Below are 111,358 nucleotides of genomic sequence, written 5' to 3'. Positions count from 1 at the left end.
CTATGCCACTCGAATCTGGCCAGTTCTCGCCGCAAAGCGCGGCGCCGGTGGTGATCGTCGGGGCCGGGCAGGCGGGGGCGGAGGCAGCGCTCGCGCTCCGCCAAGGTGGCTTTCCTGGGCCGGTCCATCTCTTCGGCCGTGAGGCGGTGTCGCCCTACGAGCGACCGCCTTTGTCAAAGGGCTTCCTCCTTGGAACCATTCTCGAAGAACGCCTGATCTTCCGCAGCGCCGCGGCCTATGAGGCCGCGGGTATCCGGCTGGTGCTGGGGCGCGAGGTATCGCAACTCGATCCTGCGAACCGGCGCGTCGTGCTGAATGACGGCGTGGCCGTGGATTACGCCGCCTGCATCCTCGCCACTGGCGCGGAGCCGCGTCCGTTGCCAGTGCCCGGCGGCGGCCTGCCCGGCATCCTGTTGCTGCGCAGCCTGGAGCATGCGCGCCAGCTGCGCGCGGCGATCGTGCCGGGCCTTCCAGTGGTGGTGGTGGGCGGCGGCTATCTCGGGCTCGAGGTGGCGGCAAGCGCCCGCAAGCTCGGGGCCGAGGTGACGATCATCGAGGCGCAGCCCGCTCTTCTTCATCGCAGCGCCTCCGCCATCACGGCCGAGGCGCTGGCCTCCCGCCACCGGGCGGCAGGGGTGCGCCTGCTCCTGGGCCGGCAGGTCGCGCGGATCGAGGGCAGCGTGCGTGCCGATGGCGTGACGCTGGCCCATGGTGCCTTCCTGCCCGCATCGCTGGTGCTTGCCTGCATCGGTGCCAAGCCCGAGGTGGCGCTGGCACAGGCAGCCGGCCTGGCCTGTGATGATGGAATTCGCGTTGATGCGGCCTGCCGCACCGCCTTTCCGGACCTCTACGCGATCGGTGATTGCGCGCGGCAGGACGATCCCCGCTTCGGTCGTCCGGTGCGGCTGGAATCTGTCCAGAGCGCCACCTGGCAGGCGCGCTGCGCCGCCGCCGCCATTCTCGGCAAAGCCCTGCCCACGCCGCGGCCCGCCTATTTCTGGTCGGAGCAGCACGACGCGAAGCTGCAGATCGCGGGCCTCGCTGATCCACGCATGCCCTGCGACGACACGCTGGTCGGCGATCCGACGGGCGCCTTCGCTGTGTACCGCGTGCAGGATGGCGTCCTGCGCACGGTGGAGGCCGTGAACCGCCCCCGCGACTTCGTGCGCGCCCATTCCCTGATCGGGCAGCGCGCCGTCGAGCTGCCTGCCGCCTGAAATCACGAGAAGGATCCCGATGCCTGCCATCCACTTCATCCTGGCCGACGGAACCCGGCGCAGCCTCGATGCGCAGGAGGGTTGGACGGTGATGGAGGTCGCGCGCGAGGCCGGAGTGCCAGGCATCCTGGCGGAATGCGGCGGCGGCGCGCTCTGCGCCACCTGCCATGTGCATCTGGAGCCCGAATGGCTGCCGATCGCGGGCGGGGCGACGGAGACGGAGGACATGCTGCTCGAACTCGCCCCCGGCCGCGACGGCGCGAGCCGGCTGAGCTGCCAGATCGTCCTGACGCCCGCCCTGGATGGGCTGACGCTTCGCGTGCCGGAAGAACAGGCGAGCTGAGCCGGGCCGATGGAACGCCAGTCGATCAACCTCCTGGACATCCCTGCGGGAAGCCGGCTCGCGCTCGCGGACGGATCGGTGGTGGAGGTTGTGGGAAATCCGGGCGACGGAACCTGGATTTTCTGCCGCGCCGCCGATGCACCGCCGGACGCGCAGGATGTGCCGGTCTTCGCAAATGACGTCGTCGAGGTGTTGCCGTGAGGGCGCGGTGACGGCCCGCCCCATGGGTGCCCGGGCGCTGCGTCTCGGGCCCAGCCTGACGGAGCGCGTCGCCGATGCGTTGCGCGCCGATATCCTGTCCGGCCGCCATGGCGCTGGCGAGGCCCTGCCCTCCGAGCAAGCGATGGCGGATGCCTTCGGTGTCAGTCGCACGGTAATGCGCGAGGCGATCTCGCGGCTGAAGGCGGAGGGGCGCGTTTCCACCCGCCAGGGCCTTGGCGTCTTCGTCGCGGCCGAGCAGCCGCCGGAGGCCTTCCAGATCGACCCGGCCTCGCATGCCGATGTCGCGGAGGTGCTGCTGATCTGCGAGCTGCGAATGGGTTTCGAGGCGGAGGCCGCGGCGCTGGCCGCCCGGCGCCGGGATGCTGCCGATCTGGCGGAGATGGATGCGGCAATGGAGGCGATCGGCGACGCCATCGCGGCGGGCGACCTGGCGCGGGAGGTAGATGCCGATGTGCGGCTGCACCGGGCGATCAGCACCGCGACGCACAACGCCTATTATGTCTCCTTCTTCAATTCGATCGACCGCTTCCTGCGGGAGAACATCACCGCCTCCTGGCGCCGCTTCGCCGAAGGCCCGCCGGCCGAGGCGCAGGCGCAGGCGGAGCACCGCACGATCCGGAACGCGATCGCCGATGGTGATTCCGAAGCCGCGCGCGCCGCCGCACGCCTGCATGTCGCCAACAATGCCGAGCGGATCGCCCGGATACGCGGCGCTGCCGTGGTCCAGGCGGCTCCGGAGCCGGAAATGAAGCGAGAGGAGCGGGGATGGACACGCTGAACAGCCTGGTCGACCTCCAGGCCGGCACGGTGAGCCGGGAGATCTTCGTCAACGACGAGATCTTCCGACAGGAGCTGGAGCGGATCTTCGGCCGCGCCTGGCTCTTCGTGGGGCATGAGGACCTCGTGCCGAAGCCGGACGATTTCTTCGTCTCCCGCATGGGCACCGAATCCGTGATCCTGACGCGGGACCGGCAGGGCAAGATCAATGTCCTGCTGAACAGCTGCATGCATCGCGGGATGAAGCTGTGCCGCAGCGATGGGGGGAACACCCGCGCCTTCACTTGCCCCTACCATGGCTGGAGCTATTCCACCGATGGCCGGCTGGTGGAGACGCCCGGTGAGCTGGTGGGCGTGCCCGGCTTCGCGACGCATTACCGCGGCGAGCTGGACAAGAAATCCTGGGGCCTCGTCCATTGCCCACGGGTGGTGAACTACAAGGGAACAATCTGGGCGAGCTGGGACGCGAAGGCGCCGGATTTCGAGGATTACCTCGGCGGCTTCCGCATCTATCTCGACGCCGCGCTGGATCATCGCGACGGGCGCGAGGGCGGATCCGAGATGGTCGGCGGCGTGCAGAAATGGCGCGTGAAGTGCAACTGGAAGTTCGCTGCCGAGAACTTCATCGGGGACCTGTACCACGACATCAGCCACCGCTCAGTGGATCTGGTGGGCATCGGTCCCAGCGGAGGGAAGGGGCGGCGGGATCGGCCGCGCGGCCGCACCACCATCGGCTTTCCCGGCCTCGGCCACGGCGGGCTGGCCGAGCTGCCGCATCATGCCGAGCCGGACTATGTCGCAACCTACCGCAACCACCCGGAGGTCGAGGAATACTACCGGCAGGTGCATGAGGCGCGCGTGCGGAATCTCGGCGACCGGCTCCGCGTGACGACCGGCACGGGCACGATCTTCCCCAACATGTCCTTCCATGGGCGCCAGCCGCGCACCATCGCCGTGTTCCACCCGATCAGCCCGACCGAGATGGAGATGTGGCGCATCTACCTGGTCGACCGCGATGCGCCGCAGGTGGTGAAGGATGTCGCCCGGCACTACTATCTTCGCTACTCCGGTCCCGGAGGCATGACCGAATCCGACGACATGGAGAATTGGGTCTATGCCACGGAAGCGAGCATGGGCCCGGTGGCCCGCCGCTTCCCCTACAACTACCAGATGGGCGCGGGCCATTCGCAGCCGATCCCCGAATTGCCCGGCGGCTTCGACGGGGGCGAGTATTCCGAGCAGAATGCCCGTGTCCTCTATGGCCGCTGGAAGCAGCTGATGGAGGGCGGCGACTGGGATGCGTTGATGGCCCCAGGAAGCCATGCGGCGATGGAGCCGGCCCATGGGTGAGGTGATGGCCGACGACCGTCTCTCCGCCATGCTGCTGGAGCACGAGATCCGCGGCTTCCTGCATGCGGAGGCGGATCTGCTGGATGACCGGCGCTTCCCCGAGTGGCTGGACCTGCTGGCGGAGGATGTCCGCTACTGGATGCCCATCACGCGCAATGTGCGCCATGACCAGTCCGCCCTGGAATACACGCGCGAGCAGCAGGACAGCTGCTGGTTCGACGAGGGGAAGGAGACGTTGCGCCAGCGGGTGCAGCAGCTCCAGACCGGCATCCACTGGGCGGAGGAGCCGCGGTCTCGCACCGCGCATCTGCTGACGAATATCCGCATCGTCTCGGCCCTGCCGGATGCGGCTTCCGCAAAGGAAGTGGAGGTGCGCAGCCGCTTCCTCCTCTACCGCAACCGTATCCATGACGAGACCGACATCCTCGCCGGGAAGCGGCTCGACCATCTGCGGCGGGAGGAGGGCGGCTGGCGCATCAGCCGCCGCGAAATCCGCCTCGATCAGAGCGTATTGCTGGCGAAGAACCTCACCACCTTCTTCTGAGTCCGGAAGGAAAGGGGAGGCCGCCAGACCACACGGCGTATCGAAGCGGAGGATTTCGGACATGAAGTGGCTTATGTGGCTGCTGCTCGCGGCCTTCACCTCGGCTGGGGCCATGGCGGCCGATGTCTTTCCTACGCGACCTATCCGCGTCATCGTCGCCTATCCAGCCGGCGGCGTGATCGATCTTCTCACCCGCGTGCTGGCGGAGCGGCTGCGCGAACGGCTGAACACGCCGGTGGTGGTGGAGAACCGCCCCGGAGGCAATGGCGTGATCGGCATGCAGGAGCTCGTGCGCTCGGCACCGGATGGGTACACGCTGATCATGGGCGGGCTTGGCGGCCAGGTGCTGCCGGCCCTGGTGAACCGCAACTTCCCCTTCGACGTGACGAAGGACATCGTGCCGGTCGCGAAGGTGGCGGAATTCGTCAACTCCCTTGTCGTCAACAACGACCTTCCGGCGCGGAACGTGCAGGAGTTCGTCGCCCTGGCCAAGGCGCGCCCGGGGCAGCTGCATTTCGGCTCCACCGGCGTCGGCGCCTCTAACCACCTCACCGCGGCGCTGTTCATGATGGCGACGGGCACGCGCTTCGAGCATGTGCCGTACAAGGGCGCGGCCGCCTCGCTGACCGACCTGCGGGCCGGGCGGATCGAGATGGTGTTCGAGAACCTGCCCTCCGCCCTGCCGGCCATCAACGCGGGGGGCGTCCGGATCCTGGCGGTGACCAGCGCGAACCGCGTCGGGCAGTTGCCGGATGTGCCCACCATGGGCGAGAGCGGCGTGCCGGACTTCGTGGTGACCAGCTGGGCCTCCGCCTTCGCACCGCGCGGCCTGCCCGACCCGGTGCGGGACACGCTCAGCCGCGCCCTGGTAGAGGTGGCGAGCCAGCCCGAGACCCAGGCGAGGCTCCGTGGCATGGGGCTGGAGCCGGCGCCTTCCGGCCATGCCGAGTTCACGCCCTTCTTCCATGCGGAGCTGGCCCGGTGGCGGGGGGTCGTGGAAGGCAGCAACATCCGCGTCGACGACTGATCGCCGCAGCGGCGCGGGCATAGACCCGCGCCGCGCTCGTTTCACGGGCCCCGCAGCGGCCAGCACGGTGTCTCCTGGCCGGTCTTCTCGGTTGGCCGCAGAAGCGGTTCCTTCATCCAACCAGCCAGGGTCTCACTGGGCCATCGCGCCAGGTAATGCGCCCACTCCGTGGTCTCGTTGAAGACCGACTGGTGCGCGGCTTCCAGAAGGGGGCATCGGTCGCTGGCGGGCCAGGGCTGCTTCGTCACGAGCAGGCTGGCCTCCATCGCCGCCCCGCCCAGGGCCAGGACGCTGAAGATCATGAGTGTCGCCCGGGCGGCACGCTGCGCTCGCCCCACGGCCGGCACGAGCAGCGCGGCGGCCGAGACCATGGCCAGCACGGCGAGCGGCGCCATTCCACCCCTTGCCGTCATCTCATTGCCAGGGCCGAAGACATAACCGGGCAGCAGGCAGAGCAGGCCGGCCGCCGCCCAAAGGGCCCAGCCCCGGACCAGGATGGCCGCCGGCACGACCCAGCACAGCACCTCCAGGATCAGGAAGAGCGCCCAGACGCCCAGCGCATAGCCCACCGGATGCAGGATCAGCAGCGGTCCGTGCGGGACCTTGGTCGTGCCGGCCACGAGATAGAGGCAGATCGGCAAGGCGAAGACGACGGCCAGGATGTTCGGGAGGGAGAGCGCCCGCCAAGCCACGCCCAGACCCTGTCGGAGAAGCATGGCGACAGCCAGCGCGGCCGCGCCGGCGCTGGCCAGGGGGCTCCAGAAGGCGCCGGCCGCGAGTGGCAGCGCCAGGCTCGGTGCAAAGCCGGGGCTTTGCCAGTGCCGCAGAAGCAGAAGTGCCAGCAGCCAGGCCGGCATAGCGTGGTTCGGTGCCCAGAGGATGGCGGTGACATGGCCCGAATACTGAAACAGCCGCGGCCACCATTCGCCGCCGCGCCCCCAGCTGGCGAAGGGGCCGGTGCCGAAACTCCAGTCCAGCCAGATGTTTGGCAGCAGGTCGAGCCCATGGAACAGGACGAAGAAGCCCACCATCACGGCGAAGCCCCGCCCGGGCCGCTGGGGCGACACCGCGCGCGCCAGCAGCGCGATAGCCATGAGCGCCAGACTGAGGCCGAGGCCGGTCCAGAGCCAGAGCGCCGCCCGCGCGGCTGAGATGCCGGCGACATGGCCCACCAGCCCGGCCGGCACGTAGAAGCCGAGCGGTGCGCGCAGGAGCCAGTGGTCGCCGGTGTCGCTGTCCAGGTAACCGACGGGCCAGGGGCCAGTCGCGAGGTCGCGCAGGACCGCATCCCGGATCTGCCAGTCCGCCGTGCTGTAGACGAGATGGTGCGAGCCGGTCGCCCCCGCCCAGAGCAGGCCGAGGGCCAGGCAGAGCGCTGTCATTCCCGGGGTGAGCGGCCAGGGCTTGCGCCAGCCCGGGGCCATGGCCAGCGCCGCGGCACCGGCCAGCACTGCCGGCAGCGCAGCCCAGGGCGCCGCCCAGCCGCCCAGGAACAGGAGGCCCGGCAGGGTGAGGTAGGAGAGGATGAATACGGTTAGCCGGTCCGGCAGCGCATGGCCGACCAGACGGCCGAGGTCGAGCCGCGGCGTCCCGGTAGTGGCCGTGGAGGGACCGGGCGGGAAGGCCTCGGCCGTGGTGAGCGGAGGCTGCGCCTGGGTGTCGGTCACGCCGGTCGGAGTAGCAAGTGTCGCCATCGAATGCCCGATCTTTCTGTTCGGTGGGCCAGCCCGGCCGGGGTTCTGCGCGTCGGAGGGTGAGGACCCGCCGGAGTGCTAGGCCATGTAGAAGCCCTTGCCCTGCGCCTCACGGCTGCGCAGGAGGGAGCGACGGATCTGCTGGATCGTGCGCTGGCCAACATTCTGCTCGTAATACGCCTCGTCGGCCGGGAGGCGGTCCATCACCAACCGCCAGAGCCAGTCGATCTCCTCACGCGTTGCCGCACGGTCCGGATTGAACATGCTTTGCCACATCTCGGCGATTTGGGTGGGGAAAATCTCCTGACGATGCGCCGTGCAGGCGGCGCGCTTCGCCCCGATAATCTCCGCGATCGCCTCCGGTGCCACCAGCGGCGGTTCGGCCGGCATGGCGGTGACATAGGACATGGCGTCGAAGCCGAGGCTCGCGAAGCTTTCGGCCTGGAAGGGGTGCTGAAGCTCCTATAGCGGTCAAGCGGCCGCCGTAGCTGCCTCGAGTGGACGGGTCGGGCGGCAAAGATAGCCAAAGATCTCGCGGGCGACGTAGCGCTTGAGGCAGCGGATGATCTCGGGCTTGCTCTTTCCTTCGGCGGTACGGCGCTTGACGTAGTCGAGGGTGGGTTGGTGCCCCCGCATGCGGACGATGACCACGCGGTAGAGGGCGGCATTGGCCTTCCGGCTGCCGCCACGGTTGAGGCGGTGCCGGTTGGTTTTGCCGCTGGAGGCCGGGATGGGGCAGGCGCCGCACAGCTTGGCCAGGGCCGCCTCCGAACGGATGCGTTCCGGGTTATCGCCGAGGAGGATGAGCATCTCAGCCGCGGTGCCCGTGCCCATGCCGTGGGCCTGCATCAGGTCGGGTGCGAGTTGCTGCGTCAGCTGCCCGAGGCTGGCGTCATGGTCTCTGACTTCGGTGTTGAGGGCCAGCCATCGCCGGGCAATGCCTCGCAGGCTGGTCTTGGCGGATGCCGTGGTCGAGGTGAGAGGACCTGGACGCAGCGCGGCAAGATGCCGGAGCAGCGTCATCTTGCCGGTGAGTTGGTCGAGTTGCTCACGCAGAGCCGAGGGTGCGCTGACGATGATGGCCTTGGGTGCCAGCATGGCCTGGCTCCGCGCCTTGACGGCGGTGTCGCGGGCCACCTTGAGATGACGGATCATCTCGACCGTGCTGGTGCCGGACTTCGGCCGTGCCGTGACTTGTCCTGCCAGGACGCTACGGGCGGCACTCTCGGCGTCGAGCACATCGTCCTTGCCCTTGTTCCGTCGCAACTGGCGATTGGGACGGTTCACCTCGAGTACGGTGTGCCCCTGCTCGCACAAGAACCGGGACAGGCCAGCACCGTAGGACCCTGTGCCCTCGACGCCGATCGCACGGATTGGCCCCAGGGACCGCGCCCAGGCCTGCAGGGCTTGGTAGCCTCTGTTGCTGGCTGGGATAGTCAGGCTGCCGAGGCGGGCCCCGAGTGCGCTGATCGCGACGGCGGCATGGGTGGACTTGTGGGTGTCGACGCCGATGATGACGTCGGCGTCGGGTGCGGTACACTCACAGTTGCAGAATTCAGGTGACGGGCACGACGGCCCCTCTGTTCTGGTTTGATCAGGCGATGGCGACGGTGTCTGGCATGCCGAGCCGGTTATAGGTGTTGAGGATGGCGCAGCGGATCTGCACCTCAGCAACCTGACGGGCGGGATCGTGCGCGGCCAGCCGCTCGCCGAGGCGTTTGAAGCGCGACATCGCGGTCTCGGCGAGGCTGCGGATGTGATAGCCGCTCCAGCGCTTCCAGAGGCGTCGGCCCTGGTGCCGAACGGCGCGGATGGTCTCGTTGCGCTGGCCTGCCCCTATGGCCGGCGTCTTCCACGGTTTGCCATTGCGCCAGGGTGGCACGAGGAGGGCCGCGTTCCGAGCGGACGCGGCCTCGTAAGCCGAGCGCGTATCATAGGCGCGGTCGCCGGTGACGGAAGCGATCCCTTCCTCCTCCGGTACCTGCGCCAGCAGGTCGGGGAGGATCTCGCCATCACCGTGCCGGTGGTCCGTCATCTCGACAGCACGGATCTCGTGGCTCCCGGCATCGACGGCCAGGTGCACCTTGCGCCAGACCCGGCGCCGGTCAGCGCCGTGCCGGCGGACCTTCCACTCCCCTTCGCCCAGCACCTTCACCCCGGTGCTGTCCACGACGAGGTGCAGCGGCTCACCCCGGGAGCGGCAGGGGATAGCCACGGTGAGGACCCGCTGCCGGCGCGAGAGGGTGCTGTAGTGCGGCGCTGGCCAGTCGAGCCGGGCCAAGCGGAGCAGACTTCCCACCAATCCCTGCGCCGCCCGCAGCGGCAGCCCGAAGAGCACCTTCAGAGTCACTACACGCTGAATGGCGGCATCACTGAACACCCGAGGCCGGCCCCGCTGCCCCGTGCCATCCGGTGCATGCCAGGCCAGATCGGGCGAGAACCACAGCGTCAGGTCGCCACGGCCAATCAGGCCACGGTCGTACTCGCGCCAGTTCCGGATCCGATAGCGCTTCCTCGGCCGCTCAGGCCCCATCGCATCCTTCCTCATGGCCGATCACCCACGAGTTTTCCGCAACAACGCCTCGCTCCGCCGACCGGCGAGTCCTGCTGCACTGCAGCACTACGGCCGTGTCATCGGCTTGCACCGGATCGTCGCAGATGCCGATGCGCCCCCAGGATTCCCGCCGTCAGGTGGTAGAGGCTGCTGGCGGGCGCCGGCTCCGTGGAGGCCATCCCTTGCTGGTCCAGCCGCTCGAACCAAAGGCCCCGGGGGGTGACAGGGAGATAGCGGCGAAGGGCGGAATAGGCCCGGGCCACGCCGGCCGATGTGGCGTCCGGCCGCAGCACCTCCGCCTTCAGCCGCTCCGTCTGCGGCCAGAGGCGCGACCCCAGGGTCTTCGGGCTCCCATCGCTCCAGATTTCGTCATAGGCGGTGCCGAGCCGCGGGTTGACGCCGTGGCGGTCGACGAAGCCGAGCAGGCTACGCCCGGCCTCGGCCAGAGCGTCCGGCGGCGCGACGCTCCGCCTGGCCGCAACGCGCCGGTACCAGTCGAGCAACCAGATCCATTCGCAGTGATGGCCGGGTTCAATGACGTGGCGGCCCTGTTCGCGCAGCGGCGCCAGCGCGTCGTCGAAAAATTCGGGCAGCGTGCCGGAAGCCGGGTCCCACAGGCGGTCGAGGAAGAGCCGGACCATGGCGCCGGCGCGGTCGAGAAAGATCGTGTCACCAAAGGCTTCTGCCGCGGCGAGGAAGGCCTCGAGCAGGTGCATATGCGGGTTCTGGCGCCGCGGGAGGGCAGGGGGCGAGGAGAGGCTTTCGGCATAGCCCCCCCGCGGATGGGCGAAGCGTGAATCGAGATGATGAAGCAGGGCCAGGGCGTCCTGGCGAAGCCGCTCCGGCGGCAGGGTCCGGGACGCGCTGGCCAGGGCCAGCAGCACGAAGGCGTGGTCGTAGAGATCGCGGCTGTGGTCGATGATCCGGCCGTCCAGGTCGAAGCACCGGGCGTAGCCGCCATCCGCCTCGCGGGCCCTCTCCCGCAGGAAGGAAATGCCGAGTTCCACCGCCTCCGCGGCGCGCGGCAGGCCCGCCGCATGGGCCTCGGCGAAGACATAGACCTGACGCGAGACGACACGAAGGCGACGAAAACCGGCAGGGCTGTGGAGGGTGTCCAGCGCGAGGCTTTCGTGGAAGCCGCGGCGTGGCCAGTCCACGCCATGCTCCAGCCAGAGGGGCCAGGCCGAGTCACGCAGCCAGGACAGGGCGGCCTCCGAGGCAGCCAGCACCGGATCGGCCATGCCCAGGGATTCGTTCATGATGCTCTGGCCAGCCGGGTGAACTGCGCCGCAGGGATGCGGCAGGTACGGCATTCTAGGGATGCGCCCACTGGCCGGATAGGTCCCCGCATTCGGGCCCGGCCCCTGGCTGACGGTCCCCTGGCGAGGCTGTAGGATGCCGCCGGGGCATGCCGGCCCTTCCGCCTGGCCGGGACAGAGAGACCTTCAGGAGTAGCGCGTCTTGATTTTGCTGACGGGGGCAGCCGGCTTCATCGGATCGAACCTGCTCGCCCGGCTCAACGAGGCCGGGATCACCGATGTGGTGATCTGCGATGCGCTCGGCAGCGAAGGCAAGTGGCGCAACCTGCGCAACCATGAATTCACGGATTTCGTGCCGATCGATGCCCTGAAGGACTGGCTGCCCGGCGCCCCGGCGCTGGAAGGCGTCATCCATCTGGGCGCCAATTCGGACACCACGGCCGCCGATGGCGACGAGGTGATGGAGCACAACTTTGCCTGTTCGCTGATGCTGTGGCGGCATTGCGCCAGGACGGGCACGCCCTTCATCTACGCCTCCTCCGCCGCGACCTATGGGAATGGCGAAGCCGGCTTCCTCGACCAGGACAGCCCCGACTTCCTCGCCACCCTCCAGCCGCTGAACCTCTATGGCTGGAGCAAGCATGTCTTCGACCGGCGCGTCGCGCGCGACGTGGAGCAGGGGCGGCCCGTGCCGCCGCGCTGGTACGGGCTGAAGTTCTTCAACGTCTATGGGCCGAACGAATACCACAAGGGCCATATGCGCAGCGGCGTGTTCAACATCACCGGGACCGCGCTGCGCGGCGAGCCGGCACGGCTTTTCGCCTCGGACCGCCCGGATTACGCCGATGGCGGCCAGTCGCGCGACTTCGTCTTCGTGGACGATATCTGCGACATCATCCTCTGGTTGCTGCGGGGCTCGGCGCCCCCGGGGCTTTACAATATCGGCTCCGGAAAGGCCCGGAGCTGGAAGGATCTCGCCGAGGCGGTTTTCGCCGCGCTCGGTAAGCCGCCTGCCATCGAATACGTGCCGATGCCGGAGAACCTTCGCGGCCGGTACCAGTATTGGACCGAGGCCGAAATGTCGAAGCTGCGGGGCGCCGGATACAATGCCCCAATGACCTCGCTGGAGGAGGGGGTCCGGCGGTACGTGACCGAGTTCCTCGTGAAGGAGGATCAGTACCGCTAGCCCTGCTCCGATAGGCGGCGGGCCGCCGGGCCGACCTTCAAGCTGCAGTAGGATTTCGAAGGTTGCAACGCAGACCCTCTCCGCACGCATGTCGGGTATAAAAATCTTGTGAGCAACCGCTCACGAAGTCGTGTATAGGCTCGGCAGCACCCGATGCGCCGCATCCCCGCGGAACGATCCAGGTGCTGGCGCGAGGCTTCTGTGAACGCAGATCGTCACTTTGACCTGAACCTGGTGAAGAAGGTGTTCCTCTCCGCGATGGCGGGGCTCGCCCGGCAGCGGGCATCGCAGCTCCGCAGGCTCGAAGCCCTCGAGAGGCTGCGCGGCACCCTTCTGGAGACGCTGAGCACCGCGCAATATGCGTCCGACCCGGTGGAAACCATGCGGCTTCGTTCGATCATTGCGGCCGGCTTCGAGGCTGCCGTCCTCGAGGCGGAGAAGCAGCGGCTGTTCCTCCCGATTGCAGCGGTGGCCTCGCCCTATCCTGCCGTTCCGGCGATGAGCCACTGACCCTCGCCATAGTCGCCCTTCGTGATGGGCTGATGGCCACCCTGCCGAAGCATTCCTGACCCCAGTGCGTTTTGCCGCGGGAAATCCGCGGCGATTTCCCCGCGTCTTGCTTCGCTGTCTGCCCCGGCCTCCGGCAGGGGCAGCCATCCTTCGGGGAGGATGTCATGGCCCAGATCAACTGGGATCAGCCGTTCCACGTCGATCCCGCCACGCTTCAGCCAGCCGCTTCAGGAGTTCCCCTTCCGACCTACGGGAACTTCGGTGGGGCGGGATATTCGCAGGGCGTGTTCATCGCCAATCCTGACCTGACACAGTTCGATCCGGTGCCCGTCGATGCACTCGATCAGGAATTTCTGTTCCATGACCAGGCATCGGCCCTGGCCGGCACCACAGCGGAGCAGGCAGCCGCGGACGCCGCGCTGATCCGGGGCATCGAAGTGGTCAATCAAGGACGGCTGGACGCTCAGGCAAGCCTCTACGCCGGTGGCGCGACCCTGGCGATGATCGAGCAACTGGCGGCTGCCGACAGCCTCGAGCTGCTTTCCCAAGGCGAACTCGCCCAGGCCAGCGGGAATGCGCTGGAAAACATCGGAACGGGCTTTCGGGGCTGAACACGGCAGAGGCCATGCAGGCGGCTGCGTGGCTGAACGACGTGGCCCAGGCAAGCGGGGTTGATCCCTCGGAGGTGCTTGGCGACGTCTATGCCCTCCAGGCACAGCAGCCGGCCGATTTCATTTTCCTCTGACCCGATCGCGCCTGGGAAGGACCTGGGCACATCGCGCCCGGGCCTTCTGCCCCTGCCCGGAAGCGCCTAACCCGTTCCCATGCGTAGCCTGCGCCGGACCATCCCGTCAGACCTCGCGCCGCTCCAGGACCTTTACTCTCACCTGAACCCTGACCGTCCGATGCTTGCGACCGAGACCGCAGAGCGGATCTTCGACCGGATTCTCACGAGTCCCGATTGCCATGTGGCTTCGAGCTTGGGATCAAGGCGGGCTGCGTCGCCTGAGTGCGGACATTCGTTGGCGGGCGGGGTCCGGTCCCGGTGGGGGGCCTCACAACAGCCGATCCGTCTAGCGGCGCTCCGCGAAGAACGCCCGCAGCAGCCCCCCTCCCTCGCTCTCCCGCACCCCACCCACCACCTCGGGCGCGTGGTGGCAGGAGGAGGCCGCGTAGATCCGCGCTCCATGCTCCACCCCGCCGCCCTTGGGGTCATAGGCACCGAAGACCACCCGCCGCATCCGGAAGAAGGAGGCCGCCTGGGCGCACATCGGGCAGGGCTCCAGCGTCACCCACAAGGTGCAGTCGGCCAGCCATTTCTCCCCCCGCGCAGCCGCGGCGGCACGCATGGCCAGCACCTCGGCATGGGCGGAGGGATCGTGCCGCGCCTCCACCTCGTTCCCGGCCCGGGCGATCACCCGGCCCGTGGCATCGGTCACCACGGCGCCCACCGGCACCTCCCCCCGGGCCGCCGCCGCCCGGGCTTCGTCCAGCGCCAGCGCCATCGGCGAAGCATCCGCCATCCAGAATCGTCCTATCGCATCCAACCTCCGCTTGTGGGGGCGGGCATGCTCGCTCTACCAACCCCCTCATGACCGGACGACCCCTGATCGGCCTGACCCTCGATGCCGAGGAACCGGGTGGATATTCCAAACTGCCCTGGTACGCCCTGCGGCGGAACTACTTTGGCGCCGTCGCGACAGCCGGTGGGCTCCCCATCGCCCTGCCGCACGAGGCCTCCCTGGCCGAGGACTACCTCGACCGCATCGACGGCCTGCTGGTCACCGGCGGCGCCTTCGACGTGGATCCCGCCCTTTATGGCGGCGGCCCCCGCCATGACACGGTGGTGCTGAAGGAAGGCCGCACGGCCTTCGAGATCGCCGTGCTGCGTGGCGCCCTGCGGCGGGACATCCCCGTGCTGGGCATCTGCGGCGGCGAGCAGCTCCTGGCCGTGGCGCTGGGCGGCACCCTCATCCAGCACATTCCGGACAGCATTCCGGACGCCCTGGCGCATGAGCAGCCCAACCCCCGCACTGAGCCGGGGCATGAGGTGGCGCTGACGCCGGGCACGCTGCTCTCCCATATCGTCGGCGCGCCCTCCATGGCGGTGAACTCCGCCCATCATCAGGCGGTGGACCGGCCGGGGGAGGGGGCCATCGTCAATGCCCGGGCGCCCGATGGGGTGGTGGAGGGGCTGGAGCATCCCGGCTACCGCTTCTGCCTCGGCGTCCAATGGCACCCGGAATACGGGGTCGATGCGCGCGACCAGGCGATCCTGGACGCCTTCGTGGAGGCGGCCAGCCAGACCGGCCGCCATCGGGCCGCAGCATGAGCGAGGACGAGAAGGCCTCCGAGGCTGAACGCGGCGAACGCATCGCGAAGTGGCTTGCCCGCGCCGGCGTCGCCAGCCGGCGGGATGCGGAGCAGCTGATTGCCCAGGGCGTCGTCACCCTGAACGGGCAGAAGGTGGAGACCCCGGCCACCTTCGTCTCCCCGGGCGATGCGGTATCGGTGAGCGGCCGCCTGGTGGGCGCGCCGGAGGCGACGCGGCTCTTCCGCTACCACAAGCCCGACGGGCTGGTGACGACGCATAAGGACCCCCAGGGCCGCCCCACCGTCTTCGAGAAGCTGCCCGCCGGCCTCCCGCGCCTGGTGTCGGTCGGCCGGCTGGACCTGACGAGCGAGGGGCTGCTGCTTCTGACCAATGACGGCGCCCTAGCCCGCAAGCTGGAACTGCCCTCCAATGGTTGGCTGCGCCGCTACCGGGTGCGCGTGCATGGGCGGGTGAACGAAGGCGCCCTCGCCTGGCTGGCGCGGGGCATCACGGTGGATGGCGTGGCCTATGGCCCCATCCAGGCCGGGTTGGATAGCCGTGCAGGCACGAATGCCTGGCTCACCGTGTCGCTCCAGGAAGGCAAGAACCGCGAGATCCGCCGTGTCATGCAGCATCTGGAGCTACATGTGACGCGCCTGATCCGCGTGGCCTACGGCCCCTTCCAGCTCGGCACCCTGCCGCCTGGCGCGGTGGAAGAGGTGAATGCCCGGACCATGCGGGACCAGCTCGGCGTCGGCTCCGCGCCCCGCATCCAGCGCGGAGTCGAACGCACCGCCGCGCCGCCCGAGCCGGCGCCGACCCGTGCCCGGCCCCCCCGCGCGCGCCGGGCCGGAGACCCGCATCTGACGCCCTGGGGCGCCAAGCCCCGCAAGGACGGTTGAGCGCGCCGGTGGGTATGCCCGCTACCCGAGGGCTCCCTCCTCGATATGGGCGAGGCAGCGCCTTCGGATCCGCGGCGCTCGCATGAGGATCGTGGCAGGCCGCTGGCGGGGCCGGGCGCTTCAGGCTCCAGCTGGAGCCGAGACGCGCCCCACCGCGGACCGCGTGCGCCAGGGCCTGTTCGACGCGCTGTGGCACGCGCCCTGGGCCGGACGCGGCGCGATCGAGGGCGCGGTGGTGCTCGACGCCTTCGCCGGAACCGGGGCGCTGGGGCTTGAGGCGTTGTCCCGCGGTGCGGCGCGGGCGGTGTTCATGGAGCGGGACCGCGCGGCCCTGGGCGCGCTGCGGGCGAATATCGCCGCGCTGAAGGCGGGGGACGAGGCGCGGGTGGTGGCGGCCGATGTGCTGCGGCCGCCCCGGGCCGAGCAGCCCTGCGGCTTGCTGTTCCTCGATCCTCCCTATGGGAAGGAGCTGGGGCCGGCGGCGCTCAAGGCCCTGGGCGGGGCGGGCTGGATCGCCCCCGGCGCCCTCGCCTGCCTGGAAGTTGGCCGGGACGAGGCGGTTCCGCCGCTACCTGGCTGGGAAGTTGTGGCGGAACGGGAGCAGGGCGCGGCACGGATGCTCGTGCTGCGCGCCCGCACGGAGCCGGATCAGCCGTGATCCGCCTCCCTTTCGCTACGGCGCCGCGGCGCTGAGCCGCAGCGGCTCCGGATCGGCCGAGGCGGCCCGCCGTGCAGCCCCGGCCGCCTTGTCCACGCTGACCACCACCGACATGCCCGGCGCCAGGTCCCCGGCCAGCGGTTGGCCCTCGTTGATGGCGATCCGCACCGGCAAGCGCTGCGCCACCTTGGTGAAGTTGCCGGTGGCGTTGTCCGGGCGGATCACGCTGAATTCCGATCCGGTGGCGGGTGAGAAGCGCTCGATCCGGCCCGCCAGCCGCGCATTCTGCAAGGCATCCACCGTGAAGGTGACGGGCTGGCCAATGCGCATGCCGTAGAGCTGATCCTCCTTGAAGTTCGCGATCACCCATTTCCGATCGGGCACGAGCGCCGCGAGCTGGCTGCCCGCGGCGACATACTGGCCGAGACGCACCCCGATCTCGCCCAACCGCCCGTCCTGCGGTGCGACGATGCGCGTGTTCTGCAGGTCGATCTCGGCAAGTCGGACGGCAGCCTCGGCATTCTCGACGGCGGCTTCCAGGGAGTGGCGGTTCACCAGCACCGTCTGCAGCTCCTGCCGTGCCACCTGGAGGGTGGACTCCGCCTGGTGGAAGGCCGCCTGCGCCTGCGCAAGGGCGGCGCGGGTCTGGTCCGCCGCGCTGCGGGTGGAGATGCCGCTCGCGACCAGGGATTCGGTGCGGTGGGCATTCGCCTCAGCCGTCTCGAGCGCGGTCCGCGTTCCGGCCACCTGGGCCTGGCCCGCCTCGATCCGAGCCTGGGCGGAGCGCTGGGTCTGATCGGCATTCCCCAGATTCGCCTGCTGGATGGCGAGCGTCGCCTGCGCCTGGCGGAGCCGCTGCTGGAAGATGCGGTCATCGATGCGGGCGAGCAGGTCGCCGGTGCGGACCTGCTGGAAGTCCTGCACCGGCACCTCGGTGATGTAGCCGGCGAGCTGCGGGGCGATGATGGTCACCTGTCCGCGGACATAGGCGTTCTCGGTGACCTCCACGGATGTGCGGAAGGGCGGCAGGCGCCAGGCGTAGAGGACGAGCAGCGCACCCGCGACACCGGCGAGGACGATCAGTCCGGCGCGGGTAATCTGAAGGATCTTTTTCATGGGCCTGTGGTCTGGGATCAGTTGGCCGCGGCGGGCTGTGGTGCGGCGAGCCGCAACCGGAGCCTGCCGTAGAGGGCATGGAGAATGAGGGCGATCAGCGCGACGGTGGCGAGCGCGGTGATCATCAGGAAGGCGTCGTTATAGGCCAGGACATTTGCCTCACGCGTCGCCTGCTGCGCGAGCAGCGCCGCGCCCTCGGCATTGAGGAGTTGGAGGTCGGTGATGACCCGGCCATAGCTTGTGGCGAGCTGGCGGATCCGCCCTGCGACGGCCGGATCGGTGAGGGTGAGGTGCTCGACCAGATGGCTCGAGTGAAACTTCTCCCGCCACGTCACGAAAGTGCCGAAAAGCGCCGATCCCATGAGGCCACCGAGACTCTGCGTGAACAGGAACACGGCGAAGAAGCTTGTCAGAAAGGTCGGCCCCCGCTGCAGCGTCCTCGTCATCCCGACCAGCAGCGCCGGCGGCAGGAAGAGCATGCCGCCGAAGGCGATCAGCGCCTGGCTCAGATACATGTTCGAGGGGCGCGTCAGGTTGGTCGCATGGCTATCCATAAAGGCGCCGGTCGCGATGCAGACCAGTGCCATGGCATGGATGGCGGGCACGCGGTCTGGCTTCAGGACCAGTGCGCAGGTGATGCCGCCGGCGATGGAGGCCGCCAACATCACGAGGTAGAGTTCCTGGCTTTGTTCGTTGAGCAGGCCAAGCGTCTGGAACAGGCCGATGGCACCCGCGCTCTGCTCCGAAAGCGCGAGGCGGAAGACCAGCATAATGGCGGCGAAGTGGACGATCTCGCGGCTCGTCAGCCACTGGATGTTCAGCATCGGTGCGGATTCCGACGGAAGTCGGCCACCGGTTCCAATTTGAAGTCGGCCGGTGATTCCGGGATGAAGTCGGCCATTCCGATTTGAAGTCGGCCACCCTGTCGGGGGTGGGTGGTTGCTCGACCGCCGGGCGGGGCCCGGTTCCCTTTCGCGATGGGCGCGAGGAGGGAGCTGGATGCCGGCCGAGAGAGTGTCGATGCGACGCGTGCGAGAGATCCTGCGGCTGAAGTACGAGGCGGGCGCCTCCGACCGGGCGGTTGCGCACTCGGTGGGTGTGGCGCGCAGCACGGTACGGCTGTGCCTGGACCGGGTGGCGGCCGCAGGGCTGACCTGGCCTTTGCCGGAGACGCTGACGGACGGGGCCTTGGAGGCGCTGCTGTTTGCCGGGCCTGGCGCGCCGGCGGGCCAGCGGCGCAAGGCCGAGCCCGACTGGGCCGAGGTGCACCGGGAGTTGCGGCGTCCGGGCGTCACGCTGATGCTGCTGTGGGACGAGTACCGGCAGGCGCAGCCGGATGGATATCAGTACAGCCGCTGGTGCGAGCTCTACCGGGGCTGGGAGGGCCGGCTGTCGCCGACGATGCGGCAGGTGCACCCGGCGGGGGAGCGGCTGTTCGTCGACTTCGCCGGGCAGGCGGTGGAGGTGATCGACCCTGCCACCGGTGAGGTGCGCACGGCGCAGGTGTTCGTCGCGGTGCTGGGGGCCTCAAGCTACACCTATGCCGAGGCGGTCTGGACCCAGACGCTGCCGGACTGGATCGGTGCCCATGTCCGGGCGCTGGAATTCCTGGACGGCGTGCCGCGGCAGATCGTGCCCGACAACCTGCGCAGCGGCGTCTTACGGGCCAACTGGTACGAGCCCGGCCTCAACCCGACCTACCGCGATCTCGCCGCCCACTACGGCACTGCCATCCTGCCGGCGCGGGTCCGGCGGCCGCGGGACAAGGCCAAGGTCGAGGCCGGCGTGCTGGTGGTGGAGCGCTGGATCCTGGCGCGGCTCCGTCACCAGCGGTTCGGCTCGCTGGCGGCGCTGAACGCGGCGGTCGCCGCGCTGCTCGCCGACCTGAACACCCGGCCCATGCGCCGTCTGGGTGTCAGCCGCCGGCAGCTGTTCGAGGAGCTGGACCGTCCGGCACTGGCAACGCTGCCGGCGGAACCCTTCGTCCACGCCGAGTGGAGGATCCGCCGGGTCGGGCTCGACTACCATGTCGATGTCGAGGGCCATTACTACTCGGCGCCGCACCGGCTGCTGCGCCAGCAGGTCGAGGCAAGGCTGACGGCCCGGACGGTGGAGCTGTTCCACAAGGGCGAGCGCGTCGCGGTCCATGTCCGTGGCGGGCTGCGCGGCCGGCACACCACCCTGGCCGAGCACATGCCGCAGGCACACCGGCGCTATGCCGAGTGGACCATCGAGCGGATCGGGCGCGAGGCCGTCGCCATCGGCCCGTCCACTACCGCGCTGACGGCAATCATTCTCGAAAGCCGACCGCATCCCGAGCAGGGGTTCCGCGCCTGCCTCGGCATCCTGCGGCTGCTGCGGACCTATGGGCGGGATCGGCTGGAGGCGGCGTGCACGCGGGGCTTAGAGATCGGCGCCCGCTCCTACGGCTCCATCCAATCCATCCTGCAGCACGGCCTCGACCGCCAGCCAGCGCCGCGCCGGACGCGGGAGGAGGACGAGCTTCCGCTGCTGCACCCGAACATCCGTGGCTCCGGCTACTACCATTGAGAGGAGACAGATCATGCTGACCCATCCCACCCTCGACCAACTGCGCCAGCTCGGCCTTGCGGGTATGGCGCGGGCTTTTGAGGACCTGCAGAGCCGCAGCGGCGGCGACCTTGCCCCTGCCGAATGGCTCGGGCTGCTGCTCGACCGCGAGATCGCCGAGCGGCACGACCGCCGGCTCAAGGCCCGGCTACGGTTCGCCAAGCTGCGCCACCAGGCCAGTGTCGAGGACATCGACTGGCGAACCAGCCGCGGCCTCGACCGCGCCCTGTTCCAGAAGCTGGCGCTCGGCGGCTGGATCGAGGCGCGGGAGAACCTCATCATCGAGGGCCCGACCGGCGTCGGGAAGTCCTGGCTAGCCTGTGCCCTCGGTCAGAAGGCATGCCGCGACAATCACTCGGTGCTCTACCAGCGCGTGCCGCGGCTGTTCGCCGACCTTGGCCTGGCCCGCGGCGATGGCCGGCACGCCCGGCTGATGCGCACCCTCGGCGCCGTGAAGCTCCTGATCCTCGACGACTGGGGCCTCGAGCCGCTCGGCCCGGAGCAGCGACGTGACCTGCTGGAGCTCCTGGAGGAGCGTTATGGCCGCGGCGCCACCCTGGTCACCAGCCAGGTCCCGGTAGACCGATGGCATGACCTGATCGGCGATCCAACGCTCGCCGACGCCATCCTCGACCGCCTGGTCCACAACGCCCACCGCATCCAGCTGCGCGGCGACAGCCTGCGCCGGAGGCGGGCTGCACCGACAACACCGGACGCTTGACCTGAACCGCCTACCCGATGGAGACAACCACCCGCCCGCAGACGAGCAGCCACCCGGCCGACATCAATCGGAATGGCCGGCCGACATGACGTCGGAATACGTGGCCGACTTCGCCTCGGAACAGGCGGCCGACATCGTCGGAATCCACAGCATCGGCGCGTCACGGTTCACTTCGATGGCGGCGGCAAGCGCAATGCAGAGGATGGAGAGCGCAAGCAGGATCCCGATCCAGTCCGCTTCGAACCACCAATAGTACCGGCCGAGCGACATGGTGACGGCCAGCCCCCCGAAGCCGATGGCAAGGAGCGGATAGCTGACGAAGTCGAGCCAGTGCAGCACCTTGGCGCGTGGCACCGGTGTCAGGGGCAGCAGATAGACAAAGGTCAGCGAGGAGAGGGCGAGTCCGGCCTCCAGTATGAGCAGGCCGCGCCAGGGCTCGATATCGAGCAGGTAGGGCGAGATGAGCCGCGCGACCACAGGCATCATGGTGTTCAGCGTGAGGGCGAGGGAGACGCCCCAGGTTAGCTTCTTCGCCTGCGGGAAGGCGTCGAGCATATAGAGGAAGCCAAGGGTCGAGATGGGGGATGCGGCGCAGCCCGCCACGAAGCGCACCGCCACGGCCGATTGCAGGTCGAAGACAAAGAGGTGAAGCGTCGAGGCAAGGACGAAGACGGCGATGCCGACCTCAGCGAAGAGGCGGAGGCCGAACTGGGTCCGGATCTTCACCAACAGGATCGTCAAGCTGACATTCGGCGCCATATAGGCGGCGATCAACCAACTCGTCTCCGTCAGGGTAGCGCCGAGCGCGCCCTGGATCTGGCTTGTGTTCGCCGCGATCAGGTTCATGCCCAGGCCCTGCGTCGTCCACAGCAGGATCGACGCCGCGATGCAGGCGATCATGCGCCGGAGCGGAACCGTGGCCGGCGCAGGCGGGGGAGGGGGCGGCGTGGCGGCCGTAGTGTCAGCGCCGGACATTGTCGCTCGTCCCGGCTTCGTCGCTGCCTGCATCCAGCAGGGTGGCGGCGGATTGCCCCTCGATGCTCCGGATGAGGCTGCCCAGCACGCGGCTGGCCACCTCGAGATCCTCCTCCGCGATGTCGCGCAGCACGGCGTGCTGCATCAGCCCGGAGATGCGCTCCAGCTCGACCACTTCGGCCCGCGCCTTGTCGGTGAGCGCGACCTGCTTGGCGCGCCGGTCGCCGTCGACGGCGCAGCGGCGGATCAGCCCGCGCTCCTCCAGCCCGTCGAGCAGGCGGACGAGGGTGGGCTGCTCAAGGTCCAGCACCGCCGCCAGCTCCGCCTGGTTCACGGCGCTGTTCCGCGAGATGTGCAGGAGCAGCCGGGCACGGGCCAGGGTCAGACCCCGGGTGCGGATGGCGGCATCGAAGAGGGTGCGCACCTTCCGGCCTGCAACCGAAAGCTCGGCGAGGAAGCCGGCGCGCACCGGGGAGGAAGAGGAAACCATGGGTGCCTAAACGATAGGGTGCTAATTATGTGCTCCCTAGTTAGATCCCCCTGGGAAATGGGACAAGATGCGTCCGCCCCGTGCCTAACGGGTCAGACCCCTAAGAAATGCGCGGGTCGAGTGTGGGTTCGGACCGGGCCGACGGGCGTGTCCTCGACAGGCGCCTCAGAGGCGCTGCGGCGCCGCCTTGGCCAGGATTTCGCGCGCATGCGCCGCATCGGCCGCGATCGCGGCCTTCAGCGCATCAAGCCCGTCGAAGACCGCGTCCTCGCGCAGGAAATGGTGCAGGCGCACGCCAATCTCCTGGCCATAGAGATCGCCTGACCAGTCGAAAAGATGGGTCTCCAGTCGCGTCTCCGGATCACCTCCGAGAGTCGGGCGTCGGCCGACATTCGCCACCCCGGGCACCACCGAACCGTCCGGTAGCGCGGCGAAGACGGCATAGACGCCGCGTGCCGGCTCCAAATGCCGGCCCAACCAGATATTGGCCGTCGGCCAGCCCAGCTCGCGGCCCAACCGGTCCCCATGGAAGACCTCGCCCCGCACCTCCCAGTCGCGGCCGAGCAGGACGGCGGCGCGCTCCGGATAGCCATCCTGCAGCGCACGGCGGATGCGGGTGCTGCTGATCGGCCCGGCGGCATCCGAGAGATGCGGCACGACCGAAAGGCCGATCCCGCGCGCCTCCGCCCAGCGGGCGAGGAAGTCCACATCGCCGCCGCGGCGGTGGCCGAAGGCGAAATCCGCCCCGCAGGCCAGATGCTTCGCGCCCAGGGCGCGGAGCAGCACGGTGTCGCAGAACTGCTCGGCCTCCATGGCGGCCAGGGCGGCATCGAAGGGGATGGCGTGGACATGAACGCAGCCGGCGGCGGCCAGGGCGGCGGCCTTGGCAGGCAGCAGGGTCAGGCGGAAGGGAGGGTCCTGCGGGCGGAAATGCTCGCGCGGATGCGGCTCGAAGGTCAGTGCGGCCAGGGGTAGGTCCGGGCGACCGGCATGGGCGGCGGCCAGGACGGCGCGATGGCCGCGATGCACCCCATCCAGGTTGCCCAGCGCGACGGTGCCGCCGCGGGCTGCCTCTGGCAGGGCGTGCCAGTCGGTCCAGAGCTGAAAGGCCATGGATGGAAGATCAGGCCTGGGCGACGCGCTCGATCCAGCGCGTCAGCGCCGGCGGACGGAAGGCGGCGAGCATGTCCAGGGACTGCTCGGGCATCACGGCCGTCATCGAGAGCATCCGGTGCTCGGGCTTCACGAAGCCCTCGGTCACCATGGAATCCAGCATGTCGTTCAGCCGGGACCAGTAGCCGTTCACGTCCAGGAAGACCGTGCCCTTCTTGTGCAGGCCAAGCTGCGACCAGGTGAGGACCTCGAAGGCCTCCTCCAGCGTGCCGAAGCCGCCGGGCAGCACCACGAAGCCATCGGAAAGCTTGGCCATAAGCGCCTTCCGTTCATGCATGGAATCGACGATGTGCAGGCGGGTCACCGAGCCATGGCCCAGCTCGCGCTGCACCAGATGCTCGGGGATCACCCCATCGACCTCGGCGCCGGCTTCCAGCGCCGCATCGGCCACCACCCCCATCAGCCCGACCTTGCCGCCGCCATAGACCAGTCCAAGGCCGCGGGCGGCGATGGCGTGACCCAGGGCGCGGGCGGCTTCGGCATAGGCGGGGTTGGTCCCAGGGTTTGCGCCGCAGAAGACACAGACCTTCTTCATTTCAGTGTTCATGGACCGAATGTGGCACCGCGGCATGGCACTATCCAGCCGGGACGGGCTCGGTTCTGGCATGGAGGGGAGGAAGCATCACGACGGCTTCACCCTCCAGCACCACGACTCCGGCGACCGTGCAGCAGGTGCGGAGGGTGGCCCGGCGGCGATCAGGGTCCAGGGCCGTCACCGCGGCTGTGGCGGCGACGGTCTGGCCGATGCGGACCGGGGCGCGGAAATGCAGGGTCTGGGATACATAGACCGCCCCCGGCCCCGGCAATTTGGTGCCCAGCAGGCCGGAGATGAGGGAGGCGGTGAGCATCCCATGCGCCACCCGCTCCCCGAAAAAGGAGGACGCGGCAGCCTCGGCATCCAGATGGACCGGGTTGTTGTCGCCGGAGACGGCGGCGAAGAGGAGGATATCGGATTCCGTGATGGTCTTGGCGAAGCGGGCGGACTGGCCCAGCGATAGGTCCTCGAAGCTTAGCCCGTCCATTCCGGTTCCCCTTCCCCCGGCGCGCCAGCGGAGCCCAGTTGCCGCCAGCTTCGCACGCCCTGCCCCCCGCGCAAGGCGGCCTGGCGGCCATTCCCGCCCCGGCCTTCCGCCTCACCTCCCCGGCGGAGCCTGGAGAAGCACGCCGGACCAGTCCAGGCCGCGATAGGTCTCGTAGCCAGGGGTCACATGGAAGGCGATCAGCCCCCCGCCCTGGGCCCTTACGCCGCTTACGGCGCACCGGCGGTCGAGCGCCAGGTTCTCCTCCAGCTCGCCCCTGCCATCCGAGGAGGCCAGTATCCGGCCGCGGGCATCCAGCAGCAGCATGCGGGAGCGCGCGGCCTCCTCAGGCGAGAGGCGCACGCCATCCACCACCGCCCGTGCCTGTGGCTCCCAGTCGAAATGAATGCCCAGCACGCCGACCGGCCGCCCGTTGGCCTGCCCGCCCTCGCGAACGGCCGCGGCATCGGTGGCGACCGGCGCGCCGCCCAGGGCGGCGCAGCGCGTGACATCGGCCACGGCAAAATCGTCGCCGCTGGCGGATTTTAGCGCCTCGCGGAACCAGTGCTCGCCCGAGACGTCGAGGCCGCGCAGGCCCAGATACCGACCCGGGCGCCCATGCGCGAGGATCCGGCCCTCCGGAGAAGCGATCCAGAGATCGAGATAGACCGTATAGGCCGAGAGGATCACGCCCAGCCGCGATTCCGCCTCCGCCACCCGGGCGGCGTCCGGGCTGGTGCAGCAATCGACCATGGCGGAATCAGTGGCCCACCAGCGCACGTCGCAGGTGCGCTCGTAGAGGTTGCGGTCGATGATCTCGATGGCATTGAGGCAGAGATCGGTCAGGCGCTGGCCGCGGACCTCCGCGGCCATGCGCGTGCCGAGATTCCGCAACTCCTCCAGCGCGCCACGCAGCTCGGTTTCCATCTCAGCCGCCAGCCGTGCCACCTCGGCGGAGACGGCCTTCACCTCCCCAGCCACCACGGCGAAGCCGCGGCCCAGCTCGCCGGCCCGCGCGGCCTCGATCGTCGCGTTCAGCGCCAGGATGCGGGTCTGGCCGGTGATGGCCTGGATAGCGCGGGCCTTCGCCGCGGCCAGGGTGGCAGCCGTCTCGGCCAGCTCGACCACGCGTTCCGGCGTCGCGGCTGGGAGGCCAGACGGCGTTCGTGCCGACAGGTCGGCGGTGCTCATGGTACCGAAGGAGCCGCCGTCCATCCCACTTCTCCAGCCTTGCCGGCCTAGTATGCCGCGCGAGTCTGAATGCCTGCTGAAGATGGTGCCCGGGGTCCCCGGGTGCGTAGGAACGCCGCCGACTTCGGGGCATGGACAAGCCCCCCGCCCTGGCGCGAGAACCCGGTGGCGCCAAGGAAAAAGGACGTCTGCCCATGCCAGTTACCCAGGTCGGTACCAGCGAGGCCCTGTTGGAGGAGCTGCGCGGTTGGGTGCTGCATGAGACCCCGACCACCGATCCGAAGGCGGTGAACGGGCTGATGGACAAGGCCGAGGCCGGGTTGCGCGAGGTGGGCGCCGCCATCACCCGCATTTCCGGGCGCGACGGCTATGGCGACAACCTGGTTGCCCGCACCCCAGGCACAGGCAAGCCCGTGGTGATCGCCGGCCACCTGGACACGGTGTGGGACCATAAGACGCTCGACACTTCGATGCCCTGGAAGGTGGAGGGCGAGAAGGCCTTCGGTCCCGGCATCTACGACATGAAGGCTGGGTCATTCCTGGCCTTCAACGCCGTGCGCGAAATCCTGCGCCAGAAGGTGGCGACGAAGAGCCCCATCACCCTGTTGCTGACCCCGGATGAGGAGGTGGGCAGCCCCACCTCCCGCGCGCTGATCGAGGAGGAGGCCCGCGGCGCCCGCGCCGTGCTGATCCCTGAGCCGGCCGGCGGCCCCAACGGCAGCTGCGTGACCGCCCGCAAGGGCGTGGGTCGCTTCGTGGTGAAGATCCAGGGCGTCTCGGCCCATGCCGGCGGCAACTGGTCCGAAGGGCGCAGTGCCGTGGTGGCGCTGGCCGGGCTGATCCAGAAGGTCCATGGCATGGTCGACCTGGCCGGTGGCACCACCACCAACGTGGCTCCGGTCTGGGGCGGCACCCGCCCCAACGTGATCCCGCCCGAGGCCGGCTGCGAGATCGACCTGCGCGTGGCCACCGAGGCGGATGGCGAGCGGCTCGAACAGGCGATCCTGGGCCTGGCCGGCACCCAGGACGGCATCACCATCACCGCCGAGGGCGGGATGAACCGCCCACCCTTCGCCGAGAACGCAGATATCCTGAACCTCTACGAGCGTGCGCGGGCGCTGGCGCGCGAGGCCGGCTACGAACTGCCGAAGCAGCATCGCGGCGGCGGGTCGGATGGCAACTTCACCGCTGCCCTGGGCATCCCGACGCTGGATGGCCTCGGCTGCACCGGCGCCGGCGCGCATGCGCCCTTCGAGCATATCCTGTGGCGGGACCTGGCGCCTCGGGGGCAGGTGATCGCGGGGCTGCTGGAGACGCTGTGACGCCAGGGGCTTTGCCCCTGGACCTGCAATCGGTTTGGCGGCTGCCTGCGGCGCCGCCTTGTCCGCCCCTATCCCCTGATAATTGGACGCGGGGTCCGGGGTGGCCGCTGCCACCCCAGCGGAGGTCCGGAGGCAGGGCCTCCGGGGCCAACGGCGCCGTCAGAACCGGAACCGCGTCCCCACCAGCACCGTCCGCCCGGGGATGGCGAAGCCGTTCACCGGCTCGAAGTCGCTGTCGGTCAGGTTCCGGCCTTCCGCGAAGAGAGCCACCGGCTCCGTCACCTGCCAGGTTGCCGTCAGGTTGAAGACGGCACCGGCCTTGTTGTCCCGCGCGGCCATGTAGGCGCTGCCGTCGTCGCGGTAGGAAGCGAAGGCGCCTTCGCGCGAGCGGCCGAACAGGATCACCTCCGGCGCGATGGTCACGTTCTCCATCGGGCGGAGGCTGGCGTTGATGGCCAGCTGCTGCTCGGGACGACGGGCCAAGCGCTCGCCGCTGCGCGCATCGCGTGCGTCGGTGATGGTGTAGGCGGCGTTCACCGTGAGCCAGCGTGCGGGGCGCAGGGTAGCGGTGAACTCGGCGCCCATGATGCGCGCGCGGTCGATGTTCTCCAGCGAGGTGAAGGAGGCGTCGTAGTTGATCAGGTCGCGGATGCGGTTGTCGAAATAGGTGGCACCGAGAGTCGCGAAGTCCTTTTGCCCTGCCAGCCGAATGTCGAACTCGGCCCCCGCCTCCCAGCCGGCGGAGATTTCAGGGCGGAGATCCGGATTGCCCTGGAAGAAGTCCCCAATGCGTCCGTAGCGTTGGTAGAGCGAGGGCGCCTTGAAGGCGGTGCCATAGGCGGTGCGCAGGCGCGCGCCGATCTCCGGCACTGCCAGCACGGCGCCGAGGCGATAGGTGGTGTGGGTGCCGTAATCCTCGGCATCGTCGTTGCGGATGCCGGCGGAGAGATCAAGGCGCCGGAACAGCCGCAGCTGGTATCCGGCCTGCGCCCCGGTGCTGCCGGCATCGGCATTGGTGGTGGTGCGGAAGAAGGCGTCGCCGGAGGCCTGGCGGACCTCCTCGCGCTCATGGGTCACGCCGAAGGACAGCTGGCTCTGGTCGATCAGGCCGGCATCGGGCAGGCGGAGCTGGTTGCCCCAGTCGAAGACCGTGCGCTCGCCACGATAGAGATCATCGGTGGTGGAGAGGGAGAGACTGTCGGCGAGGTTGCTGTAGCGGCGGCGGTCCACCGTGCGGGCGATGCGGAAGCCCGTCGTCCAGGCGTTGAGGGGGCGGGCTTCGGCACGGATCTGGCCGGTGTAGCGGCGATCCTCGAAGGAGTAGTTCGGGTCGTCATTCGGCACGTCGTCCAGCCCGCCATGGTTCTCACGCCAGTTGGCCAGGCCTTCGAGCCGGAAGCGCTCGCTCGGAGTCCAGCCGAGGCGGACGGTGGCGCCAGTGCTGCGGAAGCCGTCGCGTTCCCCGGTGTCGCGGGTGAAGCGCGAGGGAGTGGCGTCCGTGCCGCGGGTGGAGAGGCTGCGGAGAGAAAGCAGGTAGTCGAACTCGCCCACCGTGCCGGCGATGCCGCCGCCGCCGCGCAGCGTCCGGTTGCTGCCGCCCGCGAGCTCGCCATAGGGTGCGAAGCTGCGATCCTTCGGTGCCCGGCGGGTGACGATGTTCACCACTCCGCCGATGGCACCGGAGCCATAGAGGGAGGAGGCGGGGCCGCGCAGCACCTCGATCCGCTCCACGTCCAGCCCCAGCAGCTCATTGCCGAAGTTGAAGGCGCCATTGGGCTCGGCGGCGTCGTTGATCGGCACGCCGTCCAGCAGCACCAGCGCGTGGCGGGAGGCGGTGCCGCGGATGAAGGCGCTGGAGGGCTGGCCTATGCCGCCGGACTGCAGGAGGGAGAGGCCGGGCACCGTCGCCAGGGCCTCGCCGAGGGTCTGGTAGCCGCGTTCCTCGATGGTCTGGCGGTCGATCACCGTGACGCCGGCGGGCACGCGCTCGATGGGCGTGGGCACGCGGGTGGCGGTGACGACCGTCTCCGACACGGCCGCGCTGGGCTGGGTGACGGGCGGCGTGGGCTGGGCGAGGGCGGCGGGTGCGAGGGCGGTGAAGGAAAGAAGAAGGCGTCGCATCGGATATCCCCGGCGGAGCGGTCTCGATCGGCCGCGCGCCGGATGTGGTGCGCGGCGGGTGGACGCGGTTCTCGCCTGCGGAAGGGGCGTGTCGCCCCCTGTCCAAGGTCCGTTGCGCCGGTGCACCTCGCCCGGCACGCGCGAGACAGCTCTGCGCCGGCCGGTCTCCTGGCTCGCGGCCGCCCTTTCGGGATGGGCCCCCGCCTTCTCATGGCCCCTTTCCAGATGAGGGCAGCCACAATGGCGTTGGGGGCCGGATCGGCCGCCTACAGTTGCGAGGGCAGCTGCGGATGGGTGCCGCATGGCAGCACGTCGCGCATTCCCGTTTCAGCCCTTGCGGGCCACCGGCGCATGGCGTGGCGTGTAACGCAGGGTGGGCCGGGTCGCGAGGGTTCCAGGGCCGGTTCCGCGGGGCAGTGGCCCCGATGCATTCCCCGGTGTGTTCCTCAGAACACGAAGCCGAGCGCCTCCACCCCTAGCCAGCACAGCACGCCCAGCACGGCGGTAGCGAAGGCGCAGCCAAGCACGGTCAGCGCGATGCCCCAGCCCATCGTCTTGCTGTCATGTTCCACCAGCCCCAGGGCCATGACGATATTGCCGAAGGCGGGCGGGCCGTTGGTGCCCGGGCCGGGCAGGATGAGCATGATGGAGACATAGACGGTCAGCCAGCCGAAGAGCCTGTCACCGAAGGGGGAAGTGAAGGGGCCGGGACGCGGGCGGACATATTTCTCGATCCGGCGCAGCCATTTGGATGAGGCGCCGGCCAAGCGCAGCAGGTCGGTGCGCCTGATCGATTGCCGGGCCATGAAGCCGGGCAGCTTCGGCACGCGTCGGCCGAGACCCATCTGCACCCCCAGCACCAGCATGGGGAGGCCGAAGACGCTGGCCATGCCGGGCAGAAGGGAAGGGAGCAAGAGCAGAAGGATCAGCAGGCCGAAGGCGCGGTCGCCGAAAGCCTCGGCCATCTCCCCCAGCGTGATGCGCTCGCCCGGAAAGGTCGCGGCAACCTCGGCCACGATGCGGGAAATGGGGGCCTCATGTGCCGGGGTCTCGCCCAGACCGGGCGAGGGCAGGTTCATCGTGCCGTCCATGAAGTCCGAACTTTGCCCCTGCTTAGGTGTTGAATGGAAGCGACATCGCAGCACTGGCGGGGCTCCGCCGGCATCATGCCCGGAGGGGCCAACGCCAGCGCGCATTGTTGATCCTGGGCTCAGCGCTCAGGCGAAGCCAGCAGATGCACGCCCGCAAGCACGAATTCAACTGCAGGGAAGTGGCCATTATGTGGCTCGGGCCGTGCCATGCCTGGCGAGGCGTGCATTGCCCGTCGCCGCCGGGTGCCCCAACTTGCGCCGGATGCGGGACGTGGACATCGCTCTCTGCCTGGCGGTGGACGCCTCCTCCTCCGTCGATCATGACGAGTTCGGCCTGATGATGGGCGGGTTGGCCGCGGCCTTCCGCGATCCGGCGGTGGTGGCGGCCGCGATGGGCGGGCCCCGCGGGGCGGCGGCCGTGGCGGTGATCCTGTGGTCGGGACCGAAGGCCCAGGCCGTGGCCGTGCCCTGGATGCTGCTGGCGGATGTCGAGGGCGCCACTGCCCTGGCCGATGAGGTGGATTCCGCCCCGAGGCTGGTCCCGGCCGGCGCTACCGCGCTGGGAGAGGGGTTGAGGGCCTCGCTGCGCCTGCTGGCGGAGTTCCCGGGGGATGCGGCTCGGCCGGTGGTGGATGTCTCGGGCGACGGGGCGGGGAATGCCGGCATCGCCTCCGGCCCTGTGCGGGACGCGGCAGTGGCGGCGGGAGTGACGATCAATGCCCTGGCCGTCGTGAACGAGGAGCCGGACCTGGCCGCCCATTACGCGGCCGAGGTGATCGGCGGGCCGGGTGCCTTCGTCATGGAATGCGGCGACTACGCCGCCTTCGCCGAGGCTATCCGGCGCAAGCTGGTACGGGAGCTGCGGGGCGCGCTGACGGCGTGACGGGTTGTCCCGGCCTGCGGGGGGGTGCAGTTTGTGCGGGCTTCGACGCCGCCACACAAGGTCACCCGGCATGCTCCTGCTCACCCCCGGCCCCGTTCAGACGCGCCCCGAGACGCGCGCGGCCATGGCCGTGGACATCGCCCCCTGGGACCGCGACTTCGGCGTGGAATACATCGCCATCCGGGAGCGGGTGCGCGACCTCGCCGGCGGCGTCGCGGGGGTGCATGCGACGCTGCCGCTCCAGGGTGCCGGGCATTTCATGGTGGAGGCCGCGTTGCGGACCTTCGTGCCGGCGGGCGGGCGGATCCTGGTGCCCTGCAACGGTGCCTATGCGGAGCGCATCATCCGCCTCGCGCGCGAGGCTGGGCGCAACCCGGTGCCGATGCCGGTGCCCGATACGCGCCGCGTGCGCGGCGACGAGGTGGCGGCGGCCCTTGCGGCGGATCCGACGATCTCACATGTCGGGATGGTCTATTCCGAGACGGGCAGCGGCATCATCAACGATCCGGCCGAGGTCGGCGCTGCGGTGCGCGCGGCGGGGCGGAGGTTGATCGTCGATGCCGTCTCCGCCTTCGGTGCATTGCCCTTCGACCTGAAGGCGCAGCCGGAATGCGATGCGGTGCTCTTCACCTCCAACAAGTGCATTGAGGGACTGCCCGGGATCGGTTTTGCGATCTGCCCGATGGAGCGGGCGCGCGAGCGCGCGGGGAAGGCGGGGTCCTGGTGCTTCGACCTGGGCGACGTGCTGCTGCATGCCGAGCGGTCCGGCTGGGGGAGCTTCCGCTTCACGCCGCCGGTGCAGGCGCTGCATGCCTTTGGCGTGGCGATGGATCTCTATGTCGCCGAGGGCGGGCAGAAGGCCCGGCTGGCACGCTACACCGAGAACATGCGCGTGCTGCGCGCCGGGGTGGAGCGGCTGGGGCTGCGGCCTTATCTCGACGCCGCGCACCAGGGGCCCATCATCCTGACGCTGCACCAGCCGGATTCTCCCGGTTTCACGCTGCAGGGCTTCGTCGATGCGCTGAAGCGGCGCGGCGTGCTGATCAGCAACTTCTTCACGACGAAGACACCCACCATCCGCATCGGCTGCATCGGGGCGGTGACGCCGGACGATATGCGGGGCGCGGTGGCGGCCATGGGCGAGGTGCTGGCGGAAATGGGCGTGGCGCCGCGCGTCGCCGCCTGATCCGGCCCATGCGGGGCGCCTGTTTCCGGCGCCTCGTTGCAACGCTTCCGTGGCCGGTCAGAAGCGGTAGCCGACGCCCTCACTGATGATCCTGGGGCGAAGCTGGCGCGGTTGCTGATGGGTTGCCGCGCACGGGCGGCTGCCGGATCCCGCGGAAGTCCTCTGGGCAGGAACGGCGCCAGCGCGGTGCGGCTCATAAGAGCCGCGGCCCGTGCACCGATCCTGATCGAGAGGGGCTTCCCGCTTTCCCATGGCACGTGCCGCCGTGCGAAAACGGGCACCGGTCGCGGAGGTGCGCGGCGTTGACCTGCGTCAACGCCGGGCCGCACGCCGGGTCAGCTCGCTGTGATGCGCGCGACCTGGATCACCTCGCGCCAGCGGTTGATCTCCGCCTCCTGGAACCGACGATAGTCATCGGGCGTGCTGGGCACGACATCGAAGCCGATGGCTTCCAGGCGCGGCTTGGTATCGGGATGCAGCAGCGCGTCGCGCAGAGCGCCTGCCACGCGGTCCCGCAGCGGGATGGGCATGCCGGCCGGACCCATGAAGGACTGCCAGGAGGTGACGACGAAATCATTGAGCCCGGCCTGCTTCGCCGTCGGCACACCCGGCAGCACGGGATGAGGATTCTCGCTGGTGACCATGAGCGCACGCAGCCGGCCGCCCGAGATATGGGTGGCCACCGTGCCGAGATTCTGGAAGGAAAGGTCAATATTGCCGGCGATCAGGTCCGTCGCCGCGGCCGCGCCGCCCTTATAGGGGACATGGGTGATCTCCGTGCCGGTGCGCAGCTTGAACAGCTCCGTCGTCATCTGATCCGAGGATCCGACACCGGAGGTGGAGTAGGAGGCGCGTCCGCCGCGCTCCTTCAGCCAGGCGATAAGCGAGGCCATATCGCGGGCCGGATGCTTCTCGTTCACCACCAGCACGTTCGGCGTGGTGACGGCAAGCACCAGCGGGGTGAAGTCGCGGATGGGATCATAACCGAGTTCCGGACGGAGCGCGGCGTTGATCGCCCAGACGCCGATCGAGCCGATCATCAGCGTATGCCCATCCGGCGCTGCGCGGGCGGCGGCTCGGGCAGCAATCTCGCCATTCGCGCCCGGGCGGTTCTCGACCACCACGGTCTGCCCGATCGCCTGGGTCATGGTGTTCGAGGCAGCCCGCGCCACGATGTCCGATGGGCCGCCCGCCACGAAGGGCACCAGCATGGTGACGGGACGGCTCGGCCAGCCCTCGGGCGCCTGCGCCTGCGCCAGGCCTGGCCGGGCGAGGAGCAGGGCGGGCGCGGCCAGCAAGCTCCGACGGGTCGCCTTAAGGGCGGAATGGGGCATAATTCGTCCTCCCGGATCTTTCGTTGCTGGAAGCATGGCATCCCCGGACTGCACAGGCCAAGCCTTGCCTTCTTGCCGAGCGTCAGTGCCTGCCTTAACCCCCAGGGATCAGCCCTGGGGATCATGGATGACGACGGATCTGGAGATCGCGCGGGCCACACCGCTGCGCCCCATCACCGAGATTGCGGAGCGCGCCGGCATCCCCCTTGACGCCCTGGAGCCGCATGGCCGGTACAAGGCCAAGCTGGGCATGGATTTCGTCCGCGCGCAGGAAGGGCGGCCCGAGGGTGCCCTGGTGCTGGTGACGGGGATCAACCCGACTGCCGCCGGCGAGGGCAAGACCACCACCACCATCGGACTGGGCGATGCGCTGAATGCGCTGGGCACCCGCACGATGATCGCCCTTCGCGAGCCCTCCCTCGGCCCGTGCTTCGGGGTGAAGGGTGGGGCGACCGGTGGCGGGCGGGCGCAGGTGGCCCCGATGGAGGAGATCAACCTCCATTTCACCGGCGACTTCCACGCGATCACCTCCGCCAACAACCTGCTGTCGGCGATGATCGACAACCACATCTACTGGGGCAATGCGCTGGACCTGGATGCGCGCCGCATCGCCTGGAAGCGCGCCATCGACATGAACGACCGGGCGCTGCGGCTTTCGGCCGTGGGCATGGGCGGCGTGGCGAACGGCTTCCCGCGCGAGGACGGTTTCGACATCACCGTTGCCTCCGAGGTCATGGCAATCTTCTGCCTCTCCAAGGACCTGGACGACCTGCGGGCGCGGCTGGGGCGCATTATCATCGGCCAGGCGCGCGATGGCCGGGCCGTGACGGCGCATGAGCTGAAGGCGGATGGCGCCATGGCCGCGCTGCTGCGGGACGCGCTGATGCCCAACCTGGTGCAGACGCTGGAGGGCAGCCCGGCCCTGGTGCATGGCGGGCCCTTCGCCAACATCGCCCATGGCTGCAACAGCGTGATCGCGACGCGGCTGGGGCTTCGCCTGGCCGATGTGGTGGTGACGGAGGCCGGCTTCGGCGCCGACCTGGGCGCCGAGAAGTTTCTCGACATCAAGTGCCGCATGGCGGGGCTTTCTCCCGCCGCCTGCGTGGTGGTGGCGACCGTGCGTGCGCTGAAGATGCATGGCGGCGTGGCGAAGGCGGCGCTGGGAACCGAGGATGTGGCGGCGGTGCGCCGCGGGCTTTCGAACCTCGAGCGCCATGTCGAGAACATGGGCAAGTTCGGCCTGCCCGTGGTGGTGGCGCTGAACCGCTTCACCTCCGACACCGATGCGGAGATCGCGGCGGTGCGGGAGGCGATGGCGGCAGCGGGCACGCGCGCCATCCTCTGCACCCATTGGGGCGATGGCGCGGCCGGCGCGGCGGAGCTGGCTCGGGCGGTGCAGGAGTTGATCGCGGGCGGCACGGCCCGCTTCAAGCCGATCTACCCGGACGACATGAAGCTGGCCGACAAAATCGCCACCATCGCGCGGGAGGTCTACCACGCCTCCGACGTGTCGCTGCCACCGGCTCTGGCGGCACGGCTGACGCGCTTCGAGGAGGCAGGATTCCGCAAGGCGCCGGTCTGCATTGCCAAGACGCAGTATTCCTTCTCCGCCAATCCAGCGCTGCTCGGCGCCCCATCGGGCCATGTACTGCCGGTGCGGGACGTGCGGCTTTCCGCGGGTGCCGGCTTCGTGGTGGCGATCTGCGGCGACGTGATGACCATGCCCGGCCTGCCGCGCCACCCGGCGGCCGAGACGATCGGGCTGGATGCCGAAGGGCGGATCGACGGGCTGTTCTAGCCCGCCATCCGCCGCCGGGCGGCTCACGCGCAGGGCAAGAAATTCGTCCGCCGAGGAAACGGATGGGCGGGGCGGGCGTTCCTGCCCCCCAGGCATAACGAGCGGGCCGGAGGCGGCGGGGAAGGGTCCCCGCCGCCTCCGGCCCGTTCCTTGCCTGGAGCTCCGGACCGACGAGGTTGAAGCCATGCCGATCCTCACTGTCCGACACGTGACGACCTATCGCTACCGCCAGCCCGTCTCCTTCGGCGAGCACCGGATGATGCTGCGCCCACGCGACAGCCATGACCAACGGCTGCTGGAGGCGCGGATCGACATCCAGCCGGAGCCCTCGGAGTTCTGGTGGGTGCATGACGTGTTCGGCAACAGCGTGGGCGTGGCCCGCTTCGCCGCCCGTGCGCGGGAGTTGCGCTTCGAGAGCACCATGCGCCTGGACCATAACCCCGTGGAAGATCTGGACTTCCGGCTTGAGGACCATGCGCGCAGCCTTCCCTTCTCCTATTCCACCGAGGAGATGCCGGATCTGGCACGCTCCATCGAGCGCCACCACGCGGACCCGGATCGCGTCGTGGACCGCTGGGCGCGAGGCTTCCTGAACAAGGACGGGCCAGCCGCCACGCTGGACCTGCTCGCCACCATCACCCGCGCGGTGAAGCGGGACTTCACCTATATCTCCCGGAGCATGCGCGGCATCCAGGAGCCGTGGCGCACGCTGGAACTGGGCAGCGGCACCTGCCGCGATTTCGCGCTGCTGATGATGGAGGCGGTGCGCTCCCTCGGCCTCGCGGCACGCTTCGTCTCGGGATACCTCTATTCACCGGCCCTTCAACCCGGGGCGCAGGACGGCCGTGCACATGTCGGCGGCGGTGCGACCCATGCCTGGGTGCGCGTCTACTTGCCTGGTGCAGGATGGGTGGAGTTCGATCCCACAAACGGCATCGTCGGCAACCGCGACCTGATCCGCGTGGCGGTGGCGCGCGATCCTGCCCAGGCCGTGCCGCTGCACGGGCGGTGGAAGGGCTTCCCGGATGATAGCCTCGGCATGGATGTGTCGGTGGAGGTCTCGGCCGAGGGCGAGGATGCCCCGCCTCCGCACCGCTTCCCGGCCCTGCCGGGCGCGTGACGGATGCCGAGCTGTTCCATTCCCGCCGCAGGACGCATCCTGCATTCCAGGATCGGAGGCCCTCCCCTGATGAAGATCCACGCCGGCTACGACATCACCTATGAATGCCCGCGGCCGACACCGATGATCCTGGCACTGAGCGTGCACCCATCCCGCATGCCCGGCGTCGTCGGGCCGCACCAGATCGGCTTCGATCCGCCAATCCCGGTCCGCGAGTACAGCGATGACTTCGGCAATCTTTGCCACCGCATCGTCGCGCCTGCCGGGCGGCTGACCATCTCCACCCGCTTCGACGTCATGGACAGCGGCGCGCCGGACCTGGTGGCGCCGGACGCGCAGCAGGTTCCGGTGGACCAGCTTCCGGACGAGGTGCTCGTCTTTCTCCTTGCCAGCCGCTACTGCGAGACGGACCGGCTATCGGACCTCGCCTGGTCGCTCTTCGGCGGGATAGAGCAGGGCTGGGCACGGGTGCAGGCGATCTGCGACTATGCGCATGAGCGCATCCGTTTCGGCTACGAGCATGCGGATGTGTTCCGCACCGCTTTCAGCGGCAACAACGACCGTGTTGGCGTCTGCCGCGACTATGCGCATCTGGCGGTGGCCCTGTGCCGCTGCATGAACATCCCGGCGCGCTACTGCACCGGCTATCTCGGCGATATCGGCGTGGCGCCGGTGGATGCGGCGATGGATTTCTCCGCCTGGTTCGAGGTCTATCTCGGCAACCGCTGGTACACGTTCGATGCGCGCCACAACACGCCGCGCATCGGCCGCATCCTGATGGCGCGCGGGCGGGATGCGACGGATGTGGCCATCACCACCACCTTCGGCCCCTGCAGCCTCGTTCGCTTCAACGTGGTGACGGATGAGTTGCCCGGGACGTGAGTGATCCCGTGCCCGTCACGCCGCTGAACCTGGAGGGTGCCTCGCCCTTCGTGCTGCTCTGCGAGCATGCCTCGAACCACATTCCGCCGCGCTACGGCGCGCTCGGCCTGCCGGCGGCGGAGTTGGAGCGGCACATCGCCTGGGATATCGGGGCGGCTGAGCTGGCACGGCGGCTCTCGGCGCTGCTGGACGCACCGCTGTTCCTCTCTGGCGCCTCGCGGCTGTTGATCGACCTGAACCGGCCGCCGGGCGTGCCGACAAGCATTCCGGAGCGGAGCGAGGACACGGTGATTCCGGGCAATCTCGGAATCGGCGCTGCGGAACGCGCGGCGCGCGAGGCCGCATGGTTCCATCCTTTCCACGAGGCAGTCGCCGCACTGCTGGACCGGCGGCAGGCGAGTGGCGTGCCAACTCTGGTCATAGGCATCCACAGCTTCACGCCGCACTTCCAGGGCGTCGCCCGCGCCTGGCATGCCGGGGTGCTGTTCGGCGCGGCGGAGGTGTTCGGGCGCACCCTGGCGGCGGCGATCCGGTCTGGGGCGGAGCTGGTGGTGGGGGAGAACGAGCCCTACCGGATCGAGCCGGGCATTCATGACTACACCGTGCCGGTGCATGGCGATACGCGTGGGCTGGAGGCTGTACTGATTGAGGTGCGGCAGGACCTCCTCGGCGATCCTGCCAGGATCGAGGATTGGGCCCTGCGGCTTGCCTCCGCCCTGGGGCAAGCGGCGGGGCGGCGGCCGGGCGGGTAAGCTCCACGGGCCGCGGACGCACCGAGTGGAAAGGGCTGGGCGCGATTGGCCTCCGCGTCTTGCCGGCCAGGACCCGGCTTGGCGAAGGGCCGCCTCTCCTGGCACGCTTGCTGCAGACCCACGTCCAAGACCGCGACCCAAGGGGATTCGACGACCATGAACAGACGCGCATTGCTCGGCACTGCCGCCGCGGCTGGCTTCTCCGGCGCCATGCCTTCTCTCGTCCGTGCCCAGGCGCCTGGGATCAAGGTGGGCTTCCTGGCCACCCTTTCCGGCCCGGCGGCCACCCTCGGCAATCAGTTGCGGGATGGCTGGTTGCTGTCGGTGAAGCATCTGGACGGCAAGTTGGGCGGCGTTCCGGTCGAGACGCTCGTCATTGATGACGAGCTAAAGCCCGATGTGGCGCTGACCAAGGTGCGGGCCGCGCTGGAGCGGGACAAGGTGGACGCGGTGGTGGGTGTTGTCTTCAGCAACATCCTCCAGGCCGTGTTCCGCCCGGTGACGGAGAGCCAGACCTTCCTGATCACCGCCAATGCCGGGCCTTCCACCTATGCCGGGCGCGGCTGCAATCCCTACTTCTTCACCACGGCCTATCAGAACGACCAGCCGCACGCGACCATGGGCCAGGTGGCGCAGGACGAGGGCTACAAGCGCATCTTCATCCTCGTGCCCAACTACCAGGCCGGCAAAGATGCGGTTGCGGGCTTCAAGAGCCGTTTCAAGGGCGAGGTGGTGGACGAGATCTATGTCCCGCTCAACCAGCTCGATTTTTCCACCGAGGTGGCGAAGATCGCGGCGGCCAAGCCGGATGCCATTTTCACCTTCATGCCGGGCGGCCTGGGCGTGAACCTGGTGCGAGCCTACCGGCAGGCCGGGCTGGCGAGCATTCCCTTCCTCTCCACCTTCACCGTGGACGAGGCGACACTTCCCGCGCAGCAGGATGCGGCGCTCGGCTTCTACACCGCGGCGACCTGGGCGCCGGACTTCGCCAATGACCAGAGCAAGCGCTTCGTGAAGGACTTCGAGGCGGCCTATGGCTATGTGCCCGGCAACTACGCCGCCCAGGCCTATGACGCGGCGCTTCTCGTCGATTCCGCCGTGAAGAAGACGGGCGGGCGGATGAGCGACAAGGCGGCGGTGCGGGCTGCGCTGGAGAAGGCGGATTTCACGTCTCTCCGCGGCAACTTCCGCCTCGGCGTGAACCACTACCCGGTGCAGGATTTCTACCTGTGCAAGGTGGTGAAGCGGCCGGACGGCAAGTACGCGACCGAGACGGTGCGCAAGGTGCTGACCAACGACACCGATCCCCATGCAGCCGAGTGCCGCATGCGCTGAGGCATTGCTGACGTGTCGGTCAACCTGCTTCTCGTGCAGCTGCTGAACGGGGCACAGCTGGGCATCCTGCTGTTCCTCGTGGCGGCGGGGCTCACGCTGGTGTTCGGGGTGATGGATTTCATCAACCTCGCCCATGGCGTGCAGTACATGCTCGGGGCCTATGTGGCGGCCTCCCTGGGCGTCTGGGCGAACAGCTTCTGGCTGGGGCTGCTGCTGGCTCTGCCAGTGTCGCTGCTCATCGGGCTGGTGCTCGAATGGCTGGTGTTCCGGCATCTCTACGGTCGCGATCACCTGTCGCAGGTGCTCGCGACCTTCGGCGTGATCCTGACGGTGGATGATGCCGTGCGCGCCATCTGGGGCAGCGCTCCATTGCCCGTGCCGCAGCCGGAAGGCTTCACTGGCGGGGTGGAGATCATGCCTGGCCTCACCTATCCCACCTTCCGCCTCGCCATCATCGTGGTGGGTCTCCTGGTGGCGCTGCTGCTCTGGCTGCTGGTGGACCGGACCAAGGCCGGGATGCTGGTGCGGGCCGGAGCGAGCAATGCACCGATGGTCTCGGCGCTGGGGGTGGATATCGGCAAGCTCTTCACCCTGGTCTTCGGCTTCGGCGCCATGCTGGCGGGCTTCGCCGGCGCGCTGGCGGGACCGGTCTTCGCGGTGACGCCGGGGATGGGAGATGCGGTGCTGATCCTCGCCTTCGTGGTGATCGTGATCGGCGGCATCGGCTCAATCCGCGGTGCCTTCATCGCAGCGGTGCTGGTGGGGCTGATCGACACGCTCGGCCGCGCCATGTTGCCAGACCTTCTGCGGCTGGTGATGGATGCCTCCTCCGCCCGGCAGACCGGGGCGGCGCTTGCCTCCATGCTCGTCTATATCGTCATGGCGGCGATCCTGTTCTTCAGCCCGGCCGGCCTCTTCCCGGTGCGCCGCGGATGAGAGCCCGCCTGCGATTGATTCTGCCGCTGGTCGTGCTGGCAGCGCTGGCCGCCGCGCCCTTCCTCGGCTTCGACAGCAGCTTCGCCTATACGGTGCTGTCGCGCGCGATGATCCTCGGCATGGGGGCGGTCAGCCTTTCGCTTCTCGTTGGCGGGGCGGGGCTGGTGAGCATGGGGCATGCCGCCATGCTGGGTGTGGGTGCCTATGCCGTCGCCTCGCTCGATGCCGCCGGCGTTACGGATGCGCTGATCGTCTTCCCCGTCGCCGCCCTGGCGGCCGGGCTCTTCGCGCTGCTCACCGGCGCGGTGTCGCTACGGACCAGCGGCGTGCATTTCATCATGATCACCCTGGCCTTCGGACAGATGGCTTTCTTCACCGCCTCATCGCTCTCCGCTCTGGGTGGGGATGACGGCTACACGCTTTATGGCCGCACGGAATGGCTGGGCACACGGCTGCTGGAAAACCGGTTGGCCTTCCACTTCATCTGCCTTGCGCTGCTGGCCGGAACCTGGCTGCTCTGCTCCGCCCTGCTGGACAGCCGCTTCGGGCGGGTGCTGCGGGCCTCGAAGGAAAATGCGCTGCGGGCGCAGGCCGTGGGCTTCCCGCCCTATCCCTACCGGCTTGTCGCCTACACCCTGGCCGGGGCGATCTGCGGAGTGGCGGGGGCGCTGCTCGCCAATGCCACCGAATTCGTCTCGCCCGCCACCCTCGCCTGGGGCCGCTCGGGGGAGCTGTTGTTCATGGTGATCCTGGGCGGGGCGGGACAGCTCTATGGCGCCATCCTGGGGGCGCTCGCCATCGTGCTGCTGGAGGAGTGGCTTTCGCATTTGCTGGAATACTGGCGGCTGGCCTTCGGGCCGCTGCTGATCCTGTCGGTGCTGTTCCTGCGGAACGGGTTGGCGGGAATCACCGCCATGCCGAAGCGGCGCCGGCCCTCCGGAAAGCCGGCTGCACTGGGGCAGGAAGCAGATGCTTGAGGCGCTGCTGGAACTGCGCGGGCTGCGCAAGCGTTTCGGGGGGCTGACCGTCACCGACGACGTGTCGCTGACCGTGCTGCCGGGCGAGATCCACGCCGTGATCGGCCCCAACGGGGCGGGCAAGACGACGCTGATCCACCAGATCAGCGGCACCCTGCAGCCGGATAAGGGCGCAGTGATCTTCGCTGGCCAGGATGTGACAGGCTGGTCCTTCCCGCGCCGCGCCAAGGCCGGGCTGGCGCGCAGCTTCCAGATCACCTGCATCGTTCCTGGCTTCACCGCTTTGGAGAATGTCGCACTGGCAGTACAGGCCCGCAGCGGCTCTTCCTTCCGCTTCCTGCGTCCGGCGCGGAGCGAGGCGGCACTGAACGCCGCCGCCCATGCGGCGCTGGACAGCGTGGGCCTCGGCCAGCGTGCTGGCGTAATGGCCGGCAGCATGTCGCATGGCGAGAAGCGGCAGCTGGAACTGGCTGTGGCGCTGGCGACCGAGCCGCGCCTGATGCTGCTGGACGAGCCCCTGGCCGGCGCCGGGCCGGAGGAGACGGAGCGGCTGATCGCACTGCTGCGGTCTCTGCGGCAGCGCTACGGCATCCTGCTGGTAGAGCATGACATGCAGGCGGTCTTCGCCCTGGCGGACCGCATCTCGGTGCTCGTCTATGGCCGCGTGGTCGTCACCGGCACGGTGGAGGAGATCCGCGCCCATCCGGAGGTGCGCAGCGCCTATCTCGGCGAGGACGAGATGGCCTGATGCTGAACGTTCAGAACCTCTCCGCAGGCTATGGCGAAAGCCAAGTGCTGTTTGACGTCTCGCTCTCCGTCGCTGCAGGTGAGGTGCTGGCGCTGCTCGGCCGCAACGGCATGGGCAAGACGACCACCGTTTCCACCATCATGGGGCTGGTGCCGCGCTGGGGTGGGGAGCTGGCCTTCGCCGGCGCCTCCATCGCCGGAATGCCGCCCTATCGCGTGGCGCAGCGCGGGCTGGGGCTGGTGCCCGAGGGCCGGCAGGTCTTCCCGACGCTGACGGTGGAGGAGAACCTGGTCGCCACCGCCGCCGCGCGCGGAGGCAAGGCGCCGCGCTGGGATCTGGAGGCGATCTGGTCGCTATTCCCCCGGCTGAAGGAGCGGCGGCGCAATCTGGGCAGCCGGCTTTCGGGCGGCGAGCAGCAGATGCTGGCTATCGGCCGCGCGCTGATGACCAACCCGTCGCTGCTGATCCTGGACGAGGCGACGGAAGGGCTGGCGCCCGTGATCCGGGCTGAGATCTGGTCGGTGCTAGCGAAGCTGAAGGGGGAGGGGCAGTCGATTCTGCTGATCGACAAGAACCTCTCCGCGGTGCTGCGTCTGGCCGACCGCAACGTGGTGATCGAGAAGGGCCGCACGGTCTGGACCGGCACGAGTGCGGAGCTGGCGGCGGCGCCGGATATCCGCGACACCCATCTGCATATCTGAGAGGAACGCATCATGGCAGCCGAAGCTGGAATCACCCGTGCGGGCGAAGGGCTCGAAGGGGTCTCGTGGAACATCATGGGCCAGACCTACAAGCCTGTGCAGCTTTCCGAGTCCTCGTTCGCCTTCGACACACTCTTTCCGTCTGGCACCTTCGTGCCGCCGCATATCCACCCGGACCAGGACGAGTTTATCCGCGTGCTCGAGGGCGAGTTCGAGCTGATGCTGGATGGCGAGAAGCTGCACGCCAAGGCGGGTGACCTGATCCGCATGCCGATGGGCTCCACCCATGGCATCTTCAACAACAGTGGCGCGAACACGCGGGCGCTGTTCTGGGTTGCTCCGTCGCGCCGGCTCTACGACCTGTTTGTGAAGCTGGACGGGCTTACCAACCCGCCGGACGTTGTGCGCATCTCGGCGGAGCACAACATCCACTTCCTGCCCCCGCCGGCGGAAGCCTGAGACCCGGGGGCTGAGGGGCGAGCATGCGGATCCTGATCGCGGGCGGCGGCGTTGGTGGGCTGACGCTCGCGCTGATGCTGCGGGAGAAGGGCATCGAGGGCCAGGTCCTCGAGGCGGCAGCGGAGGTGCGCCCCTTCGGCGTCGGCATCAACGCCCTGCCGCATTCGGTGCGGGAGCTGGCCGCGCTGGGGCTGCTTCCGCGGCTGGACGAGATCGCGATCCGCACGCGCCGGCTCACCTATGCCAATCATCTCGGCCAGGAGATCTGGTCGGAAGCGCGCGGGCTGCATGCGGGACATGAGGTCCCGCAATTCTCCATTCATCGCGGCAGGTTGCAGGCGATGCTGTGGCAGGCCGCGATGGAACGGCTCGGGGAGGCGGCGCCGCGCTCCGATCGCCGGCTGGTGAGCTTTGCGCCGGATGGCGACAAGGTCGTCGCGCGTTTCCGCTCCGCCGATGGAAGCGAGTCAGAGGAGATCGGCGATGCGCTGATCGGGGCGGATGGCATCCATTCTACCCTGCGCGCAACGCTGCATCCGGAGGATCCGGGCATCCGTTGGAACGGCATTCAGATGTGGCGCGGCGCGCTGGACTGGCCGGCCTTCGGGGATGGGGAGTCCATGGTCATCGCCGGCGATGCTGTGGCGAAGCTGGTGCTTTATCCGATCGCGCTGGGCGGGACGCCGGAAACGCGGCTGACGAACTGGGTTATCTATGCCCGCACCGGCCAGCCGGGCGAGCCGCCGCCGAAGCGGGAGAACTGGTCCCGCCGTGGACAGTACGCGGATTTCCGGCATCTGGTGGAGCGATTGGACCTGCCCTTCATCGATGTGGGCGCCATGATCCGGGCAACGGCCGAGATCTTCGAATACCCGATGTGCGACCGCGACCCGTTGCCCTGGTGGACGCAGGGCGCCGTGACGCTGCTCGGGGATGCGGCGCATCCCATGTATCCGGTGGGCTCCAACGGCGCGTCCCAGGCGATCCTCGATGCGCGCTGCCTGGCAGACTTGTTGACGCGGATGCCGGTGGCGGAGGCGCTTGCCGCCTATGAGGCGGAGCGTCTGCCGGCGACGGCGGCGGTGGTGCGTTCGAACCGCGTCGGCGGTCCGGAGCGCGTCGTCGACGTGATCGCGGAACGCGCGCCGAAGGGTTTCACCCGGATCGGCGATGTGGCCACGGCCGAGGAGCTGGAGGGGATTGTCCGCGGCTACGCGCAGCTGGCAGGTTTCGCCGTGGCCAAGCCGGCATGACGGACGACCCGGTCCAGCAATACATGACCGGCCAGTTCCGCCCCGGGCATGGCGCGCTGATCGCCGCCTTCGAGCGGGAGGGGGATGAATCCCTCGCGGCCTATTGCCCGGAGCTTGATGTTACCTATGGCCAGCATCCGCGTGAGCGCTTTGACTTCTATGCGGTATCCGGGCCATGGCGCGGCACGCTGGCCTATTTTCATGCCGGCTACTGGCAATCGCGCGACAAGGCGCAGTTCCGCTTCCTTGCGCCGCATTTCCTCGCGCACGGGCTGGATGTGGCGCTGGTGAACTACCCGCTCTGTCCGGATGTAACGCTGCCCGTCCTGCTGGAATCGACCCGCCGCGCAGTTCCGGTGGTGCTGCAGCATGCGGCCAGCCTGGGAAGGGGCGGAGAGCGCCTTGTGGCGGCCGGGCATTCGGCCGGCGGGCAGATCGCCGCAGAGTTGGCGATGGCGGATTGGGCCGGCCCATCACCCGTGGCCGCCATTGCGGCACTGAGCGGTGTGTTCGATCTGCAACCGTTGCTGGACACGCCGCTGAACGAGAGGCTCGGGCTGGACCGTCCGACCGCCAAGGCTGTTTCACCGCTGTGGCGCGTGCGGGGCGGCTTGCCGCCCGCGCTCTTTGCGGTCGGGGGAGGGGAGACGCCGGGATTTCGTGACCAGACGGCGCGGATGCACCAGGCCTGGACGGCGGCCGGAAACAAGGCGGAGCAATTGGTCGTGGAAGGGGCCGACCATTTCACGCTGTTGCGCGACGAGGCCCTGATCGACCGGATCGCCGCGCTCTTCGGCTAATCCCCAAACATATAGCCCTGCACGAAGAGGATATGCTCGCGCATGACGCGCCGTGCCGCCGCGCGGTCACGCTGGCGCACCGCGTCCACCATCGCATGGTGCTGTTCCTGAAGGACCGCGCGCCGGTCGGCCGTGTTGCCGCGCGCCTTGAGCTGACCCCAATCCGTCCGCTCTCGCACGCGTCCGAGGGAACGTGACATGGCGAGGACGGCGCCGTTATGCGTGCCGAGCGCGAAGGCATCGTGCAACTCGGCATCCCAATGCTCGAAGGCTGTAAGATCTGTGGCTTCGTCGGTGCCACGGAGGCATTCAGCCATGCGGGCGATATCGGCCTGGGTGGCACGCGCGACGGCCAGGGAGATCATCTCCGGCTCGAAGATCAAGCGGCATTCCACCACATCGGAGGGGCTGAGGGATTCATCACCGGTCGGCGCCGCGCCCGGTGGGGCGCTGCGGAAGGTGCCGCGGCCGACATGGCGGTGGATCAGGCCCTGGGATTCCAGCGCGGCCAGCGCTCGGCGCACCGTGTTGCGGGCAACGCCGTAGCGCGCGCCCAACTCGCGTTCCGTCGGCAGCCTCTCGCCCACGCGCCAGCGATCGGCGCGCAGCTCTTCTCCCAGCACATCGCGAAGGGCCGCGGCGCCGCGGAGGTCCTTAACGCTCTCTAGAGCGGGGGCGGGCATATCATCCAAAGGTATTGACCTGTCCAACCAATCAGAGGACCATAACGAAGAATTGGATCACATAAAAGCGGAATTGGTATAGGATTGCCGGTATGAAGCTCGCGATGGTGAAGCAGGGTGGCGCAGCGCGCCTGGTGCGCGTCGATGCCACGGGCACCCGCTTCTGGCCGGTGGAGACGCTGGCCCCGAACCTGCCGACGGAGATGACGGCGCTGATCGCCGCCCTGTCCGGCGGCGCCACACTTCCGGAGCCCAAGGGCGAGGGCGAGGCGCTCGACGAGGCGATGCTTCTGGCGCCGCTGCCAGCCCCGCCCCGCAACATCTTCTGCGTCGGCAAGAACTATCATGCCCATGCGCGGGAATTTGCCGGCAGTGGCTACGACTCCTCCTCGACCAGTGCGGCGGATGCCATCCCAAAGGCACCCATCATCTTCACCAAGCCCTTCACCTCCGTCTCCGGCCCCTGGGACGACATCCCGCTGGTGCCTGGACTGGACGCCGAGGTGGATTACGAGGCGGAGCTTGCGGTGGTGATCGGGCGCGGCGGGCGCTGCATCCCGAAGGCTTCGGCCATGGCGCATGTCTTCGGCTACACGGTGGTGAACGACGTCACCGCGCGCGACTTGCAGGGCAAGCACAAGCAGTGGCTGCTGGGGAAGGGCATTGACGGCTTCTGCCCGATGGGTCCCTGGATCGTGACCGCGGACGAACTGGATGCGCGCGGCATGCGCGTGACCTGCCATGTGAACGGCGAGAAGCGCCAGGACGCCATTACCGACGACTTGATCTTCGACATCCCTACCCTGATCGAGACGATCTCGCTCAGCATGGCGCTCCTGCCGGGCGACGTGATCGCCACCGGCACGCCGGAGGGCGTGGGCATCGGCTTCAAGCCGCCGCGATTCCTGCGGGATGGCGATGTCGTGGAATGCGCGATCGAGGGCATCGGCCGGATCCGGAACACGCTGCGCAAGGTGGACGTGGCGGCGCTGCGCGGCGCCGCGTGACGGCCGGCGCGCCGATATGGCGCGCCATCGGCTGAGGAAAGGGAGATCGAGGGCTGGCAAAAGACCACCCCAGTCTCCCGCTGTTCGGGAAAGGCGGATGGCCGGCCATCCGCAGGAGGGATAGTCGTGCTGCTTCGTCGTGACCTGATGGCGGCCCTGGGTGCCGTCGGGCTGATCCCCGCGGCGCATGCGCAGGGCGCCTGGCCCACGCGGCCGGTCCAGATGATCGTCGCCTTTCCGCCCGGCGGGCAGGCCGATGTGACGGCCCGCCCGGTGGCGGCGGCGCTGGAGCGGGTGTTCAACCAAGCCGTGCCGGTGGTGAACCGCCCGGGCGCCGGCGGCATCGTCGGCACGGCCAGCGTGGCCCGGGCAGCGCCCGATGGCTACACGGCGCTGATGGCGCTCTCCTCCCTCGCCATGCTGCCGGAAAGCGAGCGGATCATGGGCCGCACGCCGGCCTATACCGTAGACCAGCTCGCCCCGATCGCGCGGATCAATGCCGACCCGACCGTGCTGCTCGTGCCGGCGAGCTCGCCCTGGCGGACGGTCGAGGAATTCGTGGCAGATGCGAAGAAGCGGCCGGGCGCCATCACCTATGGCTCGGCGGGCAACTACTCCACCCTGCATGTCGCAATGGCGATGTTCACCGGCGCGGCCGATCTGGACCTGCTGCATGTGCCCTTCCAGGGCGGCGGCCCAGCCCTGACGGCGCTGCTCGCGGGCCAGATCGACGCCCTGTCCTCCGGTCCCGGCCCGGCGGTGCCGCATGTGAGGGAAGGGCGCCTGCGGGCCCTGGCCAGCTGGGGCAGCGAGCGCCTCAAGGGCTTCGAGGATGTGCCGACCTTCATGGAGCTCGGCTACAAGGATGTGGAGTTCTACATCTGGGCGGGCGTGTTCCTGCCGGCCGCGACACCGGCGCCGGTTCAGGACCGCATGCGTCAGGCGCTGCGCCAGGTCTGTGAGAAGGACGATGCGCTGAAGCGCGCCATGGAGGCCGCTGGCAGCCCCATCGCCTACCAGGACGGCGCCGAGTTCGAGCGCTTCTTTCGCGAGGACAGCGCGCGGCTGGTTCGTGCCGTGCAGCGGATCGGCAAGGTCGAATAGCAGGCCCGCAAGGGGCTGGGGAAGGAACGGAACAATGAATGGCATCATTACGCGGCGGGGGCTCGGGGCGCTCGCGGCTGGCGCCCTCGCCACACCCGCGCTCGCGCAGGATGCGGGCTGGCCGAACCGGCCGGTGCGGATCGTCGTGCCCTTCGGCGCGGGCGGTTCCGCCGACATTGCCGCACGCAACGTGGCGGAAGCGCTGTCGCAGAGCCTCGGCCAGCCATTCGTCGTGGAGAACCGGCCCGGCGCAGGCGCGGTGATCGGGACGGATGCCGTCGCGAAGGCGGCTCCCGACGGCTACACGATCCTGATGATGTCCAACACGCATACGGCGAACGAGACGCTGATCCGGAACCGTCCCTATGTGCTGTTGCGGGACCTGGGGGCGGCCGCGGCGGTGAATGTGGCGCATCACGTGCTGGCGGTGCACCCCTCGCTCGGCGTGAACAGCGTGGCGGAGCTGATCGCGAAGGCAAAGGCGGAGCCTGGGAAGATCGACTACGCCTCCTCCGGCCCCGGCACGCCGTATCACATCGCGGGCGAGGTGTTCCGCGCCATGGCGGGCATCGAGATCCAGCACATTCCCTTCCGCTCCTCGGGCGAGGCCCGCACGGCGCTCATCTCCGGCACGGTGCCGATGATGTTCGACGCCATTCCCACCATGCAGCCGCATGTGGCGGGCGGGCGGGCGAAGGCGCTGGCGACCACCGGGCCGCGGCGCGACCCGCTGATGCCGGAGTTGCCGACTGTCGCGGAGGCCGGTCTGCCGGGTTACGAGGCCTCGATCTGGCTCGGGCTTATGGTGCCGGCGCAGGCGCCGCGCCCCGTCGTGGAGAAGCTGAACGGCGCGGTGAATGCCTGGCTGTCCCGGCCCGAGACGAAAGCCGCGATGGAGAAGCAGGGCGCGCAGCCCATGGCGATGTCGATCGCCGCGTTCGACAGCTTCCTGCGCAAGGATGTCGAGACGCAGGGCAACTACGTCCGCATGGCCCGGATCGAGGTTAACTAAATGCGGGTCGCCTTCACCCTCAACGGTGTGCCGGCCGAGGTGGAGGCGGCGGAGGGCATGACGCTGCTGCATGCGCTGCGCGGGCCACTCGGGCTGAGCGGCCCGCGCTTCGGTTGCGGGCAGGAGGCCTGCGGCTGCTGCTATGTGACTGTGGATGGCGAGCCGCGCCCGTCCTGCGCGTTGCCGGTGGAGGCCGTGGCGGGACGACACCTGGGCACGGTGGAGGGGCTGGGCACGCCCGAGGCGCCGCATCCGCTGCAGGCAGCCTTCCTGGCGGAGCAGGCGGGGCAATGCGGCTATTGCCTCTCTGGCATACTGGTCAGCGCGGCGGCGCTGCTGGCGCGGAATCCGGATCCGGATGAGGTGGCGGTGCGGGCGGCGCTGGAGCCGCATCTCTGCCGCTGCGGGGCGCAGAACCGCATGATCCGCGCGGTGCACCGCGCGGCGCGGGAGATGCGCGCAGGGGCTGTGGCGTGAACCTCGCCTTCGGCTTCCCGATGGGGAAGGGGGGCAATGCCCCGGACCTGCCCGGCAGCCTGCGCGCCGAGCCGCGCCTGTTCCGCTGGCTGCGCTTCTCCGCCGATGGAAGCGTGGCGGTGACGCCGGGCAAGGTGGAGATTGGCCAGGGCATTTTGACGGCGCTGGCGCAGATCGCGGCAGATGAGTTGGATATCGCGCCGCAGCGCGTCCGGATCCTGGCTGCCTCCACGCCCGGCAGCCCGAATGAAGGGGTGACCTCCGGCAGCCTGTCCATTCAGGAAAGCGGCATCGCCATCCGCCATGCCTGCGCCGAGGCGCGGGCGCTTCATCTCCGCCTCGCCGCACAACGCGCCGGCGTGGCGGCGGAGGTGCTTCATGTGGAGGATGGGGTCTTCAAGCGCCCGGATGGAGAAGCGGTCGGGTCCTACTGGGCGCAGGCCGAAGAGGTGCTGCTGGACGTCGAGGCACGGGGGGACGTGCCGCCCAAATCGGCATCTGCCCGCTGGATCGCGGGGCAGCCGGTGGCGCGGCTGGACCTGCCCGACAAGGTTTTCGGGGTAGCCCGCTACCTGCATGACCTGCGGTTGCCCGGGATGCTGCATGCGCGGATGGTGCGCCCGCCGGCGCGCGTGGCGACGCTGGTGGAACTCCGCGACGGGCCCTTGCCTGGCGATGCGTCCGTACTGCGGCAGGGCAACCTTCTGGCCATCATCGCCTCCGAGGAATGGGTGGCCGAAGCAGCGGCCGCGCGTGTCGCTGCCCGCGCGCATTGGGATGTGCGGGAGTCGCTGCCGGAGGAGGGCCAACTTGCCGCATGGATCGAAGCCACGCCCGCCCAGCCCAGCGAGGTTGCGCGGCGTGACGATCCGGCGCCGGCAGCCGCGCATGTGGTCTCCGCGCGTTTCCAGCGGCCCTTCCTCGCCCATGGCTCGATCGGCCCATCCTGTGCCGTCGCGCGCTGGCAGGACGGCGCGGTGGAGGTGTGGACGCACAGCCAGGGCATCTACAACCTGCGGGCGGACCTCGTGACCGTGCTCGGATTGGAGCCGGAGCGGATCATGGTACGCCATGTGGAGGGCGCCGGCTGCTACGGCCACAATGGCGCCGACGACGTGGCGCTGGATGCCGCGCTGGTCGCCCGCGCCCATCCTGGCCGCCCGGTGCGCGTGCTGTGGAGCCGGGCGGAGGAACTGGCCTGGTCTCCGCATTCCCCCGCCGCGCTGGCAGAGATTGAAGCCGCGGTGGATGCCGAGGGAATGCTTTGCCGCTGGCAGACGGTGCTGCGCGGCAATGGGCATTCCTCGCGGCCTGGTCGGGCGAAGGATCCCACGCTGCTGTCCTCCGCCTATATCGATCCGCCCTTCACCTATCCCGTCGCGATCGATGCACCGATGGCGGGCGGTGGTGGCGGGCAGCGAAATTCGGTGCCGGGCTATCGCGTGCCGTCGCTCGACGTCTCGATGCACCGCCTGCTGGAGATGCCCATCCGGAGCTCCGCCCTGCGCGGTCTGGGGGCGTTGCTGAATGTATGGGCCACGGAATCCGTGATGGAGGAACTGGCGGAACGCATCGGCCAGGATTCCGTCGCCTTTCGCCTGCGCCATCTGGAAGACGATCCACGCGCCGCCGCCGTGCTGCGCGAGGTGGCAGCCATGTGCGGCTGGCCGCGCGCCTCTGCCGGGGAAGGGGTGGGCACCGGCATCGCCGTCGCGCGCTACAAGGGCACGGGCGGCTGGTGTGCGGTGGCCGCGGAGGTGGAAGCTGCCGAGGTGGTGCGCTGCCGCCGCCTCTGGATCGCGGCCGATGTGGGCGAGGCGATCAATCCGGACGGGGTGATCAACCAGATCGAGGGCGGCGCCATCCAGGCGACCTCCATCGCCCTCAAGGAAGCTGTGCATTTCGATCGGCTGAACGTCACCACCGACAGCTGGGACGCATACCCCGTGCTGCGCTTCTCGGAGGTGCCGGCGGTGGAGGTGCGGCTGATCGGCCCTCGTGATGCACCGCCGCTGGGGGCGGGGGAACCATCGCTCGGCCCCACCATCGCCGCCATCGCAAGCGGCATCCATGCCGCCCTCGGGATCCGGCCCCGCGCCATGCCCTTCACGCCCGACAACCTTGCTGCCGCCATGGAATGACGAACTTGCCCGATACCCTGCGCCTCACCCTGGCCTGCACCAGTTCCGACCGCACGCGCCCGATCCTGGATGGACGCGTGGAGGTGCCCGGCGTCACCCTGACCGTGCTGCCGGGCGAGCCGGAGGACATCTTCCGCCGCGCCCTGCGCGACCGCGCCTTCGACGTGACGGAACTGTCCATGGGCAGCCATATCGTCACCACGGCGCGGGACGACGCGCCCTATATCGGCATTCCCGTCTTCCCCTCCCGCGCCTTCCGCCATGCGGCCATCTATGTCCGCACGGATCGCGGCATTCGCACGGCCGCGGATCTGGCGGGCAAGCGGATCGGCCTGCCGGAATACCAGCAGACGGCCGCGCTCTGGGTGCGCGGCATCCTGCGCGAGCATTATGGCGTGGACACGCGCGGCATTGCCTGGCGCACCGGCGGGATGGAGGAGGCAGGCGGCAGCGAGCGCGTGGCGCTGAAGCTTCCGGCCGATCTGGACGTGAAGCCGATTGGTCCGACGGAGACGCTGAACGGACTGCTGGCCTCTGGTGAGATCGACGCCGTGGTCGGGCCGCGGCCACCGTCCTGCTTCGTCGCCCGCTCCGCGCCCGTGGACCGCCTCTACCCGGACTACAGGAGCGAGGAGGAGGCGTATTTCCGCGCGACCGGCTTCTTCCCGATCATGCATTGCGTCGCCCTGCGCAAGGAGTTGGCGGCGGCGCATCCCTGGCTGCCGTTGGAGCTGTTCCGTGCCTTTGCCAGGGCCCGTGCCATGGCGGTGGCCGACCTGTCGCTGGTGAACGTGCTGCGCGCCTCGCTGCCCTGGATTGCCGCGGAGGCGGAGGCGCAAACGAGGATCATGGGCGGAGACCCCTGGCCCTACGGCTTCCGCCGCAACCGCGACGAGGTGGCCGCCATGATCCGCTTCGCCGTTGCCGATGGCCTCGCCGCGCGGGAGATCGCGCCGGAGGACCTGTTCCATCCGAGCGTGCTGGATGCTGCGCCATGACGCGCCCAGCCAAAAAGCCCGCAATAGACGGGGTGAGTGGGAGTGAACGAACATGCATCAGGCTATGGGGCGCCGCCGTCTGGCGGCGTTGGCAGCGACTGGGCTGATCTCGGCGCGGCCTGGTTGGGCGCAGTCGGCGGAGGGCTATCCCTCTCGCCCTGTGCGGATCGTGCTGCCCGTCGCGCCTGGCGGCTCTACCGACACGATAGGGCGCGTGCTGGCCGATGAGCTGACGAAGAAGGGGCGTGGGTCCTTCTTCGTGGAGAATCGGCCGGGCGCCGGGGGCAGTCTGGCCTACCAGCTCGTGGCGCAATCGCCGCCGGACGGGTTGAACCTTTTGGTCGCGGTGGATTCCCTCACGGTGAATCCCAGCCTGTTCCGTGATGCCGGCTATGATCCGACTACGGCCTATGCGCCCGTCAATCTGATGGCGCGCATCCCGCATGTTCTGGTCACCCATCGCAACGGGCCGGCAAAGAGCTTCGCGCAGTTCATGGAGATCGCGAAGCGCGATCCCAATCGGCTACAGGTCGCGATCTCCGGCTTCGGCAGCGGCGGACATCTTTCCGGTGCCGTCATCCAGCATGAGACGGGGGCGCGCTGGTCGGTCATTCCTTACCGCGGCGGCTCTACGCCTGTGAACGACCTGATGGCGGGCAATGTGGATGCAGCCTTCGTCACCCTGGGCGCGGTGATCGGGCTGATCCGCGGCGGCCAGGTGGTGCCGCTGGCCATCACCACGCCACGGCGTTTCCCCTTGCTGCCGGATGTTCCCACGGTCGCCGAGGTGGCGCTGCCCGGCTACGACGTGCCGAACTGGTATGGCCTCTTCGCCCCGGCAGGCACGCCTGCCCCGATCGTCTCGCGGCTGAACGAATGGTCGAATGCCGTGCTTGCCGAGCCGCATGTGCGACAGACGCTGCTGGAATCCGGCTTCGAGATCGTCGGCGGGCCGCCGGAGCGGCTTGGCACGCTGGTGCAAGAAAGCGTGCCGCGCTGGCGCAACCTCATTCGCGACGCCGGGCTGCGCCCCGAGTGATGCGCGCACCCTCCAGGAAAGGAACGGACATGGATACGAATATGGGCGGCACGATCGAAGCCACGGACCACTGGGCGCAGAAGGGTGATGTGCGCCTCTCCGTCTATCGCAAGCGCCTGGCCAGGGCAGGGGATCAGCCGATCCTCTTCCTCGTCCATGGCTCTTCCTTTGGCGGCAAGTCGGGCTTCGATCTCGATGTGCCGGGCAAGCCGGGCTACTCCTTCATGGAGGAGTTCGCACGCCGCGGCTTCGATGTCTGGACCATGGATTTCGAGGGGTACGGGCGCTCCTCCCGTACCCAGTCCAATTCAAACCTCTCCATGGCGGCCGAAGATCTGCGCGCGGCGACCGATGTGGTCTTCGAGGTCACCGGCAAGAGGACGGCGATGTTCTACGGTTCCTCCTCCGGCGCCCTGCGTGCGGCGCTGTTCGGAGAGGCCTATCCGGATAGGGTGGAACGCGTGATCCTCGATGCCTTCGTCTATACCGGCGAGGGCGCCCCGACGCTGATCAAGCGGCGTGAGCGCCTGGAGGAATGGCGCTCCTCCCATGTGCGGAAGGCGGACCGGGCCTTCTTCCATTCCATCTTCAACCGGGACCTGCCAGGTACCTCGGAGGAAGGGATCGCCGATGCGCTGGCGGATGCCGAGCTGGCGCTAGGGGACACGTTGCCAACCGGCACCTATCTCGACATGTGTGCCAACCTTCCCGTCGTGACGCCGGAGAAACTGCGCTGCCCGGTGATGATTGTCCGTGGCGAGCATGACGGCATCGCCACGGAGGAGGACCTGCTGAACTACTTCGCGAAACTCGGCACGAATGACCGGCGCTTCGTGATGATCCCGGGAATGGCGCATGTCTCCTACCTGTCGAAGAACCGGGCCATCTTCTTCCAGGCGATCGAGGACTTCCTGCGGCCGCCGGCACGGGCGATGTAGTGCCCAGGCGGCGCGGCCTCAGGCATAGCCCAGGGCCGCATCGCGGGCGCGAGCCTCGGCCGGCCGGGCCGCCGGGCTGCCATAGCCGCCGCCGCCCGAGGTCTCCAGCCGCACGATGTCGCCGCGCTTCAGGCGAAGGTTGTTCACCTTCGATCCCAGGGCGCGGCGCTCGCCGTTGCTGATAATGAACAGGCGGCCTTCGCGCCCTGCCTCGCCGCCCTCCAACCCATAGGGGCGGTGGGTGAAGCGCTCGAGATTTGCGGTGAAGATGGCCTCCGGGCTGTCGATGCGCCATTCGCGGAACAGGCCGAGGCCGCCGCGATGCCGCCCCGCACCGCCTGAGCCGGGCAGCAACCCATAGCCTACGATTGTCAGCGGCATCTCGCTTTCGATCATCTCCGCCGGGATGTTCGAGTTGTTGTGCATGCCGAAGGTATAGGCCGAGAGCCCATCCTGATCGGCATAGGCGCCGCTGCCGCCCACCTCGATCTCCACCAGCACGCCGCGCTCTCCATCTGCCCCGATCGTCTGGAAGGAGCAGACATAGGAAACGCCGTAATAGGCGGCGGGCACCCGCCCCGGGATCGCCTGGTGCAGCGCGCCGAGGATGGTGGTGGCGAGGCGGTGGGTGACGGCCACGCGGTTGGCTACGGGCGCCGGATGCCGGGCGTTCACGATCAGCCCTTCCGGCGCGATGGTACGGATGGGGCGGTAGCAGCCCGCATTGGCCGGGATTTCCGCATCCGACACCGCCATCACGCTGTAGGAGATGGCCGATTGCGCTGAGGCAAGGGTGGCGTTGATCGGCCCCACCGCCTGCTTGCCGCAGCCGGAGAGATCGATGGTGATCTCCTCCCCGCGCACCTCCACCGCCGCATGGATGCGGACGGGATCGGGGGAGATGCCGTCATCGTCGAGGAAGTCCTCGAACTCGTAGCGGCCGTCGGGAATTCGGCCGATCATGGCGCGCATGGCACGTTCGCTGCCATCCAGCATCTGGGCGCAGGCCGCAACGAAGGTGTCAGTGCCCGTGCGCATGGCGAGGCGGCGGAGATTTGCCTCGCCCACCGCCAGCGAGGCGAGCTGCGCCTGCAGGTCGCCCCAGAGCATGTCCGGGCGGCGGACGTTCTGGCGCATCATCGCCAGGATGTCCTCGTTCAGCACGCCGCGCCGTACGAGCTTCAGCGGCGGGATGCGCAGCCCTTCCTGGAACACCTCCGTCGCCGCGGCGGCATAGGAGCCGGCGGCCATGCCGCCCATGTCGAGATGATGGCAGAGAGTCCCGACGATCCCCACCCGCACCCCATCCACGAAGACGGGCCGGAAGGCGAGGATGTCGGGGATATGCTGGCCGCCGCAATACGGGTCATTGGTGATGATGACGTCGCCATCCTCCCATTGCTCCACCGGCAGGTGGTCGCGCAGAACGGTCAGCAGCCCGCTGCCCATGGAGTTCAGATGCTGGGGGATGCGGGCGGCCTGGGCGACGTTCTGACCGCCGCGGTCGAAGACGGCGGTGGAATAATCAAGCAGTTCCCGCACCACGGTGGAGCGGCTGGTGCGCCAGACCGTCACGTCCATCTCGGCGGCAGTGGCGGTGAGGGCGTTGCGCAGGATTTCCAGCGCAACCGGATCCATCGTGCTCATGCAGCCTCCTTCCGGGCGATCAGCGCGCCTGCCGGGCCGGGGGCGCAGCGCCACCCCTCGGCCAGGAAGATGGTGGTGTATTCCTCTTCGATCAGCGCGGGGCCGTCGACGGGGCCGGTGATCCGCTCGCGCTGATGCACGGGGATGCGGCGCCAGGCGCCGGCGAGCCAGGTCTCGCGCGCCTCCGGCTCGCGGTCCGCGCCCCGGCCGGCGGCTCGCTCGGCATGCACGGGCGGCAGAAGGCCGGTGACGGCCATGCGCAGCGCGACCAGTTCCACCGGAGCCTCGGGATTGGCGTAGGAGAAGCGCGCCTCGTGCAGCGCGTGGAAATCCGCCAGCAGGGGATCGAGGGCGGGTGCCTCCGGCCAGGGCACCACCAGTTCGAAGGCCTGCCCGCGATAGCGCAGATCGGCGGAGACGGCGAAGCGCCGGTCGGCCTCAGACACACCATCCGCGGCGAGCAACGCTTCTCCCTGCACACGCAACGCCGACATGGTTTGCCCGACCCAGGGCAGTGCATCGGCCGTCAGCGGCATGACGCGGGAGCGGGCGAGGTCATGCACAATGTCCGAATGCAGGATGCCGAAGGCGGAGAAGGTGCTGGCATCGGCGGGGAAAACCACTTCGCGGATGCCCAACTCCTCTGCCACCGGCACCGCGTGCAACCCGCCGGCGCCACCGAAGGAGAGAAGGCTGAAGTCACGCGGATCAAGGCCCTTCTCGAAGAGGCTGAGGCGCGCGGCGGCTGCGAGGCCGGTATCGGTGACAGCCAGGATGCCTTCCGCCGCCTGCTCCGTACCGAGCCCGAGCGGCTCGCCCACCTTCGCGGCGATGGCGGCGGCCGCAGCCAGGCGATCCAGCGCCATGGCGCCGCCGAGGAAGAAACGTGGATCGAGTCGGCCGAGGGCGAGATCGGCATCCGTCACCGCCGGTTCCGTGCCTCCGCGCCCGTAGCAGACCGGTCCGGGGCGTGATCCGGCGCTGCGGGGGCCGACGCGCAGCCGTCCCGCCTCGTCCACCGCCGCGATGGAGCCGCCACCAGAGCCGATGGTCCGGATCTCCACCATCGGCAGGCGAACGGGCAGGTGGTCGATCTCGCCCTGGGTCATCTGCGTCACGGCACCATCGCGCACCACGCAGACGTCGTAGCTTGTGCCGCCCATGTCGACGCCGAGCAGGTTCGGGCGATCCAGCGTCTCCGCCATGCGCAAGGTGGCCAGGGCGCCGCCGCTGGGGCCGGACAGCAGCAGCCGCGCGGGCTGGCGCCGGGCCACATCCGGGCTGCACACGCCGCCATTGGACTGCACCAGCAGCAGCCGGGCGGTCAGCCCCGCTTCCGCCATGCGGGCCGTCAGCCGCCTGAGATAATTGCCGACGACCGGCATCAGCAACGCATTCAGCACCGTGGTGGAGGAGCGTTCGTATTCCCGGATCTCCGGGCTGATCTCGCTGGAGATGGAAACGGGCAGGTCCGGGCGCAGCAGATGCAGCCGTTCCGCAACCAGCTGCTCATGCGCGGGGTTCACATGGGCATGCAGCAGGCAGACGGCGACCGCCTCCGCCCGAAGGGCATCGAGACGCGGCAGGACGGCATCGACTGCTCCGGCTGCCAATGCGGTTTCGATGCTGCCATCGGCGCGCATCCGCTCGGCCAGGCCGAGGCGGCGGTCGCGCGCGATCAGGGGCGGCTCCTGATGCGGCTTCAGCCCATAGATGTCCCGGCGCCCATGGCGGCCGATTTCCAGCACATCCTCGAAGCCCGCCGTGGTCAGCAGCACGCCGCGCGCCAGCTTGCGTTCCAGCACGGCATTGGTGGCAATGGTCGTGCCGTGCAGCAGGATGCGGATGTCGGCAATGGAGAAGCCGAAGCGCGTGGCGGCCTCCCCGATGCCCGTCAGCAGGCCGATGGACGGGTCTTCCGGGGTGGTGGGGGTTTTGAGGCTGCGCAGCGCGCCGCTGCGTTCGTCGAGGATCTGCAGGTCGGTGAAGGTACCACCGATGTCGATGCCGATCCGGATGAAGGGCTCCATGGTGTGCGGGAACTCCGGGCAAGATGGGGGCGGCGTGCCCCTGCGGGGCGCGGGGCGAGTGGTGTCGTCGAAGCGCCGGACGTGCCGGCGGGTGGAGCGCCTAGCTCATGAAGTGGAGAGGCCAGAGGGCGATGGCGGGCCAGATCAGCAGCAGCCCGACCGCCAGGAGATAGGCCAGCAGGAAGGGCATCACCCCCGCGAACACATCGGTGATCGGCCCGCCCTTGGGACGCATGCCCTGCAGCACATACATCACGGTGCCGTCCGGCGGGCTGATCTGTGCGATCTCCACCAGCATCGTCACCACCACGCCGAACCAGATCGGGTCGTATCCCAGCGCCACGACGATGGGAAAAACCACGGGCACGGTGGTGATGATCATGGAGAAGCCCTCCATGAAGGTGCCGAGGGCGAAGTACATGCCGATGATCGCGAGCATGATCGCCCAGGGCGGCACTGGCAGGTGCGAGATCATCTCGGCGAGCGCCTGGGGTACGTTGATCAACGTCAGGATGTAGTTCAGCAGATAGGCGCCGAGGATGATGAGCCCCAGCAGCGCCGTGTTCCGTGCCGTCGCCTCGGCCGAGGCGTTGAGCATGTGGAAGGTGAGCTTGCCCTCTATGGCGGCGAAGAACAGCGCCCCCGCCACGCCCAGCGCCGCCGCCTCGGTGGGGGTGGCATAGCCGCCATAGATGGAGCCGAGCACCATGACGATCAGCGCCATGGTGGGCACCAACCCGGCCAGGGAGCGCAGCTTCACCGAAAGCGGCAGCGATGGTGGCCGGTCGAGCGGGTTGCGCAACCCGTGCACGGTGATGACGCCGGCGAAGAGCAGTGTGACGAGCACGCTCGGCAGGATCGCCGCGACGTAAAGCGCGCCGACTGAGGTTTCGGTGATCAGCCCATAGACGATGAAGGTGATCCCGGGCGGGATCAGGTTGCCCATGGCGCCGCCGGCCGCGAGCGAGCCGAGCACCATGCGCTGGCTGTATTTCGTGTCGTTGAAATAGGGCAGGGCGACCGAGCCCATGGTCGCCGCGGTGGCGACGGAGGAACCGGAGATGGCGGAGAACAGCGCGCAGGAGGCGATATTCGTATGCAGCAGCCCGCCCGGCAGCCGGTTCAGCCAGACGTTCAGCGACTTATAGAGCCGGTCCGACAGCCCCGCCCGGAGCAGGATCTCGCCCATCAGGAGGAACAGCGGCACGGCAATCAGCACGAAGTTGCTCGACGGCCCCCAGAAGGTCTGGCCGGCGAAGAGCCAGAACGGGCGGTCGGAGAAGATGAAGCCCGTCAGCACCGCCAGGATGCCCAGCACCGCCGCCACATGCACGCCCGCGCCGAAGAACACGACGAAGACGGCAATCAACCCCAGGATCTCGGCGATGGGCAGGGACTGCCCCGTGCCTGCCGCCGCGAAGACCAGCACGGCGAGGAGACTCAGGAGGAAGACGATCGCGATCATGCCGGCTGCTCCTCCCGCGCCATGGCCACGGCCTCCAGCGCCTCCTGTGTCTCATCATTAACGGAGCGCGAGCCGAGCAGCGCATCCACCTCCTCCACGCGACCGAAGGCCAGGGCAAGGCTGGCTTCCAGCAGCAGCACCAGCGACATCACCAGGAAGGACAGCAGCCCGAAGGCCCAGATACCCTGAGGAATGTCGATGGGGATGCGAAGCGCGCTGTTGTCATGCGCGTCGAACAGCATGGATTCCTCCAGCACCTGCCAGCCGGCCCAGGCGATGAAGCCGGCGAAACCCGCCAGCAGGGCGAGGGACAGCACATGCAGCCAGGCGCGGTTGCGCAGCCTCATGCGGTTCACCAGCACGTCCACGCGGATATGCGCACGCCGTGCCAGCGTATGCGCCAGCGACCAGGCGATGCCGCAGGCCAGCATGTAGCTGCTGATCTCCACCGTGGCGGCACTGGAAAAGCCCAGAAGGCTCCGCCCCACCACGTCGAAGGTGATCAGGGCGGCGCAGGCCACGTAGTTCCACCCGGCCAGATAGGCCATCAACGCCGCGATACGCGTCACCACCCGTGTGAGGCCCCGCGCCACGCGAAGTGGCGCGGGGGTGGTGTCGCTCAACGGCGATACTCCACGCCGCCGATGGGGGCGACGATCTGGTTGTAGGTTTCGCCGCAGCGCGCGCCGCAGCGCTGCACCCAATTTGGCAGCACGACGTTGCGGAAGGTGGTCTGCACCAGCGCGCGGTCGGCTTCGGTCGCGCGCACCTCGGTCATCGGGCGAGGGGCCAGCGGATGCAGCTTGCACTCGGCCGCGACGCCGGTGTTGCAGGCGATGCCGTCCCGCGTGGCCGCGGCGCCGAGCTCCCACAGCTTATCGTTCATCTCGCGGAAGGTGCCTTCCAGGAAGGCCCTCACTGTCGGATCCAGCCGGTTCCACCAGGTGAGATTGACCATATAGCCGGCGAGAGACCAGGAAAGTGGCAGGTCGGAGATATGGGTGGAAACCTCCGGCCAGCGTGCGGAGGCGCCGCTGCCTGTGCCCGTCACGGCGCAATCGGCCACGCCGCGCTCCAGTGCGCTGTACACCTCGGGGAAGCCGATGCTGACGGGCTGCGCACCGATGGTGGTCATCAGGTCGTTCAGCGAATTGCCGAAGGTGCGCACCTTCCGGCCACGCAGGTCGCCCAGCGTGGTGAAGGGCTGGCGGCAGAACAGCACCTGCGCGGGGAAGGGGTAGATCAGCATGATCCGCGCGCCGAAACGCTCCAGGTCGCGGTTGGCGGCCGGCATGATGGCCTCGGCGATCTTCTTCGCCTGCTCGATATCCGGGCTCAGCCCTGCCAGGTCGATGCCGTCCAGGATCGGCACGTCGCCCGAGAGGGTGGAAAGTGTGCCGGCGCCGATATCCACCTGGCCGGAGCGCACCAGCCGCACGATCTCGTTGCCCCCGAGGTTGCGCTCGGCATGGGAGGAGAGCTGCATGGTGATCCGCCCGTTCGAGCGCTGGGACAGCGCCTCCCGCAGATAGGGCACATCCACCCGCGTGAACTGCGGCATGGTGGGCAAGGGCTGCGTGACGGCCGACATGCGCAGGGCCGGACCGGCGGGCAGGCTTTCGGGCATCTGCGCGAAGGCCTGGGACAAGCCCGCGGGTCCTGCCGCCAGGGCCAGGCAGGCCACCACGGCGCGGGTCAGGTTGCGACGGATCATGCGTCTCGGTCCTCCAGGGCGTTGGGGGCCGCGGTGCCTGGCATGGTCGGGCCGTCCTTCTGGCGTGCGGTCCCGTTTTGGTCCGCGCAGTAGGGCGCGGCCCGCGATACGGATCAAATCATCAAATCGAACCGCTTTCCATCATTCCAGCTTATCGGGCCGTGCAAAGGATCGCGCCACTTCGACTGCGATGCAGGCAAGCATCGCGATCAGCGTGGCATCCGGCGCCATGCGATAGGTGGCGGTGAACTGGATCGGCGGCAGCTCCAGCCCGGTGTCCAGCAGATGAAGCTCGCCCCGCGCGAGCTCGGGGCGCATCACTGCTTCGGGAATCATGCTGATGCCGATTCCGTCCACCGCCATGCGGATGATGGTGGCGATGGAGGAGCTGACATGGATTCGCGGCCGTGCCGTCATGCGCTCCCGGAAGGCCTGCTGCAGATGCTGGTAGTTCGCCGTGCTGCGCGGATAGGTGATGAAGGCGCGCCGCAGCAGCGCCTCGGCCGGCACGCGCCCTGGGCCCAGCCCCAGCCGGGGGCTGCAGGCGAAGGCATGCGGGAAGGCGCAGAGCTCGAGGTCGACGAAGTCCGGCTCCGCGATCGGCCCCACGAGGAAGGCGAGGTCCAGCTCCTGCCGCAGCAGGCTGGCCTTCATGCGCGGCGTCACATCCACCTCGATGTCGAAGGTCACCGAGGGATGCTCTCGGCTGACGCGTTCGATGAACTCCGGCAGCCAGGTCTGCACGATGGTTTCCGACACGCCCAGCCGCACCAGTCCGCTCACTACCCCCGGCGCCGCAACCGCCCGGATCATCTCGGCGCGCATGCGGAGCAGCCGGTCCGCATGGTCCAGCAGCAGTCGGCCCTTGGGAGTGGGCACGGCGCCGCGACCCGCGCGTTCCAGCAGGCGGCCGCCGAACTCCTCCTCCAGCGCGGCAATTCGCTGGGAAACGGCGGGCTGGGTGGTGTAGAGGCGCTCCGCCGCGCGGCCGAAGCTGCGCAGTGTTGCCACCCAGTAAAACACCTCCAGACTTCGGAACTCGACCAATCGGCTCGCCTCCGGGCGCTTGACCTGCCAAGGGCGCAAGCATGTCCCGGACCAGCCTGGACGGCGATGGCCCCCTTGCTCTCCAAGTTCCGTCGCCTTGCAGCCAGGGGGGCTGCTGGCCAGGCTCCGGGCCCTGCTATGGCCCGGCCGCCGGAGCGCGATGCGGCCGCAGGATGGTCACCGCGTTCCTCCCCTGCGCCACGCCATCGCGAGGAAGCGAGGACTTCACGATCGCCGCGGAGCCCTGGCACCTGCGCGCCGTAAGGGGTAGCAGCAGCCATGGCCTACATCTTCTTCTGCTCGCCCAACTCCGGCACTGGATCAATGCTGCGGATCCTCCAGAAGATCGGGGCAAATCCATCAGGATGCACGCGGCCGCGGCGCCGGCATCGCTTGAGAAGCGCGAAGGCGTGACCTTCCTCGATCCGACGGCCGGGGAGGTCCTCTACTGGTTCCGCGGACCGCGCAATTGGGACCCCACGCTCGATCTCTCGGCCTTCCGCATCATCGGGCATTTCCGCGATCCGCGTGACCTGGCCTACAACCAGTATTGGTGGGCCCTGCAGCACCCGAACGACGATCCGCCGGAGGTGGCCGAGGAGAAGCGCCGCAAGGTGCTGGAGATGGGGATCGACCGGTACGTGCTCGGCCGCAACAACGCCTCGATCTACAAGCTGATGCGCAGCCTTGCCGACGGGCCGATGGGGGAGGGCGTCACCTGGACGTCCTACAACCAGCTTGTCTCGGCATTTGACTACATGATGGACAATCTCTGCCGCGTCTTCGGCCGCGCGCCGTCGGAAGTGGCCGAGGTGCTGCGGAGCGAGCGGCCGGAAGCCGTTACCGGGAATGACCGCTGGCTCAAGGGGGGCGGCGCCTGAGAGGGCGCCGATGTGATGCCCGGGCGCTTCTGCCGTGACCTGAAGCCGGAGACGGTTGCGGCGCTCACGGAAAAGGTCCAGGCGGAGCTGGGCTTCTGCCGTCAGCATGACGCACCCTTTATGGCGCATCACTACCTCTGAAGGCGGGCCTGCCCACCGGAGAAGGCGCCGCGGCCCTACGCATTTCTTGACTGTCAATCGGCCGGGGCGCTCGCTAACGGGGACACTCCGGAAATCTGCAGGGAGCCGCCCTTGGCTGCACAGGCGGAAATGGCGCTCTGGGCGGTGAACCGCTTCGGACTCGGTGCCGCGCCGGACGAACTGCCCCTTGTGGCGCGCGATCCCCGCGGCTGGGCGGAGGCGGCGCTCGCCCGCCCGGCAGAAGCGCTGGCGCCGGTGCAGGGGGCGGATTCCGATGCGGGCCTCGCCCTCATCATGGCCCGGCGCGAGGCGATGCTGCGCCCCTCCGGGGAGGGGATGATGCAAGAGGATGCGGGCTTCCTGCGCCCGGGCGACCTGCTTGGTGAAGCCCTGCAGGCCCGCATCGCACTGGCGACCCGGACGCCATCGCCGCTGCAGGAGCGCCTGGCCCTGTTCTGGGCCGACCACTTCACGACCAGCGCGACATCGGGCGCCGCCGCCTATCTGAGCGAAGCCTATGAACGCGAGGCGATCCGCCCGCATCTCCTGGGCCGCTTCGCTGATCTGGCGAAGGCCGCGATCCTGCACGCGGCGATGCTGTTCTATCTCGACAACCGCACCTCCATCGGCCCGAACTCGCCCTCGGGACTGCGCGGGCGGGGCCGGCGGGGGCTGAACGAGAACCTCGCGCGGGAGGCGCTGGAGCTTCACACGCTGGGCGTCGATGGCGGCTACACCCAGGAGGACGTCATCGCCTTCGCGAGGGCGCTGACAGGTTGGTCTGTGGAGCTATCGCCTGCGGGCCTGGAGCCGCGCCGCGTGCGCTTCTTCCCGGAGCGGCACGAGCCGGGGGTGAAGGTGATCCTGGGCAAGACCTATGCGCGGCTGGGGCCGCAGCAGGCCCTGGCCGTGCTGGACGACCTTGCCCGCCATCCCGCCACCGCGCGGCATGTGGCACGCCGCCTGGTGCGGCATTTCGTCGGCCATGGCCTGCCGGGGCTGGAGGCGCGCATGGCGGAGGTCTTCCGCCGCACCGATGGCGACCTCGGCGCCGTCACCCGCGCCCTGATCGCCGATGACGAAGCCTGGGGCCCGCCACGCAAGCTGCGTTCCCCGCTGGAGCTGATCCTCGCCACGGCCCGGCTGCTCGGGGGCCTGCCGCCCCGGCCGGCGCCCTACCGTTCCCTGCGCGCCATGGGCCAGCCCTATCGTGCCCCGCCATCCCCCAAGGGTTGGCCGGCCGAGGACGAAGCCTGGGCGGCGCCGGATGCCATCAAGACCCGGCTGGACTGGGCCGCCGAGCTGGCGACCCGCCTGCCGCCCGGGCTGGATGCCCGCGCCCTGCTCGATGCCGCCTTCGGCCCCGCCGCCAGCGCCGAGACGCGGCAGGCGGTGGCACGCGCCTCCGAGGGACGCCAGGCGCTGGCCCTTCTCCTCCTCTCGCCGGAGTTCCAGAGGCGATGACCCATTCCGTAATGCGCCGCGCCGTCCTCCGCAGCCTCGGCGCGCTCTTCGCCTGGCCCTATGCGCCGCGGCTGGCCGCCGCCACCGGGCGCGATCCCCGGCTGCTGGTGGTGATCCTGCGCGGCGGGCTGGATGGCATCTCCATGCTTCAGCCGGTGGGCGATCCGGCCTTCGCCGCACTGCGCGGAGCCGATGCGGGTGAAGCCGTGCCGCTGGACAGCCTGTTCTCCCTCCATGCCAGCATGCCGCAACTGCTGGCGATGTTCCGCGAGGGCGAGGCGCTGGCGCTGCACGCCACCCACACCCCCTATCGTGGCCGTTCCCATTTCGACGGGCAGGACATGCTGGAAAGCGGCCTGCCCCGCGTCACCACGGGGGATCGCACCGGCTGGCTCAACCGCGCCCTGACCGCCTTGCCGCGGGGCGAGCGCGTGGCGCCGCCCAGGGGGCTGGCGGTGGCGCCGGTGGTGCCGGTGATCATGCAGGGCCCGGCCCCGGTGCAAACCTGGCAGCTGCAGAGCTTCCGCTATGCCGACAACGAGTTGGTGACGCGGCTCCTCGACCTTTACGAGGCGCGCGACCCGCGCCTGGCGGAGGCGCTGCGGGCCGGTGCCTCGCTGGACAGGCTGATGCGGGCCACGCCACCCGGCGCCCCCGGCCAGCGCATTCCCGGTCGGCCCGCCTTCGCCAGCGAGGCCGCGGCCGCCGCGCGGATCATGGCCCGGCCGGATGGCCCACGCGTTGCAGCGCTGGGATTGAACGGCTGGGACACCCATGCGCAGCAGGGCACCGCGCGGGGCGTCCTGGCGAACCGCCTGGCCGCGCTGGACGATGCGCTGGCGGCGCTGCGGGACGGGCTGGGGCCGGTTTGGTCGGACATGGTGGTGGTGGTGGTCACCGAGTTCGGCCGCACGGCGCGACTGAACGGCACGGGCGGCACGGATCACGGCATGGCCACGGCAGCGCTGCTGCTGGGCGGGCGGCTGAAGGGCGGGCGCGTGCTGGCGGACTGGCCGGGCCTTGCACCGCATGAGCTGAACGAGGACCGGGACCTGCGCCCCACCACTGACCTGCGCGCCGTGCTGGCCGGTGTGCTGGTGGAGCACCTGCAATTCCCCCGGCCGGCGGTGGCGGATGTGTTTCCCGATACCGTCCCGGTCCGCCCTTTCGCCGGGCTGATCCAGGCCTGACAAAGCGGCCAGGGCACGCCTCCCTGCGGGCCAAGGCAGCACTCTTCGTTTCGTCCGACCTGCTGCCCGATTACTTGCGGCATATTGGCCACAGCCACTGACCCATTCCCGTAGAGCGAGGCAGAAATGTGGCACCCGGTCTGGTGAGTGCTTGGGGTGGCCTTTATGTTGCATTGCACAATAACCAGTCCCCAGTCGGGCAATAACAGCCGGCCACGGACCTTCCACAAGGATGGGACCGATGCAGCGACGCCAACTTATGCGCCTAGCGGGCGCTGGGGTGCTCTGCGCCCCGACCATCATCCGCGGTGCCCGGGCAGCCACGCCCGATCCCGTCGATGTCGAACTGATCCTCGCGGTGGACGTCAGCCGTTCCATCGATGCCGAGGAGCATGAGACGCAGATGCGCGGCTATGCGGCCGCCTTCCGCGACCCGGATGTTATCCGCTCCATCATGGGGGGCGAGATCGGCGCTATCGGCTGCTCGCTCTTCACCTGGTCGGATGCCGACAGCCAGGAGGACCTCGTCCCCTGGATGCGGATCGACGGCGAGGCCTCCGCCGAGCGCTTCGCCGCTGCCATCGACGCCGCGCCCCGCCGCACCTGGAGCTACACCTCCATCTCCGGCGCCATGGAGCATGCGCTGCAGCTTTATGGCCAGAACCGCTTCGAGCCGACGCGGCGCGTGCTCGACATCTCGGGCGACGGCATGAACAACTCCGGCCGGCGGCTGGAAGGGGTTCGGACCCGCATGCTCGAGGAAGGCATCGTCATGAACGGCCTCGCCGTGCTGGACCGCGCGCCCGGCCCGGGCAACGGGGCCGCTGCGCTCGAGGAATACTACCGCGATGAGGTGATCGGTGGTCCGGGCGCCTTCCTGGTGGTGGCCGAGGGCTTCGAGGCCTTCGACCGCGCCGTGCGCCGCAAGATTGCGCGGGAAATTGCCGGTATCGACGTCGGTACGCGCTTCGCCGGCCTGCCGCAGGTCGACCGGGTGGCGGCCTAGGACGGATCGAGGCTTCCGGTGGCCCGTATCTTGCGGTAGCCACCGCCATGGCCCGTCTGACAATCGTTTCAACCCGTGATTACCGGCAGCATGTCCTTGAGATCGAGGAGCGTGGCAACGGCACCTGCTCCGTCGTGGTTCACCCGCCTGCGCGGCTGGGCCGGTCCCGTGAGGTGAAGCCGGAGACCAACTCGCCGCTGCTGATCGACCTGGTGAACCAGGCCAAGGCCGAGATCGACGAGGTGATGGGCCCGAAGCCGCCGCCGCGCGCCTGGGGCATGCGCCGCCCCGATAGGCGCTGACGCGCCTTCGCCGGCCTCAAGCCGTGGCCGGCAGGTGCATCCATGCGGGGATCCGTGGCCGCAGCACCGCGTCACCACAGCTCAGCGTCCGTGTCGGCACGGCTTCGAGCCGCAGCAGGGCTAGGCCACGCCCATCCCGGCCGGATCGCATCTCACCGACCAGCGCGCCATCGCGCATCACCGGCGTGTCGCGCGGGGGCACCGGGCCCTCAATGGTCACGGGCACGAGGCGGCGCTTGAGCAGGCCGCGATAGCGGGTCCGGGCCGTCAGCTCCTGGCCCATGTAGCAGCCCTTGTCCCAGGCAATGCCGTGCAACTCGTCGAAGCCGGCCTCCAGCAGCACGGTCTTGTCCCGGTCGAGGTCCCGCACGCCATCGGGTAGGCCGAGCTCCAGCCGGTGTTGGTCGTAATCCGCTGGATCGCCGCCGAGCGCCGCGCCATAGACCCGCCACCCCGCCTCCGCCACCCGCGGATCCCGGCGCGCCAGCGCGCCAAGGGGTGGCTCCCCGCCCCAGATGGCACCCACCGCCACCTCGCCTGAACGGTCCCGCAGCGCGACCTTGGAGCGCAGGCGGAAGCGCGAGAGGCGTTCCACCACCATGGCCGCATCCTCCCGCACGCAGTCCAGCAGGATGGCGTCCGGGGCGATCTCCGGCGCCTCGAAGGCCAGGAAGTCGCTGATCCACTTACCCTGAGGGGAGAGGAGGGCGGCCCAGGCCATGCCCTCGCCCAGCGCCGCCACGTCATTGGAGACGAGGCCCTGCAGGAAGCTGGCCCGGTCAGGGCCGGAGACCTCCACGAGGCCTCGATCGGGAAGGAGGGCGCTGGGCATGTGGGAGGACATCGGATGCCGGCGCGTCCCGTGCAAGCTGCCATGCGCAAGCGGCGGCTGGCCTTATCCCGCCCGCGCCGTGCTACACACCCCGCGCCCATGCAGATCCTCTTCGTCACCTCCACGCGGATCGGCGACGCCGTCCTCTCCACCGGCCTGCTGGACCACCTGCTGCGCAGCTACCCGAATGCGCGGATCACCGTCGCCTGCGGTCCGGTCGCAGAGGGGGTCTTCGCGCGCATGCCGCAGCGGGAGCGGACCATCGTGGTGGCCAAGCGCCCCTGGTCGATGCACTGGCTGCATCTCTGGGCGCAGGTGGCGACCACCTTCTGGGACCTGGTGGTGGACCTGCGCGGCTCGGCGCTCGGCTGGCTGGTGCCGGCGCGGCGGCGGGCAGTGATGCGCGGCGGGCGACGCCCCGGACACCGGCTGGGCCATATCGCCGAGGTGCTGCGGCTGGACCAGCCGCCGAAGCCGGTTGCCTGGTTCGCGCCGGAGGACATGGCACGCATTGCGTCGCTGCTAGGGGACGACCGGCCGATCCTGGCGCTCGGCCCGACCGCCAACTGGGATGGCAAGGTTTGGCCGGCCGAGCGCTTCGTGGCGCTGGCCCGGGCCCTGCTCGCCCCGGGTTCCCCGCTGGCCGGTGCCCGCCCGGTGTTGCTGGGCGGGCCCGGCGAGGCCGAGCGCATCATGGCCGCGCCCGTGGTGGCGGCCCTGCCCGAGGCGCTGGATCTGGTTGGCCAACTCGCCCTGCCGGAGGCGGCGGCCCTGCTCGCGCGCGGGCGGCTTTTCGTGGGGAATGATTCGGGGCTCATGCATCTCTCGGCGGCCACAGGGGCCCCGACGCTGGGTCTATTCGGGCCGACGCCGGCCGGGGAATACGCGCCGGTTGGCCGCGCGGCGCAGGCAGTGGTCGCGCCGGATGCCACGATGCAGGGGCTGGAGGTAGCGCAGGTGCTGGATGCTGCCCGGGCACTGTTGCCGAGCGCGGTTCCGGCGTGAGGCGCGTCCCGGTCCTGGCTTGTCTCGCCGCCGTTTCCGCCTTCCCTGCCCAGCCCTCTGGGCTCCTGGCGGCATGAGGATCGCGCAGGTCATCGCGGGTGCGCGCATGGGCGGCGCCGAGACCTTCTACGAGCGCCTGTGCACGGCCATGCATGGAACGGGAGAGGAAGTGCTGCCGGTGATCCGGCGCGAGCTCGGCCGCGGAGGGCGACTGCGTGCCGCCGGGCTGAAGCCGGCCGAGCTGTGCTTCGGCGGGCCCTTCGATTTCTTTACGGCCCCCAGGCTGGACCGGGTGCTGCGCGGCTTCCGCCCGGATGTGGTCGTGTCCTGGATGAACCGCGCCACCGGCTTCACCCGCCCCGGGCCATGGGTGCTGGTGGGGCGGCTCGGCGGCTATTACGACCTGCGCCACTACCGCCACTGCGACCATCTGGTGGCGAATACGCGGGACCTGGTGCGCTGGATCACCGCCCAGGGCTGGGATCCGGCGCGGGTGCATCACCTGCCCAATTTCGTGCCGGATTTCTCCGGCGCCGAACCCGCCAGGCTTCCCGCGCCGCCGGGGGCCGTAAAGCTGCTCGCCCTGGGTCGGCTGCATGTGAACAAGGGCTTCGACACGTTGCTGCGCGCCCTGTCCCTGGTGCCCGGCGCGCATCTCTCCCTGGCGGGGGTAGGACCGGAACAGGCGGCGCTGGAGAGTCTCGCGCGGGAACTGGGGGTGGCGGATCGCGTCGCCTTCCTCGGCTGGCGGGAGGATACGGCCGCGCTGCTGGCCGGCTGTGACCTCTTCATCTGTCCCTCCCGTCACGAGCCGCTGGGGAATGTGGTGCTGGAGGCCTTTTCCGCCGCGGTGCCGGTGATCGCCACGGCGACACCTGGGCCGCTGGAGATGGTCGCGGATGGGGAGACGGGGTTGATCGTGCCGGTGAACGATCCTGAGTCGCTCGCCCGCGCCGTGTCCGGCCTGATTGCCGATCCCATCCGCGCCGCTGCGCTTGCCGAAGCCGGGCGAGCTGCCTTCGAGACGCATCACGGGGAGGCGCCGGTGCTGGCGCGATGGCGGGCGCTGCTGCCGCAACTCCGGCCACAGAAGGCGAGGCGCTAGGCGATGTGCGGGATTGCGGGAATCGTCCTGAAGCCCGGCCAGTCGCCGGATCTGGCAGTACTGGACCGGATGACGCGCGCGCTGGCGCATCGCGGGCCGGACGGGCACGGGCATCATGTGGCGGGGCAGGTGGCGCTATCGCACACGCGCCTTGCCATCATCGACATCGAGGGCGGCGACCAGCCGCTCTTTGCCGGGCCGGCCGCGCTGATTGGCAATGGCGAGGTGTATAACTACCGCGAGCTGCGCACGGATAATGCGCTGGTCTGCAGCACCGGGTCGGATTGCGAGCCGCCGCTGCATCTCTGGCGGCGCGACGGGCTGCGCTTCGTGGATGCGCTGCGCGGCATGTATGCCATTGCCATCCATGACCGCGCGGCGCGGCGCGTGGTGCTGGCGCGAGATCCGTTCGGCATCAAGCCGCTCTATGTCGCGCATGTGCCGGGCGGCATCGCCTTCGCCTCCGAGCCGGCCGCGATCCTCGCCACCGGGCTGGTCGAGCCGCGCATCCGCCCGGAGGCGCGGGAGGAGTTGCTGCAGCTGCAGTTCACCACAGGCGCCGAGACGATCTTCGAGGGCATCCGCCGCATCCTGCCCGGCGAGGCGCTGCTGCTCGGGGATGGCGCGGTGCTGGAGCGGGCGCGTCGCGCCGCCCTGCCGGATGGCGGGCCGGAGCCGGTGACGGAGGCGGACGCGCTGGACCGCTTCGGCGCCGCCTTCCATGAAAGCGTCGATCTCCACCAGCGATCCGACGTGCCCTATGGCATGTTCCTCTCGGGCGGCACGGACAGCGCTGCGGTGCTGGCGATGATGTCGCGGCTGAACGAGCGGCCCGTGCTTGCCTATACCGCCGGCTTCGACATTCCCAATTCTCAGAAGGGTGGCGCCGCCGACGAGCGCGAGCGCGCGGCGCATGTTGCCAAGGCTGCGGGGGCGAAGCACGAGACGATCACGGTAAGCGAGGCCGAGGTCTGGCGGCACCTGCCGGAGATCGTCGGCTGCATGGATGACCCTGCCGCGGATTACGCCATCATCCCCACCTGGTTCCTGGCCCGCCGTGCGCGGGAGGAGGTGAAGGTGGTGCTGTCAGGGGAGGGCGGCGACGAGCTTCTCGCCGGCTATGGCCGCCATCGCAGCGCCATGCGCCCCTGGTGGCTGGGTGGAAAGGCGATGCGCGCCCATGGCGCCTTCGATCGGCTGGACGTGCTGCGCGAGGCGCCGCGCGCCTGGCGCGACGGGCTGGCGGCGGCGGAGGCCGGAGTCGCGACGCCCGGCCGCACGCGGTTGCAGGCTGCCCAGGCGCTGGACATCGCCGATTGGCTGCCGAACGACCTGCTGACGAAGCTCGATCGCTGCCTGATGGCGCATGGGGTGGAAGGCCGCGTGCCTTTCCTCGACGAGGGCGTGGCGCGCGCCTGCTGGCGCCTGCCGGATGGGATGAAGGTGCGGGACGGCCGCGGCAAGTGGCTATTGCGGCAATGGCTGGCGCGCGAGTTCCCGGCCTCGGACCCCTTCGCGAAGAAGCAGGGCTTCACCGTGCCCGTGGGGGCCTGGATCGCGGGGGCGGCGGAGCGGCTGGCGCCGCTGGTGGCCGCCCAGCCGGGCGTGACCGAGATCGCGCGGCCGGATCGGATCCTGCCGCTGTTCCGCGCGGCGGCGGGGAAGCGCGAAGGCTTCGCGGCCTGGCACCTGCTGTTCTGGGCGCTGTGGCATGCACGCCATGTCGAGCGGCGTCGCATGCAGGGCGACGTGTTCGAGGCCCTGGCCTCGCGGTAGCGGCTCTGTTCATTCCGATCGGCGCGAGGGTGTGCACTCCGGCTTTTTCGAATGAACTGAGTGCAGGACTTCTCTTCACGGAGCCGGCCCGTCGGGAATGTGAGACTTGGACGGCTCGGCGTGAAGCGCGGTTAAATGCGGCCAGGCCGGGCGGAGATGTCATGCGGTGGCGGCACGCGCCAGGATGCTGTGCATCATCAACATCGCCGGGGGTGGTGTCGCCTCCCCCCAGGACAGGCGGCACAGCGGGGTAATCCTGCCGGCGTTCCCTGCGCAGGGCTCGACATAACCCATGGACCAGCCGGTGAAGCTGCGGCCGTCCAGCGGCCGAAGCTCGCTGCGCAGGATGCGATAGCGCGGATCGCTGCAGATCCGGTCCAGCGTCAGGCGAAGGGATGGCGAGGGGCCTTCCAGCACCTGGACGAAGTGCCGCTCAGTCAGGAGGAGCGCCCCAGTAACGCCCAACAGGGTGTTCCAGCGGCGGGAACAATGGAGGATGTCCTCAATTTCTGCCGCCCAGCCGGCGATCGAGCCGGTGACCAGGTTCTCGCTGACATAGGTCGCGCAGAGGAGGGGGATATCGGCGGCGCGCTGATCCAGGGCGGGTGTATCCGATGCGGACATGTCCGGTCCTCGGTCGTTCTCGTTGCAAGATAAGGCAAGATTCCCCGTAACCAAGGGCGCCTATACGGCGGGGCCGTGGCGCGGCCGGGGCATGTTCCATCCCGCAGCACGAGCTATGATGCTTCGACAAGGAGGACAGCCGAGAACATGCCGCAGATCGGATTGCACAGACGCGCCCTGCTGGGCGCCATGGCCATCTTCCCCATGCTGGCCCATGCCCGGCTCCAGCACGCTGCCCAGGCCCAGGAGGCCCCCCTGACCCCCATCCTCTTCGTGCATGGCAATGGCGACCATTCGGCGCTGTGGATGACGACGCTGTGGCGGTTCGAGAGCAATGGCTGGCCGCGCGAGCGGCTGTACGCGCTGGACTTCACCAACCCGCTGGCGCGGGACGACGATGCGGTGGCGCAGCCGATGCGATCCTCCAGCGAGGATGTGCGACGGGAGCTGGCGGCCGAGATCGCGGCATTGCGGGCGCGCACCGGCGCGGAACGAGTCGCGCTGGTGGGCAATTCCCGCGGCGGCTACCCAATCCGCAACCATGTCCAGCTCCATGGCGGCGGGCCCGAGGTCTCGCATGCCGTTCTCTGCGGTACGCCGAACAACGGCATCTATGACTGGGATGCCGCGGCGGGGCGGGAATTCAGCGCGCGCTCGGCGCTGCTGCGGCGCCTGAATGCCGGCGAATCGCAGGTGGTGCCGGGCACGGGTTTCCTGACGTTGCGCTCCGACTTGAACGATCTCTACGCCCAGCCGGACGGGCGCTACGCTGGCCGGCCCGGCGTGCCGACCGGCGTCGGCTATGACAGTCCCGCCCTGCGAGGCGCGACGAACCTGGTCCTCCCCGGAGTGGACCATCGCGAGACCGCCTACTCCGCCCGCGCCTTCCGAGAGATGTTTCGCTTCATCGCGGGGCGAGAGCCGGACCGGCTCTCCGTCCTGCCGGAAGCGCGGCCTGTGCTGGATGGCCGCGTGACGGGCACGCCGGGCGGGGTGCAGACCAACCGGCCGATGGCCGGGGCGGTGGTCGAGCTGTTCCGGGTTTCCGCCGGGACCGGCGAACGAATGGGGGAGGTGCTCCATCGCCGCACCACCGGCGAGGATGGGCACTGGGGCCCGGTGACCGTCTCGCCCGATTGGCATCTGGAGATCGTGGTGGCCGCGCCGCGCCATCCGATCACGCATTCCTACCGCTCGCCCTTCCCGCGCTCCTCCTCGGTGGTGAATCTGCGCCCGGCGCCGCCGCCCTCAGAGGCGGATCGCGCGGCGGGCGCGGTGGTGCGCTTCAATCGTCCCCGCGGCTATTTCGGCCTGCCGCGGGACGTGGTGCTGCTCGACGGCAAGGAGCCGACGGATATCCCCCGCGGCGTCGCGGCGGGGGCCACCACCATCGCGCGCTTGCCCGCGGCGGAAATCGGGCGTTCCGTGGTCGGGTTGTTCAACGAGGAACGCCTGGCGGCCCGGGCCTGGCCCCTGGCCGAGAACCGGGTGAGCGTGGCCGAGCTGACCTGGTAGGGGCGGGAGGGGCCGGGAAGCCGGCCCCTCCCGCCCCGCCGGCGGCTGCGGTATCACCGACCCTCCTCGAAGGGAGTGCGGCCTCGACATGGCGAGCTATGATCTGATCCTGCGCGGCGGCACCGTGGTCCTGCCCTGGGGCGAGACGGTGACGGACATCGCCGTGCGTGCCGGCCGGATCGCCACCATCGGCGACCTGCGGACCGCCGAGGCCGCCGAGGTGATCGACTGCGCCGGGCTGCATGTCCTGCCTGGGCTGATCGACCCCCATGTGCATCTCCGCGATCCGGGCGACCCGTCGGTGGAGACCATGGGCACGGGCACCAAGGGCGCGGTGCTGGGCGGGCTGACGGCTGTCTTCGACATGCCGAATACCCAGCCCTCTATCACCTCGGTGGAACAACTGGACTGGAAGCGGGGCCATATCCGCGAGACGGCCTATTGCGATGTCGGCATGTATATCGGTGGCGCGCGCAGCAATGTGGGCGATCTTGGCACGCTGGAGCGCGAGCCGAATGTCTGCGCCATCAAGGTCTTTGCCGGCTCCTCCACCGGTGACCTGATGATCGAGGATGACGAAACGCTGGAGCGCGTGATGCGCAATGGCGGCCGCCGCATCGCCTATCACTCCGAGGACGAGTACCGGCTGCAGGCGCGCAAGCCGATGTTCGAGGGCGGTGGGCCGCACAAGCTTCATGCCGAATGGCGCGACGTGGAATGCGCCTTCCTCGGCACGCGGCGCCTGATGGCGCTGGCCCGCAAGACGAACCGGCCTGCCCATATCCTGCATGTCTCCACCGCCGACGAGCTGGAGTACATGAAGGACTTCCGCGATGTCGGCACGGTGGAGGTGCTGCTCAACCACCTCACGCAATGGGCGCCGGATGCCTATGACGCGCTCGGCGGCTATGCGGTGATGAACCCGCCGATCCGCGACAGGCGCCATTACGAGGCCGCCTGGGCCGCGGTGGCTGATGGTACGGTGGACACGGTCGGCAGCGACCACGCGCCGCATTCCCGCGCGGCGAAGGAACGCCCCTGGCCGGCCACCGCCGCCGGGCTGACCGGCGTGCAGACCATCGTCCCGCTGATGCTGAACCATGTCTCGGCCGGTCGTCTGTCGCTCTCCCGGCTGGCGGAGCTGATGGGCGCGGGACCGGCGCGGGTCTATGGCGCGATCGGCAAGGGGCGGATCGCCGCGGGCTATGATGCCGACTTCACCGTGGTGGACATGGGCAAGAGCCGGGTGATTGAGGCCGACTGGCTCGTCTCGCCCTGCGGGTGGAGTCCCTTCATCGGGGCCCGCTGCCAGGGCTGGCCGGTGATGACCGTGCTGCGCGGGCGTGCGGTGATGCGCGAGGACGAGGTGATTGGGGCGCCGGGCGGCGAGCCGGTGCGCTTCGAGGGGACGCGCGCATCGTAAGTTGGAAGCGTCATGGATGAAGCTGCCTCCTGGCCGGGGGCAGCGGATTTCACTGTCACCGCCGGCTTCGAGGATTGCATCGAACGGCGGGTGGGACGGCTTCAAGGTCGTCACCGACGACGTGCCGAAGGTTGCTGCGCGGCCTACTACCCCGAGGCCAACGCCCTCCTGCCCCTCGCGCCTCGTGACGAGCGCAGCAACACGCCGGCGGCCAAGTCCGTCCCGGTGCGGATCACGGCCATGCAGCCGGGCCAGCCAGTTTCGAGCAGGCCGTCAGTTTCGAGCAGGCCGCCAGTTTCGAGCAGGCCGCCAGTTTCGAGCAGGCCGCCAGTTTCGAGCAGGCCGCCAGTTTCGAGCAGGCTGCCAGTTTCGAGCAGGCCGAAGGTAGCAGAGCGCTATCCAAGCGGGCCGCCGCTGACCGTGCCCGAGGCCTGACAATCGGCCGGGGCGCCCCTACAGCACCCGCTCGGGCCAGGGTTCCACCGGTGCCGCCGGCCTGGCATCCCCCACGTCGCGCGGCGGCGGGTTGCCTGGCACCGGCCCGACCCAGCAATCCACCGATCCCAGGCTACGGGTGCAGCGCGGCGCCGCCACCGGCTCCGGCTCCGTCCGGCAATAGCGTTCGCCCGCATCCAGATAGGCGATGGAGCAATCCCGCCTCGAGACTCCGGAGACCAGCAGGTCTGGCACCGCCCGCCCCGTCAGCATCAGGGAAACGCCGTTCACCGCCACGATCGGTCCCAGAGCGTCGCAGCCGGGCAGGGCCGCGATAAGCAGAAAAAGGAACGGGGCGAGGGGGGCAGGGGACCGCATCGGGCCATGAGACACGGGGCGGGCTTAACGCCCCGTGACGGTCCGGCTATACCCCGGCCCCGATTGTCTCTCGCCAGGGTCCCATTGGCTGGGAAGGAACCCGCTTGCCCGATATCTTCGACGAGCTGCAGGAGGATCTGCGCGCCGAACGCGCCCGGCAGCTCGGGATGCGTTACGGCGGCATCCTCGCTGCAGTGGCCCTGGTGGCGCTGATCGCCATCGGCGGCTGGCAGGGCTGGCGCTGGTACCAGACCCGCGAATCCGAGGCCGCGGCGAACGCCTTCCTCGTCGTCCACCGCGAGACGGAACAGCAGGGCGCCGACCTGAAGGCGGCGGCGGAGAAGTTCGACTCCATCGCGGCCCAGGCGCCGGTCGGCTACCGCACCCTGGCGCGGCTCCGCGCCGCGGCCCTGAAGTCCGAGACGGGCGACCTGCCCGGCGCCCTGGCCGAATGGGATGCGGTGGCGAATGACAGCGCGGCCGATCCGCTCTACCGCGACTTGGCCAGCCTGAACTGGGTGCTGCACGCGCTCGACACGCAGGATCCGGCGATGCTCGCCGCCCGCATCACGCCCCTGGCCGCAGAGGGCAATCCCTGGCGCGCCTCGGCGCGTGAACTGCAGGCGCTGGTGGCGATCCGCCAGGGCCAGATGGCCGAGGCGCGGCGGATCCTGGAGGCGCTCTCCACCGACACGACCGCGCCCCAGGCTCTGCGGGACCGCGCGGGCCGCACCCTGGCGCAGCTGCCGAATGCCTGAGAGGACAACGCAAGTGACGCCGAGCCACTCCCGACGTGCCCTGCTCCTGGGTGGCGCCGCCATCGCGCTTTCGGGCTGCGAAACCATCAGCGGCATCTTCGGCGACAGCAAGACGCCCCTGCCGGGCGAGCGCCTGCCGGTGATCCAGGCGGACCGGGAGCTCTCGGTCGATCCGAACGAGGCCGCCCGCCCGGTGGCGCTGCCGGCCCCGACCGCCATGGCCGAATGGCCGCAGGCCGGCGGCAACCTGGCCCATGATCCCGGTCATACTTCGGCGGGCGCGGGGCTGCGTGAGGTGTGGCGCGCCAGCATCGGCACCGGCTCCTCCTATCGCCGCCGCATCACCACCGGGCCGATCCTCGCGAATGGCACCGTCTTCACCGCCGATGCCTATGGCACCGTCTCGGCCTTCGATGCCGATCGCGGTGGCCGTCGCTGGATGCGCGAGACGACGCCGGATAAGGACGATGTCGGCGCGGTCGGTGCCGGCCTCGCTTTCGCCGATGGCGTGCTCTACGCGGCCACCGGCATGGCCGAGGTGCTCGCCCTCGATCCCGGCACCGGCGAGGTGCGCTGGCGCGCCTCCGTCTCCGCGCCGACGCGCGGGGCGCCGACCGTCACGGGCGGCCGCATCTTCGTGCCCACGGTCGAGAACCATCTCCTGGCGCTTTCCACCGAGGACGGGCGTCGCCTCTGGACCTATCGCGGCCAGCCCGTGGCCGCCGTGCCGCTGGGCCTGCCGGCCCCGGCCGTGGAGGGCGAGACCGTGGTGGCCGGCTTCCCTTCGGGCGAGCTGGCGGCGCTGCGGGCCGCGGATGGCCGCGTCATCTGGACCGAGAGCCTCGCCGCTGGCCAGGCCGCGCGCCGCGGCGGCATCGCCGAGTTGGCCGGGGTGTCCGGCCTGCCGGTAATCTCCGACGGGCGCGTGATCGCCGCCGGCCAGGCCGGCACCTCCCTGATGGTGGACCTGCGCTCCGGTCGCCGCCTGTGGGAGCGGGACGTGGGCAGCAGCCAGTCGCCGGCCGTGGCCGGGGAGTGGATCTTCATCGTCACCCCCGAGAACCAGCTCGTCGCCATGGGCCGCGACAGCGGCCGGGTGCGCTGGCTGACCCTGCTGGACGAGCGCTCCACCCGCGACCGCCGACGCACGCCGGCCATCTTCGGCTCGCCGCTGGTGGTGGGTGGGCAGATCCTGGTGCCATCCTCCCTTGGCGAGGCGGTCCTGGTCGATCCGGCCGAGGGCGGCATCGCCGGCCGCATCCGACTGCCGGGCGGCACCACCCTGCCGCCGATTGCGGTGGCGGGGACGGTCTATCTCATCACCGATGACGGGACTCTGGTAGCGCTGCGCGGGGCCTAATCCGGCCCGAAACGTTATCCGCAGGGGAGACCCACCCACGCCGCGCTTGACCCTGCGGCGTGGGGAGTGCTCTTCCGCTCCATGCTTCCTCGTATCGCCGTGATGGGCCGCCCCAATGTGGGCAAGTCCACCCTCTTCAACCGCCTCGCCGGGCGGCGCATCGCCATTGTGGACAACACGCCCGGCGTTACCCGAGACCGCAAGGAGACGGTGGCCCGTATCGCGGGCCGCGACGTGCTGCTGGTCGACACGGCCGGGCTGGAGGAGGCGCCGCCCGACACCATCCCTGGCCGCATGCGCTCCAGCTCCGAGGCCGCGCTGCGCACCGCCGACCTGATCCTGTTCGTGGTGGATGTCCGCGCCGGGCTGACCCCGGCTGACCGCGCCTTCGCCCAGTGGCTGCGCCGCCAGGGCAAGCCCGTGCTGTTGCTGGCCAACAAGGCCGAGGGGCGGATGGGCGCCGCGAACTCCCTGGAGGCCTATGAGCTTGGCCTGGGTGCGCCGCTACCCGTCTCGGGCGAGCATGGCGACGGCTTCGGCGAGCTGCATGACGAGATCCGGGCCGCCCTGCCGCCCGAGCCGCCGGAGGAAGAGGAGGAGACGGACGACCCGAACCGCCCGCTGCGGCTGGCCATCGTCGGCCGCCCGAATGCCGGCAAGTCGACCCTGCTGAACGCCCTGCTGGGCGAGGAGCGGATGATCACCGGGCCGGAGCCCGGCCTGACCCGCGATTCAGTTGCCGTGCAATGGATGGACGAGACGGGCAAGCCGGTGCGGCTGGTGGACACCGCCGGGCTGCGCCGCCGCGCCCGCATCACAGAGGCGCTGGAGCAGATGTCCACCGCCGCCACCATCGCCGCCCTGAAGGAATGCGAGGTGGCTGTGCTGGTGGTCGATGCTGTGCAGGGCATGGACGAGCAGGACCTGCGCATTGCCCGTCTGGCGGAGCGCGAGGGGCGCGCCATCGTCGTCGCCTTCAATAAATGGGACGCGGTGGAGGACCGCAATGCGGCCCGGCGCAAGGTCGAGGACGTGCTGACGGCCTCCCTCGCGCAGCTGAGGGGCATCCTGGTCGTGCCGCTCTCGGCGGCGACCGGCCGCGGCGTGGACAAGCTGATGCCGACCGTTCGCGAGGCCTATGAGACCTGGAACCGCCGCATCCCCACGGGCGCGCTGAACCGCTGGTTTGAGAATGCGCTGTCCCGCCACGCGCCGCCGCTGGTGGAGGGCAAGCGGCTGAAACTGCGCTACGCCACCATGCCCAAGGCGCGGCCGCCGACGATCGCCATCTTCGGTACGCGGGCCGAGATGATGCCAGAGGATTACCGGCGCTACCTCGTGAACTCCTTCCGCGAGGCCTTCGACATGCCGGGTGTGCCCATCCGCATCAACCTGCGTGGCACCGAGAATCCCTACGCGGATTCCGACGACTAGCCCTGCGGCGACCATCCGCCTTCCGGGCAATGCCCCGCGCATTTGACCTCGCCGCAGGCGGGCTGAGAATGAGCGGGGGCGAGGCCCCGCGAACCGCCGCGTGTTCCGGCGCGGCGGCGACATCGTCAAGGAATCCCGTATGTCCCGATGGGCCTCGCTGTTCGACCGCCTCTGGCCGGGCGGGCGCCGGGAGTAGGGCGGGGCAGGAACGGTCCAGGCGCTGGTCCAGCGTTCGCTGGCGCTTGAGGCACGGGTGGAGGCGCTTCCGGCGAAGCTGGAGGAGACCACCAACCATCTCATCCAGCGCGCCCATCCGCTGCACTTCCACCAGGCGGTCTATCTCGGCGACCACACCGCGCTAGCCATGCTGCACGGGCGGCACATGCTGTTCGTGGACACGCGCGGCATCGACATCGCGCCGCATCTGCTGATGCAGGGCGTATGGGAGACGCCCTATACGAGCTTGTTCCAGCGGCTGATCCGCCCAAATGACCTCGTGCTGGATCTTGGGGCGAACCATGGCGTCTATGCCGTGCTGGCCGCAGCTGCCGGCGCCCGGGTGGCGGCCTTCGAGCCCAATCCACGGCTTTGCGAACTCATGCGCCGCAGCGCTGCGGTGAACGGCTTCTCGGGCCGCATGATGGTCTATGAGGCGGCCGTCGGGGATGTTGACGGCGAGGTGCATCTCGCCTTCGACAATGCCTGGCCCGGCGGCGGCCATGTGGTGGCGGCGGGATCGCAGGAGCCTGGGGTGGGTTGCCGCGTGCTGCCGCTGGACGGCTTCTTCGCCGATCCGGCCATCACCGTGGACCTGATCAAGATGGATGTGGAGGGCACGGAGGGCCGCGCCCTGATGGGCATGCGCGGGTTGCTGGCGCGGTCGCCCGGGGTGCGCATCATGATGGAGTTCGCCCCTGTGATGCTGAACGGCCATGGCGTGGGCCCGGCCGTCGTGATCGGCATGCTGCGCGAACTGGGCTTCCGCTTCTGAGACATCGGCGCCGATTCCGGGCTCACGCCCGTGGATGGCGACATCCTGGCGCAGGCCATGGACGACTCCGTCCGCAACATCCTGGTGGCCCGCCAGCCGGTCGGCTGACGCCTGGGAACGCCGGGGGAGTCGCCTTCCCCGGCTGTCCCTTCAGGCCGCCCGCACGACCTCGCCGCTGCGGGCTTCTTCGGGCAGGCAAAGGGCCGCGATCAGCGGCGCCACATCCCCCGGCTGCGCGATGCTGGCGGGGTCCTCGCCCGGCATGGCGGTAGCGCGCAGGCGCGTGTTCACCGGGCCGGGATCGTAGAGGTTCACCCGCAGCGGCGTCGTCGCCACCTCGGCCGCCCAGGTGCTGGCAAGGTGCTCGAGGCCAGCCTTGGACGCGCCATAGGCGCCCCAATAAGGCATTGGGTCGCGGGCGCGGTCCGTGGTGAGGATGACGGCGCGGCCGGAATCCGAAGCGCGCAGCGGCGGGTCCAGGGTGCGGATCAGGCGCCAGGCGGCGGTGAGGTTCACCGCCATCACATCGGCCCAGTCTCGCGGGGTGATGTGCGCTACCGGGGTGAGGGTGCCGAGCACGCCGGCCGCGTGAACCAGGATGTCCAGTCGCCCAAAGCGCTCGACAATTGAGGGGCCGAGGGGATCGAGCTTGTCGACATCCCGGGCGAGGTCGAAGGGCAGCAGGGTGGCGCTGCCGCCGAGTGCCCGGATCGCGTCGTCGGTTTCCTCCAGGCCACCCTGGCTGCGCGCGGTCAGCACGCAATGGGCGCCCAGGCGAGCCAACTCGATCGCGGTGGCGGCGCCGATCCCGCGGGAGGCGCCGGTGACGAAGGCGACGCGGCCCTGGAGCGGACCCTGAATCACGTTGCTCATACGCCGTTCAGCGCCAGAAGGGCGGGCTTGCGCTCGGCATGGCCCTCAAGGTCGGTGAGCGGAATGGCGTAGTCCCCGGTGAAGCAGGCATCGCAATAGCCGGGATCCTTCGCGTCACGACCCTTGCGGCCGAGGGCGCGATAAAGACCGTCCAGCGAGATGAAGGCGAGGCTATCGACGCCGATGATGCGCGCCATCTCCTCCAGGTCGTTATTGGCCGCGAGCAGCTTCTCCCGCTCCGGCGTGTCGATCCCGTAGAAGCAGGAATGGGTCGTGGGCGGCGAGGAGATGCGCATATGCACCTCCTTGGCGCCGGCCTGGCGGACCATCTCGACGATCTTCTTGCTGGTGGTGCCGCGGACGATGGAGTCGTCCACCAGGATCACCCGCTTGCCCTCGAGCATGGGGCGGTTGGCCGAATGCTTCAGCTTCACGCCGAGGTGGCGGATGCTGTCCGTGGGCTCGATGAAGGTGCGGCCGACATAGTGGTTGCGGATGATCCCCAGCTCGAAGGGAATGCCCGCTTCCTTGGAATAGCCCATCGCGGCGGGGACGCCAGAATCCGGCACCGGCACCACCACATCGGCCTCGACGCCGCTCTCGCGCGCCAGCTCCTGGCCGATGCGCTTGCGCGTCTCGTAGACGGGCGTGCCCTCCACCACGGAATCGGGGCGGGCGAAGTAGATGTACTCGAAGATGCAGAAGCGGCTGGAGGTGTGGGCGAAGGGCTTCACGCTGCGCACGCCGTCATCGTCGATGATGACGATCTCGCCCGGCTCGACGTCGCGCACGAAGTCGGCGCCGACGATGTCGAGGGCGCAGGTCTCGCTGGCCAGCACCCAGGCGTTGTTCTGGTCCGCACCGAGGCGCCCAAGGACCAGCGGGCGCACGCCCAGCGGATCGCGCACGCCCATCAGCGCGCCGTCATGCAGGGCGACAAGGGAATAGGCGCCGTCCACCTGCTTCAGCGCGTCGATCAGCCGGTCGAGCACCGTGGCGTAGAGCGAAATGGCGATGAGGTGGACGAAGACCTCCGAGTCCGTGGAGGACTGGAAGAGGCAGCCGCGGCGGACGAGCTGGCGGCGAAGCGCCAGCGCATTGGTGAGGTTGCCGTTATGGGCGACCGCGAAGCCGCCAAAGGCGAAGTCGGCGAAAAGCGGCTGGACGTTGCGCAGCGCCGTCTCGCCGGCCGTGGCGTAGCGGTTGTGGCCGACCGCAGCGCGGCCGGGCAGGCCGGCCATGACCCGGGCGTCGCCGAAGATGTCGCCGACCAGCCCGAGGCCCTTGTGGCTGCGGAAGCCCTTCTCGCCCAGGCTGACAATGCCGGACGCTTCTTGGCCGCGATGCTGCAGGGCATGGAGGCCGAGGGCGGTGAGAGCCGCCGCATCGGGGGAGTTCCAGACCCCGAAGACGCCGCATTCCTCGTGGAAGCCGTCGTCGTCGCTGTCGTGCGGGTTGGTGGTGACATCCGTCATGGGGGTCAGATCCGGTTGCGCGCGGGAGGGCGCAACAGCTCCTCGGCGGTGGGGGCCCGACCCGAGGGCGGATCGGGCAGGCGGGGGCGGTACTGGGCCGGCAGCTGTTGGTTCAGCCAGGCGGCGCCATCGGCGATCAGCGGGAAGCTGCGGGCCTGGCGAACCGGCTCGGGCCAGAGTTCCGTGGCCGGTACGAAGGCACCAGCCGCGATATAGGCAACCAGGAGCACGATGACACCCCGCCCGAGGCCGAAGACGATGCCCAATGCACGGTCGACGCTGCCCAGGACGGAGTTTCGCACCGCGCGGGCGATCAGCGCGATGATGATCTTCAGGATGATGAGGGTGACGATGAAAACGGCCGCCAAGGCCGCGACATCGGCCATCCATTCGGCGGGGAACATATTGGCGAACAGGCCGCGGGTGCCGTTCAGCATGTAAAAGGCGAAGAAGAGGGCCCCGGCCCAGGCACCAACGCCCAGCACTTCCCGGACGAGCCCGCGCATGTATCCGATGACGCCGGAGATGGCGATCAGCACGAGGAAGACGGCATCGACCCAGGTCATCGGAGGCGGGATATAACGATGCTGCGCCGCGGCGTCACGCGCGGCGGGCGCAAGGCAGGGTTACGCGGTCTCCTCCGCCTCGGCAGGGGCGGGCTTCGGCTTTTCCCTGGGGGCTGGCTTGCGGGTGGCTCCGGCGGCGAAGGGTGCTACCAGATCGGCCAGATGGCCCACCTCGCTCAGGCGCAGCCCTTCGGGCGCCGAGAGGGCCCGGCCGCCGCGCGCGACGCGGCGGGGCAGGGTGGCCGAGGCGAAGCCGAGCTTGGCGGCCTCGCGGAGGCGCAGTTCGGTCTGGGCGACCTGCCTGATTTCGCCAGACAGGCCGACCTCGCCGAAGAAGACCATGTCCGGTGCGGCCGGGCGGTCCGTGGCGGCGCTGACCAGGGCGGCGGCCACCGCCAGGTCGGCCGCGGGCTCGTTGATCCGCAGGCCGCCGGCAATGTTCAGATAGACGTCGTTCTGCCCCAGGCTGAGCCGGCAGCGGCTTTCCAGCACTGCCAGGAGCATCGAGAGGCGGCCCGAGTCCCAGCCCACCACCTGCCGCCGGGGGCTGCCGCCGGAGGCGGGGGAGAGCAGGGCCTGGATCTCCACCAGCACAGGGCGCGTGCCCTCCAGCCCCGCGAAGACCGCCGAGCCGGAGACATTGCCGCGCCGCTCCGCGAGGAAGAGGGCCGAGGGGTTAGGAACCTCCGCGAGGCCCGTCTCGGTCATCTCGAAGACGCCGATCTCGTCCGTGGCGCCGAAGCGGTTCTTGGTGGCGCGGAGGATACGGAACTGATGTCCGCGATCGCCTTCGAAATAAAGGGTGGCGTCCACCATGTGCTCCAGCACGCGGGGGCCGGCGAGGGTGCCCTCCTTGGTGACATGCCCCACGAGGACCAGGGCGAAGCCGCGCGACTTGGCCAGCCGCCCCAGCTCGGCCGCGCAGGCACGGACCTGGCTGACGGTACCGGGAGCCGAATCCAGGCTGTCGAGCCAGACAGTCTGGATGGAGTCCATGATGACCAGGCCGACATCGCGCTCCTGCTCCAGGCTGGCGAGGATGTCGCGGAGCGAGCTGGCTGCGGCGAGCCCCAGCGGGGCGCCAGAGACGCCCAGGCGAAGGGCACGGAGGCGGACCTGCTCGATCGCCTCCTCACCCGAGATGTAGAGGGTGTGCTTGCCGGCCTCGGCTACCCGGGCGGCGGCCTGGAGCAGGATGGTGGACTTGCCGATGCCCGGGTCGCCGCCAACCAGGACCACCGAGCCAGGCACGAAACCGCCGCCGAGGACGCGGTCCAGCTCCGCCATGCCGGTGCGGGTACGGGGTGGTGGGGCGGAATGGCCCTTGAGGGGGACGAACTCCACCCGGCGGCCGCCAATCGCAGCCTTGGCCGGGCCGGGGCTGCGGGCCTCCACCACCTCCTCGGCCAGGGTGTTCCACTCGCCGCAGCCCTCGCACTTACCCTGCCACTTCGCGTGGGCGGTGCCGCAGGACTGGCAGACGAAACGGTGGGTGGCTTTGGCCAATGGATGCCCGATCAAGAACGAAACGTGGACATCCAGGATGTAGCGCGTGGCGGGCCCGCTTAGAAGGGGCCGGTCCGCCCGACCCGCTTCAGGGGGCGGGGTTCAGGCCACCATCTTCTCGCATTCGGCGGCGCAATCGAGGCAGGTCTGGGCGCATTTCTTCATGTGGTCGTCCGCCTCCGGGTGGTTGCCGCAGGAGTCGGCGCATTGGCGGCAGATCTCGGCGCATTCGCGGGCGAGATGCTTGCCGTGCTGCGACTCGCGAATCATGAAGTCGGCGGTGGTGGCGCAGATCTGCGCGCAATCCATCAAGATCCGGATATGGCCGACCTCGGCATGGCTGCCGCCTTTGGTAAGGCAGTGGATCACGCAATGCAGGCAGATGCGGTGGCATTCGAGGCATGCGCGGATGCAGGCGTCCATCACGGCTCTCCCTTCGGGGTGAAACCGTCTAACGAGCTTCCCAAGGGGGAAGGTTGCGCTCACCCCTCGCGTCGCCTGACCTGCGCTGCCCTGTATCAGGGGCCTCCTCGGCATGAGGGCATGGCCTCGGGAGGGGGCGGGAAGCCTTTTCTACTTCCGCAGCTCCATCGTGATCGGTCCCTCGCGCTCCCCGCGCGCGAACTGATCCACCATGGCGTTCCCGGTTTCGCCGAGCGTCGCGGCAGCGCCGGTCCAGATGATCCGGCCCTTGTGGATCATCGCCGCATCGTCGCCGATGCGGCGGGCACTGGCCATGTCATGGGTGATGGTGACGGCGGTGGCGCCGAGGCGGCGCACGCAATCGACGATCAGCCCGTCGATCACGGCGCCCATGATCGGATCGAGCCCAGTGGTGGGCTCGTCGAAGAAGATGATCCGGGGCTCGGAGGCGATGGCGCGCGCGAGGGCCACCCGCTTCTGCATGCCGCCCGAAAGCTCGGCTGGGGAAAGGGCACCGACGCTGGCATCGAGCCCGACGCCGGCGAGCGCCTCGGCCGCCTTGTCGCGCGCCTGCGCCCGGGTGATGCGCTTCTGGGCGAGCAGCTTGAAGCAGACATTCTCCCAGACCGGCAGGCTGTCGAAGAGCGCGCCATTCTGGAAGAGCATACCGGTGTGATCCAGCACCTCTTCGCGCTCGCGCGCGGACATGGCCAGCACGTCCCGCCCATTGATCTCGATCAGGCCGGAATCCGCCTCGATGAGGCCCAGGATGCATTTGATGGTGACGGACTTGCCCGAGCCGGAGCCGCCGAGGATGACCATGGAGCGGCCGGGCATGACGTCCAGGTCCACCCCATCCAGCACGGTCTTCGGCCCGAAGGACTTGCGCAGCTCCCGAAGACGGATTCGCGGGGTCATCGGGCGAAGAAGGCCTCGGTCAGCACATAGTCCAGGGCGAGGATAAGGATGGAGGAGGCGACCACCGCCGTGGTGGTGGCCGCGCCCACGCCCTGCGCGCCGCCGCGCGAGGTGTAGCCGCACCAGGTGCCCATCAGCGCCACGACGAAGCCGAAGACCGCCGCCTTCGCCAGCCCGCTGACCACGTCCATCACCTGCAGGAAGTCGAAGGTGGCCTTGAGATAGCCGGGACCGGAGAAGCCGAGCTTGAAAGTGCCGATCAGATAGCCGCCCATCACGCCCAGCACATCCGCCACGATCACCAGCAGCGGCATCGCCAGGGTAGCAGCCAGCAGCCGAGGGGCGACCAGGTACTTCATCGGATCGGTGGAAAGGGTGGTGAGGGCGTCGATCTGGTCGGTGACGCGCATGGTGCCGATCTCGGCGGCGAAGGCCGCGCCGATGCGGCCGGAGACCATCAGCCCTGCCAGCACCGGGCCCAGTTCCCGTGTGATGGAAAGGACGACGACATTGGCCACCGCCCCCTCCGCGCCGAAGCGGGAGAAGCCGGAATAGGATTGCAGCGCCAGCACCATGCCGGTGAAGACCGCGGTCAGCCCCACCACCGGCAGGGAGAAGTAGGCGACTTCGAGGAAGGCGCGGAGGAAGAGGCGCGGCTGGAAGGGCGGGCGCAGCACATGGCTCAACCCTTCCAGGGCGAAGAGCGCCACCGCGCCGATGGTGCGGCAGAGGTCGAGGGCGGCGCGGCCGAGGGCCGCCACCCAGTCCACCGGGGCCAGGGTCACGCGGCCGTCACATAGCTGCGGCGATAGCGGGAGCCCAGGGCGGTCAGCACCTCATAGCCGATGGTGCCGGCGCGGGCGGCGACGTCATCGGGGGAATTGCCTGGGCCAATCAGCTCGATCATCGAACCGGGCGTGATGGCGGGATGATCGGTCACGTCGAAGGTGGTGAGGTCCATGGATACCCGCCCGACAAGCGGAACCTCCTGCCAGTTGTGACGGCCAAGGGCGCGGCCGGACAGGGACCTCAGATAGCCATCGGCATAGCCCACGGCAACGGTGGCGATCCGGGAAGGGCGGCTGGCGACCCAGGTTGCGCCATAGCCCACCGGGGCGCCTGCCGGAATGTCCCGCACCTGGAGCACCGGAGCGGCGAGCCGCACCGTGGGGCGCATGGGGTTAGGCCGCTCCGCAATGGGGTTGAGGCCGTAGAGTGCGCAGCCAGGCCGGCCGAGATCCGAGGCGAAGTCATGCCCGAGGAAAAGCCCGGCGGAATTTGCGAAGGAGGCGGGGGCGGCGGGCAGGCGGGCGCGGGCGGCCGCGAAGCGGGCGGCCTGCTGGACATTGAGCGGGTCGGCAGGGGTGTCCGCGCAGGCCAGATGGGTCATGACGTAGCGGAGCTTCACCCCCTGGAGGAGCGAAGGGTCATCCGCCAGGGCATCGACATCGCGCGGGGAGAGGCCAAGGCGCGCCATGCCGGTGTCTATATGCAGCAGGACATCGCGGCCGGTGCTGGACCAGGCCGCGAGGTCGCCCGGCGTGTTCAGGACGGGGGTGAGGTCGTAATTCTCGTCCTCTCCGGGACGGAAGCCGTTCAGGACCACCACCATGGGACCCGGGCCGAGAGCGGTCCGCACCGCCACGCCTTCCTCCACATGGGCGACGAAGAAGTGGCGGCATCCGGCGGCGGCCAGGGCCGCCGAAACCTGCTTCGCGCCGAGGCCATAGGCATCGGCCTTCACCGCGGCCCCGAGATCGGTGCCGCCGGCTTCCGTATGGCGGGCGTGGAGAGCGGTCCAGTTGGCGGCGATGGCGTCGAGATCGACCGTCAGCAGCCCGGATCGTTCAGCCATAATCGTCCTGGTCGTGGGTCTGGTCGAGATCGCCGAAGCGGGTAAACTCGCCCTCGAAGAACAGGCGGATGGTGCCGGTGGGGCCGTGGCGCTGCTTGGCGATGATGAGCTCGGCCTTGTTGTGGGCCTGCTCCATATCCTTCTGCCACTTCTCCGACGCCTCGGAGAACTTCTCCTGGTTGTCGAAGGACAGCTCCTTCGGCATGCGCTGCGCGAGGTAGTACTCGTCGCGATAGACGAACATCACGACGTCGGCGTCCTGCTCGATCGAGCCGGATTCGCGGAGGTCGGCAAGCTGCGGCCGCTTGTCCTCGCGCTGCTCCACCTGGCGGGAGAGCTGGGAGAGGGCGATGACCGGAACGGACAGTTCCTTCGCGATCGCCTTCAGCCCCTGGGTGATCTGGCTGATCTCCTGCACCCGGTTCTCCGGCCGGGTGCCGGCGGCCGGGCGCATCAGCTGGAGATAGTCCACGATGATGAGGTTCAGCCCCCTGGTTCGCATCAGGCGCCGGCAACGCGTGCGCAGCGCCGAGATGGTGATGGCCGGGGTGTCGTCAATGAAGAGGGGCAGGGTGGCAAGCTCGCGGCTCACCTCCACGAATTTGTCGAAGTCGCGCTGGGCGATGTCGCCGCGGCGGATGCGGTCACCCGAGACGCGCGACTGTTCCGAAAGAATACGGGTGGCGAGCTGGTCGGCGCTCATTTCGAGAGAGAAAATGGCGACGCCGCCGCGGACCACCGCATTCGGGTCCTTCTCCAGCGCCTCCCGGATCACCGCCTTGGCGGCGCCGAAGCCGATCTTCACGGCCAGCGCCGTTTTGCCCATGGCGGGGCGCCCGGCGAGGATCAGAAGGTCCGACGGGTGCAGGCCACCGAGCTTGCTGTCCACGTCCCGCAGGCCGGTGGAGAGGCCGGAGACGCCGCCCGGGGTGCTGAAGGCGCGTGCCGCCAGCTCTACCGCCGCGGTCAGCGCCTTGTCGAAGCTGATCAGCCCGCCTTCCGAGCTGCCCTCGGTGGCCAGGTTGAACAGCGCCTGCTCGGCCGCCTCGAGCTGGGCCTTGCCGTCCAGCTCAGGCTCGGCGCCGAAGGCACGGTTGACCACCACCTCGCCGAGATCGACCAGCTGGCGGCGCAGGAAGCAGTCATGGATGACGCGGCCGTATTCGCCGGCATTGATGATGCCGACCATGGCCGTGAGAAGCTGCGTCAGATAGGCGGGGCCGCCCACCTCGTCGAGCACACCAGAGTGCTCGAACTCCGCGCGCAGCGTGACGACATCGGCCAACTGGCCCGCTTCGATCCGGCGCTGAATGGATTTGTAGATCCGGCCATGGATCGGGTCGGCGAAATGCTCGTCCGCCAGGAACTCCGAGACGCGTTCATAGGCCTTGTTGTTGGCCAGGAGCGCGCCCAGCAGCGCCTGCTCCGCCTCGGCATTCGAGGGGGGCAGGCGCTGGGAAAGGCCCAGCATCCCGCTGCCGGCCGGCTCTGCGAGGCTGTCGAAGGCGTTCATCGGGCCAGTCTAGCCCTCGGCGCGCTCCACGTCCTCTCTCACCGCACCGCGGGATCCTGTGGATGGCGGTGGATCATGTGGATATGTCGCCGCCCGCTCGGCATCGAACATGTAGTCGCGGGTCAGCGGCAGGGTGTCGACCTTGCGGGTCAGCTGGATCTGCCAGTTCATGTGGCCCCAGCGGCGGAAGGCGAGCTCCGACGCGGCCAGGTAGAACTCGAACATGCGGCAGAAGCGCTCGTCATAGAGCGACTTGATGGCATTGCGATTGGCGGCGAAGCGGGCCCGCCAATGGGCGATGGTCATGGCGTAGTGAAGGCGCAGGATCTCAATGTCGGTGATCCAGAGCCCGGCCTTCTCCACCGCCGGCACGACCTCCGACAAAGCGGGGGAATAGCCGCCGGGGAAGACGTACTTGGTGATCCAGGGATTGGTTGTGCTGGGCCCCTCGGACTGGCCGATGGCGTGGATCAGGGCCACGCCATCCTCTTTCAATGCGCGTTTCACCGTGCGGAAGAAGGCCGTGTAGTGGTTGATGCCCACATGCTCGAACATGCCGACGGAGACGATCCGGTCCATCGGCTGGTTCCAGCTGCGGTAATCCCTCAGCTCGAAGCGCACGCGATCCGAAAGGCCGGCCGCCTCGGCGCGAGCGCGTGACTCGGCGAGTTGCTCTTCGGAGAGGGTGAGACCGGTCACGCGGGCGCCGTGGTCGCGGGCCAGGGTCAGCGCCAGGCCGCCCCAGCCGGAGCCGATATCCAGCACTTCGAGATCGGGACGGTCCAGCTTCAGCTTGGAGGCGAGGTGGCGCTTCTTGAGCGTCTGCGCCTCCTCCAGCGTCTCCGTCCCGGTCGGGAAGTAGGCGCAGGAATACTGGCGGTCCGCATCGAGGAAGAGGGAATAGAGCGTCCCGTTCAGATCGTAGTGATGGGCAACGTTGCGGCGGCTGCGGCTGGCGGTGTTGAGGTCCATCAGCCGGCGGCTGACCCAGCGCACCCCTTCGTTGAGGCGCATGGCCGGAAGGCTGCTGCCCTCGGCCAGGTTGAGGATGAAAAGATCCAGCACGTCATAGATGGTGGAGCCATCGATCGGCTCGATGCTGCCATCCATGTAGCCCTCGCCGAAGGCGAGGGAGGGACTCCAGAGAAGGCGCCGGGTGATCTCTGGGGTCGTCAGCGCGAGGGCTGCGCTGGGTCCCGGGCGGGTTCCGCCGAGGATCCTGGTGGTGCCGTCCGGGTGGCGGAGCTTGAGGGTGCCTTGGCGGACGAGACGGGAGAGAAGGGAATCGATCAGCAAGGTCGGTCTCCTTGCTGGAAAGGCTGTGCCTCCGCGCCAGGGGGCGCAATCAGTCGAGGTGAACATCACGAAGGCGTGATGATCTGAATCGGGTTGAATAACGTCCAGAGATGAGAATGGCCGCCCCTTGTGGGAGGCGGCCATTCCTTACTCGCATGAACTCCGAGGCTACTCGGAGGCGGCGCCCAGCTCGGACAGCTCGGCGGCCAACTCGGCCTCGAGGCTGGCCTCCTCGGCCTCCTGCTCGGCGCGCAGGTCCTCGCCACGCGCCTGCTTCTCGGCTTCTTCCGGGGAGCGGGCGATGTTCACGATCACCGGGATAGAGACCTCCGGGTGCAGCGCGACGCGGACGGTGGTGAGGCCCAGCGTCTTGATCGGCTGCTCCAGGATGACCTGGTCGCGGGTGATTGTGAGGCCGGCTTCCTTCGTCGCGTCCGCGATGTCGCGGCCGGAGACGGAGCCGTAGAGCGCGCCGCTCTCGCCGGCGGAGCGGATCAGGACGACTGTGAGGCCCTCCATCCGCTCGGCCACGCGCTCGGCCTCCTCGCGCCGCTTGAGGTTCTGGGCCTCGAGCTGCGCGCGCTCCTGCTCGAAGCGGGCCAGGTTGCTCGCGGTCGCGCGGATGGCGCGGCCGGAGGGCAGCAGGAAGTTGCGGGCATAGCCGGGCTTCACCTTCACGGTGTCGCCCATCTGGCCAAGCTTCTCGACCCGCTGCATCAGGATGACGTCGATCATGGCGTGGCGCTCCCGATCAGTCGTTGATGACGTAGGGGAGCAGCGCCAGGAAGCGGGCGCGCTTGATGGCATTCGCCAGCTCGCGCTGCTTCTTGGCGGAGACCGCCGTGATGCGGGACGGCACGATCTTGCCGCGCTCGCTCAGGAAGCGGGACAGCAGGCGCACGTCCTTGTAGTCGATCTTCGGCGCGTTCGGGCCGGAGAAGGGGCAGGACTTGCGGCGGCGGTAGAAGGGCCGGCGGGCGCCGACGGCCGTGCGGCGCGCGGCGGGGGTCAGGTCAGTCGTGTCGGACATGAGATCTTACTCCTCGCCGCCATTGCCATCGAGGTCGTCGCGGGGGCGGGCGCGGAACTCCTCACGGTCGTCGCCACGCTCGCGGCCGCGGCCGGAGCTGAAGCGGCCGGCCGGACGGGGGCCGCGGAAGCCGCGGTCGCGCTCACGGTCGTCGCCGCGCTTGGCCAGGATGGCCGAGGGGGCGTCGTCGATCGTCTCGATCCGCAGGGTCATGTGGCGCAGCACGTCCTCGTGGAGGCCGAGCTGACGGGTGACCTCCTTCTCGGCGGCCGGCGCGCAGTCCAGGCCCAGCAGCATGTAGTGGGCCTTACGGTTCTTCTTGATCTTGTACGCGAGGCCACGGAGGCCCCAGTACTCGCGCTTGCGGACTTCGCCGCCGCTCTCGCCGATGATGGTGCCGACCTGGTCGGCGATGGCCTCGACCTGCGCCTGCGTCAGGTCGTTCCGTGCAATGAGCACGGTTTCATACAGTGGCATCTTTATCCCTTCGGATGTCTCAGCCCGGGCCGGCGCGGGATGCGATGGCGGAATGGGCATAGCCGCGCGCGATGCCTCGCGCCCGGCAGGGTGGCGGGGGCGTATAAGGGATCGTGGGGGAGGGAGCAAGCCATTGCTTGGAACGCGATGCCACCTCCTCCCGGCGCGGCGGCCGGCTTCGGGCTGGGGCGGGCCCTGGCGTTCCCCCCGTGCCATATCCTCTGCCGCCGCCCCATCCGCCTGTGCTAATCAGGGGCACCACGGCCCATGCGGGTCCGGGGAGGCGCGGATGGCGACCGGAAGCGAGTCCGGGCCGGGAAGCGGCCAGGGCAGGATGTGGGCGGCCGGCGAGGTCTACGAGCCCTATGTCGGGCGCTGGAGCCGCCTTGTCGCGGTGGAGTTCCTGAGCCGGCTCGGCGTGCCGGCTGGCGCGCGCTGGCTCGATGTCGGTTGCGGCACCGGTGCGCTCAGCGCCGCGATCGCCGGCCGCTATGCCCCGGCCTTCGTCCTGGGGGTGGACCCGTCGGAGGGCTTCCTGACCTACGCCCGCCGCCTGACGGACGGGCAAACCGAGTTCGTCCGGGGCGATGCCCAGGCGCTGCCGGTCGGCGACGCGGTTTTCCACGCCGTGGTCAGCGGCCTGGTGCTGAACTTCGTGCCGGATCAGGCGAGGGCCGCAGCGGAAATGCGGCGCGCCGCCCGCAAAGGTGCCAAGGTGGCAGCCTATGTCTGGGACTATGCCCAAGGCATGCAGATGATGCGTTGCTTCTGGGACGCGGCCGCCGCGCTGGACCCTGCAGGGGCAGGCGGCAAGGACGAGGCGCTGCGCTTCCAGCTTTGTCGACCGGACCCGCTGCGCGTGCTGTTCGAGGAGGCCGGGCTGCGCAAGGTGGAGGTGTCGGCGATCGAGGTGCCGACGGTGTTCCGCGACTTCGATGACTATTGGGCGCCATTCCTGGGCGGCCAGGCGCCCGCGCCGGCCTATTGCATGTCGCTTGCCGAGGACCGCCGCGCGGCACTGCGGGAGAGGCTTCGTGCCTTGCTGCCGGCGGAGCCCGACGGCAGCATCCACCTCTCGGCCCGGGCCTGGGCGGTGCAGGGAACCGCCTGAACAGGCAGCTCGTGCTTCAAATCTCCACCCAGCGCCGCAGCAGGTTGTGGTAGCCCGAGGTCATGGCCAGCACGCCGGGATGGTCATCCGGCAGATCCTGGCGCAGGGCGATGATTCCCATGTCCATGTCGTAGAGGAACTGGCGCTGGGCGTCGTCCTTCACCATGGACTGGGTCCAGAAGAAGGACCCCCAGCGGCTGCCGCGGGTAACCGGATTGACGTGGTGCAGGCTGGTGGAGGGATAGACCACCATGTCCCCCGCATCGAGCTTCACCTCCTGCGTGCCATAGGTGTCCTGCACCACCAGCTCGCCGCCGTCATACTCGCCCGGCGGGGTGAGGAAGAGGGTCGAGGAGACATCGGCCCGGATACGCTGGCCGGTGCCGGGGACGGCGCGGATGGCGTTGTCGACATGTGCCTGGAAGGTCATGCCCACGTCGTAGCGGTTGAACATGGGCGGCAACACGCGCAGCGGCAGGGCGGCGGTAGCGAAGATCGCGTTGCGGCCCAGGGCGAGCAGGACGAGGTCGCCCAGTTCCTTGCCTTCGGGTGAATCCACGGGGACCTGGAGGTTGAACTTCGCCTTGGCGGATTGCTCGCCGGCGGTGGACTTGCCGTCCACCCATGCCGCGGCTTCCAGCCGCTCGCGGCAATAGGCGACTTCGGTGGGCGTCAGGACCTGGGGGATGCGAACGAGCATCGGGGCGCTCCGGAGTGCAAAAAGATGCGGGCGGCGGGGTGGCATCCTGCCATCCCCGCCGCCCGCCGTCAGGCCGGGGCGCGGCTCGCGCGCCCCAAGGAAGTCAGGCCGTCAGAAGTCGGCGGCCAGGGAGACAAGCACGGTGCGGCCGGCGGACACCACCGCGCGGTTGCTGAACAGGGCTTCGTAGTTCGTGCGGTCGGTCAGGTTGTAGCCGTTCACCCGGACAGTCAGCTTGTCATTGAGCCGGTGCTGGATCATCGCATCGAAGCTGAAATTGGCCGGGACCTCGGCGGTGTTGTCGGCATTCAGGAAGACCTGGCTGCGCCAGGTGATGCCGGCGCCGAGCGTGACATTGTACGGCGTGTCACGCGCGATGTCGTAGGTGGTCCAGAGGGAAGCCGCGTGCTCCGGCACGTATTGCAGGCGCCGGCCGACATTGGCAGCGGTGGAGGATTCCGTCGTCTTGCTGTCGAGATAGGTGTAGGCGGCGTTGATGTTCCATTCCGGCGTGATGCGGCCGGTCACGCCGACCTCCACGCCGCGGATGCGCTGGCGGTCGCCCGACTGCACCACCGAGGTGGGGTCGTCCGGATCCTGCACGAAGGCATTGCCCTTCTCGGCCTGGAACAGCGCGGCGGTGAGGCCGAGGCGGTTGTCGAACAGGCCGATCTTGGCGCCGATCTCGTGGTTGGTGTTCCGCTCCGGCTCGAAGCCGCTGTTGAAGTTGGCGGCCGAGGCGGGGAAGGTCGTGAAGAAGGTCCCCGGCGGCGTCGTCGAGGTGGAGTAGGAGTAGTAGAAGGTCTGGTTTGGCGCCGGCTCGAAGATCACGCCAGCGCGGGGATCCCAGAAGTTGTCGCTGATGTTGAAGTTCTGGCTGGGGGCGGAGCCGGGCGTGCCCGCCTCGTAATCCAGGTTGAACTTCGTCCAGCGGAAGCCGCCGAAGACCGAGAGCTGCTGCGTCAGCCACAGGCGCTCGTTCAGGAACAGGCCGAGATTGGTCGATTCCGTCTGGCGCCGGTTATTGGCGGCGCCGGTGCCGAGCAGCAGCGCGTTGTTGGTCTCCGGCGTGAGAAGGTTCACGGTCGGGCGGGTAGGCAAGTAGGGGGAGGCGGTGCGGTCCACCGTCTCATGGGCGATGTCGATGCCGGCCGTCAGCTCGTGGCGCAGCGGACCGGTGGTGAAGCGGGCGGTGCCGGTGGTGATGTTCTGGATCGCCTCGTTCACCTGGTTGTAGGGCGCGTTGCTGCCGCCGCCATAGGCCAGGGTCGGGTTCAGGCCGCGGAACAACTGGCCGGAGCAGGAGGCGAGATAGGCGGTGCGCGTGGCGCCGGTACCGCAGGTGGCGGCGGTCAGCGCGGTGTCGCGGTCCACGCGCATCAGGCGGGTGTCGTTGTTGATGGTCAGCCCGTTGCCGAAGCTATGCGCGAAGCGCGCCGTCAGCCGGTCCACCGTGGTTTCGTCGCGGTCGTTCTCGATGCCGTAGAAGTTCGAGCGGCGCACGCCATGTTCCGAGGCGGGGCGGCCGATGGCTCCCAGGCCGCTATAGACGATCGGCATGCCGCTATCGACCGTGTGCCGGTCCTCGTAATGCAGGTATTCCACAGAGAAGGTGGTGGGGGTGCCGAGGCCGAAGGTGATGGAGGGGGCGACGCCCCAGCGGCGCGTGTCCTGGTCGTCGCGGTCCACCAGGCTGCTGCTCTGGCCCATGACGTTCAGGCGCATGGCGATGGTCTCGCTGATGCGCTGGTTGATGTCGGCGGTGAAGCGGGCGAAGGGGCCCATGCCGCCGGTGGCGACGGCGGAGTAGCGGTTCTCGAGGCTGGGCATGCGGCTGTTGATGTTGATGCCGCCGCCGATGGCGCTCGTGCCGATGGCGAAGCCGGAGGCGCCCTTCAGCACCTGCACGTCCTCATAGGTGAAGGCGTCGCGCACATAGGAGCCGAAGTCGCGCAGGCCATCGACCAACACGTCGTTCTGCGAGGAGAAGCCACGGATGCGGAACTGGTCGCCGGTGACGCCGCCATTGCCCTCGCCGATGGTGGAGGTGATGCCGGGGACGTTGCGCAGGGCCTGCTCAAGGGTTGTAACATTCTGTTCCCGCAGTACCTCCTGCGGCACGACGTTGATGGTCTGCGGCGTGTCCTGGATGGAGCCGGGAAGGCGGGTGTTGCCGGTGGGGGCCCGGAGCTGGTTGGCCGGGCGCGCGCCGGTGACCGACACTTCTGGCACGACGACCGGGGCGGCGGTATCGGCGGTCTGCGCGAGGGACATCGGCGCGAAGGCCATTCCGCCGGCCATGGCGGCACCGAGGCTCAGGCCAGCGACCAGCGCCGTATTTGGCGCCGACAGGCTCCGGTTGGTTGCGCGACTCATTGTCCGGTAATCCCCCACTGATACTGCTAATGAGAGTCGCTCTTAATTGCGGGGCTGGAGTCGCGTCAAGAATGCGTGTGATTCGCGGTTACCGAAGGAGTCACGGCGTTGCGGGTCGGCAACTTGCTGCCCTGGTTTGCCTTGTTCCTGCCGCTACGCGGCCTCGCTGGGCGTCCAGACGAGTACCTGTCCCGGCTTGGCCGGAGGAAGAGGAAGGGAAGTCCCTAATGTCTTGGCTTTCGCGTTTCGCGCTGATCGCCGGCTTGGTGGCCGGCATGGGTGGTCTCTCCGCGCCAGCCCAGGCGGCGCCGGCCTCAGCCGCGCCAATGCTGGGGGTGGCGACCCTCGGCAGCCAGGCGGACATGTTGCAGGAGGTGCGCTGGGTGCAGCGCTGCCGTCCGGTGGTGGTGCATCGCCGCGACCGGCGTGGCCGCCCCGTCAGGGTGGAGCGCCAGCAGTGCCGACGGGTGTGGGTGGGCCCGCCGCGCCGCGGCTACTAACGCCTCCGGTTGACAGTTCGGTGACGCCACCGCTACCCCGCCGCGCCACCGCGGGGTAGCGGTGCCCCCTTCGGTCAACAGGCAGGAAACGCGTCATTATGGCCCTTGCGCTCGTCTTTCCAGGCCAGGGGAGCCAGGCCGTCGGCATGGGCCGCGACCTCGCTACCGCCTTTCCCGCCGCGCGTGAGGTGTTCGAGGCAGTGGACGAGACGCTGAAGCAGCATCTCTCCCGCCTGATGTTCGAGGGGCCGGCCGAGGAGCTGACCCTCACCGCCAATGCCCAGCCGGCGCTGATGGCCGTCTCCCTCGCCGTGCTGCGGGTGCTGGAGACCGAGGGGGGCTTCGACCTCAAGTCCAAGGTGGCGCTGGTGGCCGGGCATTCGCTCGGCGAGTACAGCGCCCTGGCTGCCGCGCAGGCCTTCGACGTGCCGCAAGCGGCCCGGCTGCTGCGGCTGCGCGGGGATGCGATGCAGAAGGCGGTGCCGGCCGGCATTGGCGCCATGGCGGCCCTGCTGGGCGCCGAGATGGAGCAGGTCCGCGGGATTTGCGAGCGCGCCGCCACTGATCCTGTCACGGGGGAGACCCAGGTGGTCGAGGCCGCGAATGACAATGGCGGCGGGCAGGTGGTGATTTCCGGCCACAAGGCGGCGGTGGAGCGGGCGGTGGAACTCGCCAAGGCCGAGGGCATCCGCCGGGCCATGCTGCTGCCGGTTTCGGCGCCCTTCCACTCCCCTCTAATGGCACCCGCCGCGGATGCGATGGGTGAGGCGCTGGACCGCGACCCGCCCAAGGCTCCGGTCGTGCCGCTGGTGGCGAATGTGACGGCGGCCAAGGCCACCGATCCCGACATGATCCGCGACCTTCTGGTGCGCCAGGTGACCGGCACAGTGCGCTGGCGCGAATGCGTGTCCGCCATGGTCGCGATGGGCTGCGACACCTTCCTGGAGGTGGGCTCCGGCAAGGTGCTGACCGGGCTGATGAAGCGCAACGCGCCGGATGCGAGCGCCAGGGCCTGCGGCACGCCGGCCGAAATTGAGGCGGTGCTGAAGGCTCTGTGACCGCCGCCGTGACCCGTATCACCCTTGAGGAAGCCGCCGATCCCGAGGCGCAGGAGGCGGTCTGGTCGGGGCTGCGTGCCTATAACGAGCTGCACTCCGGCCCCGGCTCCTTTGACTCCCGCCCGTTGCGGGTGGTGCTGCGGGACGAGGCGGGCGCGCCGCTGGGCGGGCTGATCGGCCGCAGCTATGCCGGCTGGCTCTATGTGGAACTGTTCCATATCCCCGAGGCGCATCGCCGCGCCGGGCTGGGGCGGGAGATCCTCGCCATGGCCGAGCGCGAGGCGGCGGAGCGGGGCTGCATCGGGGTACGGCTGGAGACCATGTCCTTCCAGGCCCCCGGCTTCTACGCCCGGCTGGGCTATTCCGTGGTGGGGACGCTGCGCGACTTCCCGCCGGGCCACACCCGATTCACGCTTGCTAAGCGCCTCGACGGCGCGCCGCTGGAGGTATCCGCATGTTCGACCTGACCGGGAAGACCGCCCTCGTCACCGGAGCCACGGGGGGGATTGGCGCGGCCATCGCCCGGGCGATGCATGGCCAGGGGGCGAAGGTGGCCCTGACCGGCCGGCGCGAGGCGGAGCTGCAGTCCCTGGCCGCCGAGCTGGGGGAGCGCGCCTTCGTGGCCCCGGCGGACCTGTCCGACCCCGCCGCCCCCGCCATGCTGGTGGAGAAGGTGGAGGCCGAGTTCGGGGCACTGGACATCCTGGTAAACAATGCCGGGCTGACACGGGACGGGCTGGCGCTGCGCATGGGCGACAAGGACTGGTCCGACGTGATCGAGGTGGACCTGACCGCCCCCTTCCGTCTGGCCCGGGCCAGCCTGCGCGGGATGATGAAGCGCCGCAGCGGTCGGATCGTCTCGATCGCCTCCATCGTCGGCGTCACCGGCAATCCGGGGCAAGCGAACTATGCCGCGGCCAAGGCGGGGCTGATCGGGATGAGCAAGGCGCTGGCCCAGGAGGTCGCGCCTCGCGGCGTGACGGTGAACGTGGTGGCGCCCGGCTTCGTCAAGACGGCCATGACCGATGCGCTGAACGACGCGCAGAAGACGGCGCTGATGGGTCGCATCCCGATGGGTCGGATGGGCGCCTCGGAGGATATCGCAGCCGCGGTCGCGTACTTGGCGTCGGACGAGGCGGCCTGGGTGACGGGCGTGACCCTGCACGTCAACGGCGGCATGGCAATGATCTGAGGCCGCCGAAGCAGGGGCGGTGAGCCAAGGCGAAGGAGCGGGTCCTTGATCTGTGTTGCACGGGGCCCATCCTTCTGGGCATGTCCTCTCGTCTGGGCCGTGTCGGTCTAGGCCAGGAGAAACAGCCGTGCTAAGGCCCGCGCCCTGCGCTCGGGTCTGGTGCGATGATGCGTGCCCAGCGTCATAGAGATGGTTTTCGGCGGTCAACCGCCATCAGGAGAGAGCAAGCGCGATGAGCGAAACCGCCGAGAAGGTGAAGAAGATCGTGGTCGAGCACCTCGGCGTCGAGGAGGCCAAGGTGACCCCGGAGGCCTCCTTCATCGACGACCTGGGCGCCGACAGCCTGGACACGGTCGAACTGGTGATGGCCTTTGAGGAGGCTTTCGGCGTGGAGATCCCGGACGACGCGGCGGAGAAGATCACCACCGTCGGCGACGCGATCACCTATATCGACGCGCACAAGACGGCCTGAGAGGCCGCAGGCGGGCCGGTCCGTGACCGACCCGCCGTCCGTTAATGACGCGCAGGACGGTTTCGGGTGGTCCGGAGCCGTCCTCTCCGTATCGCCAGTGCGGGGCAGGCGCGGGAGGGAGTAGCGAGAGTGTTCGGTCAGCTCACGGCCCCGCGCCGCGTCGTCATCACCGGGATGGGCATCGCCTGCCCCCTGGGGCTCGGCGTGGAGAATGTCTGGAAGAAGATGCTAGCCGGTGAGTCCGGCATCACCGCCATCCAGGCCTTCGACGTCTCGAACCTGCCCGCCAAGATTGCCGGCACCGTACCGAATGGCACGAAGGCCGATGGCGGGCTGGACCTTGGGGAGTGGATCCCCATCAAGGACCAGAAGAAGATGGACCGCTTCATCCAGCTTGCGCTGGTGGCGGCCACGGAAGCGGTCGAGGATTCCGGCTGGGTGCCCGAGACGGAGGAGGATCGCCACGCCACCGGCGTGATGATCGGCTCTGGCATCGGCGGCCTCCAGACGATCTACGAGGCTTCCCTGCAGATCGCCGCAGGCAAGCACCGCCGGCTTTCGCCCTTCTTCATCCCTTCGGCGCTGATCAACCTCGCCTCGGGCCATGTCTCCATCAAGTATGGCTTCAAGGGGCCGAACCACTCGGTGGTGACGGCCTGCGCCACGGGCGTGCATGCGCTGGGCGATGCCGCGCGGCTGATCGCGCTCGGCGATGCCGATGTCATGGTGGCCGGCGGCGCCGAGGCGGCGGTGAGCGAGCTGGGCATGGCGGGCTTCGCCGCCTCCCGCGCCCTGTCCACCGGCTTCAACGACACGCCCGCCAAGGCGTCCCGCCCCTGGGACAAGGACCGCGACGGCTTCGTCATGGGCGAGGGCTCCGGCGTCGTGGTGCTCGAAGAATACGAGCATGCGAAGAAGCGCGGCGCGAAGATCTATGGTGAGGTGATCGGCTACGGCATGTCCGGTGACGCCTATCACATCACTGCCCCGGCCGAGGGCCATGAGGGCGCCTTCCGTGCCATGACCGCCTGCCTGAAGTCCGCCGGCATTGGCACGGGCGACATCCAGTACATCAACGCCCATGGCACCAGCACGCCGCTCGGCGACGATCTGGAGCTCGAGGCGGTGGAGCGGCTGTTCAAGGACGATGCCAAGAATGTCGCCATGTCCTCGACCAAGTCGGCGATCGGGCATCTGCTTGGCGCGGCCGGCGCGGTGGAGGCGATCTTCTCCCTGCTGGCGATCCGCGACGCCGTGGCGCCGCCGACGCTGAACCTGGACGAGCCGACCCATCCGTCGCCCATCGACCGGGTGGCGAACCAGGCGCAGCCGCGGAAGATCGAGGTGGCGCTGTCCAACTCCTTCGGCTTCGGCGGCACCAACGCCTCGATCCTGTTCAAGGCCGCCGCCTGAATTCCGGGCCGCTCCGCGCGGCCCAGCCCGACAGGAGCGGATCCCCACCGCGGTGATCCGTTCCGACGCCCAGTGCCATGGGGCCCGGGTGTAGAGACCCCTTCCGGGGGCCGCGGCCCCCGGGCATCGAAGGGACCGCCCGCCGATGAGTCGAGCGATCCGCATCCTGCTGGTCCTCGTGCTGCTGCTCGGCCTGACCGGGGGCGGGGCCTTTTTATATGCACGCCATGTCTATGAGCAGCCCGGCCCCCTAACGGCGCCGGCGCAGCTCGTGGTGCCACGCGGCGGCACGGAGGCGATTGGGGCGGCACTGCAGGAGGCCGGGGTGGTGGCCGATGGCAGGGCCTTCCTTGTCGCTGCCTGGGCCACTCGGGGACAGGGGGCGCTGCGGGCCGGAGAATTCGCCTTCCCGGCCGGGGCGTCGCTGGCGCAGGTACTGGATGTGCTGCGGACCGCGCGGCCGGTGCAGCGGCGGCTGACCATTCCCGAGGGGCTACTGGCCAAGCAGATCGCGGCGGTGATCGACCGGGCCGAGGGCTTGGTGGGCGAAACGCCGCCGATCGACGAGGGCGAACTGCTGCCCGAAACCTACACCTATCAATGGGGCGACACCCGCGCTGCCATCGTGCGCCGCGCCACCGCGGCCATGGAGAATGCTCTGCGCGAAGCCTGGGCCGCGCGCGCCCCGGACCTGCCCATCTCCTCCCCGCGCGAGGCGCTGGTGCTGGCGAGCATTGTGGAGCGGGAGACGGCGGTGGCGGTGGAGCGGCCGCGCGTCGCCTCGGTTTTCATCAACCGGCTGCGGCGGGGAATGCCGCTGCAATCCGATCCCACCGTCGCCTATGCCGCGGCTGATGGTGCGCCGCTGGAGCGTTCACTGACCCGGGCCGACCTGGACCGGGAGCATCCCTTCAACACTTACCGCAACCGGGGACTGACCCCGGGCCCGATCGCCTCCCCGGGCAAGGAGGCGCTGCGGGCGGTCACTCGGCCTGAGGCGACCGACCTTCTGTATTTCGTGGCCGATGGCAGCGGCGGACACGCCTTTGCCCGCACGCTGGAAGAGCACAACCGCAACGTGGCACGGTGGCGGGAGGTGGAGCGTAGCCGGGGAGCGCCCGCGCAGAACGGCGCCGCGCCGGCGGCGCCCATGCGGTGAGGCGCCGCGTCGCGCGGTTAACTTGAGCGCACCAGCGCTTTTGAAGGGCTGGCCGCTCTGGTGGCGGCTGCTGGTGATCTCCGCTTTCTGGGCCAGCGCCTTCCCGGTGGTGCGCCATGCCGCGCGTTCCATGCCGCCCTTCGCCCTGTCCTTTGGCCGGGGCGTGGTAGCCTGCATCGTCGTGCTGGGCGTCGCCTTCGCCACGGGCGCGTTCCGCGGGCTGCGGCTGGCCTTCTGGCGGCACGGGTTGGTGCTGGGCACGGTGAATGGCTGGCTGCCGAACTGCCTCACGGCCGTGGCGCTACTTTCGCTCGGCGCCGCCTCTGTGTCGCTGATCCAGTCCAGCACGCCGCTCTTCGTGGCGATGCTCGCCATGGCCTTCCTGCCGGCGGAGCGGCCGGGGCCGCGCACCCTGGCGGGGATGGCGCTCGGCTTCGTGGGGATTGCCATCGTGCTCGGGCCGCAGGCGCTCTCGGGCGCGGAAATGCTGGCCGGGGCGGTGATGCTGGTGGTGGCGCTCTCCTATGCGCTCGGCACTGTCTATGTGCGGCGGACGCGACCTGGCTCGGTGCTGGCGCTTTCCGCCGGGCAGCAGATGGGCGCGGCCATGGGAGCGGGGATGCTGAGCCTCAGCTTCGACCCGGTGGGGAGCTTCGACCAGCCCTGGCCGGTCTGGTTGTCCGTGGCCTGGGTGGGGCTGTTCGCCTCGGCCGTGCCGCTGACGCTGTTCCTTTGGCTGGTGCAGCGCGCGCGCGCCACGGATGCCGCGATGACGGGATACCTGCAGCCCGGTTTCGCCGCGATCTTCGCGGCGCTGCTGCTGGGGGAATTGCCGGAGCCGCGGGTGCTGCTGGGCGGGGTGGTGGTGCTGCTCGGGGTATGGCTGGCGACCAGCGGGGGCGAGCGGCGGGGCTGAGCCCAGCCGGCCCGGGTCAGGCGGGCACGCCGACGCGCTGGCGGCAGCGCATGAGCGGCTGGATGCGCTCCCCGAAGGCATCGATGCCTTCCAGGAAATCGTCGAAGGTCAGCATCACGCCGGCCAGCCCAGGCACTTCGGAATACTCGTCCAGCATACGTGCCACCGAGGCATAGGAACCCACCAGCGTACCCATGTTCAGGTTGATGGCGCCTTCGGGCAGGGCATATTGCCGCACATTGGTGTCGCCGCCGGACCGCGTATCGGCGGCGGCCTGATCGGCCATCCAGGAGAGGGCCTCCCGGTCGGCGCCGTCCTGGTAGTGCTTCCATTTCGCCATGGCTGCCTCGTCGGTCTCGGCGGCGATGACCATGATGAGGGCCAGCGAGCCGACCTTGCGCCCGGTCTGTGCTGCCACGGCCTGCACACGGGCTGTCACCGGGGCGAGGGCCTTTGGGGTGTTGATCCCCTGGCCCAGGCAGAAGTTGTAGTCAGCGTATTTCGCCATGAACTCCAGCCCGGCCTGGCTCTGCCCGGCGCAGACGATGGGGATGCCCTGTTGCGGCATGGGGAGCAGGCGGCAGTCGTCCATCTGGAAGTAGTCGCCCCGGAAGTCAGACTTGCCCGTTGCCCAGAGTTCCTGGGCGATCTGCGCGTATTCCGAGAGGTGGTCGTAGCGGCGGCTGAAATGCTCGTCGCCCGGCCAGAGGCCCATCTGGGAGTATTCCGGCCGCTGCCAGCCGGTGATGAGGTTCACGCCGAAGCGTCCCGGCGCGATGGAATCGATGGTGACGGCCATGCGGGCCATGATGGCTGGGGGCAGCACCAGGGAAGCGGCGGTGGCGAAGAGGCGGATGCGGTCCGTCACGGCCGCCAGCCCGGCCATCAGCGTGAAGGACTCGAGGTTGTAGTCCCAGAACGCGGTCTTTCCGCCGAAGCCGCGAAGCTTGATCATCGAAAGCAGGAAGTCGAGCCCGTGATGCTCGGCTTTCTGCGCGATTTTCTTGTTCAGCGCGAAGCTCGGCTTGTACTGCGGCGCATTGGCGGAGATCAGCCAGCCGTTGTTTCCAATCGGGATGAAGACGCCAACTTCCATGCCGCTCTGTCCTCTCGAAGATCGCCGGGGCTGCGGGAGCGGAGCAAGTCCCGTTCCAGACCGGCGGAACCGGGCGATGCCGGGAGACATGTTCACATGATTTCTGGCGCTGTGTGGCGTTCTATGCCGAGCGCAGAGGTTTTCCTTGGAGGAAAGCGACACGGGCGTGGCCGAGGGCCTTCCAGCGGAACCCTGGCCTCCCCATACAAGCGGGTAGATTACAAAAAGGACATGTTCTCGCCGTGGAAACTGAGGTGTTCATTGCCCTTCTTGCCCTGATCGGGATGGAGGTTGTCCTCGGTATCGACAACCTCGTCTTCATCGCGATCCTTACGAACCGCCTGCCGGTGGACCGGCGACGGTCTGCCAGGCTGATCGGCCTTGGCCTGGCGGTCATTCTGCGCCTCGTCATGCTCGCCGGGGTGGGCTGGCTCATCACCCTCACCCAACCGCTCGTCACCGTCCTGGGGATGGATTTCTCCGGCAAGGACATGATCATGATCGCGGGCGGGCTGTTCCTCATCGGCAAGGCGGTGATGGAAATCCACCACCGGGTGGACCCTGAATCGCAGGCGCATTCCCAGGCGGCGAATGCCGTGACGGCCGGCTTCGGCACCACCGTGGTTCAGATCATCCTGATCGACCTGGTCTTCAGCGTGGACAGCATCCTGGCGGCCGTCGGGCTGACCCAGGTGATGTGGGTGATCGTGGTGGCGATCCTCGTATCGGTCACGGTCATGCTGCTATCGATGGATGCGCTCTCCAACTTCATGGAGAAGAACCCGACCGTGGTGATGCTGGCCCTCGCCTTCCTGGTGATGATCGGCATGGTGCTGCTGGGCGAAGGCTTCGGCTTCCATGTGCCGAAGGGCTTTGTCTATGTCGCCATGGCCTTCGCCGCCGGTGTGGAGGGGCTGAACATCTGGGCGCGGCGGTCGCATGTGCGGCGCACCGTGAGCCCGACCAGCTCCACGGTCGCGGCCCCGGGGCAGGCTTCGCTCACCCAGGCGGCGGCGATGGAGGCTGCGCTGGATCCGCCGGTGCGGAATCAGGCGGGGCGGCCTTCGCGGGAAGCCGGCTGAGCCAGGCGGGCGGCAGCGCGCCCATCAGGCGCGCTGCCGCATAGATGGGCCAGGGATAGATGATTCTGGCCTTGCCGCGCGCGATGCCCGCGAGGGTGCGGCGCGCGGCTTCCGCCGGCTCCATCAGCATTGGCATGGGGAACTGGTTCGGCGCGGTCATCGGCGTGCGGATGAAGCCGGGGCAGACGGCATAGAGGCGGATCCCGTCCTGCCGGGCGGTGGCGTCGGTGGCTTCGACCCAGCGCTGCAGCGCGGCTTTGGAGGCGGCGTAGGCCGGAGCGCCTGGTGAGGCGACGAAGGCGGCGATTGAGGCGATGGCGGCGACCTGGCCACGGAGGCCGTGCGGGCCCTGCGGCTGGGCGCGCATCATCTCCAGCGCGGGCAACATCGTGTTCAGGGCGCCGGTGAGATTCACGGCGAAGATGCGGGCGACCTGTTCGGGCGCTTCCCTGGTGCCGCCCGTGCCGGCGGAAGTGCCGGCATTGGCAATGAGCAGGTCCAGCCCGCCCATGCCGCGGACCCAGGCGGCGGCGGCCTCTGCATCGGTGACGTCGAAGACCGCCTCGATGACGCTGGCGCCCGCCCCGCGGCAGGCGGCGGCGGTGACAGCGAGGCGGGCAGCGTCACGGCCAGCCAGGTGAAGAATCCTGCCCGGCGTGGCGAGTTCCTGCGCCAGGGCGGCGCCAAGGCCGGAGGAGGCGCCGGTGATGGCCACGCGGGTCCATGGCCAGCTGTTGCCGGTGCCTTGCATCGCGCCGTCTCCCGCCGCAGAAGGCCGCGCATGCCCATCCGATCCATGACCGGCTTCTCGCGCGCCACCGGCACGATGCCGGATGGTACCCCCTTCACCTGGGAACTCCGCAGCGTCAACGGGCGCGGGTTGGATGTGCGCCTGCGGCTGCCGCCGGGCATGGACGTGCTGGAGACGCCCCTGCGGGAGGCGGCCGGTGCCCGTTTCTCGCGCGGCAATGTCACGGCCAACCTCACGGTGAAGCGGGAGGAACGGGCGCCGAAGCTGGTACTGGACCAGGCGGCGCTGGAACGGGCAATGGCGCTGGTGCGGGAGTTGGCGGAGCGCATGCCCGGGGCGGCCGCGCCGCGGCCTGAGGCGGTGCTGGCCCTGCCGGGCGTGCTGCGGACCGAGATCGAGGTGCCGGATGAGGGCGCGGAAGCTGCACGGCGCGCGGCGGTGACCGAGGGCTTCGGGCAGGCCCTGGCCGATCTGTTCACCGCGCGGGCGGCTGAGGGCGCGCGGCTTCAGGCTATCCTGGCGACGCTCCTGGACGAGATCGCGGCGTTGCGGGAGCAGGCGGTGGTGGAGGCGGCGCGGCAGCCGGAAGCGCATCGGGCGCGGCTCTCCGCCGCCCTGGCCGAGTTGCTGGACGGGGAGCGGCGCGTGCCGGAGGAGCGCCTAGCGGCGGAGGTGGCACTGCTCGCCGCACGGTCCGACGTGCGCGAGGAGTTGGACCGGTTGGGCGCGCATGTGGAGGCTGCGCGCGCCCTGCTGGCGGAGACGACGCCGATCGGGCGGAAGCTCGAGTTCCTGACGCAGGAGTTCGGGCGCGAATCGAACACACTGGGCGCGAAATCGGGCAGCATGGCGCTGACGCGCATCTCACTGGAGCTGAAAGCGGCCATCGAGCGGCTGCGCGAGCAGGCGGCGAACGTGGAATGACAACGTCAATGAAGCGGCGCGGTCTTTGCCTGGTTCTCGTGGCGCCTTCCGGGGCGGGGAAGACAAGTGTTTCGCGCGCGCTGCTGGAGCGGGAGGAGGCGCTGTCCCTTTCCATCTCCGCCACCACGCGCCTGGCACGGCCGGGTGAGGTGCATGGGGTGCACTACCATTTCCACACCCTCGAGGAATTCGAGGCGATGGAGGCCGCGGGGCTGCTGCTCGAGAGCGCGCATGTCTATGGCAAGCGCTACGGCACGCCGCGCGCCCCGGTGGAAGCGGCGCTGGCCGAGGGGCGGGACGTGCTCTTCGACGTGGACTGGCAGGGGCATCTGCTGCTGCGGGCGGCGATGCCGGAGGATGTGGTGGGCATTTTCCTGCTGCCGCCCTCCATCGCGGAGCTGGAGCGGCGGCTGCGCGCGCGCGGCACGGACAGCGAGGAGGAGATCATCCGCCGCATGGGCAAGGCGCGGGACGACGCCTCGCACTGGCGCGAATTCGATCATGTGTTGATCAACACCGATTTCGCGGAGACGGTGGACACGGTCGGCACCATCCTGCGGGCGGCGCGGACGGCGCGGTCGCGCAATCCCTGGCTCGGGGATTTCGTGGCTAGGATGGGATAACGCCGTGCTCGGCGTGCTGGGACTCGTCGCGCCGGTCTTCCTGCTGATCGCCATGGGCTATGTCGCCGGGGTGCGGCGCCTGATCTCGGATGAGGGGCTGCGGGGGATCAACGACTTCGCCTTTTGGCTCTGCGCGCCTTCCCTGCTTTTCGTCTCGGCGGCGCTGGGCGGGGGTGTCGCGCATGGCGGGCGGCTGGAGCTGGCGTTCTTCTCCGGCGTGCTGATCATCTATGGCGTGTCGCTGCTGCTATCGCGCCTAGTGGCGGGAAGGGGGCTCGCGGAATCGGGGTTGTTCGCCCTCAACTGCTCCTTCGGCAACACGCTGATGATGGGCGTGCCCGTGGCCCTGGCCGCCTTCGGCCCGGCGGGGATCCCGCCCGCCACCGCGATCGTCGGGCTCTATTCCCTGGTGCTTCTGCCGCTGACGACGGTGGTGGCGGAGATGGGAATGAGCGCGGGGGCCTCGCTGCGGCGGGTGCTGGGGACAACGCTGCGCTCGGTTCTGCGGAACCCCATCGTCATGGCGGTGGTGCTGGGCAATCTCTGGGCGTTTTTCGGGCTGCCGGTGCCCGGCTTCGCGCGGCGGTTGCTGGAGCTGCTGGGGGGCGGGACGAGCCCCCTGCTGCTGTTCTGCCTCGGCGCCTCGCTGCGGGATTTCCAGGTCCGGCGGGACTGGCTGGATGCGGCGACGATCGGCGCGCTGAAGCTCTTGCTGTTGCCGCTGGCGGTGTTCGGGCTTGGACGGCTGCTGGCGCTGCCGCCGCTGGAGCTTGCCGTAGCGGTGATCATGGCGGCCATGCCGACGGGGGCGAATGCCTTCCTGATGTCGCGCCGCTACGCGCTGGGGATGGAGCGGTCGGGGGCGGCAGTGCTGCTGGGCACCATGGCCTCCGTGATCACGCTGACCCTGTTGCTGGGCTGGATAACCCAGGCTGGCGACCTCGCGCCGTGAAGCCCGCCGCCCTTGGGGGCGGCGGGGGAAGCCCGGCAGGCGACGTCGCGGTCGGGTCAGTGCAGGCGGAACTCGCCTTCCGCATAGGTGAACTCGGCAGGCTTCCACAGGGCGGCGGAGGCGACCCGCACGGAATGGAGCGGGCCCTCGATATCCCTGCGCCAGAACTCCAGGAAACCGTGCAACTCGGGGAAGCCCGGAGCGCGGTCGATCTTCTGCCAGATGAAGCTCTGCAGGACCGTGGGATGGTCCGGCAGGTGGTACAAGATCTCGGCGGTGGTCAGATGCCAGTCGGGGATGCGGACGACGTGCTCAATACCCCGCAGATGCATGTCCTTTCCTCCTCAGCCAGACGGCACGGGCGCCGCCTGGGGCGAATGGTGCCACGCAAAATCAACAGCGGAAGACAAAAATTGTTGCATATCAATGCTTTGGCACTCTACGCATGAGAGTGCTGCCGGGCTTGACGGGATAGGGGGTGATCCCCTAGATCGCTAGCACTCGCTGGAAGTGAGTGCCAAAAGCACTTCAGGCCGGCCGGGTTCAACCCAAGATCAAGGCTCAGGAGAGGACCGTATGACGAAGTTCCGTCCCCTGCACGACCGCGTTCTCGTCCGTCGCGTGACGGCCGAAGAGAAGAGCGCTGGCGGCATCATCATCCCCGACACCGCCAAGGAAAAGCCCCAGGAGGGTGAGGTCGTGGCGGTTGGCGCCGGCGCCCGCAACGAGCAGGGCCAGATCGTCGCCCTGGACGTGAAGGCCGGCGACCGCATCCTGTTCGGCAAGTGGTCCGGCACCGAGGTGAAGCTCGATGGCGAGGAGCTCCTGATCATGAAGGAGTCCGACATCATGGGCATCGTCGAGAAGACTGCCACGACCGCCAAGGCCGCCTGAGCAAGAACGAGAGACAGGAGAACACATAGATGGCTGCTAAGGACGTTAAGTTCGGCGCCAATGCCCGCGAGCGCATGCTGCGCGGCGTGGACATCCTGGCCGATGCCGTGAAGGTCACGCTGGGCCCGAAGGGCCGCAACGTGGTGCTCGACAAGAGCTTCGGCGCGCCGCGGATCACCAAGGACGGCGTGACCGTCGCCAAGGAGATCGAGCTGGCCGACAAGTTCGAGAACATGGGCGCGCAGATGGTGCGCGAAGTGGCCTCGAAGCAGAACGACCTGGCCGGTGACGGCACCACCACCGCGACCGTGCTGGCCCAGGCCATCATCCGCGAGGGTGCGAAGGCGGTTGCCGCCGGCCTGAACCCAATGGATCTGAAGCGCGGCGTCGACAAGGCCGTGGCCGTGATCGTGGCTGACCTGAAGGCCAAGACCCGCAAGATCACCACCTCCGCCGAGGTCGCTCAGGTCGGTTCTCTGTCCGCCAACGGCGAGACTGAGATCGGCGAGATGATCGCCCAGGCGATGGAGAAGGTCGGCAACGAGGGTGTCATCACGGTCGAGGAAGCCAAGAGCATCCAGACCGAGCTCGACGTCGTCGAGGGCATGCAGTTCGACCGCGGCTACGTCTCCCCGTATTTCATCACGAATGCGGAGAAGATGATTGCCGAGCTCGAGAACCCGTACATCCTGATCCACGAGAAGAAGCTCTCCCAGCTGCAGCCGATGCTGCCGCTGCTGGAAGCCGTCGTGCAGT

The 111,358-nt window shown here is 69.2% G+C and carries 113 protein-coding genes and 1 riboswitch; of the genes, 68 read left to right on the top strand and 45 right to left on the bottom strand.

Annotation, left to right across the window (positions count from 1 at the left end; all coding sequences use genetic code 11):
* The first annotated feature begins 2 nt into the window (after positions 1–2).
* From GSE44_RS12270 to GSE44_RS12240, 7 genes are all read left to right on the top strand, one after another.
* Positions 3–1,217 carry an NAD(P)/FAD-dependent oxidoreductase gene (locus tag GSE44_RS12270; protein ID WP_159349108.1) on the top strand — a complete coding sequence of 405 codons (1,215 nt, stop codon included), beginning with the start codon at positions 3–5 and terminating at the stop codon, positions 1,215–1,217.
* 19 nt (positions 1,218–1,236) lie between these two features.
* On the top strand, positions 1,237–1,560 hold the full coding sequence (locus GSE44_RS12265) for a 2Fe-2S iron-sulfur cluster-binding protein (RefSeq protein WP_159349107.1): 324 nt from the start codon (positions 1,237–1,239) through the stop codon (positions 1,558–1,560).
* Between the two features lie 9 nt (positions 1,561–1,569).
* Positions 1,570–1,761, top strand: coding sequence for a hypothetical protein (locus GSE44_RS12260; protein ID WP_159349106.1), 192 nt, complete (start codon positions 1,570–1,572; stop codon positions 1,759–1,761).
* A 7-nt stretch (positions 1,762–1,768) separates the two neighbouring features.
* Complete coding sequence (locus GSE44_RS12255) at positions 1,769–2,560, top strand: FadR/GntR family transcriptional regulator (RefSeq protein WP_159349105.1); 792 nt, start codon at positions 1,769–1,771, stop codon at positions 2,558–2,560.
* Positions 2,548–3,909, top strand: coding sequence for an aromatic ring-hydroxylating oxygenase subunit alpha (locus tag GSE44_RS12250; RefSeq protein WP_159349104.1), 1,362 nt, complete (start codon positions 2,548–2,550; stop codon positions 3,907–3,909). Before GSE44_RS12255 ends, GSE44_RS12250 begins: the two co-directional genes overlap by 13 nt.
* A complete protein-coding gene (locus tag GSE44_RS12245) occupies positions 3,902–4,453 on the top strand; it encodes a 3-phenylpropionate/cinnamic acid dioxygenase subunit beta (RefSeq protein WP_159349103.1) in 552 nt (183 codons plus the stop codon). The genes GSE44_RS12250 and GSE44_RS12245 overlap by 8 nt, the downstream gene beginning before the upstream one ends.
* Before the next feature lie 61 nt (positions 4,454–4,514).
* On the top strand, positions 4,515–5,480 hold the full coding sequence (locus GSE44_RS12240) for a Bug family tripartite tricarboxylate transporter substrate binding protein (protein WP_159349102.1): 966 nt from the start codon (positions 4,515–4,517) through the stop codon (positions 5,478–5,480).
* Between the two features lie 41 nt (positions 5,481–5,521).
* Here GSE44_RS12240 and GSE44_RS12235 read toward each other — a convergent pair whose 3' ends face one another.
* The 5 genes from GSE44_RS12235 to GSE44_RS12215 all read right to left on the bottom strand — a co-directional run bounded on the left by GSE44_RS12235 (position 5,522) and on the right by GSE44_RS12215 (position 10,987).
* A complete protein-coding gene (locus tag GSE44_RS12235; protein WP_159349101.1) occupies positions 5,522–7,174 on the bottom strand; it encodes a hypothetical protein in 1,653 nt (550 codons plus the stop codon).
* 78 nt (positions 7,175–7,252) lie between these two features.
* A complete protein-coding gene (locus GSE44_RS12230) occupies positions 7,253–7,582 on the bottom strand; it encodes a hypothetical protein (RefSeq protein WP_159349100.1) in 330 nt (109 codons plus the stop codon).
* Between the two features lie 63 nt (positions 7,583–7,645).
* The gene (locus tag GSE44_RS12225; protein ID WP_201306050.1) at positions 7,646–8,848 is read right to left on the bottom strand and encodes an IS110 family RNA-guided transposase; all 1,203 of its coding nucleotides are present in this window, start codon (positions 8,846–8,848) and stop codon (positions 7,646–7,648) included.
* The gene (locus GSE44_RS12220) at positions 8,769–9,707 is read right to left on the bottom strand and encodes an IS5 family transposase (protein WP_159349124.1); all 939 of its coding nucleotides are present in this window, start codon (positions 9,705–9,707) and stop codon (positions 8,769–8,771) included. The genes GSE44_RS12225 and GSE44_RS12220 overlap by 80 nt, the downstream gene beginning before the upstream one ends.
* Positions 9,708–9,805: 98 nt before the next feature.
* Positions 9,806–10,987, bottom strand: coding sequence for an AGE family epimerase/isomerase (locus GSE44_RS12215; RefSeq protein ID WP_235924751.1), 1,182 nt, complete (start codon positions 10,985–10,987; stop codon positions 9,806–9,808).
* 202 nt (positions 10,988–11,189) lie between these two features.
* Between GSE44_RS12215 and rfaD the strand changes: the two genes are divergently transcribed.
* From rfaD to GSE44_RS12200, 3 genes are all read left to right on the top strand, one after another.
* The gene (gene rfaD, locus GSE44_RS12210) at positions 11,190–12,173 is read left to right on the top strand and encodes an ADP-glyceromanno-heptose 6-epimerase (RefSeq protein ID WP_159349099.1); all 984 of its coding nucleotides are present in this window, start codon (positions 11,190–11,192) and stop codon (positions 12,171–12,173) included.
* 201 nt (positions 12,174–12,374) lie between these two features.
* Complete coding sequence (locus GSE44_RS12205; protein ID WP_159349098.1) at positions 12,375–12,683, top strand: hypothetical protein; 309 nt, start codon at positions 12,375–12,377, stop codon at positions 12,681–12,683.
* 164 nt (positions 12,684–12,847) lie between these two features.
* Positions 12,848–13,294, top strand: a complete 447-nt coding sequence (locus tag GSE44_RS12200; protein WP_159349097.1) for a hypothetical protein — start codon at positions 12,848–12,850, stop codon at positions 13,292–13,294.
* Positions 13,295–13,756: 462 nt separating this feature from the next.
* On the opposite strand, the gene GSE44_RS12195 is transcribed toward GSE44_RS12200, so the two are convergent.
* Positions 13,757–14,206 (bottom strand): nucleoside deaminase, encoded by a 450-nt coding sequence (locus GSE44_RS12195; RefSeq protein ID WP_159349096.1) that lies wholly within the window; start codon positions 14,204–14,206, stop codon positions 13,757–13,759.
* 68 nt (positions 14,207–14,274) lie between these two features.
* On the opposite strand from GSE44_RS12195, the gene GSE44_RS12190 reads away from it, so the two are divergent.
* From GSE44_RS12190 to rsmD, 3 genes are all read left to right on the top strand, one after another.
* Positions 14,275–15,015: a gamma-glutamyl-gamma-aminobutyrate hydrolase family protein gene (locus GSE44_RS12190; RefSeq protein WP_159349095.1), complete on the top strand. Its 741-nt coding sequence runs from the start codon at positions 14,275–14,277 to the stop codon at positions 15,013–15,015.
* Entirely contained in the window at positions 15,012–15,899 is an 888-nt protein-coding gene (locus GSE44_RS12185; protein ID WP_159349094.1) for a pseudouridine synthase, read from the top strand. Before GSE44_RS12190 ends, GSE44_RS12185 begins: the two co-directional genes overlap by 4 nt.
* A gap of 82 nt (positions 15,900–15,981) precedes the next feature.
* Entirely contained in the window at positions 15,982–16,557 is a 576-nt protein-coding gene (rsmD, locus tag GSE44_RS12180; protein WP_159349093.1) for a 16S rRNA (guanine(966)-N(2))-methyltransferase RsmD, read from the top strand.
* A gap of 15 nt (positions 16,558–16,572) precedes the next feature.
* Here rsmD and GSE44_RS12175 read toward each other — a convergent pair whose 3' ends face one another.
* Positions 16,573–17,673, bottom strand: coding sequence for an HlyD family secretion protein (locus GSE44_RS12175; RefSeq protein ID WP_159349092.1), 1,101 nt, complete (start codon positions 17,671–17,673; stop codon positions 16,573–16,575).
* A 17-nt stretch (positions 17,674–17,690) separates the two neighbouring features.
* Entirely contained in the window at positions 17,691–18,497 is an 807-nt protein-coding gene (locus GSE44_RS12170) for a hypothetical protein (RefSeq protein WP_201306049.1), read from the bottom strand.
* Between the two features lie 196 nt (positions 18,498–18,693).
* Here GSE44_RS12170 and istA point away from each other — a divergent pair, with 196 nt between their 5' ends.
* Positions 18,694–20,223 (top strand): IS21 family transposase, encoded by a 1,530-nt coding sequence (gene istA / locus GSE44_RS12165; RefSeq protein ID WP_159349091.1) that lies wholly within the window; start codon positions 18,694–18,696, stop codon positions 20,221–20,223.
* A gap of 13 nt (positions 20,224–20,236) precedes the next feature.
* Positions 20,237–20,983 (top strand): IS21-like element helper ATPase IstB, encoded by a 747-nt coding sequence (gene istB / locus GSE44_RS12160; RefSeq protein ID WP_159349090.1) that lies wholly within the window; start codon positions 20,237–20,239, stop codon positions 20,981–20,983.
* 63 nt (positions 20,984–21,046) lie between these two features.
* On the opposite strand, the gene GSE44_RS12155 is transcribed toward istB, so the two are convergent.
* From GSE44_RS12155 to GSE44_RS12130, 6 genes are all read right to left on the bottom strand, one after another.
* Positions 21,047–21,958, bottom strand: a complete 912-nt coding sequence (locus GSE44_RS12155) for an MFS transporter (protein WP_159349089.1) — start codon at positions 21,956–21,958, stop codon at positions 21,047–21,049.
* Positions 21,945–22,448, bottom strand: a complete 504-nt coding sequence (locus GSE44_RS12150; RefSeq protein WP_159349088.1) for a MarR family winged helix-turn-helix transcriptional regulator — start codon at positions 22,446–22,448, stop codon at positions 21,945–21,947. Before GSE44_RS12150 ends, GSE44_RS12155 begins: the two co-directional genes overlap by 14 nt.
* Positions 22,449–22,613: 165 nt before the next feature.
* Positions 22,614–23,561 carry a bifunctional riboflavin kinase/FAD synthetase gene (locus GSE44_RS12145; protein WP_159349087.1) on the bottom strand — a complete coding sequence of 316 codons (948 nt, stop codon included), beginning with the start codon at positions 23,559–23,561 and terminating at the stop codon, positions 22,614–22,616.
* A 10-nt stretch (positions 23,562–23,571) separates the two neighbouring features.
* Positions 23,572–24,156, bottom strand: a complete 585-nt coding sequence (locus GSE44_RS12140) for an LOG family protein (RefSeq protein WP_159349086.1) — start codon at positions 24,154–24,156, stop codon at positions 23,572–23,574.
* Positions 24,157–24,196: 40 nt separating this feature from the next.
* A complete protein-coding gene (locus tag GSE44_RS12135) occupies positions 24,197–24,643 on the bottom strand; it encodes a MaoC family dehydratase (protein WP_159349085.1) in 447 nt (148 codons plus the stop codon).
* Positions 24,644–24,754: 111 nt separating this feature from the next.
* Positions 24,755–25,855 (bottom strand): methyl-accepting chemotaxis protein, encoded by a 1,101-nt coding sequence (locus GSE44_RS12130; RefSeq protein WP_159349084.1) that lies wholly within the window; start codon positions 25,853–25,855, stop codon positions 24,755–24,757.
* Positions 25,856–26,025: 170 nt separating this feature from the next.
* Here GSE44_RS12130 and GSE44_RS12125 point away from each other — a divergent pair, with 170 nt between their 5' ends.
* A complete protein-coding gene (locus GSE44_RS12125; RefSeq protein WP_159349083.1) occupies positions 26,026–27,153 on the top strand; it encodes a M20 family metallopeptidase in 1,128 nt (375 codons plus the stop codon).
* Between the two features lie 159 nt (positions 27,154–27,312).
* Here GSE44_RS12125 and GSE44_RS12120 read toward each other — a convergent pair whose 3' ends face one another.
* Together GSE44_RS12120 and GSE44_RS12115 are read right to left on the bottom strand one after the other, a co-directional pair.
* The gene (locus tag GSE44_RS12120) at positions 27,313–29,274 is read right to left on the bottom strand and encodes a TonB-dependent receptor domain-containing protein (RefSeq protein ID WP_159349082.1); all 1,962 of its coding nucleotides are present in this window, start codon (positions 29,272–29,274) and stop codon (positions 27,313–27,315) included.
* Between the two features lie 141 nt (positions 29,275–29,415).
* Positions 29,416–29,638: riboswitch (cobalamin riboswitch) on the bottom strand.
* An 82-nt stretch (positions 29,639–29,720) separates the two neighbouring features.
* Complete coding sequence (locus tag GSE44_RS12115; protein ID WP_235924749.1) at positions 29,721–30,365, bottom strand: exopolysaccharide biosynthesis protein; 645 nt, start codon at positions 30,363–30,365, stop codon at positions 29,721–29,723.
* Between the two features lie 262 nt (positions 30,366–30,627).
* Between GSE44_RS12115 and GSE44_RS12110 the strand changes: the two genes are divergently transcribed.
* Positions 30,628–31,248 (top strand): DUF1194 domain-containing protein, encoded by a 621-nt coding sequence (locus GSE44_RS12110; RefSeq protein WP_159349121.1) that lies wholly within the window; start codon positions 30,628–30,630, stop codon positions 31,246–31,248.
* A gap of 70 nt (positions 31,249–31,318) precedes the next feature.
* Positions 31,319–32,434, top strand: coding sequence for a 2-aminoethylphosphonate--pyruvate transaminase (locus GSE44_RS12105; protein WP_159349081.1), 1,116 nt, complete (start codon positions 31,319–31,321; stop codon positions 32,432–32,434).
* A gap of 335 nt (positions 32,435–32,769) precedes the next feature.
* Here GSE44_RS12105 and GSE44_RS12100 read toward each other — a convergent pair whose 3' ends face one another.
* Complete coding sequence (locus GSE44_RS12100; RefSeq protein WP_159349080.1) at positions 32,770–33,768, bottom strand: Bug family tripartite tricarboxylate transporter substrate binding protein; 999 nt, start codon at positions 33,766–33,768, stop codon at positions 32,770–32,772.
* Between the two features lie 127 nt (positions 33,769–33,895).
* On the opposite strand from GSE44_RS12100, the gene GSE44_RS12095 reads away from it, so the two are divergent.
* The 12 genes from GSE44_RS12095 (at position 33,896) to GSE44_RS12040 (ending at position 45,529) form a co-directional block, all read left to right on the top strand.
* On the top strand, positions 33,896–35,566 hold the full coding sequence (locus GSE44_RS12095; RefSeq protein ID WP_159349079.1) for a formate--tetrahydrofolate ligase: 1,671 nt from the start codon (positions 33,896–33,898) through the stop codon (positions 35,564–35,566).
* Positions 35,567–35,750: 184 nt separating this feature from the next.
* Entirely contained in the window at positions 35,751–36,686 is a 936-nt protein-coding gene (locus tag GSE44_RS12090; protein ID WP_159349078.1) for a transglutaminase family protein, read from the top strand.
* A gap of 69 nt (positions 36,687–36,755) precedes the next feature.
* On the top strand, positions 36,756–37,568 hold the full coding sequence (locus tag GSE44_RS12085) for a transglutaminase-like domain-containing protein (RefSeq protein WP_159349077.1): 813 nt from the start codon (positions 36,756–36,758) through the stop codon (positions 37,566–37,568).
* Positions 37,565–38,320, top strand: coding sequence for an N-formylglutamate amidohydrolase (locus GSE44_RS12080; RefSeq protein ID WP_159349076.1), 756 nt, complete (start codon positions 37,565–37,567; stop codon positions 38,318–38,320). The genes GSE44_RS12085 and GSE44_RS12080 overlap by 4 nt, the downstream gene beginning before the upstream one ends.
* Before the next feature lie 156 nt (positions 38,321–38,476).
* On the top strand, positions 38,477–39,655 hold the full coding sequence (locus GSE44_RS12075) for an ABC transporter substrate-binding protein (protein ID WP_159349075.1): 1,179 nt from the start codon (positions 38,477–38,479) through the stop codon (positions 39,653–39,655).
* Between the two features lie 12 nt (positions 39,656–39,667).
* Positions 39,668–40,591, top strand: a complete 924-nt coding sequence (locus tag GSE44_RS12070; protein ID WP_159349074.1) for a branched-chain amino acid ABC transporter permease — start codon at positions 39,668–39,670, stop codon at positions 40,589–40,591.
* A 14-nt stretch (positions 40,592–40,605) separates the two neighbouring features.
* Positions 40,606–41,568 carry a branched-chain amino acid ABC transporter permease gene (locus tag GSE44_RS12065; RefSeq protein WP_235924747.1) on the top strand — a complete coding sequence of 321 codons (963 nt, stop codon included), beginning with the start codon at positions 40,606–40,608 and terminating at the stop codon, positions 41,566–41,568.
* Positions 41,561–42,316: an ABC transporter ATP-binding protein gene (locus tag GSE44_RS12060; RefSeq protein ID WP_159349072.1), complete on the top strand. Its 756-nt coding sequence runs from the start codon at positions 41,561–41,563 to the stop codon at positions 42,314–42,316. The genes GSE44_RS12065 and GSE44_RS12060 overlap by 8 nt, the downstream gene beginning before the upstream one ends.
* Entirely contained in the window at positions 42,316–43,017 is a 702-nt protein-coding gene (locus GSE44_RS12055) for an ABC transporter ATP-binding protein (protein WP_159349071.1), read from the top strand. Before GSE44_RS12060 ends, GSE44_RS12055 begins: the two co-directional genes overlap by 1 nt.
* A 12-nt stretch (positions 43,018–43,029) precedes the next feature.
* A complete protein-coding gene (locus GSE44_RS12050) occupies positions 43,030–43,476 on the top strand; it encodes a cupin domain-containing protein (protein ID WP_201306048.1) in 447 nt (148 codons plus the stop codon).
* Between the two features lie 23 nt (positions 43,477–43,499).
* Positions 43,500–44,729 carry a flavin-dependent oxidoreductase gene (locus GSE44_RS12045; protein WP_159349070.1) on the top strand — a complete coding sequence of 410 codons (1,230 nt, stop codon included), beginning with the start codon at positions 43,500–43,502 and terminating at the stop codon, positions 44,727–44,729.
* Complete coding sequence (locus GSE44_RS12040) at positions 44,726–45,529, top strand: alpha/beta hydrolase (RefSeq protein WP_159349069.1); 804 nt, start codon at positions 44,726–44,728, stop codon at positions 45,527–45,529. The genes GSE44_RS12045 and GSE44_RS12040 overlap by 4 nt, the downstream gene beginning before the upstream one ends.
* Here GSE44_RS12040 and GSE44_RS12035 read toward each other — a convergent pair.
* The gene (locus tag GSE44_RS12035) at positions 45,526–46,212 is read right to left on the bottom strand and encodes a FadR/GntR family transcriptional regulator (RefSeq protein ID WP_159349068.1); all 687 of its coding nucleotides are present in this window, start codon (positions 46,210–46,212) and stop codon (positions 45,526–45,528) included. The genes GSE44_RS12040 and GSE44_RS12035 overlap by 4 nt on opposite strands.
* A gap of 92 nt (positions 46,213–46,304) precedes the next feature.
* Here GSE44_RS12035 and GSE44_RS12030 point away from each other — a divergent pair, with 92 nt between their 5' ends.
* From GSE44_RS12030 to GSE44_RS11995, 8 genes are all read left to right on the top strand, one after another.
* The gene (locus GSE44_RS12030) at positions 46,305–47,219 is read left to right on the top strand and encodes a fumarylacetoacetate hydrolase family protein (RefSeq protein WP_159349067.1); all 915 of its coding nucleotides are present in this window, start codon (positions 46,305–46,307) and stop codon (positions 47,217–47,219) included.
* A gap of 126 nt (positions 47,220–47,345) precedes the next feature.
* Complete coding sequence (locus GSE44_RS12025; protein ID WP_235924745.1) at positions 47,346–48,323, top strand: Bug family tripartite tricarboxylate transporter substrate binding protein; 978 nt, start codon at positions 47,346–47,348, stop codon at positions 48,321–48,323.
* Positions 48,324–48,357: 34 nt separating this feature from the next.
* Positions 48,358–49,335 carry a tripartite tricarboxylate transporter substrate binding protein gene (locus tag GSE44_RS12020; protein ID WP_159349066.1) on the top strand — a complete coding sequence of 326 codons (978 nt, stop codon included), beginning with the start codon at positions 48,358–48,360 and terminating at the stop codon, positions 49,333–49,335.
* The gene (locus GSE44_RS12015) at positions 49,336–49,812 is read left to right on the top strand and encodes a (2Fe-2S)-binding protein (RefSeq protein WP_159349065.1); all 477 of its coding nucleotides are present in this window, start codon (positions 49,336–49,338) and stop codon (positions 49,810–49,812) included.
* On the top strand, positions 49,809–51,953 hold the full coding sequence (locus GSE44_RS12010) for a xanthine dehydrogenase family protein molybdopterin-binding subunit (protein ID WP_201306047.1): 2,145 nt from the start codon (positions 49,809–49,811) through the stop codon (positions 51,951–51,953). Before GSE44_RS12015 ends, GSE44_RS12010 begins: the two co-directional genes overlap by 4 nt.
* 5 nt (positions 51,954–51,958) lie before the next feature.
* Complete coding sequence (locus GSE44_RS12005) at positions 51,959–52,951, top strand: substrate-binding domain-containing protein (RefSeq protein WP_159349064.1); 993 nt, start codon at positions 51,959–51,961, stop codon at positions 52,949–52,951.
* A gap of 52 nt (positions 52,952–53,003) precedes the next feature.
* Positions 53,004–53,990, top strand: coding sequence for a Bug family tripartite tricarboxylate transporter substrate binding protein (locus tag GSE44_RS12000; protein WP_159349063.1), 987 nt, complete (start codon positions 53,004–53,006; stop codon positions 53,988–53,990).
* Between the two features lie 29 nt (positions 53,991–54,019).
* Positions 54,020–54,928 (top strand): alpha/beta hydrolase, encoded by a 909-nt coding sequence (locus GSE44_RS11995; protein ID WP_201306046.1) that lies wholly within the window; start codon positions 54,020–54,022, stop codon positions 54,926–54,928.
* 18 nt (positions 54,929–54,946) lie between these two features.
* On the opposite strand, the gene GSE44_RS11990 is transcribed toward GSE44_RS11995, so the two are convergent.
* From GSE44_RS11990 to GSE44_RS11965, 6 genes are all read right to left on the bottom strand, one after another.
* On the bottom strand, positions 54,947–56,575 hold the full coding sequence (locus tag GSE44_RS11990) for a hydantoinase B/oxoprolinase family protein (RefSeq protein ID WP_235924743.1): 1,629 nt from the start codon (positions 56,573–56,575) through the stop codon (positions 54,947–54,949).
* The gene (locus tag GSE44_RS11985; protein ID WP_159349062.1) at positions 56,572–58,605 is read right to left on the bottom strand and encodes a hydantoinase/oxoprolinase family protein; all 2,034 of its coding nucleotides are present in this window, start codon (positions 58,603–58,605) and stop codon (positions 56,572–56,574) included. The genes GSE44_RS11990 and GSE44_RS11985 overlap by 4 nt, the downstream gene beginning before the upstream one ends.
* A gap of 100 nt (positions 58,606–58,705) precedes the next feature.
* Positions 58,706–60,070 (bottom strand): TRAP transporter large permease, encoded by a 1,365-nt coding sequence (locus tag GSE44_RS11980; RefSeq protein WP_159349061.1) that lies wholly within the window; start codon positions 60,068–60,070, stop codon positions 58,706–58,708.
* Positions 60,067–60,693 (bottom strand): TRAP transporter small permease subunit, encoded by a 627-nt coding sequence (locus tag GSE44_RS11975; protein WP_159349060.1) that lies wholly within the window; start codon positions 60,691–60,693, stop codon positions 60,067–60,069. Before GSE44_RS11975 ends, GSE44_RS11980 begins: the two co-directional genes overlap by 4 nt.
* Positions 60,690–61,784: a TRAP transporter substrate-binding protein gene (locus GSE44_RS11970; protein WP_159349059.1), complete on the bottom strand. Its 1,095-nt coding sequence runs from the start codon at positions 61,782–61,784 to the stop codon at positions 60,690–60,692. The genes GSE44_RS11975 and GSE44_RS11970 overlap by 4 nt, the downstream gene beginning before the upstream one ends.
* A gap of 141 nt (positions 61,785–61,925) precedes the next feature.
* Positions 61,926–62,831, bottom strand: coding sequence for a LysR family transcriptional regulator (locus tag GSE44_RS11965; protein WP_159349058.1), 906 nt, complete (start codon positions 62,829–62,831; stop codon positions 61,926–61,928).
* 365 nt (positions 62,832–63,196) lie between these two features.
* Here GSE44_RS11965 and GSE44_RS11960 point away from each other — a divergent pair, with 365 nt between their 5' ends.
* The 6 genes from GSE44_RS11960 (at position 63,197) to GSE44_RS11940 (ending at position 67,815) form a co-directional block, all read left to right on the top strand.
* Positions 63,197–63,712: a hypothetical protein gene (locus GSE44_RS11960; RefSeq protein ID WP_235924742.1), complete on the top strand. Its 516-nt coding sequence runs from the start codon at positions 63,197–63,199 to the stop codon at positions 63,710–63,712.
* 15 nt (positions 63,713–63,727) lie between these two features.
* Positions 63,728–63,853, top strand: a complete 126-nt coding sequence (locus GSE44_RS26235) for a hypothetical protein (protein WP_268893654.1) — start codon at positions 63,728–63,730, stop codon at positions 63,851–63,853.
* Positions 63,854–63,964: 111 nt separating this feature from the next.
* A complete protein-coding gene (locus GSE44_RS11955) occupies positions 63,965–65,317 on the top strand; it encodes a DUF1800 domain-containing protein (protein WP_201306045.1) in 1,353 nt (450 codons plus the stop codon).
* On the top strand, positions 65,314–66,507 hold the full coding sequence (locus tag GSE44_RS11950) for a DUF1501 domain-containing protein (protein ID WP_159349056.1): 1,194 nt from the start codon (positions 65,314–65,316) through the stop codon (positions 66,505–66,507). The genes GSE44_RS11955 and GSE44_RS11950 overlap by 4 nt, the downstream gene beginning before the upstream one ends.
* 241 nt (positions 66,508–66,748) lie before the next feature.
* Positions 66,749–67,513, top strand: coding sequence for a DUF1194 domain-containing protein (locus tag GSE44_RS11945; RefSeq protein ID WP_159349055.1), 765 nt, complete (start codon positions 66,749–66,751; stop codon positions 67,511–67,513).
* 47 nt (positions 67,514–67,560) lie between these two features.
* Positions 67,561–67,815, top strand: a complete 255-nt coding sequence (locus GSE44_RS11940; RefSeq protein WP_159349054.1) for a hypothetical protein — start codon at positions 67,561–67,563, stop codon at positions 67,813–67,815.
* A gap of 16 nt (positions 67,816–67,831) precedes the next feature.
* Here the strand turns inward: GSE44_RS11940 and ygfZ are convergent, their stop codons facing one another.
* Positions 67,832–68,647 carry a CAF17-like 4Fe-4S cluster assembly/insertion protein YgfZ gene (gene ygfZ, locus GSE44_RS11935; protein ID WP_159349053.1) on the bottom strand — a complete coding sequence of 272 codons (816 nt, stop codon included), beginning with the start codon at positions 68,645–68,647 and terminating at the stop codon, positions 67,832–67,834.
* Between the two features lie 99 nt (positions 68,648–68,746).
* Between ygfZ and GSE44_RS11930 the strand changes: the two genes are divergently transcribed.
* From GSE44_RS11930 to asnB, 3 genes are all read left to right on the top strand, one after another.
* Complete coding sequence (locus GSE44_RS11930) at positions 68,747–69,652, top strand: glycosyltransferase family 9 protein (protein WP_159349114.1); 906 nt, start codon at positions 68,747–68,749, stop codon at positions 69,650–69,652.
* 73 nt (positions 69,653–69,725) lie between these two features.
* A complete protein-coding gene (locus GSE44_RS11925; protein WP_159349052.1) occupies positions 69,726–70,757 on the top strand; it encodes a glycosyltransferase in 1,032 nt (343 codons plus the stop codon).
* Positions 70,758–70,760: 3 nt separating this feature from the next.
* Positions 70,761–72,533: an asparagine synthase (glutamine-hydrolyzing) gene (gene asnB / locus GSE44_RS11920; RefSeq protein ID WP_159349051.1), complete on the top strand. Its 1,773-nt coding sequence runs from the start codon at positions 70,761–70,763 to the stop codon at positions 72,531–72,533.
* 159 nt (positions 72,534–72,692) lie between these two features.
* Here the strand turns inward: asnB and GSE44_RS11915 are convergent, their stop codons facing one another.
* Positions 72,693–73,157: a BLUF domain-containing protein gene (locus tag GSE44_RS11915; protein ID WP_159349050.1), complete on the bottom strand. Its 465-nt coding sequence runs from the start codon at positions 73,155–73,157 to the stop codon at positions 72,693–72,695.
* A 147-nt stretch (positions 73,158–73,304) separates the two neighbouring features.
* Between GSE44_RS11915 and GSE44_RS11910 the strand changes: the two genes are divergently transcribed.
* Positions 73,305–74,672 carry an alpha/beta fold hydrolase gene (locus GSE44_RS11910; RefSeq protein ID WP_159349048.1) on the top strand — a complete coding sequence of 456 codons (1,368 nt, stop codon included), beginning with the start codon at positions 73,305–73,307 and terminating at the stop codon, positions 74,670–74,672.
* 88 nt (positions 74,673–74,760) lie between these two features.
* The gene (locus GSE44_RS11905; RefSeq protein ID WP_159349046.1) at positions 74,761–76,095 is read left to right on the top strand and encodes a dihydroorotase; all 1,335 of its coding nucleotides are present in this window, start codon (positions 74,761–74,763) and stop codon (positions 76,093–76,095) included.
* A 453-nt stretch (positions 76,096–76,548) separates the two neighbouring features.
* Here GSE44_RS11905 and GSE44_RS11900 read toward each other — a convergent pair whose 3' ends face one another.
* Positions 76,549–76,908 (bottom strand): hypothetical protein, encoded by a 360-nt coding sequence (locus GSE44_RS11900; RefSeq protein WP_159349044.1) that lies wholly within the window; start codon positions 76,906–76,908, stop codon positions 76,549–76,551.
* Positions 76,909–77,012: 104 nt separating this feature from the next.
* Here GSE44_RS11900 and GSE44_RS11895 point away from each other — a divergent pair, with 104 nt between their 5' ends.
* From GSE44_RS11895 to GSE44_RS11880, 4 genes are all read left to right on the top strand, one after another.
* On the top strand, positions 77,013–77,666 hold the full coding sequence (locus GSE44_RS11895; RefSeq protein ID WP_159349042.1) for a tetratricopeptide repeat protein: 654 nt from the start codon (positions 77,013–77,015) through the stop codon (positions 77,664–77,666).
* Between the two features lie 13 nt (positions 77,667–77,679).
* Complete coding sequence (locus GSE44_RS11890; RefSeq protein WP_235924740.1) at positions 77,680–79,026, top strand: outer membrane protein assembly factor BamB family protein; 1,347 nt, start codon at positions 77,680–77,682, stop codon at positions 79,024–79,026.
* Between the two features lie 81 nt (positions 79,027–79,107).
* Entirely contained in the window at positions 79,108–80,460 is a 1,353-nt protein-coding gene (gene der / locus GSE44_RS11885) for a ribosome biogenesis GTPase Der (protein WP_159349038.1), read from the top strand.
* 253 nt (positions 80,461–80,713) lie between these two features.
* Positions 80,714–81,451 (top strand): FkbM family methyltransferase, encoded by a 738-nt coding sequence (locus GSE44_RS11880; RefSeq protein ID WP_159349036.1) that lies wholly within the window; start codon positions 80,714–80,716, stop codon positions 81,449–81,451.
* A gap of 150 nt (positions 81,452–81,601) precedes the next feature.
* Here the strand turns inward: GSE44_RS11880 and GSE44_RS11875 are convergent, their stop codons facing one another.
* The 13 genes from GSE44_RS11875 to rpsF all read right to left on the bottom strand — a co-directional run bounded on the left by GSE44_RS11875 (position 81,602) and on the right by rpsF (position 93,383).
* The gene (locus tag GSE44_RS11875; RefSeq protein WP_159349034.1) at positions 81,602–82,324 is read right to left on the bottom strand and encodes an SDR family NAD(P)-dependent oxidoreductase; all 723 of its coding nucleotides are present in this window, start codon (positions 82,322–82,324) and stop codon (positions 81,602–81,604) included.
* Positions 82,321–83,799, bottom strand: a complete 1,479-nt coding sequence (gene purF / locus GSE44_RS11870; RefSeq protein ID WP_159349032.1) for an amidophosphoribosyltransferase — start codon at positions 83,797–83,799, stop codon at positions 82,321–82,323. The genes GSE44_RS11875 and purF overlap by 4 nt, the downstream gene beginning before the upstream one ends.
* A 5-nt stretch (positions 83,800–83,804) precedes the next feature.
* Positions 83,805–84,365 carry a CvpA family protein gene (locus GSE44_RS11865; RefSeq protein ID WP_159349030.1) on the bottom strand — a complete coding sequence of 187 codons (561 nt, stop codon included), beginning with the start codon at positions 84,363–84,365 and terminating at the stop codon, positions 83,805–83,807.
* Between the two features lie 60 nt (positions 84,366–84,425).
* A complete protein-coding gene (gene radA / locus GSE44_RS11860) occupies positions 84,426–85,871 on the bottom strand; it encodes a DNA repair protein RadA (protein WP_159349028.1) in 1,446 nt (481 codons plus the stop codon).
* Between the two features lie 102 nt (positions 85,872–85,973).
* Positions 85,974–86,294 carry a four-helix bundle copper-binding protein gene (locus GSE44_RS11855; RefSeq protein WP_159349026.1) on the bottom strand — a complete coding sequence of 107 codons (321 nt, stop codon included), beginning with the start codon at positions 86,292–86,294 and terminating at the stop codon, positions 85,974–85,976.
* Positions 86,295–86,444: 150 nt separating this feature from the next.
* On the bottom strand, positions 86,445–87,212 hold the full coding sequence (locus tag GSE44_RS11850; protein WP_159349024.1) for an ABC transporter ATP-binding protein: 768 nt from the start codon (positions 87,210–87,212) through the stop codon (positions 86,445–86,447).
* Positions 87,209–87,997: an MlaE family ABC transporter permease gene (locus GSE44_RS11845; protein ID WP_159349021.1), complete on the bottom strand. Its 789-nt coding sequence runs from the start codon at positions 87,995–87,997 to the stop codon at positions 87,209–87,211. The genes GSE44_RS11850 and GSE44_RS11845 overlap by 4 nt, the downstream gene beginning before the upstream one ends.
* Positions 87,994–89,067 (bottom strand): alanine racemase, encoded by a 1,074-nt coding sequence (gene alr / locus GSE44_RS11840; RefSeq protein WP_159349019.1) that lies wholly within the window; start codon positions 89,065–89,067, stop codon positions 87,994–87,996. The genes GSE44_RS11845 and alr overlap by 4 nt, the downstream gene beginning before the upstream one ends.
* Positions 89,060–90,580 (bottom strand): replicative DNA helicase, encoded by a 1,521-nt coding sequence (locus tag GSE44_RS11835; protein WP_159349017.1) that lies wholly within the window; start codon positions 90,578–90,580, stop codon positions 89,060–89,062. Before GSE44_RS11835 ends, alr begins: the two co-directional genes overlap by 8 nt.
* Positions 90,581–90,589: 9 nt before the next feature.
* Entirely contained in the window at positions 90,590–91,876 is a 1,287-nt protein-coding gene (locus GSE44_RS11830; protein ID WP_235924739.1) for an SAM-dependent methyltransferase, read from the bottom strand.
* Positions 91,877–92,044: 168 nt separating this feature from the next.
* On the bottom strand, positions 92,045–92,611 hold the full coding sequence (gene rplI, locus GSE44_RS11825; RefSeq protein WP_159349013.1) for a 50S ribosomal protein L9: 567 nt from the start codon (positions 92,609–92,611) through the stop codon (positions 92,045–92,047).
* A gap of 16 nt (positions 92,612–92,627) precedes the next feature.
* Positions 92,628–92,906: a 30S ribosomal protein S18 gene (rpsR, locus tag GSE44_RS11820; RefSeq protein ID WP_159349011.1), complete on the bottom strand. Its 279-nt coding sequence runs from the start codon at positions 92,904–92,906 to the stop codon at positions 92,628–92,630.
* Between the two features lie 6 nt (positions 92,907–92,912).
* The gene (gene rpsF, locus GSE44_RS11815; RefSeq protein ID WP_159349009.1) at positions 92,913–93,383 is read right to left on the bottom strand and encodes a 30S ribosomal protein S6; all 471 of its coding nucleotides are present in this window, start codon (positions 93,381–93,383) and stop codon (positions 92,913–92,915) included.
* A 289-nt stretch (positions 93,384–93,672) separates the two neighbouring features.
* Between rpsF and GSE44_RS11810 the strand changes: the two genes are divergently transcribed.
* Positions 93,673–94,494 (top strand): class I SAM-dependent methyltransferase, encoded by an 822-nt coding sequence (locus GSE44_RS11810; RefSeq protein ID WP_201306044.1) that lies wholly within the window; start codon positions 93,673–93,675, stop codon positions 94,492–94,494.
* A 16-nt stretch (positions 94,495–94,510) separates the two neighbouring features.
* Here the strand turns inward: GSE44_RS11810 and GSE44_RS11805 are convergent, their stop codons facing one another.
* Together GSE44_RS11805 and GSE44_RS11800 are read right to left on the bottom strand one after the other, a co-directional pair.
* Positions 94,511–95,194 carry a Fe2+-dependent dioxygenase gene (locus tag GSE44_RS11805; RefSeq protein WP_159349007.1) on the bottom strand — a complete coding sequence of 228 codons (684 nt, stop codon included), beginning with the start codon at positions 95,192–95,194 and terminating at the stop codon, positions 94,511–94,513.
* Between the two features lie 111 nt (positions 95,195–95,305).
* Positions 95,306–97,570 carry a TonB-dependent receptor gene (locus tag GSE44_RS11800; protein WP_159349006.1) on the bottom strand — a complete coding sequence of 755 codons (2,265 nt, stop codon included), beginning with the start codon at positions 97,568–97,570 and terminating at the stop codon, positions 95,306–95,308.
* A gap of 227 nt (positions 97,571–97,797) precedes the next feature.
* On the opposite strand from GSE44_RS11800, the gene GSE44_RS11795 reads away from it, so the two are divergent.
* The 8 genes from GSE44_RS11795 to GSE44_RS11760 all read left to right on the top strand — a co-directional run bounded on the left by GSE44_RS11795 (position 97,798) and on the right by GSE44_RS11760 (position 104,280).
* Complete coding sequence (locus tag GSE44_RS11795) at positions 97,798–98,070, top strand: hypothetical protein (protein WP_159349005.1); 273 nt, start codon at positions 97,798–97,800, stop codon at positions 98,068–98,070.
* Positions 98,071–98,168: 98 nt separating this feature from the next.
* Positions 98,169–99,128 (top strand): ACP S-malonyltransferase, encoded by a 960-nt coding sequence (fabD, locus tag GSE44_RS11790; RefSeq protein ID WP_159349004.1) that lies wholly within the window; start codon positions 98,169–98,171, stop codon positions 99,126–99,128.
* An 8-nt stretch (positions 99,129–99,136) separates the two neighbouring features.
* On the top strand, positions 99,137–99,595 hold the full coding sequence (locus GSE44_RS11785) for a GNAT family N-acetyltransferase (protein ID WP_159349003.1): 459 nt from the start codon (positions 99,137–99,139) through the stop codon (positions 99,593–99,595).
* Positions 99,583–100,320, top strand: a complete 738-nt coding sequence (fabG, locus tag GSE44_RS11780; protein ID WP_159349001.1) for a 3-oxoacyl-[acyl-carrier-protein] reductase — start codon at positions 99,583–99,585, stop codon at positions 100,318–100,320. Before GSE44_RS11785 ends, fabG begins: the two co-directional genes overlap by 13 nt.
* A gap of 232 nt (positions 100,321–100,552) precedes the next feature.
* Positions 100,553–100,792, top strand: coding sequence for an acyl carrier protein (locus tag GSE44_RS11775; RefSeq protein ID WP_043830727.1), 240 nt, complete (start codon positions 100,553–100,555; stop codon positions 100,790–100,792).
* 129 nt (positions 100,793–100,921) lie between these two features.
* Complete coding sequence (gene fabF / locus GSE44_RS11770; RefSeq protein WP_159349000.1) at positions 100,922–102,205, top strand: beta-ketoacyl-ACP synthase II; 1,284 nt, start codon at positions 100,922–100,924, stop codon at positions 102,203–102,205.
* Positions 102,206–102,350: 145 nt separating this feature from the next.
* Positions 102,351–103,364, top strand: a complete 1,014-nt coding sequence (gene mltG, locus GSE44_RS11765) for an endolytic transglycosylase MltG (protein WP_159348999.1) — start codon at positions 102,351–102,353, stop codon at positions 103,362–103,364.
* Between the two features lie 22 nt (positions 103,365–103,386).
* A complete protein-coding gene (locus GSE44_RS11760; protein WP_159348998.1) occupies positions 103,387–104,280 on the top strand; it encodes a DMT family transporter in 894 nt (297 codons plus the stop codon).
* Positions 104,281–104,296: 16 nt separating this feature from the next.
* On the opposite strand, the gene rutA is transcribed toward GSE44_RS11760, so the two are convergent.
* The gene (gene rutA, locus GSE44_RS11755; protein ID WP_159348997.1) at positions 104,297–105,376 is read right to left on the bottom strand and encodes a pyrimidine utilization protein A; all 1,080 of its coding nucleotides are present in this window, start codon (positions 105,374–105,376) and stop codon (positions 104,297–104,299) included.
* Between the two features lie 254 nt (positions 105,377–105,630).
* On the opposite strand from rutA, the gene GSE44_RS11750 reads away from it, so the two are divergent.
* Complete coding sequence (locus GSE44_RS11750; RefSeq protein WP_235924738.1) at positions 105,631–106,458, top strand: TerC family protein; 828 nt, start codon at positions 105,631–105,633, stop codon at positions 106,456–106,458.
* Here GSE44_RS11750 and GSE44_RS11745 read toward each other — a convergent pair.
* Complete coding sequence (locus tag GSE44_RS11745) at positions 106,376–107,209, bottom strand: SDR family NAD(P)-dependent oxidoreductase (protein WP_159348994.1); 834 nt, start codon at positions 107,207–107,209, stop codon at positions 106,376–106,378. The two genes, GSE44_RS11750 and GSE44_RS11745, sit on opposite strands and share 83 nt — an antisense overlap.
* A gap of 30 nt (positions 107,210–107,239) precedes the next feature.
* Between GSE44_RS11745 and GSE44_RS11740 the strand changes: the two genes are divergently transcribed.
* Genes GSE44_RS11740 through GSE44_RS11730 form a run of 3 tightly spaced genes read left to right on the top strand, consistent with a single transcriptional unit; the run spans position 107,240 to position 109,708 of the window.
* The gene (locus GSE44_RS11740) at positions 107,240–108,133 is read left to right on the top strand and encodes a YicC/YloC family endoribonuclease (protein WP_159348993.1); all 894 of its coding nucleotides are present in this window, start codon (positions 107,240–107,242) and stop codon (positions 108,131–108,133) included.
* Positions 108,130–108,756, top strand: a complete 627-nt coding sequence (gmk, locus tag GSE44_RS11735) for a guanylate kinase (protein ID WP_159348992.1) — start codon at positions 108,130–108,132, stop codon at positions 108,754–108,756. Before GSE44_RS11740 ends, gmk begins: the two co-directional genes overlap by 4 nt.
* Positions 108,757–108,760: 4 nt before the next feature.
* The gene (locus GSE44_RS11730) at positions 108,761–109,708 is read left to right on the top strand and encodes an AEC family transporter (protein WP_159348991.1); all 948 of its coding nucleotides are present in this window, start codon (positions 108,761–108,763) and stop codon (positions 109,706–109,708) included.
* Between the two features lie 56 nt (positions 109,709–109,764).
* Here GSE44_RS11730 and GSE44_RS11725 read toward each other — a convergent pair whose 3' ends face one another.
* Positions 109,765–110,040, bottom strand: a complete 276-nt coding sequence (locus GSE44_RS11725) for a Usg-like family protein (protein ID WP_201306043.1) — start codon at positions 110,038–110,040, stop codon at positions 109,765–109,767.
* A gap of 244 nt (positions 110,041–110,284) precedes the next feature.
* On the opposite strand from GSE44_RS11725, the gene groES reads away from it, so the two are divergent.
* Together groES and groEL are read left to right on the top strand one after the other, a co-directional pair.
* Positions 110,285–110,602 carry a co-chaperone GroES gene (gene groES, locus GSE44_RS11720; RefSeq protein ID WP_159348990.1) on the top strand — a complete coding sequence of 106 codons (318 nt, stop codon included), beginning with the start codon at positions 110,285–110,287 and terminating at the stop codon, positions 110,600–110,602.
* A gap of 29 nt (positions 110,603–110,631) precedes the next feature.
* On the top strand, positions 110,632–111,358 hold a 727-nt coding region (gene groEL / locus GSE44_RS11715; protein WP_159348989.1), incomplete at its 3' end, for a chaperonin GroEL.

The sequence above is a fragment of the Muricoccus harenae genome (assembly GCF_009848505.1).
In the GTDB taxonomy this organism is placed as follows: Bacteria; Pseudomonadota; Alphaproteobacteria; order Acetobacterales; family Acetobacteraceae; genus Roseomonas; species Roseomonas harenae.
This window is presented reverse-complemented; position numbering and strand designations above follow the sequence as displayed.

Coding starts and splice junctions, on each gene's coding strand:
- GSE44_RS12270 (WP_159349108.1), top strand. CDS start 3: ATGCCACTCGAATCTGGCCAGTTCTCGCCGCAAAGCGCGGCGCCGGTG.
- GSE44_RS12265 (WP_159349107.1), top strand. CDS start 1,237: ATGCCTGCCATCCACTTCATCCTGGCCGACGGAACCCGGCGCAGCCTC.
- GSE44_RS12260 (WP_159349106.1), top strand. CDS start 1,570: ATGGAACGCCAGTCGATCAACCTCCTGGACATCCCTGCGGGAAGCCGG.
- GSE44_RS12250 (WP_159349104.1), top strand. CDS start 2,548: ATGGACACGCTGAACAGCCTGGTCGACCTCCAGGCCGGCACGGTGAGC.
- GSE44_RS12245 (WP_159349103.1), top strand. CDS start 3,902: ATGGGTGAGGTGATGGCCGACGACCGTCTCTCCGCCATGCTGCTGGAG.
- GSE44_RS12240 (WP_159349102.1), top strand. CDS start 4,515: ATGAAGTGGCTTATGTGGCTGCTGCTCGCGGCCTTCACCTCGGCTGGG.
- GSE44_RS12235 (WP_159349101.1), bottom strand. CDS start 7,174: ATGGCGACACTTGCTACTCCGACCGGCGTGACCGACACCCAGGCGCAG.
- GSE44_RS12230 (WP_159349100.1), bottom strand. CDS start 7,582: ATGTCCTATGTCACCGCCATGCCGGCCGAACCGCCGCTGGTGGCACCG.
- GSE44_RS12220 (WP_159349124.1), bottom strand. CDS start 9,707: ATGGGGCCTGAGCGGCCGAGGAAGCGCTATCGGATCCGGAACTGGCGC.
- GSE44_RS12215 (WP_235924751.1), bottom strand. CDS start 10,987: ATGAACGAATCCCTGGGCATGGCCGATCCGGTGCTGGCTGCCTCGGAG.
- GSE44_RS12200 (WP_159349097.1), top strand. CDS start 12,848: ATGGCCCAGATCAACTGGGATCAGCCGTTCCACGTCGATCCCGCCACG.
- GSE44_RS12195 (WP_159349096.1), bottom strand. CDS start 14,206: ATGGCGGATGCTTCGCCGATGGCGCTGGCGCTGGACGAAGCCCGGGCG.
- GSE44_RS12190 (WP_159349095.1), top strand. CDS start 14,275: ATGACCGGACGACCCCTGATCGGCCTGACCCTCGATGCCGAGGAACCG.
- GSE44_RS12185 (WP_159349094.1), top strand. CDS start 15,012: ATGAGCGAGGACGAGAAGGCCTCCGAGGCTGAACGCGGCGAACGCATC.
- rsmD (WP_159349093.1), top strand. CDS start 15,982: ATGAGGATCGTGGCAGGCCGCTGGCGGGGCCGGGCGCTTCAGGCTCCA.
- GSE44_RS12175 (WP_159349092.1), bottom strand. CDS start 17,673: ATGAAAAAGATCCTTCAGATTACCCGCGCCGGACTGATCGTCCTCGCC.
- GSE44_RS12170 (WP_201306049.1), bottom strand. CDS start 18,497: ATGCTGAACATCCAGTGGCTGACGAGCCGCGAGATCGTCCACTTCGCC.
- istA (WP_159349091.1), top strand. CDS start 18,694: ATGCGACGCGTGCGAGAGATCCTGCGGCTGAAGTACGAGGCGGGCGCC.
- istB (WP_159349090.1), top strand. CDS start 20,237: ATGCTGACCCATCCCACCCTCGACCAACTGCGCCAGCTCGGCCTTGCG.
- GSE44_RS12155 (WP_159349089.1), bottom strand. CDS start 21,958: ATGTCCGGCGCTGACACTACGGCCGCCACGCCGCCCCCTCCCCCGCCT.
- GSE44_RS12150 (WP_159349088.1), bottom strand. CDS start 22,448: ATGGTTTCCTCTTCCTCCCCGGTGCGCGCCGGCTTCCTCGCCGAGCTT.
- GSE44_RS12145 (WP_159349087.1), bottom strand. CDS start 23,561: ATGGCCTTTCAGCTCTGGACCGACTGGCACGCCCTGCCAGAGGCAGCC.
- GSE44_RS12140 (WP_159349086.1), bottom strand. CDS start 24,156: ATGAAGAAGGTCTGTGTCTTCTGCGGCGCAAACCCTGGGACCAACCCC.
- GSE44_RS12135 (WP_159349085.1), bottom strand. CDS start 24,643: ATGGACGGGCTAAGCTTCGAGGACCTATCGCTGGGCCAGTCCGCCCGC.
- GSE44_RS12130 (WP_159349084.1), bottom strand. CDS start 25,855: ATGGACGGCGGCTCCTTCGGTACCATGAGCACCGCCGACCTGTCGGCA.
- GSE44_RS12125 (WP_159349083.1), top strand. CDS start 26,026: ATGCCAGTTACCCAGGTCGGTACCAGCGAGGCCCTGTTGGAGGAGCTG.
- GSE44_RS12120 (WP_159349082.1), bottom strand. CDS start 29,274: ATGCGACGCCTTCTTCTTTCCTTCACCGCCCTCGCACCCGCCGCCCTC.
- GSE44_RS12115 (WP_235924749.1), bottom strand. CDS start 30,365: ATGGACGGCACGATGAACCTGCCCTCGCCCGGTCTGGGCGAGACCCCG.
- GSE44_RS12110 (WP_159349121.1), top strand. CDS start 30,628: ATGCGGGACGTGGACATCGCTCTCTGCCTGGCGGTGGACGCCTCCTCC.
- GSE44_RS12105 (WP_159349081.1), top strand. CDS start 31,319: ATGCTCCTGCTCACCCCCGGCCCCGTTCAGACGCGCCCCGAGACGCGC.
- GSE44_RS12100 (WP_159349080.1), bottom strand. CDS start 33,768: ATGCCCCATTCCGCCCTTAAGGCGACCCGTCGGAGCTTGCTGGCCGCG.
- GSE44_RS12095 (WP_159349079.1), top strand. CDS start 33,896: ATGACGACGGATCTGGAGATCGCGCGGGCCACACCGCTGCGCCCCATC.
- GSE44_RS12090 (WP_159349078.1), top strand. CDS start 35,751: ATGCCGATCCTCACTGTCCGACACGTGACGACCTATCGCTACCGCCAG.
- GSE44_RS12085 (WP_159349077.1), top strand. CDS start 36,756: ATGAAGATCCACGCCGGCTACGACATCACCTATGAATGCCCGCGGCCG.
- GSE44_RS12075 (WP_159349075.1), top strand. CDS start 38,477: ATGAACAGACGCGCATTGCTCGGCACTGCCGCCGCGGCTGGCTTCTCC.
- GSE44_RS12060 (WP_159349072.1), top strand. CDS start 41,561: ATGCTTGAGGCGCTGCTGGAACTGCGCGGGCTGCGCAAGCGTTTCGGG.
- GSE44_RS12055 (WP_159349071.1), top strand. CDS start 42,316: ATGCTGAACGTTCAGAACCTCTCCGCAGGCTATGGCGAAAGCCAAGTG.
- GSE44_RS12050 (WP_201306048.1), top strand. CDS start 43,030: ATGGCAGCCGAAGCTGGAATCACCCGTGCGGGCGAAGGGCTCGAAGGG.
- GSE44_RS12045 (WP_159349070.1), top strand. CDS start 43,500: ATGCGGATCCTGATCGCGGGCGGCGGCGTTGGTGGGCTGACGCTCGCG.
- GSE44_RS12040 (WP_159349069.1), top strand. CDS start 44,726: ATGACGGACGACCCGGTCCAGCAATACATGACCGGCCAGTTCCGCCCC.
- GSE44_RS12035 (WP_159349068.1), bottom strand. CDS start 46,212: ATGCCCGCCCCCGCTCTAGAGAGCGTTAAGGACCTCCGCGGCGCCGCG.
- GSE44_RS12030 (WP_159349067.1), top strand. CDS start 46,305: ATGAAGCTCGCGATGGTGAAGCAGGGTGGCGCAGCGCGCCTGGTGCGC.
- GSE44_RS12020 (WP_159349066.1), top strand. CDS start 48,358: ATGAATGGCATCATTACGCGGCGGGGGCTCGGGGCGCTCGCGGCTGGC.
- GSE44_RS12015 (WP_159349065.1), top strand. CDS start 49,336: ATGCGGGTCGCCTTCACCCTCAACGGTGTGCCGGCCGAGGTGGAGGCG.
- GSE44_RS12000 (WP_159349063.1), top strand. CDS start 53,004: ATGCATCAGGCTATGGGGCGCCGCCGTCTGGCGGCGTTGGCAGCGACT.
- GSE44_RS11995 (WP_201306046.1), top strand. CDS start 54,020: ATGGATACGAATATGGGCGGCACGATCGAAGCCACGGACCACTGGGCG.
- GSE44_RS11990 (WP_235924743.1), bottom strand. CDS start 56,575: ATGAGCACGATGGATCCGGTTGCGCTGGAAATCCTGCGCAACGCCCTC.
- GSE44_RS11985 (WP_159349062.1), bottom strand. CDS start 58,605: ATGGAGCCCTTCATCCGGATCGGCATCGACATCGGTGGTACCTTCACC.
- GSE44_RS11980 (WP_159349061.1), bottom strand. CDS start 60,070: ATGATCGCGATCGTCTTCCTCCTGAGTCTCCTCGCCGTGCTGGTCTTC.
- GSE44_RS11970 (WP_159349059.1), bottom strand. CDS start 61,784: ATGATCCGTCGCAACCTGACCCGCGCCGTGGTGGCCTGCCTGGCCCTG.
- GSE44_RS11960 (WP_235924742.1), top strand. CDS start 63,197: ATGCACGCGGCCGCGGCGCCGGCATCGCTTGAGAAGCGCGAAGGCGTG.
- GSE44_RS26235 (WP_268893654.1), top strand. CDS start 63,728: ATGCCCGGGCGCTTCTGCCGTGACCTGAAGCCGGAGACGGTTGCGGCG.
- GSE44_RS11950 (WP_159349056.1), top strand. CDS start 65,314: ATGACCCATTCCGTAATGCGCCGCGCCGTCCTCCGCAGCCTCGGCGCG.
- GSE44_RS11945 (WP_159349055.1), top strand. CDS start 66,749: ATGCAGCGACGCCAACTTATGCGCCTAGCGGGCGCTGGGGTGCTCTGC.
- GSE44_RS11940 (WP_159349054.1), top strand. CDS start 67,561: ATGGCCCGTCTGACAATCGTTTCAACCCGTGATTACCGGCAGCATGTC.
- ygfZ (WP_159349053.1), bottom strand. CDS start 68,647: ATGCCCAGCGCCCTCCTTCCCGATCGAGGCCTCGTGGAGGTCTCCGGC.
- GSE44_RS11930 (WP_159349114.1), top strand. CDS start 68,747: ATGCAGATCCTCTTCGTCACCTCCACGCGGATCGGCGACGCCGTCCTC.
- GSE44_RS11925 (WP_159349052.1), top strand. CDS start 69,726: ATGAGGATCGCGCAGGTCATCGCGGGTGCGCGCATGGGCGGCGCCGAG.
- asnB (WP_159349051.1), top strand. CDS start 70,761: ATGTGCGGGATTGCGGGAATCGTCCTGAAGCCCGGCCAGTCGCCGGAT.
- GSE44_RS11915 (WP_159349050.1), bottom strand. CDS start 73,157: ATGTCCGCATCGGATACACCCGCCCTGGATCAGCGCGCCGCCGATATC.
- GSE44_RS11910 (WP_159349048.1), top strand. CDS start 73,305: ATGCCGCAGATCGGATTGCACAGACGCGCCCTGCTGGGCGCCATGGCC.
- GSE44_RS11905 (WP_159349046.1), top strand. CDS start 74,761: ATGGCGAGCTATGATCTGATCCTGCGCGGCGGCACCGTGGTCCTGCCC.
- GSE44_RS11900 (WP_159349044.1), bottom strand. CDS start 76,908: ATGCGGTCCCCTGCCCCCCTCGCCCCGTTCCTTTTTCTGCTTATCGCG.
- der (WP_159349038.1), top strand. CDS start 79,108: ATGCTTCCTCGTATCGCCGTGATGGGCCGCCCCAATGTGGGCAAGTCC.
- GSE44_RS11875 (WP_159349034.1), bottom strand. CDS start 82,324: ATGAGCAACGTGATTCAGGGTCCGCTCCAGGGCCGCGTCGCCTTCGTC.
- purF (WP_159349032.1), bottom strand. CDS start 83,799: ATGACGGATGTCACCACCAACCCGCACGACAGCGACGACGACGGCTTC.
- GSE44_RS11865 (WP_159349030.1), bottom strand. CDS start 84,365: ATGACCTGGGTCGATGCCGTCTTCCTCGTGCTGATCGCCATCTCCGGC.
- GSE44_RS11855 (WP_159349026.1), bottom strand. CDS start 86,294: ATGGACGCCTGCATCCGCGCATGCCTCGAATGCCACCGCATCTGCCTG.
- GSE44_RS11850 (WP_159349024.1), bottom strand. CDS start 87,212: ATGACCCCGCGAATCCGTCTTCGGGAGCTGCGCAAGTCCTTCGGGCCG.
- alr (WP_159349019.1), bottom strand. CDS start 89,067: ATGGCTGAACGATCCGGGCTGCTGACGGTCGATCTCGACGCCATCGCC.
- GSE44_RS11835 (WP_159349017.1), bottom strand. CDS start 90,580: ATGAACGCCTTCGACAGCCTCGCAGAGCCGGCCGGCAGCGGGATGCTG.
- rplI (WP_159349013.1), bottom strand. CDS start 92,611: ATGATCGACGTCATCCTGATGCAGCGGGTCGAGAAGCTTGGCCAGATG.
- rpsR (WP_159349011.1), bottom strand. CDS start 92,906: ATGTCCGACACGACTGACCTGACCCCCGCCGCGCGCCGCACGGCCGTC.
- rpsF (WP_159349009.1), bottom strand. CDS start 93,383: ATGCCACTGTATGAAACCGTGCTCATTGCACGGAACGACCTGACGCAG.
- GSE44_RS11810 (WP_201306044.1), top strand. CDS start 93,673: ATGGCGACCGGAAGCGAGTCCGGGCCGGGAAGCGGCCAGGGCAGGATG.
- GSE44_RS11805 (WP_159349007.1), bottom strand. CDS start 95,194: ATGCTCGTTCGCATCCCCCAGGTCCTGACGCCCACCGAAGTCGCCTAT.
- GSE44_RS11800 (WP_159349006.1), bottom strand. CDS start 97,570: ATGAGTCGCGCAACCAACCGGAGCCTGTCGGCGCCAAATACGGCGCTG.
- GSE44_RS11795 (WP_159349005.1), top strand. CDS start 97,798: ATGTCTTGGCTTTCGCGTTTCGCGCTGATCGCCGGCTTGGTGGCCGGC.
- fabD (WP_159349004.1), top strand. CDS start 98,169: ATGGCCCTTGCGCTCGTCTTTCCAGGCCAGGGGAGCCAGGCCGTCGGC.
- fabG (WP_159349001.1), top strand. CDS start 99,583: ATGTTCGACCTGACCGGGAAGACCGCCCTCGTCACCGGAGCCACGGGG.
- GSE44_RS11775 (WP_043830727.1), top strand. CDS start 100,553: ATGAGCGAAACCGCCGAGAAGGTGAAGAAGATCGTGGTCGAGCACCTC.
- mltG (WP_159348999.1), top strand. CDS start 102,351: ATGAGTCGAGCGATCCGCATCCTGCTGGTCCTCGTGCTGCTGCTCGGC.
- rutA (WP_159348997.1), bottom strand. CDS start 105,376: ATGGAAGTTGGCGTCTTCATCCCGATTGGAAACAACGGCTGGCTGATC.
- GSE44_RS11745 (WP_159348994.1), bottom strand. CDS start 107,209: ATGCAAGGCACCGGCAACAGCTGGCCATGGACCCGCGTGGCCATCACC.
- GSE44_RS11740 (WP_159348993.1), top strand. CDS start 107,240: ATGCCCATCCGATCCATGACCGGCTTCTCGCGCGCCACCGGCACGATG.
- gmk (WP_159348992.1), top strand. CDS start 108,130: ATGACAACGTCAATGAAGCGGCGCGGTCTTTGCCTGGTTCTCGTGGCG.
- GSE44_RS11725 (WP_201306043.1), bottom strand. CDS start 110,040: ATGCATCTGCGGGGTATTGAGCACGTCGTCCGCATCCCCGACTGGCAT.
- groES (WP_159348990.1), top strand. CDS start 110,285: ATGACGAAGTTCCGTCCCCTGCACGACCGCGTTCTCGTCCGTCGCGTG.